This is a genomic window from Streptomyces sp. NPDC041968, from assembly GCF_055589025.1.
The window spans coordinates 1-115343 of record NZ_JBVJCB010000007.1 but is presented as its reverse complement, the minus strand read 5'-3'; the positions used below and the strand labels follow the sequence as shown (position 1 = coordinate 115343).

Annotated in this window: 88 protein-coding genes, 1 tRNA gene and 6 pseudogenes; 46 read left to right on the top strand and 49 right to left on the bottom strand. The window is 73.4% G+C overall.

Annotation, left to right across the window (positions count from 1 at the left end):
• Window positions 1-204: 204 nt before the first annotated feature.
• The gene (locus ACZ6EG_RS18525; RefSeq protein ID WP_391972398.1) at window positions 205-399 is read left to right on the top strand and encodes a hypothetical protein; all 195 of its coding nucleotides are present in this window, start codon (window positions 205-207) and stop codon (window positions 397-399) included.
• Here ACZ6EG_RS18525 and ACZ6EG_RS18520 read toward each other — a convergent pair.
• From ACZ6EG_RS18520 to ACZ6EG_RS18510, 3 genes are all read right to left on the bottom strand, one after another.
• Window positions 387-1088, bottom strand: coding sequence for an endonuclease V (locus ACZ6EG_RS18520; RefSeq protein ID WP_361018293.1), 702 nt, complete (start codon window positions 1086-1088; stop codon window positions 387-389). The two genes, ACZ6EG_RS18525 and ACZ6EG_RS18520, sit on opposite strands and share 13 nt — an antisense overlap.
• Before the next feature lie 284 nt (window positions 1089-1372).
• On the bottom strand, window positions 1373-1702 hold the full coding sequence (locus ACZ6EG_RS18515) for a plasmid stabilization protein (RefSeq protein WP_356610820.1): 330 nt from the start codon (window positions 1700-1702) through the stop codon (window positions 1373-1375).
• Window positions 1703-1774: 72 nt separating this feature from the next.
• Window positions 1775-2872 (bottom strand): oxidoreductase, encoded by a 1098-nt coding sequence (locus tag ACZ6EG_RS18510; RefSeq protein WP_469605737.1) that lies wholly within the window; start codon window positions 2870-2872, stop codon window positions 1775-1777.
• A gap of 263 nt (window positions 2873-3135) precedes the next feature.
• Here ACZ6EG_RS18510 and ssgD point away from each other — a divergent pair, with 263 nt between their 5' ends.
• Window positions 3136-3552, top strand: coding sequence for a spore wall synthesis regulator SsgD (gene ssgD, locus ACZ6EG_RS18505; RefSeq protein ID WP_356610824.1), 417 nt, complete (start codon window positions 3136-3138; stop codon window positions 3550-3552).
• Between the two features lie 156 nt (window positions 3553-3708).
• Here the strand turns inward: ssgD and ACZ6EG_RS18500 are convergent, their stop codons facing one another.
• Window positions 3709-4380, bottom strand: a complete 672-nt coding sequence (locus ACZ6EG_RS18500; protein WP_469605734.1) for a GOLPH3/VPS74 family protein — start codon at window positions 4378-4380, stop codon at window positions 3709-3711.
• A gap of 339 nt (window positions 4381-4719) precedes the next feature.
• Here ACZ6EG_RS18500 and ACZ6EG_RS18495 point away from each other — a divergent pair, with 339 nt between their 5' ends.
• From ACZ6EG_RS18495 to ACZ6EG_RS18485, 3 genes and pseudogenes are all read left to right on the top strand, one after another.
• Window positions 4720-6336 carry an ABC-F family ATP-binding cassette domain-containing protein gene (locus tag ACZ6EG_RS18495; protein ID WP_469605731.1) on the top strand — a complete coding sequence of 539 codons (1617 nt, stop codon included), beginning with the start codon at window positions 4720-4722 and terminating at the stop codon, window positions 6334-6336.
• Between the two features lie 200 nt (window positions 6337-6536).
• Window positions 6537-6755, top strand: a pseudogene (locus ACZ6EG_RS18490) (N(G),N(G)-dimethylarginine dimethylaminohydrolase); the annotation flags it as partial.
• 206 nt (window positions 6756-6961) lie between these two features.
• The gene (locus ACZ6EG_RS18485) at window positions 6962-7936 is read left to right on the top strand and encodes an acyl-ACP desaturase (protein ID WP_391972402.1); all 975 of its coding nucleotides are present in this window, start codon (window positions 6962-6964) and stop codon (window positions 7934-7936) included.
• A 47-nt stretch (window positions 7937-7983) separates the two neighbouring features.
• Here the strand turns inward: ACZ6EG_RS18485 and ACZ6EG_RS18480 are convergent, their stop codons facing one another.
• On the bottom strand, window positions 7984-8232 hold the full coding sequence (locus ACZ6EG_RS18480; protein WP_356610831.1) for a WhiB family transcriptional regulator: 249 nt from the start codon (window positions 8230-8232) through the stop codon (window positions 7984-7986).
• Window positions 8233-8421: 189 nt separating this feature from the next.
• On the opposite strand from ACZ6EG_RS18480, the gene ACZ6EG_RS18475 reads away from it, so the two are divergent.
• Window positions 8422-9210, top strand: coding sequence for a VOC family protein (locus ACZ6EG_RS18475; RefSeq protein ID WP_469605726.1), 789 nt, complete (start codon window positions 8422-8424; stop codon window positions 9208-9210).
• Between the two features lie 260 nt (window positions 9211-9470).
• On the opposite strand, the gene ACZ6EG_RS18470 is transcribed toward ACZ6EG_RS18475, so the two are convergent.
• The gene (locus ACZ6EG_RS18470) at window positions 9471-10520 is read right to left on the bottom strand and encodes a LacI family DNA-binding transcriptional regulator (RefSeq protein WP_391972404.1); all 1050 of its coding nucleotides are present in this window, start codon (window positions 10518-10520) and stop codon (window positions 9471-9473) included.
• A gap of 74 nt (window positions 10521-10594) precedes the next feature.
• Window positions 10595-11647: a multicopper oxidase domain-containing protein gene (locus ACZ6EG_RS18465; RefSeq protein WP_391972405.1), complete on the bottom strand. Its 1053-nt coding sequence runs from the start codon at window positions 11645-11647 to the stop codon at window positions 10595-10597.
• Window positions 11648-11846: 199 nt separating this feature from the next.
• Between ACZ6EG_RS18465 and ACZ6EG_RS18460 the strand changes: the two genes are divergently transcribed.
• Both ACZ6EG_RS18460 and ACZ6EG_RS18455 read left to right on the top strand, forming a co-directional pair.
• The gene (locus tag ACZ6EG_RS18460) at window positions 11847-14324 is read left to right on the top strand and encodes a ThuA domain-containing protein (RefSeq protein WP_391972406.1); all 2478 of its coding nucleotides are present in this window, start codon (window positions 11847-11849) and stop codon (window positions 14322-14324) included.
• Between the two features lie 14 nt (window positions 14325-14338).
• Window positions 14339-16528: an OmpL47-type beta-barrel domain-containing protein gene (locus tag ACZ6EG_RS18455; RefSeq protein ID WP_469605721.1), complete on the top strand. Its 2190-nt coding sequence runs from the start codon at window positions 14339-14341 to the stop codon at window positions 16526-16528.
• A gap of 1 nt (window position 16529) precedes the next feature.
• On the opposite strand, the gene ligD is transcribed toward ACZ6EG_RS18455, so the two are convergent.
• Window positions 16530-17555, bottom strand: a complete 1026-nt coding sequence (gene ligD, locus ACZ6EG_RS18450; protein ID WP_469605718.1) for a non-homologous end-joining DNA ligase — start codon at window positions 17553-17555, stop codon at window positions 16530-16532.
• Window positions 17556-17696: 141 nt separating this feature from the next.
• Between ligD and ACZ6EG_RS18445 the strand changes: the two genes are divergently transcribed.
• Window positions 17697-18764, top strand: coding sequence for an ATP-dependent DNA ligase (locus ACZ6EG_RS18445; RefSeq protein ID WP_391972407.1), 1068 nt, complete (start codon window positions 17697-17699; stop codon window positions 18762-18764).
• Window positions 18765-18783: 19 nt separating this feature from the next.
• Here ACZ6EG_RS18445 and ACZ6EG_RS18440 read toward each other — a convergent pair whose 3' ends face one another.
• Window positions 18784-19974, bottom strand: coding sequence for a zinc-dependent alcohol dehydrogenase (locus ACZ6EG_RS18440; protein ID WP_391972408.1), 1191 nt, complete (start codon window positions 19972-19974; stop codon window positions 18784-18786).
• Window positions 19975-20202: 228 nt separating this feature from the next.
• Between ACZ6EG_RS18440 and ACZ6EG_RS18435 the strand changes: the two genes are divergently transcribed.
• Window positions 20203-21174, top strand: coding sequence for a DUF3048 domain-containing protein (locus ACZ6EG_RS18435; protein ID WP_391972409.1), 972 nt, complete (start codon window positions 20203-20205; stop codon window positions 21172-21174).
• Here the strand turns inward: ACZ6EG_RS18435 and ACZ6EG_RS18430 are convergent, their stop codons facing one another.
• Window positions 21175-21639 carry a MarR family winged helix-turn-helix transcriptional regulator gene (locus ACZ6EG_RS18430; RefSeq protein ID WP_391972410.1) on the bottom strand — a complete coding sequence of 155 codons (465 nt, stop codon included), beginning with the start codon at window positions 21637-21639 and terminating at the stop codon, window positions 21175-21177.
• A gap of 221 nt (window positions 21640-21860) precedes the next feature.
• On the opposite strand from ACZ6EG_RS18430, the gene ACZ6EG_RS18425 reads away from it, so the two are divergent.
• From ACZ6EG_RS18425 to pcaB, 6 genes and pseudogenes are all read left to right on the top strand, one after another.
• A complete protein-coding gene (locus ACZ6EG_RS18425; protein WP_366767462.1) occupies window positions 21861-22616 on the top strand; it encodes a CoA transferase subunit A in 756 nt (251 codons plus the stop codon).
• The gene (locus tag ACZ6EG_RS18420) at window positions 22616-23260 is read left to right on the top strand and encodes a CoA transferase subunit B (RefSeq protein WP_391972411.1); all 645 of its coding nucleotides are present in this window, start codon (window positions 22616-22618) and stop codon (window positions 23258-23260) included. The genes ACZ6EG_RS18425 and ACZ6EG_RS18420 overlap by 1 nt, the downstream gene beginning before the upstream one ends.
• A complete protein-coding gene (locus tag ACZ6EG_RS18415) occupies window positions 23257-24459 on the top strand; it encodes a thiolase family protein (protein WP_469605710.1) in 1203 nt (400 codons plus the stop codon). Before ACZ6EG_RS18420 ends, ACZ6EG_RS18415 begins: the two co-directional genes overlap by 4 nt.
• Window positions 24460-24476: 17 nt before the next feature.
• Entirely contained in the window at window positions 24477-25250 is a 774-nt protein-coding gene (gene pcaH, locus ACZ6EG_RS18410) for a protocatechuate 3,4-dioxygenase subunit beta (RefSeq protein ID WP_391972413.1), read from the top strand.
• Between the two features lie 6 nt (window positions 25251-25256).
• Complete coding sequence (gene pcaG, locus ACZ6EG_RS18405) at window positions 25257-25862, top strand: protocatechuate 3,4-dioxygenase subunit alpha (RefSeq protein WP_391972414.1); 606 nt, start codon at window positions 25257-25259, stop codon at window positions 25860-25862.
• Window positions 25859-26827, top strand: a pseudogene (gene pcaB / locus ACZ6EG_RS18400) (3-carboxy-cis,cis-muconate cycloisomerase); the annotation flags it as partial. The gene pcaG and the pseudogene pcaB, both read left to right, overlap by 4 nt.
• On the opposite strand, the pseudogene ACZ6EG_RS18395 reads toward pcaB, so the two are convergent.
• A pseudogene (locus ACZ6EG_RS18395) lies at window positions 26816-28813 on the bottom strand (ATP-binding protein); the annotation flags it as partial. The pseudogenes pcaB and ACZ6EG_RS18395 overlap by 12 nt on opposite strands.
• 251 nt (window positions 28814-29064) lie before the next feature.
• On the opposite strand from ACZ6EG_RS18395, the gene ACZ6EG_RS18390 reads away from it, so the two are divergent.
• Window positions 29065-30153 (top strand): DUF2510 domain-containing protein, encoded by a 1089-nt coding sequence (locus ACZ6EG_RS18390; RefSeq protein WP_469605705.1) that lies wholly within the window; start codon window positions 29065-29067, stop codon window positions 30151-30153.
• Window positions 30154-30297: 144 nt separating this feature from the next.
• On the opposite strand, the gene ACZ6EG_RS18385 is transcribed toward ACZ6EG_RS18390, so the two are convergent.
• Entirely contained in the window at window positions 30298-30912 is a 615-nt protein-coding gene (locus ACZ6EG_RS18385; protein WP_391972418.1) for a TetR/AcrR family transcriptional regulator, read from the bottom strand.
• Window positions 30913-31161: 249 nt separating this feature from the next.
• Here ACZ6EG_RS18385 and ACZ6EG_RS18380 point away from each other — a divergent pair, with 249 nt between their 5' ends.
• Window positions 31162-31977, top strand: coding sequence for a phosphatase PAP2 family protein (locus tag ACZ6EG_RS18380; RefSeq protein ID WP_469605701.1), 816 nt, complete (start codon window positions 31162-31164; stop codon window positions 31975-31977).
• On the top strand, window positions 31974-32978 hold the full coding sequence (locus ACZ6EG_RS18375; RefSeq protein WP_469605698.1) for a DMT family protein: 1005 nt from the start codon (window positions 31974-31976) through the stop codon (window positions 32976-32978). The genes ACZ6EG_RS18380 and ACZ6EG_RS18375 overlap by 4 nt, the downstream gene beginning before the upstream one ends.
• A gap of 20 nt (window positions 32979-32998) precedes the next feature.
• Here the strand turns inward: ACZ6EG_RS18375 and ACZ6EG_RS18370 are convergent, their stop codons facing one another.
• Window positions 32999-35050, bottom strand: a complete 2052-nt coding sequence (locus tag ACZ6EG_RS18370; RefSeq protein ID WP_469605695.1) for a phosphocholine-specific phospholipase C — start codon at window positions 35048-35050, stop codon at window positions 32999-33001.
• 813 nt (window positions 35051-35863) lie between these two features.
• On the opposite strand from ACZ6EG_RS18370, the gene ACZ6EG_RS18365 reads away from it, so the two are divergent.
• Entirely contained in the window at window positions 35864-36460 is a 597-nt protein-coding gene (locus ACZ6EG_RS18365) for a LuxR C-terminal-related transcriptional regulator (protein ID WP_391972422.1), read from the top strand.
• Between the two features lie 40 nt (window positions 36461-36500).
• Here the strand turns inward: ACZ6EG_RS18365 and ACZ6EG_RS18360 are convergent, their stop codons facing one another.
• From ACZ6EG_RS18360 to ACZ6EG_RS18310, 11 genes are all read right to left on the bottom strand, one after another.
• Entirely contained in the window at window positions 36501-38390 is a 1890-nt protein-coding gene (locus ACZ6EG_RS18360; protein ID WP_469605692.1) for an ATP-binding cassette domain-containing protein, read from the bottom strand.
• Entirely contained in the window at window positions 38387-40159 is a 1773-nt protein-coding gene (locus tag ACZ6EG_RS18355) for an ABC transporter ATP-binding protein (protein ID WP_469605689.1), read from the bottom strand. Before ACZ6EG_RS18355 ends, ACZ6EG_RS18360 begins: the two co-directional genes overlap by 4 nt.
• Window positions 40160-40330: 171 nt before the next feature.
• Window positions 40331-40459, bottom strand: a complete 129-nt coding sequence (gene ramS, locus ACZ6EG_RS18350; RefSeq protein ID WP_003972313.1) for a mycelium formation morphogenetic lantipeptide SapB — start codon at window positions 40457-40459, stop codon at window positions 40331-40333.
• A 37-nt stretch (window positions 40460-40496) separates the two neighbouring features.
• Window positions 40497-43106: a class III lanthionine synthetase LanKC gene (gene lanKC, locus ACZ6EG_RS18345; RefSeq protein ID WP_469605686.1), complete on the bottom strand. Its 2610-nt coding sequence runs from the start codon at window positions 43104-43106 to the stop codon at window positions 40497-40499.
• A gap of 291 nt (window positions 43107-43397) precedes the next feature.
• On the bottom strand, window positions 43398-44090 hold the full coding sequence (locus ACZ6EG_RS18340; protein WP_391972426.1) for a GntR family transcriptional regulator: 693 nt from the start codon (window positions 44088-44090) through the stop codon (window positions 43398-43400).
• Entirely contained in the window at window positions 44087-45088 is a 1002-nt protein-coding gene (locus tag ACZ6EG_RS18335) for a proline racemase family protein (protein ID WP_469605681.1), read from the bottom strand. The genes ACZ6EG_RS18340 and ACZ6EG_RS18335 overlap by 4 nt, the downstream gene beginning before the upstream one ends.
• Before the next feature lie 10 nt (window positions 45089-45098).
• Entirely contained in the window at window positions 45099-45989 is an 891-nt protein-coding gene (locus tag ACZ6EG_RS18330) for a dihydrodipicolinate synthase family protein (protein ID WP_391972428.1), read from the bottom strand.
• 18 nt (window positions 45990-46007) lie between these two features.
• Window positions 46008-47405, bottom strand: coding sequence for an FAD/NAD(P)-dependent oxidoreductase (locus tag ACZ6EG_RS18325; RefSeq protein ID WP_469605677.1), 1398 nt, complete (start codon window positions 47403-47405; stop codon window positions 46008-46010).
• The gene (locus tag ACZ6EG_RS18320; protein ID WP_469605674.1) at window positions 47395-47694 is read right to left on the bottom strand and encodes a (2Fe-2S)-binding protein; all 300 of its coding nucleotides are present in this window, start codon (window positions 47692-47694) and stop codon (window positions 47395-47397) included. The genes ACZ6EG_RS18325 and ACZ6EG_RS18320 overlap by 11 nt, the downstream gene beginning before the upstream one ends.
• Complete coding sequence (locus tag ACZ6EG_RS18315) at window positions 47691-48842, bottom strand: NAD(P)/FAD-dependent oxidoreductase (protein WP_469605671.1); 1152 nt, start codon at window positions 48840-48842, stop codon at window positions 47691-47693. The genes ACZ6EG_RS18320 and ACZ6EG_RS18315 overlap by 4 nt, the downstream gene beginning before the upstream one ends.
• Before the next feature lie 70 nt (window positions 48843-48912).
• A complete protein-coding gene (locus tag ACZ6EG_RS18310; protein WP_391972431.1) occupies window positions 48913-49572 on the bottom strand; it encodes an MmyB family transcriptional regulator in 660 nt (219 codons plus the stop codon).
• Window positions 49573-49803: 231 nt separating this feature from the next.
• On the opposite strand from ACZ6EG_RS18310, the gene ACZ6EG_RS18305 reads away from it, so the two are divergent.
• The gene (locus tag ACZ6EG_RS18305; protein WP_391972481.1) at window positions 49804-50460 is read left to right on the top strand and encodes a helix-turn-helix domain-containing protein; all 657 of its coding nucleotides are present in this window, start codon (window positions 49804-49806) and stop codon (window positions 50458-50460) included.
• A 93-nt stretch (window positions 50461-50553) separates the two neighbouring features.
• Window positions 50554-50790 (top strand): hypothetical protein, encoded by a 237-nt coding sequence (locus tag ACZ6EG_RS18300; RefSeq protein WP_356610894.1) that lies wholly within the window; start codon window positions 50554-50556, stop codon window positions 50788-50790.
• Between the two features lie 28 nt (window positions 50791-50818).
• Here the strand turns inward: ACZ6EG_RS18300 and ACZ6EG_RS18295 are convergent, their stop codons facing one another.
• Window positions 50819-51499 carry a 4'-phosphopantetheinyl transferase family protein gene (locus tag ACZ6EG_RS18295; RefSeq protein ID WP_469605666.1) on the bottom strand — a complete coding sequence of 227 codons (681 nt, stop codon included), beginning with the start codon at window positions 51497-51499 and terminating at the stop codon, window positions 50819-50821.
• The gene (locus ACZ6EG_RS18290) at window positions 51496-52365 is read right to left on the bottom strand and encodes a metallophosphoesterase family protein (RefSeq protein WP_391972433.1); all 870 of its coding nucleotides are present in this window, start codon (window positions 52363-52365) and stop codon (window positions 51496-51498) included. The genes ACZ6EG_RS18295 and ACZ6EG_RS18290 overlap by 4 nt, the downstream gene beginning before the upstream one ends.
• Window positions 52366-52647: 282 nt before the next feature.
• Here ACZ6EG_RS18290 and ACZ6EG_RS18285 point away from each other — a divergent pair, with 282 nt between their 5' ends.
• Window positions 52648-53952, top strand: coding sequence for an ATP-grasp domain-containing protein (locus ACZ6EG_RS18285; protein ID WP_469605663.1), 1305 nt, complete (start codon window positions 52648-52650; stop codon window positions 53950-53952).
• Between the two features lie 73 nt (window positions 53953-54025).
• On the opposite strand, the gene ACZ6EG_RS18280 is transcribed toward ACZ6EG_RS18285, so the two are convergent.
• Entirely contained in the window at window positions 54026-55363 is a 1338-nt protein-coding gene (locus ACZ6EG_RS18280) for a 6-phospho-beta-glucosidase (RefSeq protein WP_469605661.1), read from the bottom strand.
• Between the two features lie 110 nt (window positions 55364-55473).
• Entirely contained in the window at window positions 55474-56400 is a 927-nt protein-coding gene (locus ACZ6EG_RS18275; protein ID WP_469605658.1) for a helix-turn-helix transcriptional regulator, read from the bottom strand.
• A gap of 157 nt (window positions 56401-56557) precedes the next feature.
• Between ACZ6EG_RS18275 and tkt the strand changes: the two genes are divergently transcribed.
• The 7 genes from tkt (at window position 56558) to ACZ6EG_RS18240 (ending at window position 66634) form a co-directional block, all read left to right on the top strand.
• A complete protein-coding gene (gene tkt / locus ACZ6EG_RS18270; RefSeq protein ID WP_469605655.1) occupies window positions 56558-58642 on the top strand; it encodes a transketolase in 2085 nt (694 codons plus the stop codon).
• 85 nt (window positions 58643-58727) lie between these two features.
• A complete protein-coding gene (tal, locus tag ACZ6EG_RS18265; RefSeq protein ID WP_391972438.1) occupies window positions 58728-59873 on the top strand; it encodes a transaldolase in 1146 nt (381 codons plus the stop codon).
• Window positions 59870-61657: a glucose-6-phosphate dehydrogenase gene (zwf, locus tag ACZ6EG_RS18260; RefSeq protein WP_469605651.1), complete on the top strand. Its 1788-nt coding sequence runs from the start codon at window positions 59870-59872 to the stop codon at window positions 61655-61657. The genes tal and zwf overlap by 4 nt, the downstream gene beginning before the upstream one ends.
• Entirely contained in the window at window positions 61654-62589 is a 936-nt protein-coding gene (opcA, locus tag ACZ6EG_RS18255) for a glucose-6-phosphate dehydrogenase assembly protein OpcA (RefSeq protein WP_356610911.1), read from the top strand. Before zwf ends, opcA begins: the two co-directional genes overlap by 4 nt.
• Window positions 62582-64234 (top strand): glucose-6-phosphate isomerase, encoded by a 1653-nt coding sequence (gene pgi, locus ACZ6EG_RS18250; protein WP_391972440.1) that lies wholly within the window; start codon window positions 62582-62584, stop codon window positions 64232-64234. The genes opcA and pgi overlap by 8 nt, the downstream gene beginning before the upstream one ends.
• A gap of 1 nt (window position 64235) precedes the next feature.
• Entirely contained in the window at window positions 64236-65117 is an 882-nt protein-coding gene (gene gnd, locus ACZ6EG_RS18245; RefSeq protein WP_391972441.1) for a phosphogluconate dehydrogenase (NAD(+)-dependent, decarboxylating), read from the top strand.
• A gap of 56 nt (window positions 65118-65173) precedes the next feature.
• Window positions 65174-66634, top strand: a complete 1461-nt coding sequence (locus tag ACZ6EG_RS18240) for a membrane-associated oxidoreductase (protein WP_391972442.1) — start codon at window positions 65174-65176, stop codon at window positions 66632-66634.
• Here the strand turns inward: ACZ6EG_RS18240 and ACZ6EG_RS18235 are convergent.
• Together ACZ6EG_RS18235 and ACZ6EG_RS18230 are read right to left on the bottom strand one after the other, a co-directional pair.
• Window positions 66621-68441: a TIM barrel protein gene (locus ACZ6EG_RS18235; RefSeq protein ID WP_469605646.1), complete on the bottom strand. Its 1821-nt coding sequence runs from the start codon at window positions 68439-68441 to the stop codon at window positions 66621-66623. The genes ACZ6EG_RS18240 and ACZ6EG_RS18235 overlap by 14 nt on opposite strands.
• 4 nt (window positions 68442-68445) lie before the next feature.
• Entirely contained in the window at window positions 68446-69345 is a 900-nt protein-coding gene (locus tag ACZ6EG_RS18230; protein ID WP_469605643.1) for a shikimate dehydrogenase, read from the bottom strand.
• 156 nt (window positions 69346-69501) lie between these two features.
• Here ACZ6EG_RS18230 and ACZ6EG_RS18225 point away from each other — a divergent pair, with 156 nt between their 5' ends.
• The 3 genes from ACZ6EG_RS18225 (at window position 69502) to ACZ6EG_RS18215 (ending at window position 73146) form a co-directional block, all read left to right on the top strand.
• The gene (locus tag ACZ6EG_RS18225; protein WP_391972445.1) at window positions 69502-70167 is read left to right on the top strand and encodes a TetR/AcrR family transcriptional regulator; all 666 of its coding nucleotides are present in this window, start codon (window positions 69502-69504) and stop codon (window positions 70165-70167) included.
• A gap of 163 nt (window positions 70168-70330) precedes the next feature.
• Complete coding sequence (locus ACZ6EG_RS18220; protein WP_391972446.1) at window positions 70331-71689, top strand: MFS transporter; 1359 nt, start codon at window positions 70331-70333, stop codon at window positions 71687-71689.
• A 227-nt stretch (window positions 71690-71916) separates the two neighbouring features.
• Window positions 71917-73146 (top strand): serine hydrolase domain-containing protein, encoded by a 1230-nt coding sequence (locus tag ACZ6EG_RS18215; RefSeq protein ID WP_391972447.1) that lies wholly within the window; start codon window positions 71917-71919, stop codon window positions 73144-73146.
• Between the two features lie 47 nt (window positions 73147-73193).
• Here the strand turns inward: ACZ6EG_RS18215 and ribA are convergent, their stop codons facing one another.
• On the bottom strand, window positions 73194-73853 hold the full coding sequence (ribA, locus tag ACZ6EG_RS18210; protein WP_391972448.1) for a GTP cyclohydrolase II: 660 nt from the start codon (window positions 73851-73853) through the stop codon (window positions 73194-73196).
• Between the two features lie 65 nt (window positions 73854-73918).
• Between ribA and ACZ6EG_RS18205 the strand changes: the two genes are divergently transcribed.
• The gene (locus ACZ6EG_RS18205) at window positions 73919-74677 is read left to right on the top strand and encodes a creatininase family protein (protein ID WP_391972449.1); all 759 of its coding nucleotides are present in this window, start codon (window positions 73919-73921) and stop codon (window positions 74675-74677) included.
• Window positions 74678-74871: 194 nt separating this feature from the next.
• On the opposite strand, the pseudogene ACZ6EG_RS18200 reads toward ACZ6EG_RS18205, so the two are convergent.
• From ACZ6EG_RS18200 to ACZ6EG_RS18180, 5 genes and pseudogenes are all read right to left on the bottom strand, one after another.
• Window positions 74872-75738, bottom strand: a pseudogene (locus ACZ6EG_RS18200) (lysylphosphatidylglycerol synthase transmembrane domain-containing protein); the annotation flags it as partial.
• Window positions 75739-75755: 17 nt separating this feature from the next.
• Window positions 75756-76805 (bottom strand): trans-aconitate methyltransferase, encoded by a 1050-nt coding sequence (locus ACZ6EG_RS18195; protein WP_391972450.1) that lies wholly within the window; start codon window positions 76803-76805, stop codon window positions 75756-75758.
• Window positions 76802-78010, bottom strand: a complete 1209-nt coding sequence (locus ACZ6EG_RS18190) for a glycosyltransferase family 4 protein (RefSeq protein WP_469605638.1) — start codon at window positions 78008-78010, stop codon at window positions 76802-76804. Before ACZ6EG_RS18190 ends, ACZ6EG_RS18195 begins: the two co-directional genes overlap by 4 nt.
• Window positions 78007-78405 carry a 6-pyruvoyl trahydropterin synthase family protein gene (locus ACZ6EG_RS18185; protein WP_391972452.1) on the bottom strand — a complete coding sequence of 133 codons (399 nt, stop codon included), beginning with the start codon at window positions 78403-78405 and terminating at the stop codon, window positions 78007-78009. The genes ACZ6EG_RS18190 and ACZ6EG_RS18185 overlap by 4 nt, the downstream gene beginning before the upstream one ends.
• A 137-nt stretch (window positions 78406-78542) precedes the next feature.
• Window positions 78543-79529 (bottom strand): zinc-dependent alcohol dehydrogenase, encoded by a 987-nt coding sequence (locus tag ACZ6EG_RS18180; RefSeq protein WP_469605635.1) that lies wholly within the window; start codon window positions 79527-79529, stop codon window positions 78543-78545.
• Between the two features lie 109 nt (window positions 79530-79638).
• Here ACZ6EG_RS18180 and ACZ6EG_RS18175 point away from each other — a divergent pair, with 109 nt between their 5' ends.
• Window positions 79639-80400: a CDP-alcohol phosphatidyltransferase family protein gene (locus tag ACZ6EG_RS18175; protein WP_391972454.1), complete on the top strand. Its 762-nt coding sequence runs from the start codon at window positions 79639-79641 to the stop codon at window positions 80398-80400.
• An 86-nt stretch (window positions 80401-80486) separates the two neighbouring features.
• Here ACZ6EG_RS18175 and ACZ6EG_RS18170 read toward each other — a convergent pair whose 3' ends face one another.
• The 5 genes and pseudogenes from ACZ6EG_RS18170 to ACZ6EG_RS18150 all read right to left on the bottom strand — a co-directional run bounded on the left by ACZ6EG_RS18170 (window position 80487) and on the right by ACZ6EG_RS18150 (window position 86735).
• Entirely contained in the window at window positions 80487-81368 is an 882-nt protein-coding gene (locus ACZ6EG_RS18170; RefSeq protein WP_469605632.1) for a GNAT family N-acetyltransferase, read from the bottom strand.
• A 193-nt stretch (window positions 81369-81561) separates the two neighbouring features.
• Window positions 81562-82797 (bottom strand): annotated as a pseudogene (locus tag ACZ6EG_RS18165) (MFS transporter); the annotation flags it as partial.
• A complete protein-coding gene (locus tag ACZ6EG_RS18160) occupies window positions 82794-84587 on the bottom strand; it encodes an ABC transporter permease subunit (protein WP_469605629.1) in 1794 nt (597 codons plus the stop codon). The gene ACZ6EG_RS18160 and the pseudogene ACZ6EG_RS18165, both read right to left, overlap by 4 nt.
• A 3-nt stretch (window positions 84588-84590) precedes the next feature.
• The gene (locus ACZ6EG_RS18155; RefSeq protein ID WP_469605626.1) at window positions 84591-86093 is read right to left on the bottom strand and encodes an ABC transporter substrate-binding protein; all 1503 of its coding nucleotides are present in this window, start codon (window positions 86091-86093) and stop codon (window positions 84591-84593) included.
• A 105-nt stretch (window positions 86094-86198) separates the two neighbouring features.
• Window positions 86199-86735: a GNAT family N-acetyltransferase gene (locus tag ACZ6EG_RS18150; RefSeq protein WP_391972459.1), complete on the bottom strand. Its 537-nt coding sequence runs from the start codon at window positions 86733-86735 to the stop codon at window positions 86199-86201.
• A 397-nt stretch (window positions 86736-87132) separates the two neighbouring features.
• Here ACZ6EG_RS18150 and ACZ6EG_RS18145 point away from each other — a divergent pair, with 397 nt between their 5' ends.
• Entirely contained in the window at window positions 87133-89910 is a 2778-nt protein-coding gene (locus ACZ6EG_RS18145) for a glycosyl hydrolase (RefSeq protein ID WP_469605623.1), read from the top strand.
• A gap of 94 nt (window positions 89911-90004) precedes the next feature.
• Here the strand turns inward: ACZ6EG_RS18145 and ACZ6EG_RS18140 are convergent, their stop codons facing one another.
• Entirely contained in the window at window positions 90005-91039 is a 1035-nt protein-coding gene (locus ACZ6EG_RS18140; RefSeq protein WP_469605620.1) for an alpha/beta hydrolase, read from the bottom strand.
• A gap of 273 nt (window positions 91040-91312) precedes the next feature.
• Between ACZ6EG_RS18140 and ACZ6EG_RS18135 the strand changes: the two genes are divergently transcribed.
• From ACZ6EG_RS18135 to ACZ6EG_RS18115, 5 genes are all read left to right on the top strand, one after another.
• Window positions 91313-91831, top strand: a complete 519-nt coding sequence (locus ACZ6EG_RS18135; protein WP_391972462.1) for a hypothetical protein — start codon at window positions 91313-91315, stop codon at window positions 91829-91831.
• Window positions 91831-93222 (top strand): hypothetical protein, encoded by a 1392-nt coding sequence (locus ACZ6EG_RS18130; RefSeq protein ID WP_469605617.1) that lies wholly within the window; start codon window positions 91831-91833, stop codon window positions 93220-93222. Before ACZ6EG_RS18135 ends, ACZ6EG_RS18130 begins: the two co-directional genes overlap by 1 nt.
• Window positions 93219-94649: a VWA domain-containing protein gene (locus tag ACZ6EG_RS18125; protein ID WP_391972464.1), complete on the top strand. Its 1431-nt coding sequence runs from the start codon at window positions 93219-93221 to the stop codon at window positions 94647-94649. The genes ACZ6EG_RS18130 and ACZ6EG_RS18125 overlap by 4 nt, the downstream gene beginning before the upstream one ends.
• 84 nt (window positions 94650-94733) lie before the next feature.
• Window positions 94734-95858 (top strand): ATP-binding protein, encoded by a 1125-nt coding sequence (locus ACZ6EG_RS18120; protein WP_391972465.1) that lies wholly within the window; start codon window positions 94734-94736, stop codon window positions 95856-95858.
• Complete coding sequence (locus ACZ6EG_RS18115) at window positions 95855-98806, top strand: DUF5682 family protein (protein WP_469605612.1); 2952 nt, start codon at window positions 95855-95857, stop codon at window positions 98804-98806. The genes ACZ6EG_RS18120 and ACZ6EG_RS18115 overlap by 4 nt, the downstream gene beginning before the upstream one ends.
• Before the next feature lie 216 nt (window positions 98807-99022).
• Here the strand turns inward: ACZ6EG_RS18115 and fusA are convergent, their stop codons facing one another.
• Both fusA and ACZ6EG_RS18105 read right to left on the bottom strand, forming a co-directional pair.
• Window positions 99023-101080 (bottom strand): elongation factor G, encoded by a 2058-nt coding sequence (gene fusA / locus ACZ6EG_RS18110; RefSeq protein ID WP_469605610.1) that lies wholly within the window; start codon window positions 101078-101080, stop codon window positions 99023-99025.
• A gap of 620 nt (window positions 101081-101700) precedes the next feature.
• Window positions 101701-101785, bottom strand: a tRNA-Leu gene (locus tag ACZ6EG_RS18105).
• Window positions 101786-101926: 141 nt separating this feature from the next.
• Between ACZ6EG_RS18105 and ACZ6EG_RS18100 the strand changes: the two genes are divergently transcribed.
• The gene (locus ACZ6EG_RS18100) at window positions 101927-103258 is read left to right on the top strand and encodes a DUF2254 domain-containing protein (protein WP_469605608.1); all 1332 of its coding nucleotides are present in this window, start codon (window positions 101927-101929) and stop codon (window positions 103256-103258) included.
• Between the two features lie 31 nt (window positions 103259-103289).
• Here the strand turns inward: ACZ6EG_RS18100 and ACZ6EG_RS18095 are convergent, their stop codons facing one another.
• Genes ACZ6EG_RS18095 through sucC form a run of 3 tightly spaced genes read right to left on the bottom strand, consistent with a single transcriptional unit; the run spans window position 103290 to window position 106893 of the window.
• On the bottom strand, window positions 103290-104849 hold the full coding sequence (locus tag ACZ6EG_RS18095) for an aldehyde dehydrogenase family protein (RefSeq protein WP_469605605.1): 1560 nt from the start codon (window positions 104847-104849) through the stop codon (window positions 103290-103292).
• Window positions 104846-105748, bottom strand: a complete 903-nt coding sequence (gene sucD, locus ACZ6EG_RS18090) for a succinate--CoA ligase subunit alpha (RefSeq protein ID WP_469605602.1) — start codon at window positions 105746-105748, stop codon at window positions 104846-104848. The genes ACZ6EG_RS18095 and sucD overlap by 4 nt, the downstream gene beginning before the upstream one ends.
• Before the next feature lie 14 nt (window positions 105749-105762).
• Window positions 105763-106893: an ADP-forming succinate--CoA ligase subunit beta gene (sucC, locus tag ACZ6EG_RS18085; protein WP_469605599.1), complete on the bottom strand. Its 1131-nt coding sequence runs from the start codon at window positions 106891-106893 to the stop codon at window positions 105763-105765.
• A 142-nt stretch (window positions 106894-107035) separates the two neighbouring features.
• Here sucC and ACZ6EG_RS18080 point away from each other — a divergent pair, with 142 nt between their 5' ends.
• The 4 genes from ACZ6EG_RS18080 (at window position 107036) to ACZ6EG_RS18065 (ending at window position 113618) form a co-directional block, all read left to right on the top strand.
• A complete protein-coding gene (locus ACZ6EG_RS18080) occupies window positions 107036-108718 on the top strand; it encodes a thiamine pyrophosphate-binding protein (protein WP_469605596.1) in 1683 nt (560 codons plus the stop codon).
• Between the two features lie 9 nt (window positions 108719-108727).
• A complete protein-coding gene (gene frc, locus ACZ6EG_RS18075; protein ID WP_391972473.1) occupies window positions 108728-109969 on the top strand; it encodes a formyl-CoA transferase in 1242 nt (413 codons plus the stop codon).
• A 1-nt stretch (window position 109970) separates the two neighbouring features.
• Entirely contained in the window at window positions 109971-112118 is a 2148-nt protein-coding gene (locus ACZ6EG_RS18070; RefSeq protein ID WP_469605592.1) for an acetate--CoA ligase family protein, read from the top strand.
• Window positions 112119-112238: 120 nt separating this feature from the next.
• Window positions 112239-113618 carry an OFA family MFS transporter gene (locus ACZ6EG_RS18065; RefSeq protein ID WP_469605589.1) on the top strand — a complete coding sequence of 460 codons (1380 nt, stop codon included), beginning with the start codon at window positions 112239-112241 and terminating at the stop codon, window positions 113616-113618.
• A gap of 77 nt (window positions 113619-113695) precedes the next feature.
• Here the strand turns inward: ACZ6EG_RS18065 and ACZ6EG_RS18060 are convergent, their stop codons facing one another.
• Together ACZ6EG_RS18060 and ACZ6EG_RS18055 are read right to left on the bottom strand one after the other, a co-directional pair.
• Window positions 113696-114910 carry a sugar phosphate isomerase/epimerase family protein gene (locus ACZ6EG_RS18060; RefSeq protein ID WP_469605586.1) on the bottom strand — a complete coding sequence of 405 codons (1215 nt, stop codon included), beginning with the start codon at window positions 114908-114910 and terminating at the stop codon, window positions 113696-113698.
• A gap of 114 nt (window positions 114911-115024) precedes the next feature.
• A pseudogene (locus tag ACZ6EG_RS18055) lies at window positions 115025-115343 on the bottom strand (alkaline phosphatase family protein); the annotation flags it as partial.

The following is a 115343-nucleotide window of genomic DNA, read 5'->3' as shown; positions in this document are numbered from 1 at the left end:
TGTCGCCCCTCGGGGGGCGGGCACATCCGTACGGGTACTCAGCCGGCCTGGGTGGTCCGTACGGGTGCCCGGGCCCGGCGCGGGCGGCACGACAGCACGCGGGGGCCGCACCCCCATTTGGGACTCTCACCGTGCCGGCTCATGACAGCCGGTGTCCGGGCGCGGCCAAGTCCCAAGCAGGAGTTCAATGAAATTCTTGAAGGTATGAAGTTCCTTCTAGAAGTCACCATGGACGAGGGCGCGCTCGCCGAGGACCCCACGGGCGAGTTGCAGCGCATCCTGCGGTACTGGGGCGGCAACCTGAAGCACTACGCCCTGGAGGCCGGCGACGGTTCGGCCATCTACGACTCCGCCTACCGGGAGGTGGGCCGCTGGAGCATCGAGGGTCAGGCCGGGTAGGCGGCCGACCGCAGGGCCTCGCGGCACAGGGCGTCGGCTCGGCGGGTGGTCTCCGGCAACCGGTAGGCCGGAGCCAGCGCCAGGGTGTGCGCGCAGGCGTTGTCGAGGCTCACGCGGTGGCCGACGGAGACGAAGACCGGCTTGACGCCCTCGCGCGTGCGGACGGCACGCCCGACCTCCTCGGCGCCGGCGAGCAGCGGGGCGGTACTCCCGCGCGCGGGGCCGGGATCGTCGTACGTGAAGGTGAACGGGTTCTTGGCGACGCCGATCGTGGGCAGCCCGGTGAGGACGCCGAGGTGACTGGCGAGGCCGAAGCGGCGCGGGTGGGCCAGGCCGTAACCGTCGCAGACGATCAGGCCCGGTGGGCGGGGCAGCGCGTCGAGGGCGGCCAGGACCGTCGGGATCTCGCGGAACGCCAGCAGGCCGGGCACGTAGGGGAAGGAGATCCGCCCGACGGCCGTGGCCTCGGCGACGACGTCGAGGGTCGCGGCGTCGAGGACGACGGCGGCCGCCGCGACGACGTCCCGCTCGTCGTCGTAGGCGACGTCCACGCCGGTCACCATGCCGGTGCCGGGCGGCGGGCCCGGCTCGTGCAGCACCACGCGGGCCCGCAGTCCGTCCTGGACGGCGCGGGCCCGCTCCTCGGTCGCGGGCCAGTCATCGGGGATCCGCGCGGTCACGGTCGTCATGATGGCCGCAGCCTACGGGAGCCCGGAGCGGGCTCGCGATCTTGTTCCTGCGCGAGCGGTCCCGCACCGCGGGGTGTCCCGGCCTCCGGACGCGAGGAGCCCCGCGACGGCGGGGTGGTCATCGCCGTCGCGGGGGGACCGTGCACGGATCGAGGGAGTCCCGCGGGTGGCTCCTGCGTCAGGGCCGGTGGGAGCGTGTGGAGCGCGCCACCGGGTCCGTCGCCACGGACATCGCGCCGGAGCCGGCACGGTGCCGGGAAACCTCCGCCTGAGGGCCGTGCGGCTCACTTGCCCAGCGCGCGCTGCAGTTCGCCCTTGTTCATGCTCGAACGGCCGCTGACGCCGCGGCGCTTGGCCTCCTGGTAGAGCTGGTCGTAGGTGGGCCCCTGGGGGCCCTGCCGGTTGCCCGACCGCTGGCCGCCGCGCTTGCTCGGCGACTTGTCCTGGGTGGACGTACGGCTGGCGGTCTTCGACTCGCCGGACTGGGCGCGCTCCTTGTTCACCGTCCGGGCCGCGATCTCCTTGGCGCGACCGGTGCTCTCGCCACGGCTCTCGGCGCTGTCCTTGATGTGCTCGTACTGGCGCTCCCGCTTGGGGCTCGACCCGCGTGGCATGTCCGCTCACTTCCTCTCGCATTCAGCGAACGGGTACCCACGTTACGGACGAGCACCACGCCGCGCGCGGCGTCACAGCTCCAGCCGGGCGACCCGCCCCCGCTCGCCGGCCGCCCAACAGCCCAGGTCGGGCGTGCAGTCCACGGTGTCGTACGACCCCGTGTCGAGCGTCCGCCAGGTGGTGCCGCCGTCCGTGGTGAGGTCCGTACCGGTGGGACCGACCGCGAGGGCGGCGGTGCGACTGTGCGGGAGCCAGGCGACGCCGGACCGGTAGGCCGGCGGCGGGCCGCCCGCGGGCCGCCAGGCGCGACCCCCGTCGGTGGTCCGGGCGGCGGCGCGCGGGGAGCTCTGGTCGGGGCGGTGGTCGCCGCCTACCGCGAGGCCGTGGAGGCGGTCGCGGAAGGCGAGGGCGAAGACGCCCCGGGCCGGGTCGCCCGCCGGGACCGGGACGTCGGCGGCCGTCCAGGTGAGCCCGCGGTCGGCGGAGTGCAGCACCCGCGCGCGTGCGGCGCCGCCGGTGGCCAGCCACACGTCCTTCGGTCCGGACGCCACCAGGCACTGGCCACTGGCCGCGAAGCCGGCCTCGCCCTGCTGCGCGGCGGGCATGCCGCGGCTCGGCAGCACCTTCCAGGAGCGGCCGCCGTCGCCGGTGGCCAGGATGCGGAACCTGCCGTCCACCGGATCGCTCATGGCGAGGCCGTGGCGGTGGTCGAAGAAGGTGAGGCAGTCGTAGAAGGCCCGTGTGTCGGTGTTGCGGAAGGACTCGGTCCAGGTCGCTCCGCCGTCGTCGGTGCGGTAGACGCGGGACGCCTCGCCCTCGCCGATGGCCAGGACCACGGCGCGGCGGGCGTCGAACGCCTCGACATCCCGGAACTCCAGCTCGCCGGCGCCCGGTGGCGAGACGTTCCGCCAGGTGTCGCCGCCGTCGGTGGTGCGCAGGACCGTGCCCCGGCTGCCGGCCACCCAGGCGGTGTGCCGGCTGACGGCCGCGAGCCCCCGGAACCTGGCGTCGGACACGCCGGTCGCCTTCACCTCCCAGTGCGGCGGCCGGTGCTGCGCCTGTGCGGGGGCGGCCGTCAGGGCGGCCAGGGCCGCCGCGCACACCGCTGCCGCGACCACCGCCCGGCCCCCTCCGCCGCCGGTTCGGACGGACCGTGCCGTGCGTCGCATGCTGTCCAAGCGCCTCATGGCGGGCGAAGCTAGCCCACCGCCCCGGTGCCGTCCAGAGGGCCCGGACAGCGGGCGGCTGTGCGCGCGAGTGGCGCAAGTGCCGGGCCCGGCACCCGAGGAGAGCCGTGTCACTCCCGTGCATGAACGCGGTGACAGAGGTCACTAGCTTCTCGTGTGCACGGATTGGTTGATTCCGTCGTCTCTTCCAGTGCCCGGCCCGTACACCCCCCGAGCCCGTCCAGCCGTCACGAGGGAGCAAGGCGTTGTCCACCGTCATCGAGCACCCCGTCGAGGCGCGTCTCGTCGCCGCCGCGCCGCGTATGCCGAGCATTCCCGCCACCCTGCACTACGACCGCGGCGACCCGTTCGCCGTCCGCATGACCTTCCCCGCCCCGGCCACCCTGGAAGGCGTGGAGGTCTGCTGGACCTTCTCCCGCGAACTGCTCATCTCCGGGATGCGGGAGCCGGACGGTCACGGCGACGTGCGGGTGCGGCCGTACGGGTACGACCGCACCGTCATGGAGTTCCACGCGCCCGAGGGCACGGCCGTGATCCACGTCCGTTCGGGCGAGCTGCGCCGGTTCCTGCAGGCCACCGGTGAGCTGGTGCCGGTGGGGCTGGAGCACCTCCAGCTGGATCTGGACCGCGACCTGGCGGAGTTGATGCGCGGCACCTGCTGACCGCACGGCCCCGAAGCCGAGCCGCGGAACCCCTGAACTCCGGAACCCGCCGCGGCCGTCGGCCCCGGGGGCCGGGGTCCCGACGAGCCCGGCTGAGGGAGGAGGCGGTGCCGGGGCCGACCCCTCCCGGCCCCGGCTGACGAGGGACGTGCCCGTTCAGCCGCCCGTCGACGCCACGGTTCGTGCCGTCTCGGCGCTCACGGCGCCCCACACCTCGCCGACGATCTTCCGCAGCCCGGGTGCCGCCGCCCCGCTGCGTCCGGTCAGCTCCGCGATCCTGCGTTCGCGACGCGCGCCCCTCACGACGGGTCCGAGGGTGCGCAGTTCCGCGGCGGCCGCCAGCGCGGCCACGGCCGCGTCCCGCTCGGACACCTCCCCGGCCGGTACCGGGCCCTCGATGGCGTACCGCGTCTCCTCGCGCAGGACCTGCGCGGCGGCGGTCCGCGCGAGCACGTGCTCCACCGACGGGAAGACGCCCAGGACGCGCTTCTTGCGGGCGCGCAGATACCCGTCGGCCACCAACTGCTCCCGGACGGCGTCGAAGGTGACATGGGCGTGCAGCCTCACCCAGGTGCGCCACCGGTGCGGCATCGACGCGCGGACGAGGTCCAGCACCCCGTCGAGGACCGTGTCCGCGGTGCGTGAGTCCAGGTCGACGGGGGTGGCGATGCCCTCGTCGTCGACGAGCAGACCGCGCTGGGCCAGCTCGGTGAGCGCGCCGGCCCGCACCAGATGGTGCACCCGGGCGGTGTCACCGGCCCCGGGCCGCGCGGGGTCCCAGGCCAGCAGGCAGAGCCGGGCCGGCAGTGAGAGCGAGCCGTTGGGCACGGGACCTCCTCGGAGTCGTGGAACGGGGCGGGACCGGACCGGGGACCGGTCCGTAAAGGCGTTGACAGCCCACCCTGCCCCTCCTACGTTGTACAACGCTTCTGTTGCCGCCGATCGGAGAAGGACGTTGCTCGTCTGAGGGTCGAGACATCGCGCCACACCCGTCACGGGTGTGTACGCCGCGTGCGACCTCGGCGTTCGAGCCGTCCTTGCGGAACAGGGCCTTCTCCTGCCCGGTGCTCCCGGGACCCTCCTTTCCGCGCCCCACGGCGGTCGCCGCCTCCGGTGTCTCGATACGCGTGTGCCCCTGACCGCATCGAGCAACCACGGAGACCCCGCATGTCTGCTTCCCTCACCTGTACCTCCCTCTCCTTCGCCTGGCCGGACGGCACCCCCGTCTTCGAAGGACTCGACGCCGCGTTCGGCCCCGGCAGGACCGGGCTCGTCGGAGTCAACGGGTCCGGCAAGTCGACCCTGTTGAAGCTCCTCGCCGGACGGCTCGCCCCGGCCGACGGCACCGTCCACGTCTCCGGCGAGGTCGGTCATCTCCCGCAGAACGTCACGCTGGACACCGCGTCGCGGGTCGACGAGGCGCTCGGCATCGCCGCGCGGCGGACCGCGCTGCACGCCATCGAGGCCGGTGACGTGGCCGAGGAGCACTTCGAGACCGTCGGCGACGACTGGGACGTCGAGGAGCGGGCCCTCGCCACGCTCGGCGAACTCGGCCTCGGCCACGTGGGGCTGGACCGCACCGTCGGCGAGGTCTCGGGCGGGGAGTCGGTGCTGCTGCGGCTGGCCGCGCTGCTGCTGCGCCGGCCCGACGTCCTGCTGCTGGACGAGCCCACCAACAACCTCGATCGGTACGCGCGCGGACGGCTGTACGCGGCCGTCGAGAGCTGGCCGGGCCCGATGGTCGTGGTCAGTCACGACCGGGAGCTGCTGGAACGCGTCGACCAGATCGCCGACCTGCGCTCCGGCGCGATCACCTGGTACGGCGGCCGCTTCTCGGCGTACGAGGAGGCGCTGGCGGTGGAGCAGGAGGCGGCCGAGCGGATGGTGCGGGTCGCCGAGTCGGACCTGCGCAGGCAGAAGCGCGAGCTGACCGACGCCCACGTGACCCTGGCCCGGCGCAAGCGGTACGGCCAGAAGATGTACGACACCAAGCGCGAGCCCCGCGCCGTGATGCGGCTGCGCAAGCGCTCCGCGCAGGAGTCCGCCGGCAAGTACCGCGTCATGCACGAGGAGAAGCTCACCGAGGCCAGGGAGCGGCTCGGCGAAGCGGAACGGGCGGTGCGGGACGACGACGAGATCCGCGTCGACCTGCCGTACACGGCCGTGCCGGCGGGCCGGTCGGTGCTCACCCTGCGGGAGCTGGAACTCGCGCACGGCAGAAGGGTGAAGGGCGGCCTCGACCTGCACGGCCCCGAGCGGATCGCGCTGACCGGGCGCAACGGCGCGGGCAAGACGACGCTGCTGCGCACGATCGCCGGGGAGCTGGAGCCGGTGTCCGGCGAGGCGACGGTCCACGTCCCGCTGCGGTTGCTGCCGCAGCGCCTGGACGTCCTCGACGGCGAGCTCAGCGTCGCCGAGAACGTGGCCCGGTTCGCGCCGGGCGCCACCGACAACCGGATCCGGGCGCTGCTGGCCCGCTTCCTGTTCCGGGGCGCCCGCGCCGACCAGCGGGCGGCGACGCTGTCGGGCGGGGAACTCTTCCGGGCGACGCTGGCGGCGCTGATGCTGGCCGAGCCCGCTCCGCAGCTGCTGGTACTGGACGAGCCGACGAACAACCTCGACCTGGCGAGCGTCCGGCAGCTCACCACCGCGCTGGAGTCGTACGAAGGGGCGCTGCTCGTGGCCAGCCACGACCTGCCGTTCCTGGACTCGATCGGCATCACCCGCCGGCTGCTCATGGAAGGGGGCGAACTGAAGGACATCGAGCCGGAAGCCGCCGGGTGATCCGGGCGGCGCCCGCGGGCCCGGCACGGCGGAGCGCCCCGGGGACGACGGGGGTTCCCTCCGCCGCGCCCCGGCTGCATGATGGCCACCGGCGCCGCACCACGGGCGCCGGACCGCCGGCACCGACACGAAAGGCCCCGTGGGCCCAGCAAGAAGGCCCTCGTCCGCCGACCCGGCCCTCGGCTGACCGACGGACTGGGGTGCCGCACCTGAGGTCCGCGGTCACCGCGCTGCCGGACGGGACGGTCCTCGGGTACCTCCCGATGACGGACGTCCCGTCGCCACTCCCCCGGCTCCTGCGGGTGGCGGAGGAGTCCGGCGCGCACGTGGTGCCGCCCGGGGGCGACCGGCGACTGTCCGAGCAGCTGCGGGGTTGTGTGACGTGCCTCTCGGTTCGGCTCCGGGAGCTGTACGGCTGAGCCCCGCGCACGTCACCCGTTCGGCCCTGGGACCTGCGTGTCTCGGCGGCGCGCCGCACCCCGGTGGACGGTGCTGATCAGCGGCCTTTACAGTGCATTTAACCTACGGTCTCGTAACCTACGGTTTCGTAGCCTACGATCCCGTAAGTTCCCGGCACCGCTCGCCGGACGCATTCCGCTTAGTCGCACGTCCCCTGGAGTTCTCTGTGACGATCGTCTCCCCGCACCTCGGCAGTTCCGCCGAATGGACCGACGCCCGGCTGCTGTACGCGTTGGAAGAAGTGGTCGAGACCGAACTGAACCGGCACCTGAAGGTCGCCAAGGACTGGATGCCGCACGAGTACGTGCCCTGGTCCGACGGCCGGAACTTCCCCGGGGTCTTCGAGGACGGCGAGGCCTGGGCGAAGGACCAGTCCAAGGTCACCGACATCGGTCGGATCGCCCTCGTGGTCAACCTGCTGACCGAGGACAACCTGCCCAGCTACCACCACGAGATCGCGAGCCTCTTCGGCCGCGACGGCGCCTGGGGGACCTGGGTGCACCGCTGGACCGCCGAGGAGGGCCGCCACGGCATCGTGATGCGCGACTACCTGCTCGCCTCGCGCGCCGTGGACCCGGACCAGCTGGAGCAGTTCCGGATGGCCCACATGAGCGAGGGCTTCGAGTCGGACAACCGGCACTCCATGCTGCACTCGGTGGCCTACGTCGCCTTCCAGGAGTTGGCCACCCGCATCTCGCACCGCAACACGGGCCACCAGTCCGGCGACCCGGTCTGCGACCGCATGCTGGCCCGCATCGCGACCGACGAGAACCTGCACATGGTCTTCTACCGGAACCTGCTCAAGGCCGCCTTCGAGCTGGCGCCCGACCTGACGATGCAGGCGGTGCGGGACGTGGTCGTGAACTTCCGGATGCCCGGTCACGGCATGCCCGGCTTCGAGCGGGCCGCCGCGCAGATGGCGATCGGCGAGGTCTACAACCTGCGCATCCACCACGACGACGTCATCCAGCCGGTGCTGCGCTTCCTGAAGATCATGGAGATCGACGGCCTGGGCCCCGAGGGGCAGCAGGCGCAGGAGGAGCTGGGGCTGTACATGGGCGGGCTGGACGCGGAGGCCTCCAAGTTCGACGAGAAGCTCGCGGCGCGCAAGGCGCGGATGGCGACCCGGGCGGCGGGCTGACCGACCCGGCCCCGCCCGTCCCGCCGTGACGGCGCGGCGGGCGGGGCTCAGTACGTGGTGCGGCGCAGCGCCAGCCGTTCCTTCTCCGACAGCCCGCCCCAGACGCCGAAGCGTTCGTCGTTGTCGAGCGCGTACTCCAGGCAGGCCGAGCGGATCGGGCAGAGGGCGCAGATCCGCTTGGCGTCGCGGACGGAACTGCCGGGCTCGGGGAAGAAGAAGTCGCCCCCGGTCTGTGCGCACAACGCCTCCTGCTGCCAGGCGAGGTCGTCGGGCGTCGCGATCGTCTCGATGTGCATGCTCAGAGCGTGCCGGACGGCGAAAAACGTACGATCAACACGCGATCAACGCCGCGGGGACGGGCCTGCGGCCGACCCGATGGTCCCCCGCCACGGACGCGGGCGCACGGCGGCGCGCGGGAGCGGCCGTCGGTGGCCGGTGCGAGACTCGGCAGAGCAGGCAGCGGGTCCCTTCCGAGGAGGGCGATGATGCTCACCACCCGATACGTCACCGGCGCCCCGAACTGGATCGATGTCGCCACCTCCGACCTGGACGGCGCCGCTTCCTTCTACGGCGGCCTCTTCGGCTGGCGGCTCCGGTCGGCGGGCCCCGGAGCCGGGGAGTACGGCCTCTTCGAGCTGGACGGCCGGATCGTGGCCGGCGGCACGCGGCCGGCGCCGGAGCAGGGCCCGTCGTCCTGGACGGTGTACTTCCAGAGCCATGACGCGGCGGCAGCCGCCGACGCCTCGGAACGGGCCCGCGGCGGTGTGCTCGTGCGCCCGACGGACGTACGGGACCAGGGCACTGCGGCGATCCTCACCGACCGGGGCGGAGCGCGGTTCGGCCTCTGGCAGCCGGGGCGACTGGGCGGCCTCGGCGTGGCCGGCGAGAGCGGCGCGCTGTGCTGGGTCGAGCTGTACACGGCGGACGTCGCCGCCGCCGCCGCGTACTACCGCGCGGTGCTGGGGCTGGAGACCTCCGCCGTCCGCTTCCCCGGCGCGGGCGCGTACACCTGCGTGAACCCGGCCGGGGAGGGCGAGGAGAGCATGTTCGGCGGCGTGGTTCCGCTCGCCGGCGACCCCGTGGAGACGGACGCCCACTGGCTGCCGTACTTCGCGGTGGACGACGCGGACGCCGCGGTGGCCCGGGCCGGGCGGCTGGGCGGCACGGTGCGGATGCCGGCCACGGACGTCGAGGGCGTCGGGCGCCTCGCCCGGCTCGCCGACCCGTACGGCGCGCGCTTCGCGGTGCTCAGACCGTCGCCGGGCAAGGCTTAGGCCGCTCCGCGGCGACCTGTCGCCCACCCTACGAGCACGGACGGAAGCGCCGGGCCGGCCGGGTCCGGGCCCCGCCGGGCCGACCGGAACCCCGCCTCGCCGGGTCGGCCGAGCGGGACGGCGGCGGCTTGGCCAGGGGCGGGTGCGTCGGTCGCGCGGGCGAGCCGGCCGGCGCGTCCGTAGCCGCGGGGGCCGGCCGGACGGGTGTCCCCGGTGCGGCGGTGGTCGCCCGGGGCGGTCCTCCGGCCCCGGTCACCGCCTCACGCGGTCGCGCGGCGGATCAGCGTGGTCGGCAGCACGACCCCCGACGACGTGTCCGCCACGGTCGCCCCGCCCTCCCCGGCCACGGCGTCAGGGTCCAGGCCGCGCAGCAGCAGGCGGGCCATCAGCCGCCCCATCCCCTCGATGTCCTGACGGACCGTCGTCAGCGGCGGGTCGGTCTGCTCGGCGACGGGCAGCATGTCGTCGAAGCCGACCACGGCCACGTCGTCCGGCACCCGCCGGCCGCTCTCCCGCAGCACCCGCAGGGCGCCCGCCGCGGTGAGGTCGTTGGCCGCGAACACGGCGTCCAGGTCGGGGCACCGGTCGAGCAGCTCCCGCATCGCGCGCTCCCCGCCACCCGCGGTGAAGTCCCCGCGCGCGACCAGCTCCGGGCCGGCGTCCGCCCGGAGGTCACGGAAGCCGGCGAGCCGGTCGGCCGCGGAGGTCTGGTCGAGCGGGCCGGTGATGTGCGCGATGCGGTCGCGGCCGAGGCCGGCCAGGTGGCGGACGGCGGCACGGGCGCCGCCGCGGTTGTCGCTGTCCACGTACACCGCGCCGTCCCGGCCGTCGTCCCAGCCGGGCCTGCCGCCGAACACGGTCGGCAGGCCGGCGCTGCGGACCAGGCCGGGCAGCGGGTCGTCGAGGTGCAGGGAGAAGACGAGGGCCCCGTCGACGTGTCCGCCGGCCAGATAGCGCCCGACCCGGGCGTGGTCCTCGCGGCCCTCCGTGAGCAGCAGCACGAGCTGGTTGTCGTGCGCCGTCAGTTCCTTGCTGATGCCGCGCAGTTGCTGGGCGAAGTAGGGGTCGTCGAAGACCCTGGCCTCCGGTTCGGCGGCCACCACGGCCACGGCGTCGTGCCGCCTGGTGACCAGGCTGCGGGCGGCCTGGTTGGGCACGTAGCCCAGTTCCTCCACCGCGCGCCGGACCCGCTCGGCCAGCGCGTCCCGCACCCCCTGCGCCCCGTTGACCACCCGGGACACGGTGGCCCGCGAGACCCCGGCGTGCTCGGCCACGGCCTCCAGGGTGGGACGCGGCGCTGTCTGGCTCACTTCGGGCTCCTCGTCGGGCGGCTGCCGCCAGGATAGCGGCAGCCCCGCGAGGGAGAGAGCGCTCTCGACGCCCCTCAGTGGTGGTGGGCGTGCGCGTCCGGGGAGGCCCCCTCGGCCCCCTCCGGGGCACTCTTCGCTCCGCTCGCGGCGCCCTCCGGCTGCCCGTGCGGGTGCTCGTGCGGGTCGTAGCCGGGGATCGTGCCGTCCGTCTTCTTCACCAGGAACAGCCCCACCATGCCCATGTCGGAGTGGCTCTGCACGTGGCAGTGGTACATCCACGCCCCGGCGCCGACCCCCTCCCCCGCGATGATCTGGAAGCCGAAGGAGTCCGCCGGGCCGGTGATCTTGTTGTCGATGACCTGGCTCGGGTCGTCGGGACCGGTGAGCATGCCGGTGCGGTTGTCGGCCCAGCGGTGACCGTGCATGTGGAAGGTGTGGTAGTACTCGCCGTGCGTGATCATGACGATCTCGACGCGGTCGCCCACGGTGGCCTCGAAGTTGGGGCCCGTGTGCGGCTTCTGGTTGTTGATCAGCATGTCGTTGAAGACGATGGTGTGTGTCGCGTCCGGCAGCACGTCGCCCTTGCGGCGCACGATCACCGGCCCGTACAGGCCCTTGCGGATGCCTCCGGTGCCGTGTTCGGTGCCGACGACGTGGTCGTGGTAGTGCCAGTACCCCGCGCTGCCCGCCCGCCAGGTGCCGTCCGCGCGGCGGCCCGGCTTGTGGGTGCGCCAGGTGTAGGTGCGGGTGCCGCCGGGCTCGACGTCGCTCTTGTTCGCGGCGGTGCCGTCGCTGGAGATCTCGTAGTCCAGGCCGTGGACGTGCAGACTCGCCCGTACGTCCATCGTGTTCGTGAACTCGATGTGCAGCGTGTCGCCCTCGTTCAGCTCGATCAGCGGGCCGGGGATGGACGCCTTGCCCTTCTCGAGGCCGTAGCCCATCTGACCGTCGGGCAGCGTCTCGGCGTACATCTTGATGTGCTTCACCTCGCCCCCGGCCGGTGCCGTCCCGGCGGTGACGGCCTGCGCCGCGCCGGCCGCGCCCGCGGTCTCGGGAGCGATGGACAACGATGTCGCGACGGCTGCGCCGCCCAGCAGTACCCGTCGGTTGAAGCCTCGCCTGTCCATGCCGAACTCCCCACGCTGACCCGGTGTTTGCGCAGACGCAGCCGTGATTGGCTGTGATGAACCTGTGGGACGGTACCGGCTGCGACGGCGTTTATCCACACTCAGGACAAAGTTGGTTCCATCCCGGTCATACCTATTGGCGAACCGCGCAAAGAGGTCTAGCTTCCTTGGCGCTGCTGCCGTGACCGAGGAGGTGCCCATGCCCTTGAGAGGGTTGAGCGCAAGGAGAAGAGGCTGGGCGGCGTTCGCGACCGCCGGTTTCGTCGCCGCGGGACTGCTGTCTGGCCCCACAGCAAGCGCACGTCCGGCGCCGGATCCATCCCTGACAACGATGTCGATCAAGTCGCCGCCGGGCGGCGCGAACGTACGGGTGCTGATCTTCTACGGGTCCGCCGCGGCCGGGGACGAGTCCCCGGTCGTCAACGCCGGGATCGCCGCCATCGAGCGGATCGGGCTGACCGGCCCGGAGAAGGAGCGCTTCACGGTCGAGGCGACCGACAACGCCTCCGTCTTCACCAACGAGAAGAGGCTCGGCCGCTTCAACGCGGTCGTGTTCCTGACCGGCGGCGGTGACGTGCTCGATCCGGCTCAGGAAGCGGGGCTGGAGGCGTACATGGAGGCCGGCGGCGGGTTCGTCGGCGTCCACGACGCGGCCCGCGCGGAGCCGTACTCGGACTGGTTCACCGGTCTGGTCGGCGCCCGGCCGGCCGCCTCGAGCCCGAAGACGGTCCAGCGGGCCACCGTCGAGGTCGGTGACCGGCGCCACCCGGCCACCAAGGACCTGCCGACGCAGTGGAAGCGGCCCGACACCTGGCTGAACTGGGCGAAGAACCCGTCCGGCGACGTCCACACCGTCGCCCGGGTGCGCGAGTCGACGTACCAGCCGGGTGCCGGCGCCAACGGCTGGGACCACCCGGTCAGCTGGTGCCGGGACTACGACGGCGGCCGGTCCTTCTACACCGGCATGGGCGGCACGGTGTCGTCCTACGACGAGACCGACTTCCGCGCCCACCTGCGCGGCGCCCTGATGTGGACGACGCGGCTGGCGCAGGCCGACTGCAAGGCCACCATCACCGGCAACTACCAGGCCGAGCGGCTCACCCAGGCCAACCAGCCCGGCCAGAACGACCAGATCGGCGAACCGCACGGCCTGGTCACCGCGCCCGACGGCCGCGTCTTCTACATCGGACGCGGCGGCGCCGACTCCTCCAAGCCCGTGATCACCGACTGGAACAACCCCGACATCGGCAAGGGCACGGGCGAGGTCCACGTCTGGGACCCGAAGACCAAGAAGGTCACCCTCGCGGGCGCGCTGACCGTCTTCGGCAACAAGGGCGGCGGCGACGAGCTGGTCAAGGTCGAGGAGGGCCTGCTCGGCATCGAGCTGGACCCGCGGTTCACGGAGAACGGCTGGGTGTACCTGCACTACACGCCGCACTCCCGGATCAACCGCGACACCCACATGGCGGAGCGACGGGTCTCCCGCTTCACGCTGGACCGGGCGACGAACAAGCTGGACCTGGGCAGCGAGAAGGTGCTGCTGAAGTGGCCGGTGCAGATCCACAGCTGCTGCCACGCGGGCGGCGGGATGGCCTGGGACTCCAAGGGCAACCTGTACATCGCGACCGGTGACAACAACTCCAGTGGCTTCAGCGACGGTTACTCGGGCAACAACCCGCAGCCCAACTTCAAGGGCGTCTCCTTCGCCGACGCGCGCCGCACCGCCGGCAACACCAACAACCTCAACGGCAAGATCCTGCGCATCCACCCGGAGCCGGACGGCACCTACACGCTGCCCGAGGGCAACCTGTTCACCGGGAAGGAGACCGCCGAGGGCGGTGGCAAGACGCGTGGGGAGATCTACGTGATGGGTGTGCGCAACCCGGCGCGCATCTCCGTCGACAAGGCCACCGACACCCTGTACGCGGGCTGGGTCGGCCCGGACGCCGGCGCCCCCTCGACGACGTGGGGTCCGGCGAAGTACGACACGTTCGCCACCATCACCAAGGCGAGCAACCGCGGCTGGCCGTACTGCATGGGCAACAAGCAGCCGTACCGGGACCGGAACCTGCCGGACCCGACCAAGCCGCTGGGCTGGTACGACTGCGACGCCCCGAAGAACGAGTCGCCGAACAACGACGGCCTGGTCAACCTGCCGCCGGTGACCGGCAACAACATCTGGTACTCGCCGCAGGGCGGCGGCCCCGACTTCCCGCGCGACGAGAACGGCATCCCGTCGTACAAGCAGGACGAGGCCACCTACCGGCTGCCCTGGCTCAAGGGCGGCGGCCAGGCCGCGATGAACGGCCCGCTCTACCGCTTCGACGCGGACAGCACCAGTGAGACCAAGTGGCCCGCGTACTGGGACGGCAAGTGGTTCGTCGGGGACTTCTACGACTCCGACCAGCCGCGCAACGCGGTGCTGATGGACCCGAAGACACAGGGCGACGGCGGTCTGCCGGTGCACTCGGAGTCGCTGAAGAGGATCGTGCCGATCGGCAACGACGGCATCAAGAACCTGATGGGCTGGAAGTTCGGCCCGGACGGCGCGCTGTACGTCCTCGACTACGGCCGCGGCTTCTTCACCTCGGACTCCAAGTCGGCCCTGTGGCGGGTCACCTACAAGGGCGGCGGGCCGACGCCGGCCGCCGGACAGCTGGCGAGGGGGTCCGAGTGATACGCCAACGACGAATGTGGGCCGCCCTGTTGGCCGGTCTGCTGATGATGCTCGGTCTGCAGGTGACGTCCGCGTCCGGGCAGCCCCGGGCGCAGGCCGCGGCGGCCGCCGCGGACCAGGTGCTCACCTGGACCGCCGGCGACGACATCACGAAGTACACGTCGGCGCCCGAGACGGCGGTGGCCGGTCCGGCCACGATCGTCTTCGAGAACAGCGAGGCGACCGGCAACACCACCGGCATGCCGCACACGCTGACGTTCATGACCAGCGACCCGGAGTACAACCAGGACGTCCAGCTGAACATCCTGGCCAACCCGGGCGACGACCAGGGCGGCAAGCACACCGCCGAGGTCACCCTCACGCCCGGCCGGTACATGTACCACTGCACGATCCCCGGCCACGGCCAGATGCAGGGCGTCCTCGTGGTGACCGAGGGCGGCGGTGGCGACGACACCACCGCACCGGCGACCTCGGCCGAGGTCGCCGGCACGCAGAACGCCGACGGCGCCTACGTCGGTTCCGCGACCGTGACCGTCGGCGCCACCGACGAGGGCGGCTCCGGCGTCGAGCGGATCGAGTACGCCATCGGCGCGGACGGCGCCTGGCAGCCGTACACCACGCCGGTCGTCGTCGACCAGGTCGGCGAGCACACGGTGCGCTACCGGGCCTTCGACAAGGCGGGCAACGCCGCGGCCGAGAAGAGCGTCGCGTTCACCGTGGCCGCCCCGGACACCGACGACACGACCGCGCCGGAGACCTCGGCGACGGTCAGCGGTGAGAAGAACCCGGACGGTGCGTACATCGACATGGCGACGGTGACCGTCACCGCCTCCGACACGGGCTCGGGCGTCAACACCATCGAGTACGCCGTCGGGGACGGCGCCTGGCAGGCGTACACCGCGCCCGTCATGGTGCACGCGGTCGGCGAGCACACCGTGCGCTACCGCGCCACCGACAAGGCGGGCAACGCCGCGGCCGAGAAGAGCGTCGCGTTCACCGTCGTCGCCGCGCCCCCGCAGGACACCGTCCCGCCGGTGACCGGCGCGACCGTGGACGGCACCAGGAACTCCGACGGCGCCTACGTCGGCAGCGCGAAGGTGACCGTCAACGCCACGGACGAGGGCGGTTCCGGCGTGGCCGGTGTGGAGTACTCGCTCGACGCCGGGCCCTACCTCGCCTACGGCGCCCCCGTCATCGTCGACCGCGTGGGCCGGCACACCGTCGCCTACCGGGCCAGTGACAAGGCCGGCAACACCTCCGCGCCGGTGACCGTGAGCTTCACGGTCGTCTCCGGCGGAGTACCGGCGCCGCCCTGCCCGGAGTACGACGAGCGGCAGACGGTGATCGTCGGCACGGTCGACACGGGCGTGCCGAACCGGGTCACGAACAACCGGTGCCGGATCAACGAGATGATCGAGGACGAGAAGGAGTGGTCGTCCCAGGCGCTGTTCCTCAAGCACGTGCGGGAGGTCACGGACGCGCTCCTGGACGAGGGTGTCGTCGACCGCCGGGAGTACCGGGCGATCAACCAGGCCGCCCGGCAGTCGAAGATCGGCACGCCCGGCCAGACCGAGGGCTACCGCACGATCATGGACGGCACCGAGGGGTCGCTGGCCAAGTGGGAGCAGGTCGGGGGTGGTTCGTTCGCGCCCAACGGGGACGGGTCGATCACGTCCGGCACCACCACGCCGGGCATGGGCATGCTGTGGTTCCCGGAGCGCAAGTACGGCGACTTCTCGCTGAAGCTCCAGTGGCGTGACGACGCCCCGGGCACCGGGAACGCCAACTCCGGTGTGTTCGTGCGCTTCCCGCAGGTCCACGGCCACCCGGAGGAGTCCCGGCCGGAGTGGGTCGCCATCAAGTACGGGCACGAGATCCAGGAGTTCGACAGCCCGACCGGCGACATGTACAAGACCGGCTCGGTCTACGGCTTCGACCGGGTCGGGCTCGCCGGGGCGGGGGTGACGGAGAAGGGCACCTGGAACGACTACGAGATCCGCGTGGTCGACCAGCACTACTCCGTCTTCCGCAACGGCGTGCTGATCAACGAGTTCGACAACACCGGCGGCCAGGACTTCACCCCGCCGCGCTCGGACGACCCGGGCACGGACGGGCGGCGGTTCTCCTCCGGCTACATCGGACTCCAGGTCCACGGCACGACCGACGTGGTCTCCTACCGGGACGTGAGGATCAAGGAGCTGTAGCTCACGTCCCCTGCGGCCGCGGCTTCCTCGCCCGGCTCGGCTGTACCCGGCTGGGTTCCCCCGGCATCTTCGGATACTCGGGCGGGTACGGCAGATCACCGAGCCCGTGGTCGTGCTCGTCCTTCGTCGCCAGCTCCAGCAGGGCGTCGAGGGAGAACGCCTGATCGTCCATGCCCGCGTGCACGTCGCCGAGTTCGGCGAAGCGCGCGGGCATGGTCGTGATGTCGAAGTCCTGCGGATGCGCGACGCCCACCTCGTCCCAGGTCAGCGGTGCGGAGACCGGGGCGTTCGGGCGGGGGCGCACGGAGTAGGCGGAGGCGATGGTGCGGTCCCGGGCGGTCTGGTTGTAGTCGATGAAGATCCGCTCGCCGCGCTCCTCCTTCCACCACTTGATGGTCACCCGGTCCGGCATCCGCCGTTCCATCTCGCGCCCGACGGCGATCGCGGCGCGCCGCACCTGGGTGAAGGTCCAGCGCGGCTCGATCGGCACGAACACGTGCAGGCCGCGCCCGCCGGAGGTCTTGGGCCAGCCCTGGAGACCGCCGAACTCCTCCAGCACCGCCCGCAGTTCGTGGGCGGCGCGGGCGGCGTCGTCGTAGTCGGTGCCGGGCTGCGGGTCGAGGTCGATGCGCAGTTCGTCGGGGTGGTCGACGTCGTCGCGGCGCACCGGCCAGGGGTGGAAGGTGAGGGTGCCGTACTGGGCGGCCCAGAGCGCCGCGGCCTCCTCGGTGGGGCACATCTCGTCGGCGCTGCGTCCGCTGGGAAAGGTGATGTGCGCGGTCGGGATCCAGTCGGGCATCCCCTTGGGGGCGCGCTTCTGGTAGAACCACTCGCCGGTGATGCCGTCCGGGTAGCGCTGGAGGGTGGTGGGCCGGTCGCGCAGGGCGCGCAGGATCCCGGGGGCGACGGCCTGGTAGTACCGGGCCACGTCGAGCTTGGTGTAGCCGTGCTCCGGGAAGAAGATTTTGCCCGGGCTGGACAGCCGCACGGTCCGTCCGCCCGCCTCCAGTTCCACCGCTTCCGCCATGCGAGCCACGGTAGGCGCACCGCGGGGACCTCGCACATCAGGCGGCGGGCCGTGCGGGCCCGGCGCCGCGAGGCCTCCCCGGCGCCCGGCACCGCGCGGTCCTGACGGGCGGGGACCTGTGGCCGCTCCTACAGTCGGACCATGGATCTGCCCGTCATGCCGCCCGTGAAGCCGATGCTCGCCAAGTCCGTGGCGAAGATCCCGCCGGACATGCACTACGAGGCGAAGTGGGACGGCTTCCGGTCGATCGTGTTCCGCGACGGTGCCGAGGTCGAGTTCGGCAGCCGCACGGGCAAGCCGCTGACCAGGTACTTCCCGGAGCTGGTGGAGGCGGTGCGGGAGCGCCTGCCGGAGCGGTGCGTGGTGGACGGGGAGATCGTGATCGCGCGGGAGGGGCACCTGGACTTCGACGCGCTCACCGAGCGGATCCACCCGGCCGACTCCCGGGTGCGGACGCTCGCCGAGCGGACGCCGGCCTCGCTGGTGGTCTTCGACCTGCTGGCGCTGGACGACACGTCCCTGCTCGACGTGGGACTCACCGACCGGCGGGCGCTGCTGGTCCGGGCGCTGTCCGGGGTCACGCCGCCCGTGCACGTGGCGCCGGCGACGGACGACATCGAGGTGGCCCGGCAGTGGTTCGAGCAGTACGAGGGCGCGGGGCTCGACGGGGTCGTCGCCAAGCCGCGCGACCTGCGCTACCGCCAGGACGAGCGGGCCATGTACAAGATCAAGCACGAGCGCACGGCGGACGTGGTCGTCGCCGGCTACCGCCTCCACAAGAGCGGGCCCGTGGTCGGCTCGCTGCTGCTCGGCCTCTACGACGACCGGGGCGCACTCCAGCACGTGGGGGTGAGCGCGGCCTTCACCATGAAGCGGCGCGCCGAGCTGGTGGAGGAGCTGGAGCCGCTGCGCATGGACGACGTGCGGGGCCACCCGTGGGCCGCCTGGGCCGAGGAGTCGGCGCACGAGTCGGCCCGGCTGCCCGGCGCTCCCAGCCGCTGGTCGGGCAAGAAGGACCTCTCGTGGGTGCCGCTGCGGCCGGAGCGGGTCGTCGAGGTGGCGTACGACCACATGGAGAACGGGGCGCGCTTTCGCCACACGGCCCGCTTCCGGCGCTGGCGCCCGGACCGGACGCCGCACAGCTGCACCTACGCCCAGCTGGAGGAGCCGGTCCGCTACGACCTCGCGGAGATCCTCGGCGGCCCGTGAGCGGCTCCCGGTCCGGGTCTCACGGCTGCATCAGGACCTTGACCGCGCCGTCCTGCTTCTTCTGGAACATCTCGTACGCGTGCGGCGCGTCCGTCAGCGGCACCCGGTGGGTGGCGAAGTCGTCGACGCCGAGCGGGTCCTCGTCCGTCAGGTAGGGGATGATCTCGTCGCTCCAGCGACGCACGTTGGCCTGCCCCATCCGCATCTGGATCTGCTTGTCGAACATGGTGAGCATCGGCATCGGGTCGGCCATGCCGCCGTAGACGCCGGACAGCGAGATCGTCCCGCCGCGCCGCACCAGTTCGATGGCGGTGTAGAGGGCGGCGAGCCGGTCGACGCTGAAGCGCTCCGCCAGCTTGCCGCCGATGGCCCGGGGCATCACCGCGGCGGCCTGCTGGACCAGCTTGGCGGCGGCGCCGCCGTGCGCCTCGGTGCCGACCGCGTCGATCACGGCGTCCGGCCCGCGGCCACCGGTCTCGTCGCGGATCGCGGCGACGAGGTCCTTCTGGCTGTCGAAGGACCGCAGGTCGTACGTCTCCACGCCCCGCTCGCGGGCGCGCCGCAGCCGCTCCGGTACGAGGTCCACGCCGAACACCCGCTCGGCCCCCTTGGCGCGGGCGATCCGGCAGGCCATGTCGCCGATCGGGCCGAGGCCGAGCACGGCGACGCTGCCGCCCTGCGGGACACCCGCGTACGCGACCGCCTGCCAGGCGGTGGGCAGGACGTCGGACAGGTACACGAAGCGGTCGTCGGCCGGGCCCTCGGGCACCTTGATCGGGCCGTACTGGGCCTGCGGCACCCGCAGGTACTCGGCCTGGCCGCCGGGCACGGCGCCGTACAGCCGGGTGTAGCCGAACAGCGGGGCGCCCATCCCCTCGCCGGTGACCTGGGTGGTCTCGCACTGGGTCGGCAGGCCGGTGCCGCACATGTAGCAGTGCCCGCACGCGATCTGGAACGGCACCACGACCCGGTCACCGGGCCGGAGACCGGTCACCTCGGCGCCGACCTCCTCCACGATGCCCATGGGTTCGTGGCCGAGGATGTCCCCCGGTGTCATGAACGGCGTGAGCACCTCGTACAGGTGCAGGTCGGAGCCGCACAACCCGGTCGAGGTGACGCGGATGACCGCGTCCGTCGGCTCCTGGATCCTGGGGTCGGGCACCTCCTCCACCCGCACGTCCCGCTTGCCCTGCCACGTCACTGCCTTCATCGCCTCGCGCTCCCTCCGTCGCCCGTGCGGGCCGGTCCTGCGTGGCGGCCGGGTACCCGACCGCCCTTCACCGAACCGCCCGCCGTTCTCGTCACCGCCCGCCGGTTTCGTCCGAACAGCGGATCATGTGCCCCGCAGCGCGCGCCGTATCAGATTCGGTCGGGTATGGCGCTAAATGCTTCTAGAAGTACACAATCAAGGACAGGGGACGGTCGGGTGGTGGTCGGAATGCGACGAAGGAAGCACAGGCGGCGGGGTGGCGCGCTGCTCACCGCGGCGCTGGCGGTCTCCCTGGGGGCGGCCTGCACGGCCGGGCCGGGGGCGGGCGACGACCGGAGGGCGCCGGAGGTGGAACGGTCGCAGACCGCGAAGAGCCGGGGCCCGGTGCTCGCCGTGAAGGTCGACAACGTCCCCGCGTCCCGCCCCCAGTCGGGTCTGGCGGCCGCGGACGTGGTCTACGTGGAGCCGGTGGAGGCCGGACTGAGCCGTCTGATGGCGGTCTACGCGACGGAACTGCCCGAGTCGGTCGGTCCGGTGCGCAGCGCCCGTGAGTCGGACCTGGAGCTGCTGCGCCAGTTCGACCGGCCGACGCTCGCCTTCTCCGGCGCGCAGGGCAAGCTGCTGCCGCTCATCGACGAGGCGCCGCTGCGCGCGGAGCCGCCCGGTGAGGAGACCGGCGCCTATGTGCGCGACGAGGACCGGGCCGCCCCGCACAACCTGTATCTGCGCCCCGGCCGGCTACTGCCCGAGCCTCCCGGCGCCGACGCCCTGACCACGGGGTTCCGCTACGGCGAGACTCCCGGCGGTGGCCGCGCCGAGTCCTCGCGCACGGTGCGCTACCCCTCGGCCTCCTTCGACTTCACCTGGTCCGAGAGCCGTGACCGCTGGCTGGTGGCCATGGACGGGGCTCCGGCCCGGACGGCCGACGGGGGGCGCCTGGCACCGGCGACGGTCGTCGTGCAGCACGTGAAGGTGCGCGAGTCCGCCTTCGGTGACTTCCGGGGCAACAACTCGCCCTACGTCGAGTCGGTGGGCTCCGGTGCGGCCGAGGTGCTGCGCGACGGGCGCGCGTACGACGCGACCTGGAAGCGCGGCGGGGCCGCGGACGGCACGTCCTTCACCGGCGCGGACGGCGCGCCGCTCAAGTTCGCCGAGGGGCAGGTGTGGGTGGTGTTCGTCGACGCGGCGAAGGAGTCCTGATCAGTTCGGGGCCACCACGGGCCCGGCCGGGGCGCGAAGGCCTTCGGCGGCGTCCGCCACCCGGCGGATGAGGTCGAAGAAGACGGCCTGCTCCTCGGCGGCGAGCGGGGCGAGGAAGACCTGGTTCATCCTGGCCGTGCGCAGGGCCAGCTTGCGATGGGCGCGCAGGCCCTCCTCGGTCGGACGCAGCAGGAAGCGGCGGCCGTCCTGCGGGTCGCGGACCTTGTCCAGCAGCCCGCGGCGGCCGAGCCGGCTGATCACCTCGGCGATGGTGGAGCGGTCCAGGCCCACCCGCTCCCCCGCCGTGCGCTGGTCCAGGCCCGGCTCGGCGACCAGGGCGTTCAGGACCGCGAACTGCGGGGAGGTGACCTCCTCCGAGACCATCGTGTTCCACAGCAGGTAGTGCGCCTGCTGCAGCCGCCGGGCCAGGTGCCCGGGGTGGGTGGTCAGGTCGACCGCGGCCATGTGCACTCCAGTGATCACTTCTGTTGGTGCACTGACGATACATCGGGCGGGCGACCGCTGTCCGTTGCCCCGACAGACGATCCACCTCGTCTTTTTCCGGCTCTTGACGCCCGGCTGGTCCGGTGGCAGCGTGTGGGGCACCTCGCTGAAATACTCAGTGCCCTGATTAATTGGCGATCGGTTCGCGGTCCGGGGCGCTTGGAAGAGATGGGGCTTCTCGGATGGACAAGGTGGTGGCCTCGGCCGCCGGGGCCGTGGCCGACGTGCCGGACGGCGCGTCGCTCGCGGTGGGCGGCTTCGGGCTGAGCGGTGTGCCGAACGTGCTGATCCAGGCGCTGTACGAGCGTGGGACCGGCGGGCTCTCGGTCGTCTCCAACAACTGCGGGGCGATGGAGTCCGGGCTGGCGGTGCTGCTGGCCGCGGGGCGGATCGCGCGGGTGACCGGGTCCTACATCGGCGCGAACAAGGAGTTCGCGCGGCAGTACCTGGGCGGGGAGCTGGAGGTGGAGATGATCCCGCAGGGCACGCTGGCCGAGCGGCTGCGGGCCGGCGGGGCCGGTATCCCCGCCTTCTACACCCCGGCGGGGGTCGGCACCCAGGTCGCCGAGGGCGGGCTGCCGTGGCGCTACGACGGCTCCGGCGGGGTCGCGCTGGCCTCGCCGCCCAAGGAGGTCCGCGAGTTCGACGGCTCGCCGTACGTGCTGGAGCACGGCATCCGCACCGACTTCGCGCTGGTGCGGGCGGCGAAGGGCGACCGGCACGGGAACCTGGTGTTCAACAAGTCGTCGCGGAACTTCAACCCGCTGGCGGCGATGGCCGGCCGGGTGACGATCGCCGAGGTGGAGGAACTGGTCGAGCCCGGCGCGATCGACCCGGACGCGGTGCACCTGCCGGGGATCTTCGTGCAGCGGGTCGTCGCGCTGACGGCGGAGCAGGCGGCGGACAAGAGGATCGAGCGGCGGACGGTGAGTTCCTGATGGCCTGGACGCGTGAGGAGATGGCCGCGCGGGCGGCCCGGGAGCTGCGGGACGGGCAGTACGTCAACCTCGGCATCGGCCTGCCGACGCTGATCCCCAACTACCTCCCCGAGGGCGTGGAGGTGACCCTGGAGTCCGAGAACGGCATCCTGGGCACCGGCCGCTACCCCACCGAGGCCGAGGTGGACCCCGACCTGATCAACGCCGGCAAGGAGACCGTGACGGTCCTGCCGGGCGCCTCCTTCTTCGACTCGGCGCTCTCCTTCGGCATGATCCGGGGCGGGCACATCGACGTGGCCGTGCTGGGCGCGATGCAGGTCTCGGCCTCCGGTGACCTGGCGAACTGGGCGGTCCCGGGAAAGATGATCACTGGGATCGGCGGGGCGATGGACCTCGTCCACGGCGCCCGCACCGTCATCGTCGTGATGACCCACACCGCCAAGGACGGCTCGCCCAAGATCCTCGAACAGTGCGCGCTGCCGCTCACCGGCAGGGCGTGCGTGGACCGGGTCATCACCGACCTCGGTGTCCTCGACGTCACCGGCGAGGGCCTGGTGCTGGTGGAGACCGCGCCGGGCGTGAGCGTCGACGAGGTCGTCGCCCGGACCGATGCCGACCTCGTCGTCCCGGAGGGCGTGAAGTGAAGGACGTCTACATCGTCGACGCGGTGCGCACCCCGTTCGGCAGGTACAACGGCTCCCTCGCGGGCGTACGCCCCGACGACCTGGCCGCGCACGCCGTCCGCGAGCTCCTCGCCCGGACGCCCGCGCTGGACCCGTCCCGGATCGAGGACGTGTACTTCGGCAACGCCAACGGCGCCGGCGAGGAGAACCGCAACGTCGCCCGCATGGCCGCCCTGCTGGCCGGTCTGCCCACCACGGTCCCCGGCGTCACCGTGAACCGCCTGTGCGCCTCCGGGCTCGAAGCGGTGATCCAGGCCGCGCGCGCCGTCGCCGTGGGGGACGCGTCGATCGTCCTGGCGGGCGGGGTGGAGTCGATGACCCGGGCGCCGTACGTGCTGCCCAAGTCGGAGCGGCCCTTCCCCGCCGGGCACGCCGAGCTGTACTCGACCACCCTGGGCTGGCGCATGGTCAACCCGCGGATGGACCCGCAGTGGACCGTCCCCCTCGGCGAGAGCGCCGAACTGATCGCCGACAAGCACGGGATCGCGCGGGAGCGGCAGGACGAGTACGCCCTCGCCTCCCACCGCAAGGCCGCCCGCGCGCAGGCCGCCGGGCTGTTCGACGCCGAGCTGGCACCCGTCCCGGTGCCGCGGCGCAAGGGCGAGACGGTGGAGTTCGCCGCCGACGAGTGCGTACGCCCCGACGCCTCCCTGGAGGCGATGGCGAAGCTGCGGCCGTCCTTCCGCACCGCCGACGGCACCGTCACCGCCGGCAACGCCTCGCCGCTCAACGACGGCGCCGCGGCGCTCCTGCTCGTGGACGACGACGGGCTGCGGGCCACCGGCCGCGAGCCGCTCGCCCGGATCCGTGCCACCGGCGTCTCCGCGACCGATCCGCAGTACTTCGGGCTCGCCCCCGTCGAGGCCGTCGAGCGCGCCCTCGTCAGGGCCGGCCGGACCTTCGCCGACCTGGACGTCCTCGAACTCAACGAGGCGTTCGCCGCCCAGGTGCTGGGCTGTGTCGCCGAGTGGCCCGAGTTCGACCCGGCGATCCTCAACCCCCAGGGCGGAGCCATCGCGCTCGGCCACCCCCTCGGCGCCTCGGGTGCCCGCCTCGCCGGCACCGTCGCCCACCAGCTCGCCCGCAGGGGCAGCGGCACCGGCGTCGCCACCCTCTGCATCGGCGTCGGCCAGGGCCTCGCCCTCGTCCTCGACCGCTAGCCACCACGGGAACCCCCATGACTCTCACCCAGCACGACATCGACGCGGAGATCGCGGCCGAACGCGCCGCCTACGACCGACGCGTCGCCGACGGCGCGCCCGTCGAGCACCACCCGCGCCGCGACTACGCCCCCTACCGCTCCTCGGTGCTGCGCCACCCGAAACAGCCGCCGGTCGCCATCGACGTCACCAAGGACCCCGAACTGGTGGAGCTGTCCTCCCCCGCCTTCGGGGAGCGGGACCTCACCGGTATCGACAACGATCTGACCCGGCAGCACCACGGGGAGCCGATCGGCGAGCGCATCACCGTCTCCGGCCGCCTCCTCGACCGCGACGGCAGGCCCGTGCGCGGCCAGCTGGTGGAGATCTGGCAGGCGAACTCGGCCGGGCGCTACGCCCACCAGCGCGAGCAGCACGACGCGCCACTGGACCCGAACTTCACCGGCGTCGGCCGCACCCTCTCCGACGACGACGGCCGCTACCGCTTCACCACCGTCCAGCCGGGCCCGTACCCGTGGCGCAACCACGTCAACGCCTGGCGCCCGGCGCACATCCACTTCTCGGTGTTCGGCTCGGCCTTCACCCAGCGGCTCGTGACGCAGATGTACTTCCCGAACGACCCGCTGTTCCCGTACGACCCGATCCTGCAGTCCGTCACGGACGAGGCGGCGCGGCAGCGGCTGATCGCGGCCTACGACCACAGCCTGTCCGTGCCCGAGTTCTCGCTCGGCTACCACTGGGACATCGTGCTCGACGGCCCGAACGCCACCTGGATCGAAGAAGGACGCTGACCCGCCATGACGAAGACCGACCCCGGCCGCCCGGAGAACGTGCTGCCCACCCCGTCGCACACCGTCGGCCCGTTCTACGGGTACGCGCTGCCCTTCCCGGGCGGCGAGGACATCGCGCCTCTCGGGCACCCGGACACGATCACCGTGCACGGGTACGTGTACGACGGTGCGGGCGAGCCGCTGCCGGACGCCCTCGTGGAGCTGTGGGGGCCCGGCCCGGACGGCGCGCTGCCGACGGCCGACGGCTCGATGCGGCGCGACCCGGCCTCCGGGGGCTTCCTCGGCCGCAACGGCGTGGAGTTCACCGGCTTCGGCCGCATCCAGACCGACGCGAACGGCCACTGGTACGCGCGGACGCTGCGGCCCGGGGCGCGCGGGCGCAACGCGCCCTACGTCAGCGTGTGCGTGTTCGCGCGCGGCCTGCTCGTGCACCTGTTCACCCGGATCTACCTGCCGGGCGACGAGGCGCCGCTCGCCGCGGACCCGCTGCTGTCCCGGGTGGACCCGGAGCGCCGCGGGACGCTGATCGCCGCCGACGAGGGCCACGGGACGTACCGTTTCGACATCCGCCTTCAGGGCGAAGGCGAGACGGTCTTCCTGGAGTTCCAGTGACATCTGCTCCCGAAGCGCACGACGCGGGCCTGCTCGCCCCCGGGTGGGCGGGCTCGCCGGCCGCCGAGGCGACCGGCGACCGTGCCTGGCTGCGGGCCCTGCTCGACGCGGAGGCGGCCCTGACCCGGGCCCAGGCGGGCCTCGGGCTCGCCCCCGCCGAGGCGGCGAGCGCGGTGACCGCGGCGGCCGACCCGGCCGGTTTCGACGCGCGCTCGCTGGCCGAGCGCGCCCGCGGCGGCGGGAACCCGGTGATCCCGCTGGTGGCCGACCTGACGAGGGCGGTCGGCGAGGAGTACGGGCCCTACGTGCACCGGGGCGCGACCAGCCAGGACATCCTGGACTCGGCGGCGATGCTGGTCGCCGCCCGCACCCTGGACCTGCTGCTGCCCGACCTCGCCCGCACGGAACGGGCACTGGCCCGGCTGGCCGCCGAGCACCGGGACACGGCGATGCCGGGCCGGACGCTGACCCAGCACGCCGTGCCGACGACCTTCGGGCTGAAGGCGGCGGGCTGGCGGGCGCTGGTGCTCGACGCGCGGGACCGCGTCACGTCCGTGCGCGACGCACTGCCCGCCCAGCTCGGCGGCGCGGCCGGCACCCTGGCCGCCTTCGGGGCGTACGGCGCTCCGGACCCGACCGCGCTGCCCGCGGCGTACGCCCGCGAACTCGGCCTCGAAGAGCCGCTGTTGCCCTGGCACGCCCTTCGCACCCCCGTCGCCGACCTGGCCGGCTGCCTGGCCTTCACCGCCGGGGCGCTCGGGAAGATCGCGGCGGACGTGCTGACCCTCTCCCGCACCGAGCTGGGCGAGGTCGTTGAGGGCAGCGGCGGCGGCTCGTCCGCGATGCCGCACAAGGCGAATCCCGTACGGGCCACGCTGATCGCGGCGGCCGCCCGGCGCGCGCCGCAGCTCGCGGCCACGCTGTACGGCTCGCTGGCGGCCGAGGACGAGCGGCCGGCCGGCGCCTGGCATGCCGAGTGGGAGCCGCTGCGGGACCTGCTGCGGCTGACCGCGGGCGCGGCCCGCGGTCTCGTAGGAGCTGAGGGCTTCGGTGAACAGTGCCTCGGCGCGGTCGAGCCGGTCGGTGTACGCGTAGCAGTTGGCCAGCATCATCGGCAGTTCCAGACCCCACTCGGTGTCGGTCCAGCCGAGTCCGGCGGCGAGGCGGCCGTTGACGAGGGCCCGGTCGCACAGCTCGGCGACCTCCTCGGCGTTCTCACCGCGGGTCATGGCGTCGAAGCCGCGCAGGATGAGCAGGGCGCGCTCCGCGTTGTCGCGGCCGGTGCAGGTGGCGGCGAGTTCGGCGAGGCGCTCGGACCGTCCGGGCGAGGAGGTCTCGCCGGGGTGGATGCCCTCCCACATGTACTGGACGGCCTGGAGCCGCAGCCGCACGGAGGGGTCCGGGTTGCGGGCCGCCTCCGCCTGGACGGTGCGCACGGCCTCCTCCAGCTGGTCGTTGTGGAGGAGTGCCTCGGAGAGCCGGAAGAGGGCGTTGACGCGCTGCTCGCCGTCCAGGCCCGGCAGGGCGAGGGCGGTGCGCAGGTGGCCGATGGTGGTGGCGGGCGCGGTGAGCAGGGTGGCGCAGCCCAGTTCGTAGAGGACCCGTGCGTGCAGGTCGGGCAACGGCGGTTCTTCCAGGGCGCGTTCGAGGCAGCGGCGGGCCGCGTCGGGGGCGCCGACGGCCAGGTGCTCGCGGGCCGCCTCGCGCAGCTGCTCCACCACCTCCGGGTCGTCGTCGGGGTGCACCTGGAGCAGATGGCGGGAAGCCGCCGCGGCGCCGAGACCGGAGTCGGTGACCAGCTGGGCCGCTATGCCGTGCATCGCCGTGCGCAGCGCGTCGGGGATGGAGTTGTACACGGCGGTGGCGATCAGCGGGTGGACGAACTCCAGGTCGCCCGCGTCCGGTTGCGGGGCCCCGGGGTCGGGCTCGGTCAGGATGCGCGCGTTGCACAGCAGTTCGGCGCAGCGGGCCGCGTCGTCGCGGTCGAGGGTGGCGAGCCGGGCCACCATGCCGACGGTGATGCCGCCGCCGAGGATGGCGGCGGCCCAGGCGAAGCGGGTGGAGTCGACGCCGAGTTGTTCCAGGCGGGCGACGAGGCCGCCGCCCCGCGCGGCGCGGTTCAGCGCGCGCAGCTCGTCGGCCTGGGCCTCCACCGGTTCCATCTCGCTGTCCTGGACCTTGGCGAGGAGTTCGACGGTCTCGTACGGATTGCCGCCGGTGACGGCCCACACCTCGCGGCAGAACGCGGCGTCGGCGTGGGCGCCCAGCGTGGCGCGGGTGAGACCGGCCGTCGCCGCGGGGGTGAGGGCGTTCAGCGGGGCCAGTGGCCGGCCCGCGGCGGCGACCGCGTCCAGGTGGCGGGCGCTGTCCCCGACGACCTCACCGGGGCGGCGGGCGACGACGATCAGGATCGAGGTCTCGTCGAGCCGTTCGGCGAGCGCGGCGAGCCAGCGCAGGGTCTCCTGGTCGGCCCAGTGGGCGTCGTCGATCAGCAGGACCAGGGGCCACTCCCGGCGGGCGAGGCGGCGCACGACGGCGACCAGACCGTCGCACACACCCTGCGGGTCGGCCTGCCGCTCGCCGGGGTCCGCTATGCCCAGGGCGGGGCCCGCGATGTCGTACCAGTCGCCGAGGTACTCCCGCGCCTCCTCCGGGAGCATCGACACCAGTGCGGGCTGGAGCAGTTGACGCACCACGTTGAAGGGGACGGACCTGAGGGTCTCGCCGCCGCGCGCCGACCAGACGGTGCAGCCTTGGGCCTCGGCGATGCGGCGGGTCTCGGTGAGCAGCGCGGTCTTGCCCAGTCCGGCCTCGCCCCGGGCCACCAGCAGGGTGCCGGGGGAGGAGCGGTCCGCCCGCAGGGTGTCCACCGCCCGTGCGATGGTGGCGACTTCCTCGTCGCGCTCCCAGAGGGAGGCCGAGGCGGCGGCCCTCCGCCGTACCTCCGTCATCCCGCTACCTCCCCGAGTCGCCCGAATGACGTACTGCCCCTGAGCCTATCCGTCGGATCGCGCGCGTGGTGGGCGGTCCGGACAGCAGTTGCCGTGACGGGTGACATGCGGTAAAGCGCGGACGACGCCGCGGGCCCGTCATCAGCGGACGAGCGGGTCGGCGTCCGTCAACCCGCCGCGGGCGGGGGGCCGGCGCCGTGACGGGCCGGGCCTCTCATCCGGCTTTCACCGACGCCTCATACGGTGGGGCCATGACGCAGGCGACTCCCCCCGGGTGGTACCCGGACCCCGGGCAGAAGAACGACGGCCCCGCCACCGAGCGCTGGTGGGACGGCAAGGTGTGGACGGACCAGGTCCGCCCCGCGGGACAGGCCGCCGCGTGGGGGCCGCCGCCCGCGCAGCGGCCGGCCGAGCAGCCCGGTCAGCAGCCGGCTCAGCAACCGGCTCAGCAACCGGCTCAGCAACCGGCTCAGCAACCGGCTCAGCAACCGGCTCACGACGGTGTGCCCGCGCCTTATCCCGTGCATCCCGGTTATCCGGGGTTTCCCGTGCAGCCGCCGTCCGCGCGGCGGCGTCGGCTGCGTGTCGGCATAGCCGTCGCGACGGCCGTGGTCGTGCTGGCCGGCATAGGCGTGGGCGTGTACGTGCTGGCCGACGACGGTTCGGGCGGCGGCAGCGCGTCCTCGCAGCAGGACCGGCGCGGACCCGGCGGGCGGGAGAACCCGTTCGGCGGCTCGGGCGGGGGCGGCGGGGGCGGCGAGTCGCCCGCGCCGGACTCGCCGGGCGGGTCGGAGCCGCCCACGATCGACAGCGGCTCCGTCACGGACCCGGTCAGCGGGATCAGCCTGCCCATCCCGGACGGCTGGTCCGGGCAACAACTGCAGGTCGGTGCGACGGTGACGTCGGACGACAGCTACAAGTGCCCCGGCGACACCTCCAAGACCTGCACCAAGGGCGGCGCCTACTCGGCCCCCGCCGTGGTGCTGGGTACCAAGGGCGACACCGCCGAGGAGGTCGCGAAGGCCGACATCGAGGCGAACGCCGAGGAGTCGTACGGCGGCGAGTCCTACGGCGGGATCACCTCGCACGACGAACTGGCCTCCAAGGCGGTCACGGTCGCCGGGCAGAAGGGCTGGCTGGTCCGCTGGAAGGCGGTCACCAGCAAGGGCGCCGACGGCTACGTCGAGTCGCTGGCCTTCCCCTCGCCCGCCGACCCCGAGCGCATCGTCGTGGTCCGCTTCGGTGTCGACACCGAGGAGGGGCAGTCGGTCATCGACGAGATCACCGGGGGGATCGAGGTGGACTCCTCCGGGGGTGGCGGCGACGGTCAGGACGTCTGACCGGCCCGGCACAGCAGTCGGCCGGGTGGGGCGCCCTTCCGCTCAGAAGGCGTCCCACCCGGCCGGGGTGCGCGCCGCCCCCGTCCCCACGGTGCGGCGCGGGCAGGCCGCCGTCCAGTCATCCCGTGGACGGCGGCCTGAGTCTCAGGGGAGGCCCAGCGCCGGCAGCACGACGGCCTCCACGAAGCGCACGAGGTACGCGGCGTCGGCCTGCTCGCCCTCGACGACCGGCCGCATCCGCAGCATGCCGAACATCTGAGCCGGCACGTACTCCAGCGCCGGGTGGCCGGCCTCGACCTCTCCCCGGTCGACCCCGCGCCGGAGGATCTCCCGGAGCGCGGCGATCTCCGGCTCGACGAGCGCCTCGCGCAGCGCGCACTGGAGTTCCGGGTCCTGCATGACCGAGTGGCCGAGCGCCTGGAGCAGCCCGGTGTCCTTGCCGGCGCCCTCCCCCGCCGCCCGGGCCGCCTGGCGCAGGTCCTCGGCGAGCGACCCGGTGTCGATGCCGGTGAAGCGCACCCGGCGCTGCGAGCGCAGGGCCGCGGCGACGAACTGGGGCTTGGTCCTCCACTGCCGGTAGAGCGTGGACTTGCTGCACCGGGTGCTGGCGGCGATGCCCTCCATGGTGACGGCGTCGTAGCCACAGGTCCGGATCTGTTCGAGCACGGCGTCGAAGAACTCCTGCTCACGCTCGGGCGTGATCTTGGAGCGGCGCGACGCGCCGACCGTGTCCGGTCGGTCCTCGGCCTGCGGCGTCATCGGCTCTGCTCCTCACTCAAGCGGCGGTACAGCGGCGGTACAGAGGCACTCCAGGGGTCGGTGCTCCAGTGGATGCCATGCCCATCGATACGCCAGTGTACCGGTACCCAAGCGTATCGGTACACTGGCGTATCGGTACACTTCCGTATCGGAACGGGTTCGTATCGATGATCACTGTCACACACCTCCGTTCCTGTGCGTCATACACCTGTGGACCGCACGCACCACCGTCAGCGAAGGGGCCGGGGGATGAATGCCCGTACCGAGCCTGCACAAGCCGGGCCGGACGCGCCCGCGCGACCGCCGCTCGTCCGTGAGCTCCTGCTCGTGGCCGGGCTCTTCCTCGTGTACAAGCTCGGCCGGCAGCTGGTGGCCGGCCACACCCCGGAGGCCTTCCGCAACGCCCACCGCGTGTGGGACTGGGAACGCGCGCTCCGGCTGCCCGACGAAGGCACGGTGCAGTCCCTGCTCCTGCACGGCGACGCCCTGATCCACACGGCGAACACCTACTACGCCGTCGTCCACTTCCCGGCCACCGCGGCACTGCTGGTCTGGCTCTACCTGCGGCGGCCGGCCCACTACGTCTGGGCCCGGCGGGTGCTGGCCGCGGTGACCGGGGCCGCGCTGGCGCTGCACCTGCTCTTTCCGCTCGCCCCGCCGCGCATGCTGGGCGCCGGCGGCCTGATCGACACGGCCCGGGTGTTCGGTCCCTCGGTCTACGGTCCGCCGCACTCCGACCAGGTGTCGAACCAGTTCGCGGCGATGCCCTCGCTGCACTTCGGCTGGGCCCTGATGCTGGCGGTCGCCCTGATCGTCGCGACCCGGTCGCGCCTGCGGTGGCTGTGGCTGCTGCATCCGCTGGTGACGCTGCTGGTGATCGTGGGCACGGCCAACCACTACTGGCTCGATGTCGTCGTGGCCGCGGCCCTGCTCGGTCTCGCGCTGGCGGTGGTCCGTCCGCGCCACGGGAGCCGGCCGCGGTACGCCGCGGTGCGCCGCGGACCGGAGTACCGGCGCCGGGCGGCACAGCGACGCCGGCCCGAGCTGGTCGGGGCGGGCCGGTGAACGCCGCGCTGGTCGCCGTCCTGCTGTCCCTGGTCTCCGCGTGCGCCTACGCAGCCGCGGCCGTCGCCCAGGAACGGCTGGCCGCCCGCAGCGCGGGTACCGGCGCGCTCCGTCTGCTGGCGTCCGGTGCCTGGTGGTGGGCGGTCGCCCTCAACGCGTCGGCGGCGCTGCTGCACGTCGTGGCCCTGCGGTACGGCCCGCTCACGGTGGTCCAGCCACTCGGTGCGCTGACCCTGGTGGCGGCGGTGCCGCTGGGAGCACGGCTGGCGGGCCGGCGGGTGAGCGCGGTCGAGTGGCGGGGTACCGGACTGACCCTGCTCGGGCTGGGCGCGCTGCTGCTGACCGCGTCCGGACCCGCGCCCGACGACGTGCTGAGCGTGCCCGAGGCGGTGGCGGTCTCCGGCGTGACGGCCGCCCTGATCGGCATGCTCGCCTGGCCCGGCGCCCGGCCGGGGCTCCGGCACGCGACGGCGTCCGGCATCGCCTCCGGGGTCGCCTCGGCGCTCACCCAGACCGTCACGGTCGCCGCCACGGACGGTTCGGGTCCGCTGCTCGACGCCCGGGTGATCGGGGTGGCCGTGCTGGTGGCCGCCTTCGCGGTGGGCGGACTGCTGTTGTCGCAGACGGCTTATCGGGGCGGTCTGGGCGCTCCGCTGGCGGTGGTGACGCTGGCCAATCCGGTGGCCGCCGCGGTGATCGGGCTGTCGCTGCTCGGTGAACGGCTGCGGGGCGGCGCGGGCGGTGTGCTGCTCGCGCTGACCGGTGCGGCGCTGGCCGCCTGGGGTGTCGTGCAGCTCAGCCGGGCGACGCCCGGGCGGCCCGAACCCGCCGGTGCACCGGCCACCGCGCAGCCGGCGGCGGCGACGCCGACCGGGCGGCGGGCGCGGGGCTCGGCCGAGCCGTCGGGGCCGGCACAGACGGGACCGGCGGCCGGACCGGCACAGGCCGAACCGGCGCTGGTGCCCCGCCAGCCCGGGCCGGGGCACCTCACGCGGCTGTAGCCGCCGCCCGCCGACGACCGTCAGTCGGTGACGATCGCCGGGTCGCTCACCCCCGGCCGCCCGTTCTCGACATGGCCGGCGAAGCGCCGCAGGAAGGCGGGGTCGGCCTCGGAGGTGACCGTCACGTCGTACCAGCGGCGGCTGCGCGCGAGGTCGACGGTGTGGTGCACGGTCGCCCCGGCCCGCACGGTGACGGTCGCGGGCCGGCCGCCGTAGGCGTTCGCGACCCGCAGCCGGACCGTGCCGGTGCCGGTGTTGGTCACGGTCAGCCGGACGTCGTCACCGGTGTGCCGGGCGGTGACCTCGGGTCCGGAGATCTTGTTGCGGCCCCGGAAGGCGCGCAGGAAGCCGTTGGGGCCGTGCACCGTCAGGTCGTAGGAGCCGGCGGAGTACGCGGAGTTCCAGGTGTCCGCGATGCTCTTGCCGGCCTCCGTGGTGTAGGTCCAGGGGCCGTCGGTGCGGTTGCCGGAGGTGACGAGGAAGGCGGCACCGGCTCCGGCACCGGAGGCGAACGCCAGCGTGAACCTCCCGGCCGCCGCGTCCACGGTGCCGTCCACATGGGGGGCGTACCGCAGCGGGCGGGCGGGGCGCAGGCCGCGCTCCTGGCGGGGCATGTCCGGGTCCGCGGGCGGGGCGGGACGGTAGTCGGGGTGGCGCAAGCGGTCCGGCGGCTCGTAGGCGTCGGTGTCCGGCAGGCCGGCCGGGCGGCTGTCGTGCCGCGAGAAGTCGAAGGCGGAGGTCAGGTCGCCGCAGATGGCACGGCGCCACGGCGAGATGTTCGGCTCCCGGACGCCGAAGCGGCGCTCCATGAACCGGATGACCGAGGTGTGGTCGAAGGTCTCGGAACAGACGAAGCCGCCCTTCGACCACGGGGAGACGACCAGCATGGGCACGCGCGGGCCGAGCCCGTAGAAGCCCTCGCGGTGCTTCGCGCTGCCCTTGAAGACGTCCAGGGAGACGTCGACGGTGGACAGGCCCTGCGCGGCGGACTTCGGCGGCAGCGGCGGCACCAGGTGGTCGAAGAAGCCGTCGTTCTCGTCGTAGGTGATGAACAGCGCGGTCTTCGCCCACACCGCCGGGTTGGAGGTGAGCGCGTCCAGGACCTGGGAGATGTACCAGGCGCCGTAGTTCGAGGGCCAGTTGGAGTGCTCGGAGAACGCCTCCGGGGCGGCGATCCAGGAGACCTTCGGCAGCCGGCCGGCCTTGACGTCGGCGCGGAGCCGGTCGAAGTAGCCCTCGCCGCTCTTCGCGTCGGTGCCGGTGCGGGCCTTGTCGTACCAAGGGTCGCCGGGCTTCGCGTCGCGGTACTTGTTGAAGTACAGCAGGGAGTTGTCGCCGTAGTTCCCGCGGTAGGCGTCGTCGATCCAGCCCCAGGAGCCGGCCGCGTCCAGGCCGTCGCCGATGTCCTGGTAGATCTTCCAGGAGATCCCGGCCTCCTCCAGGCGCTCGGGGTACGTCGTCCAGTCGTAGCCGAGTTCGTCGTTGCCGAGGACCGGGCCGCCGCCCGTGCCGTCGTTGCCCGTGTGCCCCGACCACAGGTAGTAGCGGTTGGGGTCGGTGGAGCCGATGAAGGAGCAGTGGTAGGCGTCGCAGACGGTGAAGGTGTCGGCGAGGGCGTAGTGGAAGGGGATGTCCTCCCGGGTCAGGTACGCCATGGTCGTGGTGCCCTTGGCGGGCAGCCACCGGTCGTACTTGCCGTTGTGGTAGGCGTCCTGGCCGTCGGACCAGCCGTGCGGCAGCCCTTCCAGGAACTGCATGCCGAGGTCGTCGGCCTCCGGGTGGAACGGCAGCACCTCCTTGCCGTCCTTGGCCTGGTGCCAGACGGACCTGCCGTCGTCCAGCGTGACCGGGTGCGGGTCGCCGAAGCCGCGGACGCCCCTGAGCTTGCCGAAGTAGTGATCGAAGGAACGGTTCTCCTGCATCAGGACGACGATGTGCTCGACGTCCTCGATCGTCCCCGAGCGGTGGTTGGCCGGGAGCGCGGCGGCCCGCTCGATGCTGGCCGACAGCGCGCTGAACGCCGTCGTGGCGCCCGCGACTTGGAGGAATCGGCGCCGGTTGACTTCGGGCATGGGGTGTAGGGCCTCTCGCCTTGGGGGAAACAACCGGCGGGACGGCGCCGGGTGATGACGTAATGCGCGCGAATGGAGTGTTCCAGGAGCAGCAAACGTCAGGGAAGGGTGCGGTGGCGCCGGTGTGAAGGTCGTCGGTACGTGAGGTGTGGCGGCCCCGAGGGCCGGGGATGGTCGCGATCATGACAGGCATGCACCCGGAGGCACCCCCGGCCCGACGGCCCGTACCCCGGGGTGTGCCTCGCGCTGCTGAGCGTGCCACCGCCGCACGACCCTGCGCGACCCGGACGCCGTCCTGCCGCTCGTGAGCTGCGCGGGCATGATCCTGCCGCGCCTCGGCCTCGGGCCCCCCGGCGGCCGCCGGACGCAGCCCCGGCTGCCGTCCGATTCGAGCGGACGCGTACAACGGCCGCTGCGGCAGGCGCATTTCACGCCGAATTGGACGGCGACTGTTTCCGGCCTCCGCCGACTTGTTCGAGTTTTCGTTCCGGGACGCCGGCTCCGGGCGCCGCGTGGGTGCCGTGCCGCCGTCACCAGGGCACCGGACCGGGCGGACCCGGCGGCGGCGGCCGGCCGGCGGGACCCGGCGCACCCGGGCCGACCGCAAACCGGTGGGTTATCCGCCGTGTTCGTCGCGTACGGACGTCCCCGCGCCTGCCCTGGAGGGGCTCTGTGACGGCCAATTGACTGCGGTGGGGCTCGCACACGCGTGCGCCCTGTGTTCCGCCGGGTCGGATCAGGGCAGACGGCCCGTGGCGCGGGGGTGCCTGGCCGGCCGTCCGGACGAGGTGGCCGCTGACAAGGGTGGGGGAGATGGTCCGTACGGTTGTGGTGCACGACGAGGAACTGCTGCGGTCGGCACTGGTGCAACTGCTCAGATCCGACGACACGCTGGAGGTCACGTCCTTGTGTCCCGGCTCACGGGAGCCGGACGGTGAGGAGTTGCCCGCGGACGTGTGTGTCGTGGACGGCGAGTACCTGCACGCGCCGGGGGACGTACGCGGTCCGCGTCTGCGGGACGTTTTCGGGGACCGGTTCGTCGTGCTGACGACCGCCCGGCGGCCGGGGGTGCTGCGCCGGGCGTTCGACGGGGGCGCGCTGGGACTGGTCGACAAGAACGCCCCGGTGCACCGGCTGCTCACGGCGGTGCACACGGTCGCCAAGGGGGAACGGTTCCTGGACGAGACGCTCACCGTGGCGCTGTTGCAGGGCGCGGAGATGCCCCTGACGACCCGCGAGCTGAGCGTGCTCTCCCTGGCCTCGCAGGGGGCGCCGATCGCCGAGATAGCGGCGCGGCTGCACCTGTCCCGGGGAACGGTCCGCAACTACATGGCCACGGCGATCCGGAAGGTGGGGGCCCGCAACCGGGTGGACGCGATCCGGATCGTCCAGAGCGCGGGGTGGGCCTGACGGAGCCACCGCGGTGCCGTGGCCGCTCCCCGCACGGCGGTCACGGCTGTCCGGGCGGTCCCGCGTGCCAGTGACCCGTGAGGTCGCGGTAGAGGGGTGAACGGTCCAGCAGCTCGTCGTGCGTACCGCAGACGGCGTCCACACCGTCCAGGACGAGCACCCGGTCGGCCCGGACCGCCGACGACAGACGGTGCGCCACCACCAGCACGGTTCCCGGCCGCCGTGCCAGGGCCTCCTCCGCCCGCGCCTCGGACGCCGGGTCGAGGTGGCAGGTGGCCTCGTCGAGCAGGAGCAGGGGCGCGGGCGCCAGGTACGCGCGGGCCAGCGCCACGAGCTGCCGTTCCCCGTCGGTCAGTTCGGCGGGACGCACCGCCGCGTCGAGCCCGCCGAGGCGCTCGATCAGCGGTCGCAGGCCGAGCGCCCGGGCGGCAGCCTCGAGTTCGGCGCGGCACGCGTCCGGGCGCAGGTACGCGATGTTCTCCGCGACGGTGCCGGAGAAGACGTAGGCCTCCTGCGGGACGAGCACCCGCTCGGCGGCGAGTTCGTCGGTGGGCCGGCCGGTGACGGCGCGCCCGGCCACCCGTACCTCGCCGGCACTGGGCGCGAGCGTGCCCGCGATCAGACGGGTGAGCGTCGACTTGCCGATACCGCTCGGGCCCACGACGGCGAGGTGTTCGCCGGGGGCGACCCTCAGATCGAGGCGGTCGAGAACCGGCTCCGCCCGGACGCCGTAGGCCAGGGTGACGGAGCGCAGTTCCACCGCGGGGGCTTCGCTGATCGCGGGGGCCGCGAGGCCCGGGTGGGCCGTGCTGGTCGCGGCCGGGCCGCCGGGTGCCGGCCGAAGGCCGTTCCTGGGCGCCGGCAACGGCACCGGCACGGGGCCCGGGCCGAGGATCCGGTCCAGGACGACGAGCAGCCGGGCCCCCGCCGTCCCCAACGCGGTCATCAGCGTGTGCAGGGCGGGCAGCAGGGACTGCGCGAGATAGGTGAACGCGCCCAGCAGCGCACCCGCCGACACCCCGCGCCCGCGCAGCCACGGCACCGCCGCCAGCAGCGCCAGCACGGGCAGGTGACCCGCGACACCGAGCGCCGCCGTGCGCACCGCCGCCCAGCCCGCCAGGAGCCGGGCCGCCGCGGCGGCGTCCTCGACCAGTTCCCCGCCGCGTCGTTCCGCTTGCGGTGCGGTCCCGCAGGCCGTGAGGTCCCGCAGCGCCGACCGGGACCGCGCCGCGTGGTCGCCCAGCGCCTCGTCGGCCGCCAGGGCACGCCGCTGCGCCGCCGCCATGGGCCGCAGCGTCACCAGGAACAGCGCCAGACCGCCCGCCAGCGGCGGCAGCACGACCACGAGCAGGGCCGGGTGCAGGGACAGCAGGCCGAGCAGCGCTCCGGCCGCGGTGAAGACGAAGGAGCGCAGGGTCAGGACGAGTCCGGCGAAGCTGTCCCGGGCGATCTCGACCTGGTTCGTCAGCCGGGAGACGGCCGCGCGGTCCGTCCCGCCGGCTCCGCCCGCCGCCGCCCGGGCCAGGGAACGGTCCACCGCGTGGCGCACCAGGCCGTCGCGCAACGGCTCCGTCAACCCGGCGAGCTGCGCGAACACCCCCCGCACGACCGGGGCGCCGGACAGTACGGCGAGCAGGGCCACCCCGAGCCAGAGCAGCCCGCGGCGGGTGTCCCCGGCGAGGAACCCGTCGACGGCGTGGGCCACCCCGTAGCCGACCAGGAACGCCTGCCCCGACTCGGCCAGCGACCACAGCGTGAGCCGTACCAGGACCCCCTTGCGACGGCCGAGGAAGCGGCGGGCCGGCGGCGCGACCCGGCGCAGTGTCCCGTCCCCGTCGTCCCGGGGCCCACCACGCCCGTCGGCCTCCGGACCCACCGCACGCTCCGCACCCTCCGGGGCCTTGGTTCGCCGGTACCGGGCCGATGTCATGGCCGTACCTCCTCGGGCCGCGGGGCGGCGGGGGTCTCGCGGGGCGGTGCGGGATCGGTGCCGCCGGTTCGGAAGACCGCGCGGTAGCCGGGCAGCTCCCACAGCTCCCGGTGTGTGCCGGCGGCCCGCACGCACCCGTCCTCCAGCCAGAGCACCAGATCCGCGCGGGCCGCGACCGACTGGCGGTGCGCGACGACCAGCCGGGTGCCGGGCCGCACCGAGCGGCGCAGGGCGCGGTCGACCTCGTGCTCCGTGGCGGTGTCCAGGCTGGACGTGGCGTCGTCCATGACCAGCAGCCGTCCGGCGTGCGCGAACGCCCGCGCCAGTCCGAGACGTTGGCGCTCCCCGCCGGAGAGCGGCGCCGCCCCCAAGGGGGTGTCGTACCCGTGCGGGAGTCGGCGGACGAAGCCGTCGGCGCCCGCGGCCCGGGCCGCCCGCCGCACCTCCTCGGACGACGGACGCCGCGCCCCGGCAGCGATCACCTCGGCGACCGTGCCCTCCCCCAGCGCCGGGCGCTCGAAGGCGAAGGCGACCTCGGTGCGCAGCTCCTGGCGGGTCAGCCGGTCGAGACGGACGCCGTCCAGCAGCACCTGCCCCGCGTCGGGGTCGACGAGCCGCCCCGCCACGGCGGCCAGCACGGACTTCCCCGATCCGCTGCGCCCGACCACGGCGACCGTGGCACCGCCCGGCACCCGCACTCCGTCGGCACGCAGGACCTCCCTGCCGTCGCGCACCACGCGCACGCCCCTCAGTTCGAGTGCGCCCGGGCCGCCCGGGGGCAGGCACAGCGGCCCGTGGGCCAACGGGGCCGTCTCCTCCAGCTCCAGGGTCCGGCGCCGGGCCTCGCGACCGCGCACGACCGCGCCCAGCAGGGAAGCGGTCCCCCCGACGCCGGCGGCCAACTGCGCGTACCGGCAGGCGGCGAGCATGTCTCCCACGCTCAGGTCGCCGGACGCCAGGCGCAGCCCGCCGACGGCCGTCGCGGCCAGGGTAAGCAACGGGACCAGGACGCCGCTCCTGGCGAGGGCCCGTCCGTGCAGGGCCCACATGTGCCGTCCCTGATCGGCGAGTTCGGCGAGCGGCGCCAGCACCCGGGCGCGTTCCCGGGCGGTGGTCCCCGCGGCGACGATCGTCGCCGTTCCGTCCAGGGTCTCCAGGAGCCGCGACGCGATCCGGGCCTGGGTGCGCTGGTAGGCGGCGACCGACGCGCCGGTGTCCCGGGCGAAGGCCCGCAGCACCACCGCCAGGGCGGGCAGTCCGGCCAGCACGCAGACCGTCACCCACAGGTCGACGAAGGCCAGTGCCACGAGCGCGCCCAGTGGGGTGACGAACGAGGCCACCAGGGACGCCCGGGCCGCGGGGGCGCCTCCCGCGTCGGCGGCGTTCAGGGTCAGGCGGGTGCCGACGTCCCCGGGCGTCCAGGGGCGTGCGCGCTCGGGTGCGGCGCGCAGCAGCCCGGCGAGGGCGCCGCGGCGGACCGACGCCGTCCGAGCGGCGTTGCAGCGGCCGGTGAACAGCGAGGTCAGGCAGTCGAACAGCAGCTCGCCCACGAGCAGCGCGGCACTCAGGGCCATCCAGTGTCCGGCGTCGCCGTCGCGCAGCAGCAGGTCCAGTGTCCGGCCGAGGACGACGGGCTGCGCCACCGCCGCCACGGCCGCCGCGACCGAGCACGACAGCACCAGCGCTTCGAGCCCGCGCCCCCGTTCCGCGCGGCCGGCCGCGTCCTTCTCCGAGGGCGGCCGCCGCTCGCGGGGCCTCGTCTCCGCCACCGGCCCCAGCCCCTTCCGTCCGTTCCGTCGCGCCGGGACTCCGGTCGCCCCCCGGGTGGTGGGGTGTGCGGCCGAGCCGTCCGAGCGCATGCGTCGGCGCCCCGGGAGTCCCCGGGGCGCCGCTACCGGGCGACGTGGCTCACCACGCCACCGCGGCGGTCAGTTCCCGCGTCAGTTACAGGTGGTGATGCTCAGGCTGCTGTCGCCGCAGAGCAGCAGGCTCGCGCGGCTTCCGGTCTCGACGTCCCCCATGGCCTCTTCCTTGGGGGTCTCCATCGACTGCAGGTCAAACAGGTTCATGACATGTTCCCTTCGTACGGCAACGGGTGTGCTTCGGTCACGACCCCTGACGGGGCCGAGTCTGAGGGCCGCTGCCCTTCGGCAGCGGCGGCAGGAACGGCAGGGCGGCGGGCTCGTCGCCGCGTACGGAGGCGACGGCCAGCAGGCATCCGGCCGTGCCCGTGGCGAGGTCCATGGACAGGCGCATCATCTGCTCGCCGGGGAAGGCGAGCCGGTCACGGTAGGACATGGCGTGCCAGGCCAGGGCCTCGAGCTGGCGCCCGACGGCCGCCGGGCCGGTGCCGGGCACCGCGGCGGTGGTCCGGCCGAGGTACAGCACCATGCCGGCGACGCCCCGGTAGAGCCCGGGTTGGGCGTAGAACATGGCCTGCGCCGCCGCCACGATCTCGCCCCGCGCCCGGGCGAACTCCTCGTCGTCCCGGTGGGCCAGGTAGTCGTCGAGCACCATGCCGATGCCCACGCTGCCCGCGCCCAGGTAGGGCATGGTGCGCCAGCCCTCGTCCACCTGCAGCGCGCCGCCCGCCCCGCGGACGCAGCGGGCGAGGTCCTCGCGCAGCGCGTCACGGGCCAGGTCGAGGCAGGACGGGTCGCCGGTGCGTTCGAAGAGCCGTACGAAGAGCAGCGCGCGTCCCGCGGCGCCGTACAGCAGTCCCGCGCGGGGCCGGCCGGAGCCCTCGCTCCCGGCGCGGGTGCCGTCGGCGGTCAGCTCGGCGCAGCGCAGGGCCACCGCGTGCAGTGCGCTCTCCCCGGTGGTGGCGGCCAGCGAGTCGAGGGCCAGGCCCAGTCCGGCGGTGCCGCTGTGCAGGTCGGGACCCAGGTGGCCGAAGGGCTGGTCGAGGAGGAGTTCGACGAGGTCGAGGGCGCGGTCGCGGTGGCCGAGACGCTCCAGGGTCCAGGCGAGGCCCGCCAGGCCGTCGTGGAAGCCGTGCGGCATGCCCGAGGGCGGTTGCTTGGTCCGCTCCAGCAGCCACTGCTCGCCGTCCTCGTCCCGCCCCGCCCCGCTCTCGGCCAGGGCGTACAGCACTCCGGCCGCTCCGTGGCCGAAGGCCAGCCCGCCGCCCGCCGTGGCGAACTGCGCGATGTCGCCGGGGAAGAGCCGGTCCGTGCGGGACGGCGTCGCGGAGCCGCGGACGGCCTCGGCCATCGACTCCCGGCTGCGGGGCCAGTCGTTCGGCCGGACCGGCGCCACCGGACCGGCCGGCCGCCGCCGAGGGCGGGCGCCGTCGGCACCGGCCGTGATCTCGTCGACCGCCGCGTCCAGGAAGGTCCGGTCCACGGGGAACCGCTCCGCGATCACGTCCGCGAGGTGGGCCGCCTTGCGGCGGTCGAGCGCCAGCAGGCTGGTGAGCGGGAGGAACAGCGCGAGCCGCAGACACGCCAGCGCGTACCGGTCGACCGCGACGCCCCGCCGGTCGGCCGGCGCCACGAAGCCGGGGTTGGCGACGGTCTGCCGGCCGGGTTCGTCGACGTGGTGCGCGGCCTCGAAGTCCAGCAGCGAGACGCTGTCGTCCTCGCGGATCATGATGTTGAACAGGTGCAGGTCGTTGAAGACCACGCCCCGGGCGTGGACGTCGGCGACGGCGCGTTCCACCCGTGCGTGGACGTCGAGGGCCCAGGCGGTGTACTCGGCGAGTCTCCGCTCGTCCGGGTCGGCCTCGATGAGCGGGTGGCGACGGGCGAAGAAGGTGTTGAGCGGCTTGCCGTCGATGTGCTCCAGTACGAGGAAGTGGTGCTCCCCGACCGTGAGGTGGTCCAGCACCTCGGGCGTGCAGTCGAGCCCCGACAGCATGTCCAGCGCCCGGCGTTCGCGGTGCAGCCGGGCCACCGCGTCGGCGCCGTCGGCCGCGAGACCGGCGTGCGGGCGGGCCTCCTTGAGGACGACCTGCTCGCCGGTGCGGGTGTCCCGGGCGAGGTAGACGCCGCCGCCGTTGGAGAAGTGCAGCGCCGACTCGATGGCGTAGGGCAGGCCGGTCACGGTCACCGCGGCACGGGCGTCGAGGTGCGGGCGCAGGAAGGCGGGCGGGCGCACCCAGTCGGGTATGCGGAAGGCCGGTCCGCGCAGGTCGGGCACGAGCACACCGTCGGGGCCGGAGACGGCCGGCCGCAGCTCGCCGTTCGCGTCGTAGCAGTTGCGGCGGGTGAAGCCGCCGTACCGGACGTGCACGGGGCCCTCGCCGATCCGCAGGTCGCTCAGGATGTGCGGTCCGGGTTCGCCGGCCAGCAGGCCGGACAGCTCGTCCACGAGCCGCTCGAAGTCCGCCTCGTTGGCCGGGTACACGGTGATGAACTTGCCGCTGCCGGCCCGGTCGGCGTACTTGGCGTTGCGCTGGTGCAGCAGGTAGCGGCTGGGCACGAACTTGAAGGCCGTGCCGCGCTCGACGCAGTGCAGCCACACGCGGTCCAGCACGCTCTCGGCGTTGTCGAGACAGGCCGCGACGTGGATCTTCCAGCCCTGGTCGGGCAGGGTGGCGTCGACCGGACGCAGGGCGAGCCAGTCGCCGCTCTCGTTGCGCTGCCATCCCTCCGGCACGGGCCGGGAGGCCGCGGCGTACCGGGAGCGCCCGGCACCGGTCCGCGGGGACGTGCGGTGGGGAGCGTCGTAGAAGTACGGGTCCGCGTCGCAGTACACGGCGTAGCCCTGGTTCACGTCTACTCCCTCCCATCGGTCGCTGACGGAGATGACGGTGTCACGCCGCCCACCGCCCCGCACAGTTGCCGCTGTCACCTCTCCGACGTGCGGAACGCACGGGTAACTTCGCGGGCGCGCCGCCCGGAGGGAGGGTGACGGGCCGTCGGAGCGCCGGTCCCGGCCCGTCCGGGCAGCGGCGTCCCGGCCCGTCCAGGCACCGCTGTCCGCCCGTCCCGGCCACGGTGTCCCGGCCCGGACTCCGCACCGGGGCCGTGTCCCCCGCTCGGCCCGTCCGTGCGGCGCCGCCGCTCAGGCCGGATGTGCCGCCGACTGGTCGGGGCGGGCCGCCCACAGGCCCCGCACGTGTCCCAGGTGCCGTGTCGTCGCCGCGCGCACGGCCTCCTCGTCGCGGGCGAGCAACGCGTCGAGGATCTCCAGGTGTTCCTCGGCCGAGGCCTGGAGCCGCCCCTGCTCGGCCAGGGCCGTCAGCCCGTACAGCCGGGAGCGCCGGCGCAGGTCCCGGACGACGTCCACCAGATGGGCGTTGCCCGCCAGGCCCAGCAGCCCGAGGTGGAAGCGCAGGTCGGCGTCGACGTACGCGATGAGGTCGCCGGCCACGGCGGAGGCGACGGTCTCCTCGGCGACCGGGCGCAGTGCCTCCAGGGCCGCGGGGTCGGCGGTGCCCGCGAGTGCGGCCGTGGTGGGGATCTCGATGAGTGACCGGAGGTGCGTGTACTCGTCGAGCTGCCGGTCGGAGACGGCGGTGACCCGGAACCCCTTGTTGGGCACGGTGTCGACCAGCCCCTCCTTGGCGAGGTCGAGCATCGCCTCGCGCACGGGGGTGGCGGAGACGCCGAAGCGGGCGGCGAGCCGGGGCGCCGAGTGGACCTCGCCGGGGCGCAGTTCGCCCGCGATGAGGGCGGCACGCAGCGCCTCGGCGACCCGCTCGCGGTGACTGGTCTTCCTGCCTCCGAGGACGGGCAGCGCGGGACCGGCGTTCACAGCACGAACCCGGCGGGGAAGGGGTCGTCGGGGTCCAGGAGGTACTGGGCGGTGCCGGTGATCCAGGCCCGGCCGGTGAAGCTGGGCAGCACGGCGGGCCGGCCCCCGACCTCGGTGGTGCCGAGCAGCCGTCCGGTGAACCGGGTGCCGATGAAGGACTCGTTCACGAACTCGGTGTGCAGCGGAAGTTGCCCCCGGGCGTGGAGCTGGGCCATGCGGGCGCTGGTGCCGGTGCCGCAGGGCGAGCGGTCGAACCAGCCGGGGTGGATCACCATGGCGTGCCGGGAGTGGCGGGCGGTGGCGTCGGACGCGGTCACCTGCACGTGGTGGCAGCCACGGATGGACGGGTCCTCGGGATGGACCGGTGCCTCCGCCTCGTCGACGGCCGCCATCAGGGCGAGCCCGGCGGTGAGGATGTCGTCCTTGCGGGACCGCTCGAAGGGCAGCCCGAGCCGCTCCAGGGGCAGGATCGCGTAGAAGTTGCCGCCGTAGGCGAGGTCGTACCGCACGGTCCGGCCGTCGGGCAGGGTGACCTCGCGGTCGAGGCCGACGACGAAGGACGGGACGTTGCGCAGGGTCACCGCCCGGGCCGCGCCGCCCTCCACGGCCACCTCGGCGACGACGACCCCGGCGGGGGTGTCGAGGCGGATGGTGGTGACGGGTTCGACGACCTCGACCATGCCGGTCTCGACGAGGACGGTCGCCACACCGATGGTGCCGTGGCCGCACATGGGCAGGTAACCGGAGACCTCGATGTAGACGACGCCCCAGTCGCAGTCGGGCCGGGTGGGCGGCTGGAGGACGGCGCCGCTCATGGCGGCGTGGCCGCGCGGCTCGTTCATCAGCAGCCGCTTGACGTCGTCGCGGTGTTCGCGGAAGTACAGCCGCCGCTCGTTCATGGTCGCGCCGGGGAGGGTGCCGACGCCGCCGGTGACCACCCGGGTGGGCATGCCCTCGGTGTGCGAGTCGACGGCGTGCAGGACGAGTCTGCTGCGCATACGGGGCTCCCTACGCGAGTCCGGCCGCGAGGGCCTTCTCGGTGGCGGCGCGGACGGCGGCCTCCTGGTCGGGCAGCAGCGGGACGCGCGGTGGGCGGCAGGGGCCACCGGGCCGCCCGGCGAGGTCCATGGAGCACTTGATGGCCTGGACGAACTCGACCTTCGAGTCCCAGCGCAGCAGCGGGTGCAGCAGCCGGTACAGCCGCTCGGCGGTGGCCAGGTCACCGGCGACGGCGGCGCGGTACAGCTCGACGCAGGCGGCGGGCAGCGCGTTGGGGTACCCGGCGATCCAGCCCTTGGCGCCCGCGACCGCCAGCTCCAGCAGGACGTCGTCGGCGCCTGCCAGCAGGTCGAGTTCCGGGGCCAGTTCCGCGATGCGGTAGGCGCGGCGGACGTCTCCGGAGAACTCCTTCACGGCCCGGATGTGGCCCTCGCCGTGCAGCCGGGCGAGCAGTTCCGGCACCAGGTCCACCTTGGTGTCGACGGGGTTGTTGTAGGCGACGACCGGCAGTCCCGCCCGCGCCACCTCCGCGTAGTGGGCGAGGACGGAACGCTCGTCGGCACGATAGGCGTTGGGCGGCAGCAGCATCACCGCGGCGCAGCCCGCCTCGCGTGCCTGCTCGGCCCAGCGGCGGGCCTCGGCGGAGCCGTAGGCCGCGACGCCGGGCACGACCCGTGCCCCGCCGACCGCGGCGACGGCGGTCTCCACGACCCGGGCGCGCTCCTCGGGGGTGAGTACCTGGTACTCACCGAGGGAGCCGTTGGGGACGACGCCGTCGCAGCCGTTCGCCACCAGCCAGGCGCAGTGCTGGGCATAGGCGTCGTGGTCGACGGAGAGGTCCTCGCGCAGCGGCAGCGCGGTGGCGACGAGGACGCCGCGCCAGGGACGGTGGTCGGTCATGAGGGTCCTCTCTCGGTTTCACTGCGTCTCTTCGGGTTCCTGCGACTCTTCGGGTTCCTCGGGCCGCGCCCGGGCGAGCACGCCGAGGGGCACCGGGCGGGCGAACGGCCGCCGCGCCGGGCCGGGTTCGCAGCCGGTGAGACCGGCGACCGCGGGGGCGCACATCCGGCCCTGGCACCAGCCCATCCCGGCGCGGGTCAGCAGCTTGACGGTGCGGACGTCGCCCGCGCCGAGCCCCTCGACGGCCTCCCTCACGGCGCCGGCGGTCACCTCCTCGCAGCGGCAGACCACGGTGTCGTCGGTGATCTGTCCGGTCCACCCGGCGGGCGGGGGGAAGGCGGCGGCGAGGGCGGCGGCGGCCGTCCGCAGGGTCTCGCGCGCCCTCGCGGCCCGCGCCGCTGCGGCCGGGTCGGGTTCGAGGCCCCGCAGCCGGGCCGCGATCGAGCGGCCGGCGAGGTGCCCCTCGGCCAGGGCCAGGGCGGCGCCGCCGATGCCGGTGGCCTCCCCGGCCGCCCAGACGCCGGGGACGCTCGTGCGCTGCTCGGCGTCGACGGCCACCGCCGGACCGTCCAGGCGGCAGCCGAGGCCGTCGGCGAGGTCGGTGTGCGGGAGCATGCCGTGGCCGACGGCCAGGGTGTCGCAGGCGAGGTGGCGTCCGGTGCCGCGCCGGACCCGTCCGCCGGCGTCGAGGGCGGCGACGGTCACGCCGGTCAGGCGGTCCTCGCCGTGGGCGCGGACGACGGCGTGCCGGGTGAGCGGGCGGACGCGGTGGCGCAGCAGCCGGGCGGCGTGGCCCGCGCCCTCGGGGAGTTTGCCGGCCAGGGCGCGGGCGTGGCCGGCGATCCGCTTCGGGTCGGCCGCCTCGACGAGGGCCGCCACCCGCACACCGGCCGCCGCGAGCCCGGTCGCCACCGGAAGCAGCAGTGGTCCGGTGCCGGCCACGACGGCGGTCCTCCCGGGCACCACCAGCCCGCCCTTGAGCATGGCCTGGGCGCCCCCGGCGGTGACGACGCCGGGCAGGGTCCAGCCGGGGAAGGGCAGGACGTGCTCGTAGCCGCCGGTGGCGAGCAGCACCGCGTCCGCGTGCACGTCGGACGGCTCGTCCTGCCCGGGGCCGAGCAGGGCACGCACCGTGAAAGCGCCGGACCGCTCCTCGACGAACCACACGTGGTGTTCCGTCAGGACGCGGACGCCGCTGTCGGCGAGCCCGTCCCGCAGCCTCGCCCAGGTGCGCCACTGGTGGTGCAGGGCCTGCGGGCGCCGGGCGCCCAGCTCGACGGCGGGCTGCCGGAAGTACTGCCCGCCGGGCCGGTCCCCGGCGTCGAGGACCGTCACCCGCAGCCCTCCGGCCGCCGCCGCGAGGGCCGCCGCGAGCCCGGCCGGACCCGCTCCGACCACCGCCAGCTCAGTCCTCATGCCCGGTCCCGGCCTGGGTGCGGATGCTGTCGCCGGGACGCACGGGAACCAGACAGGCGCGCTGGTTGGGGCGGTCGTTGACGGTGACCAGGCAGTCGAAGCACACACCGATCCCGCAGAACACCCCGCGCGGGCCACCCGAGCCGCGGGTGGTGCGCCAGGAGGTGATGCCGGCCGCCCAGAGCGCGGCGGCGACGGTCCGGCCGGGCAGCGCCTGGACCGGCCGGCCGTCGACGATGACGGTGAGGGCGGGCGCGGGCCGCGCCCGGACCAGCCGGAGGGGATTCACGGGGCCTCCTCGGAGAAGCGGTCGGGGCGGAACGCGTCGAGGTCGAGGACCGCCCGTTCACCGCTCAGCAGTTGGGCGATCAGGTGCCCGGTGCCGGTGGACAGCCCGATGCCCGCTCCCTCGTGCCCGCAGGCGTGGAGGAGGCCGGGTGCCCTCGGGTCGGGGCCGATCGCCGGGAGGTGGTCGGGCAGGTACGGCCGGAAGCCGGCGTAGGTCCGCACGGCCCGCACCTCCGCGAGGAAGGGGAACAGCCGCGTCGCCCCCGCGGCCAGCGCCCGGAGCGCCGGCACGGACACCGACCGGTCGAAGCCGACCCGTTCGCGGCTGGCGCCGATGAGGACCGGCCCCGCTGCCGTTCCCTCCACGACCGGGGAGGTCCGCAGGTCGGCCGAGTCGCTGGCGACGTCGTGGACGTAGTCGGCGGCGTACACCTTGTGCCGCACGCGGGGCGGTAGCGGTTCGGTGACGAGGACGTGGCCGCGCCTGGGCAGGACCGGCAGCCGGACACCGGCCAGGGCGGCCACCTCGCCGGCCCAGGGTCCGGCCGCGTTGACGACCGCCGGTGCGTGCAGGTCGCCGCGGTCGGTACGTACTCCGCGCACGGCGCCGTCGGGCCCGCGCCGGATGCCGGTCACCGTCCGGCCGGTGCGCAGCCGGGCCCCGGAGGCCCGCAGCAGGTGGGCGGCGGCCAGGGCGGGCATCACCTGGGCGTCCTCGGGGTAGTGCACGGCGCCCGCGAGACCAAGGGCCAGGCGGGGTTCCAGGTCGTGGATCCGGTCCGCCGCGACGGCCGCCGCCACCACCCCGGCCGCCCGCTGCCCGGCGGCGAAGGTCTCCAGGCCGGCGAGCGCTTCGGGGGTCTCGGCGACGACCACACCGCCCTTGGCCTCGTACTCGACGGCGGGGCCCAGCTCCCCGGACAGTTCGGTCCACAGGCGGGCGGACAGCAGGGCGAGGGCCAGCTCGGGCCCCGGTGCCTTGTCGGAGACGAGGAGGTTGCCCTCCCCCGCTCCGGTGGTGCCGCCGGCCACCGGGCCGCGGTCCACGACGATCACGTCGAGCCCCGATCGGGCGGCGTACCACGCACAGGCCGCGCCCACCATTCCGGCCCCGACTACCACGACATCGCAGGTCAGCGACTCGATCACGGCAGTACTATGTCACACATCACACTGACTGGGAACAGGGCCGCGACCCTCCCACGGGGGTCACTCGGTGTCACTCGGAGGCGGGGACCACCCTCAGCCGGGCGGTGCCGCGACGGGGCCGCGCGGGCCGGGGCGGCGTACGGCGCGGCTCGCGCAGGACCAGCGTCAGGCGGGTGTAGCCCAGTTCCTCCAGCACCCTCGGGGTCTCCACCACGACCCGGCACTCGGTGGCGCCCCAGCGCGGGTCGGGGTGGTGCAACGGCCGGACCGCGCCGTCGTGTTCGACGGCCTCGGCGCCGACGGCGCGCATCCAGTGGGGCAGGCCCTGGCGGTAGGCGGCCTCCATGATCGGGTCCTGGGCGATGTCGCGGCGGACGGCCTGCAGCCCGGGGTCGTGGCCGTACCGCTCCAGGGTGGCGGCGAAGTGCGCGAGCATGGGCAGGCACCAGCTCGACTCGTGTTCCCCGAGGACCCCGGACGCGTCCGGGTGGAAGAGGACGAACCGGAGGAAGTTGTCGCCCGGCATGGCCGTCGGGTGCGGTCCGGCCCCGCGGAAGAGTGTCCGGAAGGCGCTGTTGGTCAGGACCACGTCCCAGCGGTGGTCGACGACGAGGGACGGGAAGGCGACGGCCTCCAGGAGCGCGGTGTAGTCCTGGAGATACGCCTGGGCGTCGGGGGTCGCGGGAGCGGGCCGCGGCGCCGGCCGCTGCCCTCCTGCCTGAAATGCCATCGGGAGGTCACCCCTCTTGCCTATGCGGCCTTCTCGCGGCGTCCCGATCCTGGTGCCCCGGTGCGAGGCGTGTCAACTATCGTGGCATTTCGTGCCTGTTGACGGCTGAAATAGGCCACAGTTGTGGCGAGACCTGGATGTGAGTTCGAGCGGCAGGCTACTCTCCGGGAGTTCACGGCAACCGCTTGTGCAAAGCCTGTGAGGCCTGTGAGAGACGTAGGAGAGCTGTCGGTGACGGGTGGCTTCGAGGGTCCGGGTGCCATGCCGACGGCGGCGCTGTCCGCCGTCGTCGCCCGCGTCGCCGACCTCGCGGACCGGCTCGGCGTACCGCACGCCGAGGTCTTCGACGTCGGCCGGCTGTCCGCCGCCTCCGGCGTCCCCGAGTCCGTGGCGGGCGCGCTGCTCGGCGGACGCCCGGCCGGCGAACCCGACGTGCAGGCCCGGTTCGTGCAGCGCCTGGACCTGCTGCGCCGTACCCGGCTGAAGCCGAACGGCCGCAAGTACACCCAGCAGGAGATCGCCGACGGCGCCGGCATGTCCCGGCAGCAGGCGGGCGCCCTCATCAACGGTGACCGGCGGCCCACCATGGAGCACTGCGACGCCATCCAGCGCTTCTTCCGGGTGCACGCCGGGTTCCTCACCGCCGAGGACCCCGAGGCGCTCGCGAGCGCCCTGCAGCGCACCGAGCAGGAGCTGTTGCAGCAGCTCGCCGACCGGGAGCGGCAGGCGGCCGCGGTCGACGACGACCCCCTGGAGCGGCTGCTGCAGGACCACGGCGTGCGCGGGATCGCCTGGCGGGCCGCGCAACTCCCCACCGACAAGCACCGCGACAAGGTCGCCGAGTGGCTGGACATGCTCCTGGAGAGCGTCAAGCGACCGGAGTCCTGAGCGGGATTGTCAGTGGTGGGCGGCAAGCTGGACGTGTGCCACCGCCGTGCGGGGGCGCGTGACCGCTGACGTCGTTGTGGGGAGAGCCGACCGATGACCACCGCCGTACTGACCGACCACGAGCGCACGGCCGTTCAGGCCTACCTGCGGCTCCTGCACACCGTGCGGGCCGGCTTCGACACCGCGGCGGGCCCGGCGGACGCCCCGCGCCCACCCGTCGTCCCGCCCTCCGTGCTGGCCGAGGCGGAACGGGCGCTGGAGGCCGCCGGACTGACGGGGAACGAGGAGGCGTTCTTCCGGCTCCTGCGCGACTGGTGCCCACGACCGTGAGCCGGGGCCCGGGGCCGGGGGGCGGGGTTCAGGCGTGCGGGACCGTGACCGCCGTGGCGACCAGGCCGTGCCGTGCGGTCCAGCGGCCGTCGAAGTGGCCGAGGCGCCGTCCGCCCACGAGGGGGCCGGGCACCAGGAGAGCGGCGCGCAGGGTGCCGCGGCGCGGATCCACCGGGTCCACGGAGATCTCGATGTCGGCCTCCATGAAGTCCAGCCACTGCCCGGTCAGGGGGAACCACGCCTTGTAGACCGACTCCTTGGCGCTGAAGAGGAGCCGGTCCCAGTGGACGCCGGGCCGCTCCCGGGCCAGCCGGCGCAGCCGCTCCGCCTCGACGGGCAGGGACACACCGGGCAGGACGCCGTCCGGCAGCGGCCCGTCGGGCTCGGCGTCGATACCGACGGAGGCCAGGTCGGTGGCGCGGACCAGGGCGGCGGCGCAGTAGCCGTCGCAATGGGTCATGCTGCCGACCAGCCCGGACGGCCACTGCGGCGCACCGCGTTCGCCGTGGAGCACGGGCTGGGCCGGCACGCCGAGCTTCTCCATGGCCCGGCGTGCGCAGGACCGCACCGCGGTGAACTCCCGGCGGCGTTTGTCGACCGCCCGGGCCACGAGAGCCGCCTCCTCCGGGTAGAGGGGCAGGTGCCCGGCGTCGTCCCGCCCGTGGGTCTCCACGGTGACCACGGTGGCGGGCAGCAGGTCCTCGATCACCGGGCGGTCCCCTCTCGCGGCGGCGACGGCAGGATGCGGCGCAGCTGTCCGGGCTGCCCGGTCCGCTTGCGCCACTCGCGGGGGTAGCCCACCGACACCTCCTCGAAGCGGACGCCCTCGTGCCAGGTGGTCCGCGGGATGTGCAGGTGTCCGTAGACCATGGTGTCGACCCGGAACCTGCGGTGCCAGTCGGCGGTCAGGCGGGTGCCGCACCACATGGCGAACTCCGGGTACCACAGGACGTCGGTGGGGTGGCGGTCCAGCGGGTAGTGGTTGACGAGGATCGTCGGCAGCCCGCCCGGGAGCGCGGCGAGCCTGCGCTCGGTCTCCGCGACCCGCGCCCGGCACCAGGCCTCGCGGCTCGGGTACGGGTCGGGGTGGAGCAGGTACTCGTCGTTGCACACGACGCCGGTGCCGTGGGCGTACGCCAGCCCCTCGTCCTTGGTCGCGCATCCGGTGGGCAGGAACGAGTAGTCGTAGAGCAGGAACAGCGGCGCGACGACCGCCGGACCGCCTGCGCCCTCCCACACCGGGTACGGGTCCTCGGGCGTCGTCACGCCCAGCTCGCGGCACATCTCGACGAGGTGCTCGTAGCGGGCGACGCCACGCAGGGTGACGGAGTCCTTGGGGTGCGTCCAGAGTTCGTGGTTCCCGGGGGTCCAGATCACCCGGCGGAAGCGGTCCGCGAGGGTGCCGAGGGCCCAGCGGACGTCGGCCACGGTCTCCGCCACGTCGCCGGCCACCAGGAGCCAGTCGTCGTCGGATTCCGGGCGCATCTTCTCGACCAGTGCGCGGTTCTCCTCGTAGCCGATGTGCAGGTCGCTGATGGCCCACAGCTGCCCCGGACCATCGTCCGTCGCCGTCATCCCCACCCCTTCCGGACGCGCGTTCGAGGTCACGAGATCACATCCCGGACCCGCTCACAAGGGCGGCTCGCCCCATCGGACCAGCGGGTGCGCCCGCCCCCCCAGGAGCGCGGACGCATGCGTGTGACGCGCTTTGCGCTCCCGGGCACGGGACCCCCTATGATCGCCCCGACACCACCGCCACGATTCTCCCTCCGCGCAGGGCGGCTTGGTGTCCCTCCATCCCCCTTGGCCGGGCACGGCCGGCTTCGCCCTGCCCGCGACCCGCGAAAGGCGGCCTGCATGGTTTCTCCCGTACGCGTCTGGCTCAACCGCACGTACGCGGAGAACGTCTTCTTCATGGATCAGCTGCGGAGAAATCCCGCCGACCGGGCCGTCGAGATCCACGCCACGCACGGCGACCCGGACTCCCCCGTCCTTGCCGCCGCCGACACGGCCGAGCTGGAGCCCGAGGGCCTGTCCCCGGCCGGATACGTCGAGTACGCCCTGGACCAGTGCGCGCGCCGGGGCATCCACGTGTTCGTGCCCCGGCTGCACCAGGCGGCGCTCGTGGCCCACCGTGCCGAGTTCGAGGCGGCCGGTACGGCGTTGCTGGCGCCGCCCCCGGAGGCGGTGGCCGTCTTCCAGGACAAGGTGGTCGCCTACGAGGCCGTACGGGCGGTCGGCGTGCCGGTCCCACCCTGGTGGCGGGTCCGCACGGCCGACGAACTCATCGCCGTGGTCGAGGAGTTGGAGGGGCAAGGACACCGGGCGTGTTTCAAACCGGCGTCCGGCGCGGGCGGCGTGGGTTTCCGGATGGTCACGCGCGCCCCGTTCTCCCTCGCCCACCTGAACGGCTTCCCGAGCCCGGAGGTGCCGCTGCCGCTGGTCGTCGAGGCGCTGCGGGCTGCCGAGGAGCCGGTGGACTGGCTGGTGATGCCGCGGCTGGAGCAGCCGGAGGTCTCCGTGGACTGCCTCACCGGGCCCGACGACCGGGTGCGGCTGGCCGTGGGCCGCACCAAGAACGGCCGCCGCCGGGGGTTCACGCTCCACGAACGGTGGCTGGGACCGGCCCGGCTGATCGCCGAGACGTTCGGGCTGCACCACCTGTCCAACGTGCAGTTCCGGATGTTCGGCGACCGGCCCGTCCTGATGGACGTCAACACCCGCCCGGCCGGCGGGCTGCACCAGCTGGCGCTGTGCGGCGTCAACGCGCCCTGGGCGGCGGTCCGGCTGGCCCTCGGCGACGATCCGGGCGAACTGACCCCGCCGTTCCTGGGGCAGGACTACGCGGTGGTGTCCGGGCCGCGCTCGCTGCGCCCGGTGCCCCTCCCCCACCAGCGCACGGAACCGCCCGGCGGACCGGCCCCGACCACCGGGGCGGTATCCGCGTCGCTGTCGCCGGCCCCGTCCCCGTCCGCGAGCGCATCGGCTCAGGCTTCGGCTCCATCTCCTGCTTCGGCTATGGCGTCAGCCCCTGCTCCGGCTCCATCCCCTGCTCCGGCCTCGGCTCCTGCGTCCGCCAGTCGCCCGTCGGCCGTGGCGCCGGCCGCCGGCCCGGTGGGCGCTCCGGCACCGGACCACCCGGCCGCAGGCGCCCCCGCGTAGGCGAGCCGCGCGGCGGGCGCACCGGGCCGCCCCCGTGGGACGGACGGGGCACGTCCGTCGCGCGGGGCCGCTCCTACCCGAGGTACGCCAGACCGGGATGGACCGCCGTGTAGCCGTCGACGAGGCGGTGGGCGACGTCGACCGAGTCGACCAGGGGATGCAGGGCGAAGGCACGTACCGCCGCCGTGCGGGAACCGGTCTCGGCCGCCGTCATGACCTCGCGCTCGACCGCCTTGACCGAGCAGACCAGCCCGGTGGCGTGAGCGGGCAGCGGGTCGACGGCCACCGGGTGCGCGCCGTTGGCGTCGACCAGGCACGGGACCTCGATCACGGCGTCGGCGTCGAGCACCGACAGGGTGCCGCGATTGCGGACGTTGAGGATGAGGGTGGTGCGCTCGTCGCGGGCCACGGCCCGCATCAGCGCCAGCGCCACCTTCTCGTAGCCGCCGGACAGGTCGTCCGCCTCGCGCTCGCCCGCACCCGCCGTCTCCCGGTTCTCGGCCATGTAGGTGGCCTCGCGTTCGGCGCGGGTGCGGTCCCAGGTGGCGAGCGCCGGGGCGTCGGCCCGGCGCATCTCCTCGTAGAAGGCGGCCTGCTGGTCGCGCAGGAAGGCGCCCCGGGTGCGGTCGGCCTCCCGGTAGGCGCGGACGGTCTCCCGGTTGAAGTAGTAGTAGTGCAGGTACTCGTTGGGGATCGCGCCGAGGGAGCGCAGCCACTCGGCGCCGAAGAGCCGGCCCTCCTCGAACGATCCGAGCAGTGCCGGGTCGGCGAGCAGCCGCGGGAGTTCGTCGCGGCCGGCGACGCGCAGACCGCGCACCCAGCCGAGGTGGTTGAGGCCGACGTAGTCGACGTAGGCCCGCCGCGGGTCGGCGCCCAGCACGCGGGCGACGCGGCGGCCGAGACCGACCGGCGAGTCGCAGATGCCGATGACGCGGTCGCCGAGGTGACGGGCCATGGCCTCGGTGACCAGACCGGCCGGGTTGGTGAAGTTGATGACCCAGGCGTCCGGCGCCAGCCGGGCCACCCGGCGCGCGATGTCCACGGCGACGGGAACGGTCCGCAGCCCGTAGGCGATGCCGCCCGCGCCGACCGTCTCCTGCCCGAGCACGCCCTCGGCGAGCGCCACCCGTTCGTCCTCGGCGCGGCCTTCGAGGCCGCCGACACGGATCGCCGAGAACACGAAGTCGGCGCCGCGCAGCGCCTCGTCCAGATCGGTCGTGGCGGTCACCTCGGGCGCGTCGGCCACCCCGGCCGCCTGTTCGGCCAGCACCCTGGTGACCGCCGACAGGCGTGCCGCGTCGAGGTCGTGCAGCACGACGTGCGTCACGCGTCCCTCGGCACGGTCCCCGAGCAGGGCGCCGTACACGAGCGGCACCCGGAAACCGCCGCCGCCCAGAATCGTCAGCCTCACGCCCGCACCCTTCCCTCACCGGCCGCACTTCCGCCTGGCGCCGATCATGGCACGCCGGGCCGTGCGGCACACCGACCGCCGGCGCCCGTACCCCGGCGGGTGACGGCGTTTCAGCGCAGCTCGGCCCGGAACCCCGCCGGCGTCTGGTCCGTGTGCTGGTGGAAGAACTTGGAGAAGTTCGCCGCGTCCGGGAAGCCGACCGCCGCGCCGACCCGGCCGATGGGCATGTCGGTGTGGGCGAGGAGGCGCTTGGCCTCCAGGACGACCCGCTTGTCGATGAACCCCTTGGGCGTCTCTCCGGTGGCGGCGCGTACCGCGCGGACGAGGGTGCGGCGGGAGTAACCGAGCGCGTCGGCGTAGGCGCTGACGCTGTGGTTGGTGGCGAAGCCCCGCTCGACCGCGTCCCGGAAGAGGGTGAAGGTGGTGTCGTTCGGCACGTCCCCGAGGCCCTCGCGCGCCGCCCGCGCGGAGCTGACCGCGAGATGGGCGAGGCGCAGCAGGAACGCGGAGAGCGTGTGGCGCAGTACGGCGGTGTGCAGGCTGAGGGGCAGGGTGGTGGCGTCCTCGTACTCCCGGTGCAGCTGGTCCAGCGCGGCCGTCAGCCCGGCGAGCCGCGCCTCGTCGGGGTGGAGCAGGGGCGGCAGGTCGTAGCGGTAGAGGCCGGTGGCCTGCACCGTGGCGCGGGGCAGGAAGCCGGGCTGCATGGTCAGCACCGTTCCGCGGTACTCGCTGTCCTGCGAGAAGCGGTGGACCTGTCCGGGCCGGATCCACAGCAGGTCGCCGGCCGTCGCCTCGTACTCGGTGAAGTCGATCATGTGACGGACCGGGCCGCCGGTGAAGAGCATGACGACGTGGAAGTCGATGCGGTGCACACGGTGCAGCGGGGCGTGTGCGTGCCAGGTGCGGCCGGCGCCCATGGGACCGACCTGCACACCGACGCCGAGGAGGCTGAGATCGACCGGGAAGGGGAAGGTGTCGATCCCGTCGCCTCCGCCGATGCCGCCACCGTCACGGTCTTGGATGTTTTCGTCCGCCATGTCCTTCTCGTGCCGTTCCACCCGTGCGCCCGGTCGCGCGGGCGTGTCCCAGTTTCACCACAGGCTGGCACACGACGACCTTCACTCACAAAAGTCAGACTTTTAAGTTTGAACACGTCAGACCGGCAACTTCGCTCCGATCGAGGATTTCTTGAAGATGAGCACGCACACAGTGGACAGCGCGGACCGCTTCGAATGGACCGAACTCGACCGGCGTGCCGTCGACACCGCCCGTGTCCTCGCGGCCGACGCCGTGCAGAAGGTCGGCAACGGGCATCCGGGTACGGCGATGGCCCTGGCCCCGGCCGCGTACACGCTCTTTCAGAAGGTGATGCGACACGATCCGGCCGATCCGGAGTGGACCGGCCGTGACCGCTTCGTCCTCTCCCCCGGCCACACCTCGCTGACCCTCTACACCCAGCTCCACCTCGCCGGGTACGAGCTGGAACTTGACGATCTGAAGGCCTTCCGTACCCACGGCGCCAAGACGCCCGGCCACCCCGAGTACGGACACACCGCGGGCGTGGAGACCACCACCGGGCCGCTGGGCCAGGGCGTCGCCAACGCGGTGGGCATGGCGATGGCCGCCCGGTACGAGCGGGGCCTGTTCGACCCGGAGGCCCCCACGGGCGAGTCCCCCTTCGACCACACCGTCTGGGCGATCGTCTCCGACGGCGACCTCCAGGAGGGCGTCTCCGCGGAGGCGTCGTCGCTCGCCGGTCACCAGCGGCTCGGCAACCTCGTCCTCCTCTACGACGACAACCACATCTCCATCGAGGGCGACACCGCGACCGCCTTCTCCGAGGACGTGCTGAAGCGGTACGAGGCCTACGGCTGGCACGTACGGCGCATCGAGCCCGCCGAGAACGGCGACGTCGACCCGCACGCCCTGTACGCGGCGCTGACCGCGGCCAGGGCGGAGACCGGCCGGCCCTCCATCATCGCCATGCGCACGATCATCGCCTGGCCCGCCCCGAACGCGCGGAACACCGAGGCCTCCCACGGCTCCGCCCTCGGCGAGGACGAGGTCGCCGCCACCAAGCGCGTCCTCGGCTTCGCCCCGGACCGGAGCTTCGAGGTCCCGGACGAGGTCCTCGCCCACACCCGCCGGGCCCTGGACCGGGGTGCCGAGGCGCACGCCGCCTGGGACAAGCGGATCGACAAGTGGCGGGGCGCCCAGCCGCGGCGCGCCGAACTCTTCGACCGGGTGGTGGCCGGCCGGCTGCCCGAGGGCTGGGCGGACGCGCTGCCGGTGTTCGAGACGGGCAAGGCGCTCGCCACCCGCGCCGCCTCCGGCCAGGTCCTCCAGGCACTCGGTCCGGTGCTGCCCGAGCTGTGGGGCGGCTCGGCCGACCTGGCCGGTTCGAACAACACCACGATCGACAGCACCAGCTCCTTCCTCCCCGAGGACAACCCGCTGCCGACGGCCGACCCCTACGGCCGCACCGTCCACTTCGGCATCCGCGAGTTCTCGATGGCGGCGGAGATGAACGGCATCGCGCTGCACGGCAACACCCGCGTCTACGGCGGCACCTTCCTGGTCTTCTCCGACTACATGCGCAACGCCGTGCGGATGTCCGCGCTGATGCAGCTGCCGGTGACGTACGTCTGGACGCACGACTCCATCGGCCTCGGCGAGGACGGCCCGACCCACCAGCCCGTCGAACACCTCGCCTCGCTGCGCGCCGTCCCGGGTCTGAACGTGGTCCGCCCGGCCGACGCCAACGAGACCGCGACCGCCTGGGCCGAGATCCTCCGGCGCCACTCGACCCGGCCGGCCCCGCACGGCCTCGTCCTCACCCGCCAGGGCGTGCCGACCTACGAGCCGAACCCCGACGCGGCCAGGGGCGGATACGTCCTGGCGGACGCCTCCACCGGCGCCCCGGACGTCGTCCTGATCGCCACCGGGTCCGAGGTGCAGCTCGCCGTGGCGGCCCGGGAGGCGCTGGAGGCCGAGGGGACCGCCACCCGGGTGGTGTCGATGCCGTCCGTGGAGTGGTTCGAGGAGCAGCCGCGCGCGTACCGCGAGAGCGTGCTGCCGCCGTCCGTGCGGGCCCGGGTGGCCGTGGAGGCCGGTATCGGCCTGACCTGGCACCGGTTCGTCGGGGACGCGGGACGCATCGTCTCCCTGGAGCACTTCGGCGCCTCCGCCGACGCCGAGACCCTGTTCACCGAGTTCGGCTTCACCGCCGAGCACGTCGTCGCCGCCGCCAGGGAGTCCCTGGCCGCCGTCCGCGGCTGATCCGGCCGGATCGCACCGGACCGCGTCCGACCGCACCGGTCGGCCGGCCGCGGGAAGAACCCACGAGGAACCGCAGAAAGAGAAGATGATCACTGTGACCGAAGCAACCGCGACCGCGGGAGCACTGCGACGCCTGTCCGAGGCGGGCGTCTCCGTATGGCTGGACGACCTGTCGCGGCGGCGGATCGAGTCCGGCAACCTCGCCGAGCTGATCGCGACGAGGAACGTCGTCGGCGTCACCACCAACCCCTCGATCTTCCAGGCCGCGATCGGCTCCGGAGAGGGTTACGAGGAGCAGCTCGCCGACCTCGCGACCCGGGGCGTCACCGTCGACGAGGCGGTCCGCATGATGACCACCGCCGACGTCCGCGCCGCCGCCGACGTGCTGCGCGAGGTGTACGACGCCACCGGCGGCCGGGACGGCCGGGTCTCCATCGAGGTCGACCCGCGGCTCGCCCACGACACGCGGGCCACCATCGCCGAGGCCCGTCAGCTGGCGTGGCTGGTGGACCGCCCCAACGTGATGATCAAGATCCCGGCGACGAAGGCCGGTCTCCCGGCGATCACCGAGGTCATCGGCGCCGGCATCAGCGTCAACGTCACGCTGATCTTCTCCCTGGAGCGCTACCGCGAGGTCATGGCCGCCTATCTCGCCGGCCTGGAGAAGGCCCGGGCGGCCGGGCTCGACCTGGCGGACATCCACTCCGTCGCCTCCTTCTTCGTCTCCCGCGTCGACAGCGAGATCGACAAGCGGCTGTCCCTGCTGGGCACGGACGAGGCCCTCGCCCTGCGGGGCAAGGCGGCCCTGGCCAACGCACGGCTGGCCTACGAGGCGTACGAGGAGGTCTTCGCCGGCGAGCGCTTCACCGCCCTCGCCGGAGCCGGTGCCCACCCCCAGCGCCCTCTGTGGGCGTCGACCGGGGTGAAGGACCCGGCATTCCGGGACACCCTGTACGTGGAGGAGCTGGTCGCTCCCGGCACCGTGAACACGATGCCGGAGGCCACCCTGGCCGCCGCCGCGGATCACGGCGACGTCCGGGGCGACACGGTCACCGGTGGTTACGCCCAGGCCCGGGCGGACCTGGAGGCCGTGGAGCGGCTCGGCATCGCGTACGACGAGGTGGTGCAGCAGCTGGAGCAGGAGGGCGTGGCCAAGTTCGAGGCGGCCTGGCAGGACCTGCTCGACGCCGTGACGAAGTCCCTCGACAGCAAGGGAGTTGACGGGGAATGAGCGAGGACCTTCCCGCTACGACGGTCCACGAGACCAAGGCGACGAAGGAGGCCAAGGAGGCCGAGGCCGCGCAGGAGGCCGCGGGGCCGCTGCACGCCGAGGAGGCCGAGGAGGCCGAACAGGCCGCGGCCGCCGGGGCACCGAAGGCGGCGAGGTCGGGCAGGCCCGCCCGGGCCGCCCAGAAGACCGGGACGGCCCGCGCCGCCAAGAACGCGAAGCAGAAGAGCGCGGCCGGGCGGACCGTGGCGCCCGCGGCACCGCTCGACTGGAGCAACCCGCTGCGCGATCCCCAGGACCGCCGCCTCCCCCGGATCGCCGGCCCGTCCGGGCTGGTCATCTTCGGCGTCACCGGCGACCTGTCGCGGCGCAAGCTGATGCCGGCCGTGTACGACCTGGCCAACCGCGGTCTGCTGCCGCCGGGCTTCTCCCTGGTCGGCTTCGCGCGCCGGGACTGGGAGGACCAGGACTTCGCGCAGGTCGTGCACGACGCCGTCAAGGAGCACGCGCGCACGCCGTTCCGCGAGGAGGTCTGGCAGCAGCTGGCCGAGGGCATGCGCTTCATCCCGGGCGACTTCGACGACGACGACGCGTTCGAACAGCTGCGCGCGGCCGTGGAGGAGCTGGACGCCTCCCGCGGGACCAGCGGCAACTACGCCTTCTACCTCTCGGTGCCGCCGAAGTTCTTCCCCAAGGTCGTCCAGCAGCTCAAGAAGCACGGGCTGACCGACGCCCCCGAGGGCTCCTGGCGCCGCGCCGTCATCGAGAAGCCGTTCGGGCACGACCTGGACAGCGCCCGCGACCTGAACGCGCTGGTGCACGAGGTGTTCGACCCGGAGCAGGTGTTCCGGATCGACCACTACCTGGGCAAGGAGACCGTCCAGAACATCCTGGCGCTGCGCTTCGCCAACCAGATGTACGAGCCGATCTGGAACCGGTCTTACGTGGACCACGTGCAGATCACCATGGCCGAGGACATCGGCATCGGCGGCCGGGCCGGCTACTACGACGGCATCGGCGCCGCCCGCGACGTCATTCAGAACCACCTGCTCCAGCTGATGGCCCTCACCGCCATGGAGGAGCCCGCCTCCTTCGACGCCCCCTCGCTGCTCACCGAGAAGCTGAAGGTGCTGAAGGCGGTACGGCTGCCGGACGACCTCGGCGAGCACACCGTGCGCGGGCAGTACGCGGGCGGCTGGCAGGGCGGCGCGCAGGTGCCCGGCTACCTGGAGGAGGAGGGCATCGACCCGGCCTCCACGACCGACACCTACGCCGCGATCAAGCTGGGCATCGACAACCGCCGCTGGGCGGGCGTCCCCTTCTACCTGCGCACCGGCAAGCGGCTGGGCCGCCGGGTCACCGAGATCGCGGTGGTCTTCCAGCGGGCCCCGCACTCCCCCTTCGACTCCACCGCCACGGAGGAACTGGGCGAGAACGCCATCGTCATCCGCGTCCAGCCGGACGAGGGCATGACGGTGCGGTTCGGCTCGAAGGTGCCCGGCACCTCGATGGAGATCCGGGACGTGTCGATGGACTTCGCGTACGGCGAGTCGTTCACGGAGTCCAGCCCGGAGGCGTACGAACGGCTGATCCTGGACGTCCTCCTGGGCGACGCCAACCTCTTCCCCCGCCACCAGGAGGTGGAGGAGTCCTGGCGCATCCTGGACCCGATTGAGGAGTACTGGGCCACGCACGAGCGGCCCGCGCAGTACGCCTCCGGCGGCTGGGGACCGCGGGAAGCCGACGAGATGCTCGCACGAGACGGACGGAGCTGGCGCAGGCCATGAGGATCGACCTGACCGACACCACGGCAAGCAAGATCAACAAGGCGCTGGTGCAGGGCCGCCGGGCCATCGGCACGCCGGCCGTGGGCATGGTCCTGACGATGGTGATCGTCACGGACGAGGAGAACGCCTACGACGCCATCAAGGCGGCCGAGGAGGCCTCGCACGAGCACCCCTCGCGCACCTTGGTCGTCATCAAGCGGCACGCCCGCAACCTGCGCGACCGCACCCGCTCGCACCTCGACGCCGAGGTCCGGGTGGGCTCCGAGGCCGGCACCGGCGAGACGGTCGTGCTGCGCATGTACGGCGAGGTGTCCGAGCACGCCGACTCGGTCGTGCTGCCGCTGCTGCTGCCGGACGCCCCGGTCGTCGTGTGGTGGCCGGTGGAGGCGCCGGACGACCCCGCGAAGGACCCGCTGGGGGCGCTGGCCCAGCGCCGGATCACCGACCTCTACGCGGTCGAGCGGCCGATGGAGGTCCTGGAGCGCCGGGTCCGCACCTACGCGCCCGGTGACACCGACCTCGCCTGGACCCGGCTGACGCTGTGGCGCTCCATGCTGGCCGCCGCGCTCGACCAGGCCCGGGTGCCGGTGACCTCGGCGACCGTGGAGGCCGAGGCCGACAACCCGGCGGCCGAGCTGCTGGCCCGCTGGCTGGAGGCCCGGCTTGACGTGCGGGTCGACCGGGTGGTCACCGACGGTCCGGTCGTCACGGCCGTCCGCCTGGGCACCGCGAACGGCGAGATCCTCATCGACCGGCCGGAGGGCCCGCTCGCCACGATGACCCTTCCCGACCAGCCCCCGCGGTCCCTCGCGCTGAAGGTCCGCTCCACCTCCGAACTCATCGCCGAGGAGCTCAGGCGCCTCGACGCCGACGAGATGTACGCCATCGCCCTGCGCGGCGCGGCCGGCAAGGAGACCCCTGTCCATGTCTGACACCCCGAAGCTCGACCGGCGCCCCGAGTGGACCGCGCTGGCGGACCACCGCAAGGACGCGCTGCCGCGGCCGGACCTGCGCGAGCTGTTCGCCGACGACCCCGGGCGCGCCGAGCGGTACGTCGTGCGCGTCGGCGACCTGCGCATCGACTACTCCAAGAACCTGGTCACCGACGACACGCTCGCCCTGCTGCGGGAACTCGCCGAGGCCACGGGCGTGGCCGAGCTGCGGGACGCCATGTTCCGCGGTGAGCGGATCAACATCACCGAGGACCGGGCGGTGCTGCACACCGCGCTGCGGGCGCCCCGGGACGCGGTGATCGAGGTCGACGGTGAGAACGTCGTACCGAAGGTGCACGCCGTACTCGACAAGATGGCCGCCTTCGCGGACCGGGTCCGCTCCGGCGAGTGGACCGGCCACACCGGCAAGCGCATCCGCAACGTCGTCAACATCGGCATCGGCGGCTCGGACCTCGGTCCGGCGATGGCGTACGAGGCGCTGCGGGCCTTCACCGAACGCTCACTCACCTTCCGGTTCGTGTCCAACGTGGACGGCGCCGACCTGCACGAGGCGGTCCGGGACCTGGACCCGGCCGAGACGCTGTTCATCGTGGCGTCCAAGACCTTCACCACGATCGAGACGATCACGAACGCGACCTCGGCGCGCTCCTGGCTGCTGGCGGGGCTCGACGGCGACGAGAAGGCGGTCGCCCGGCACTTCGTGGCCCTGTCGACCAACGAGGAGAAGGTCGCCGGCTTCGGCATCGACACGGCCAACATGTTCGAGTTCTGGGACTGGGTCGGCGGCCGCTACTCGTACGACTCGGCGATCGGGCTCTCCCTCATGATCGCCATCGGCCCGGACCGCTTCCGGGAGATGCTCGACGGCTTCCGCATCGTCGACGAGCACTTCCAGAACGCCGAGGCACCGGTCAACGCGCCGCTGATCCTGGGGCTGCTGGGCGTCTGGTACGGCAACTTCATGGACGCCCAGTCGCACGCGGTGCTGCCGTACAGCCACTACCTGTCGAAGTTCACCGCCTACCTCCAGCAGCTGGACATGGAGTCCAACGGCAAGTCGGTGGACCGCGAGGGACGCCCCGTCGAGTGGCAGACCGGCCCGGTGGTGTGGGGCACGCCCGGCACCAACGGCCAGCACGCCTACTACCAGCTGATCCACCAGGGCACCAAGCTGATCCCGGCCGACCTGATCGGCTTCGCCCGGCCCGTGGCCGAGCTGAGCGACGAGCTGAAGGCCCAGCACGACCTGCTGATGGCCAACCTGTTCGCCCAGGGGCAGGCGCTGGCCTTCGGCAAGACCGCCGAGGAGGTCCGCGCGGAGGGGGTGTCCGAGGAGCAGGTGCCGCACCGCACCTTCCGGGGCAACCACCCCACGACCACCGTGCTGGCCGCCGAGCTGACCCCCTCCGTCCTCGGCCAGCTGATCGCGCTGTACGAGCACAAGGTGTTCGTGCAGGGCGCGGTCTGGAACATCGACTCCTTCGACCAGTGGGGCGTCGAACTGGGCAAGGTGCTGGCCAAGCGCGTCGAGCCGGCCCTCACCGAGGGCGCGGACGTGCCCGGCCTCGACCCCTCCACGGCCGCGCTGGTGGCCGCCTACCGTGAACTGAAGGAAGGGCACTGACATGCAGATCGGTCTTGTTGGTCTCGGCAAGATGGGCGGCAACATGCGCGAGCGCCTGCGCAACGCCGGCCACACCGTCGTCGGGTACGACACCAATCCGGAGAAGGCCGACGTCACCAGCCTGGTCGACCTGGTCGAGCAGTTGGAGCGGCCGCGCGCGATCTGGGTCATGGTGCCGGCCGGCGCCGCCACCCAGGGCGTCATCGACCAGCTGGCGAACCTGCTCCGGCACGGCGACACCGTCATCGACGGCGGCAACTCCCGCTGGACGGACGACGAGAAGCACGCCGAGGAGCTGGCCAAGCGCGGCATCAACTTCGTCGACGCCGGCGTCTCGGGCGGTGTGTGGGGCCTGAAGAACGGCTACGCCCTGATGGTCGGCGGTGAGAAGGAGGTCGTCGACGACCTCAAGCCGATCTTCGACGCGCTCAAGCCCGACGGCCCCTACGGGTACGTCCACGCCGGCAAGGTCGGCGCGGGGCACTTCTCCAAGATGGTCCACAACGGCATCGAGTACGCCATGATGCAGGCCTACGCCGAGGGCTGGGAGCTGCTGGAGAAGGTCGACTCCGTGGACAACGTCCGCGAGGTCTTCCGCTCCTGGCAGGAGGGCACGGTGATTCGCTCCTGGCTGCTGGACCTGGCCGTCAACGCCCTCGACGAGGACCACCACCTGGACAAGCTGCGCGGTTACGCGGAGGACTCCGGTGAGGGCCGCTGGACCGTGGAGGCGGCCATCGACAACGCGGTGCCGCTGCCCGCGATCACGGCGTCGCTGTTCGCCCGGTTCGCCTCCCGGCAGGACGACTCGCCGCAGATGAAGATGATCGCCGCGCTGCGCAACCAGTTCGGCGGGCACGCCGTGGAGGCCGCCAAGAAGTAGGCCGCCTGGAAAGCGCGTTGACGTGATCGGCCGGTTCGGGTCAGAGTCCCTCCCTGATGGAGATCAACGACCTGACACCGGCCGAAGCGCGCGTCTGGCGGGCGTTCGCCACCGGCACCCACGTGGACTTCCGCACGGCGGACGACGAGGACCCGGCGGGCGGCGGCTCCTGGGGGCCGGAACGGACCGTGCGCGCGGGTGTGCTGAGGGCGCTGCTCCTGGACGGCCCCCGGCAGGAGGGCGAGGTGGCCGCGCTCAATGTGGCGGGGGCGCGCGTCACCGGCACCCTGGAGTTGCAGTACGCGACGGTCGAGCACCCCGTGCGGCTGCGGCACTGCCACTTCGGGGAAACGCCCCGGCTGTACGCGGCGCGGCTGCGCGAGGTGAACCTGAGCGAGTCGGCGTTGCCCGGTCTGATCGCGCACGCGGTCCGGGTGGAGGGCGTGCTGAGGCTGACCCGCGCCCGGTTCTCCGGGATGGTGCGGCTCGGCGGCGCGGAGGTCACCGGGAGCCTGTACCTGGAGAGCACGGACCTCCACGCGCCGGACAGCGAGGGGCCGGTGCTCCAGCTGAACCAGGCGGTCCTGGGCGCCGACCTGTGGGCGCCGGGACTGCGCGCCCGCGGGGAGGTGCGGCTGACCGGCGCTCGGGTGGCCGGGACGGTCAACCTCGCCGACGCGGTCCTCGACCGGCCCGACGGCACCGCCCTGCACGCCGAGACGCTCGCTGCCGAGGCCGACGTGCTGCTGCGGCAGGCAGAGGTCCGGGGCCGGCTGGAGTTCCGGGGCGCTCGGATACCCGGCCGGCTGGACCTGTCGATGGCGCGCCTGTCCCATCCCGGGGGGACCGCGCTGCGCGCGAGCAGTACCGTGATCGGCGAGCTGTGGCTGCGCCAGTGCCCGAAGGTGGAGGGCACCCTCAACCTGCGCCGCGCCCAGGTGGACGTGCTGTTCGTGGAACCCGAGGCGGTACCGGACCGGGTGCAGCTGAACGACCTCGCCTACACCTCGCTCATCCCGCACGAGCCCGCCGAACGGCGGCTGCCCATGCTGGAGCTGGGCGACAGCTACCTGCCCTTCACCTACGAGCAGTTGACCGCCGCGTACCGCCGGATCGGCGACGACGACGCGGCCCGGCGGGTGCAGCTGGCCAAGCAGCGGCGTCGCCGGCGCACGCTGCCCTGGTACGGCCGCCTGTGGGGACACCTCCAGGACGTCACCGTCGGGTACGGCTTCCGGCCGCTGCGGGCGGGCGGCTGGCTGCTGTCGCTGCTCGCGATCGGCTCGGTGGCGTACGGCCTGGACCATCCGGCGCCGCTGAAGCCGGCCGAGGCACCCGACTTCGACCCGGTCTTCTACACCCTGGACCTGCTGCTGCCGGTGATCTCCTTCGGCCAGGAGAACGCGTTCGCCCCCGAGGGCGGGCACCAGACGCTGGCGTACCTCCTGATCATCACGGGCTGGATCCTGGCCACGACGGTGATCACCGGTCTGACCCGCACCGTCAGCCGCCAGTGAAGCCGCGCACCGCGTGCTGCGCGGCCAGTCGGACCGGGGCGCCCGCCGCCCCGTAGCCGCGGTAGCCGCCGTCCCGCTGGACGAGTTCGAAGAAGACCCGTCCGACGGTGTGCGTGTAGCAGTGCCGGAAGGTGCCGTGGGCGTCGCGGTCGTAGAGGATGCCCAGTTCACGGTAGGTCTCCAGCTCCCCGTCGGCGAACTCGTAGCGGGCGGCGAGGTCGTCGTGGTAGTTGGCGGGGATCGGCAGCAGCTGGCCTCCGGCGGCGCGGAAGCGGCGGGCGGCGGCGACCACGTCGTCGGTGGCCAGGGCGATGTGCTGGGCGTGCGCGGTGTCGTCGGTGGGGGCCGCGCCGACGGTCAGCACGATGCGGACGGCGCCGTCCTCGGTGGTGACGGCGCGGGAGCGCAGCAGGCCGTAGGGATCGGCGACGTCCACGCTCTCCTGCGGGCGCAGCCCGAGCACGCTGCGGTGGAACAGGGTCGCCTCGTCGAACTGGTGCCAGGGCTGGGCGAGGGAGAGGTGGTCGACGCGCCAGGCCGCGCCGTCCTCGGCCTCCTCACCGGTGTCCTCGAAGTCGGCCCGCCAGTCGGGCTGCCGGGTGGCCTGCCGGCCGGGCGGTCCGGGGCGCTCGGTGGCGCAGAAGAACAGCTCCGTGCCGTCGGGCGCGGCGACGGCCTCCAGCGGGGCGTCCCCGGGGGCGCGGCGGCGGGGCAGGACCGGAGCCAGCAGCGCCTCGGCGCGGCGGGCGGCCCCGGCGGGGTCGGGCGACTGAAGGCCGACGGCGGCGAGCCGGGTGCCGTCACGGCGTTCGGCCGGTCCGGTGTGGACCAGGACGCGGGCCTCGCCCCGCTGCCACAGGTCCACGGGTTTCCCGCGGTGCCGGGCGGTCCTGGCGAAGCCCAGCGCGCCGAGCACGGCCGTGACCGGTGCGGCGTCCGGGGTGACCAGCTCGGCGAAGGCGATCCCCGTGGGCGGGGAGGACGCGGGCGGCGTGGCGAGGCCGACGGTCTCCTGGAGCGTCAGCAGCGAGCGCCGGGCGTCCACGGCCGTGGAGCGGGCCTCGGACTGCCGGAAGACGTCGTTGAAGACCTCCAGGGAGAGGGGGCCGTCGTACCCGGCGCGCAGGACGTGCCGCACCAGCCCCGCGACGTCGAAGCCGCCCTGGCCCGGGAAGCAGCGGTAGTGGCGGCTCCACTGGAGCACGTCCATCGCGAGCAGCGGGGCGTCGGCGAGCTGGAGGAAGAAGATCTTCTCACCGGGAATGTCCTCGATGCCCTTGGGGTCGCTGCCGCGCGAGAGGATGTGGAAACTGTCCAGGCAGGTGCCGAGCGCCGGGTGCCCGGCCGCCTCGACGACACGCCAGGCGTGGTCGTAGGTGCTGATGTGCCGGCCCCAGGCGAGCGCCTCGTAGGCGACGCGGACGCCGTGCTCCTCGGCCAGGCCGGCCAGTCGGCTCAGCTGCTCGGCGGCGAGGTCGTCGTCGTCGAGCGCGTGCGGGGAGACGCTGGAGCAGACCAGGACGGTGTCCGCGCCGAGCCTGCGCATCAGCTCGAACTTGTGCCGGGCGCGGCGCAGGGCGCGGGCGAACTCCTCCTCGGGCAGCGCCTCGATGTCCCGCATGGGCTGGTAGAGGTCGATGGTGAGGCCGAGGTCGGCGCAGCGGGCGCGGATCTCCTCGGGGGTGAGCGGACTGGCCAGCAGGTCGTTCTCGAAGATCTCCACGCCGTCGAAGCCGGCCAGGGAGGCGGCGGTGAGCTTCTCGGTGAGGGACCCGCTGAGGGAAACGGTGGCGATGGACGTCCGCACGTGGCTACCTCTTTCCACTGCTTGCCTGCTGCGGGGCCCCGAGGGCGCCCGCCAGGTCGGTGATGTCGGCGAGCATCCGCACGGCGTCGGGTTCCCGCCCGGTCAACAGCCGGAACGCGTCGGCCGCCTGGAAGACGGCCATGCCGCCGCCGTCGAGGGTGGCGCAGCCCAGCGCGCGGGCGGTGCGCAGCAGCTCGGTCTCCAGCGGGCGGTAGACGACCTCGGCGACCCACAGCGCGGGGTGCAGCAGCTCGGCGGGCAGGGGCAGCCCCGGGTGGGCGGCCATGCCGGTGGGGGTGGCGTGCACGATGCCGTCGGCGGTGGTCAACAGCCCCGGCAGCGCGTCCGGCGCGGCGTGGGCGGCGCGGCCGTCCCCGAAGTGCCGGTCCAGCGAGGCGGCGAGGGCGGCGGCCCGTTCGGGCACCGCGTCGACGACGGTGACCCGTGCGGCGCCCAGGGTGAGCGTGGCGTGGGCGACGGCGGCCCCCGCGCCGCCCGCCCCGAGCTGCACGATCCGCTCCAGCGGGGCGTCGGGCAGTCCCCGCGCGAAGGACGCGGCGAAACCGGTGACGTCGGTGTTGTGGCCGGTGGCCCGGCCGGTGTCGTCGAAGACGACGGTGTTGACCGCGCCGAGTGCCTCCGCCTGGGGGGCGAGGGCGTCCAGGTGCTCGATGACCAGCTGCTTGCAGGGGTGGGTGATGTTCAGACCGTCGAAGCCCAGGTCGCGGGCCGCGCGCACCAGGTCGCCCACCGCCTCCGGCGGGACACCGAGGGCGTCGATGTCGATCAGCCGGTACAGGTAGCGCAGGCCCTGCCGGTCGGCCTCCCGCTCGTGCAGGGCCGGGCTGAGCGAGGGACCGATGCCGGAGCCGATCAGCCCGACGAGATACGAGTCCTTGGACACCGGGGACCTCCTGAGCGGCTCGGATCTCCACCCGAGCGTAATGTACGAACCAGTACGTTAGTCATAGCAGGAGGGCGGGGCGTCTGGGAAGCGGGAGGCTTCTACAATCACCGGCACACCCCACCGCACCCGTCGCCCCGCAGCCGAAGGATCCCGATGACCAGCGTCGACGAACCGGCACGATCCGGCGCGCGCACCCGTGACGCCGCCCGCACCCAGGCCGAGATCCTCGACGTGGCCACGCGGGAGTTCGCCCGGGCCGGCTACGACGGCGCCCGCGTGGACGAGATCGCCGCCCGCACCCGCACCACGAAGCGGATGATCTACTACTACTTCGGCGGCAAGGAGCAGTTGTTCACGGCCGTGCTGGAGCGGGCGTACAGCGTGATCCGGGAGGCCGAGCAGCGGCTCGACGTCGAGCACCTGGACCCGGTGGCGGCCATCCGGCGCCTCGCGGAGGTCACCTTCGACCACCACGAGCGGCATCCCGACTTCATCCGCCTGGTCAGCATCGAGAACATCCACGACGCCGAGCACATCGCCTCCTCCGAGATGCTCGCCAGCATCGGCTCCCCGGCGCTCGACGTGATCCGCCGGATCCTGGAGGAGGGGCGGCGGTCCGGCCTGTTCACGGCCGACGTGGACGCCGTCGACCTGCACGCCATGATCAGCTCCTTCTGCTTCTTCCGGGTCGCCAACCGGCACACCTTCGGCGCGCTGTTCGGCCGCGACCTGGTGGACCCGGCGCAGCGCGAGCACTACCGCGCCATGCTGGGCGACATGGTGATCGCCTACCTCACGGCGGAGCGCGCCGCACACTGACCGCGCGGGGCGGCGGGACGGCGGCACCCCTTGACACGCGGGAAACGTGCGCGCAACATCCCTTCCCAACCGCGACTAACTACCCAGTGGGTTAATTAGCCGATCGGCACTTCTCCCCTCCGCTCACTCCGCCTACCGTGGAGTCCCCCGAAGGAGCAACGCCGTGTCCGTCCCCGCCCCCGCGTCCCAGGGCGCCGCCCCGCCCGGCCAGCCGAAGAAGGCCGCGACCGCCGCCTGGATCGGCAGCGCCCTGGAGTACTACGACTTCTTCATCTACGGCAGTGCCGCCGCGCTGATCTTCCCCGAGATCTTCTTCGACGAGTCCGACCCGGCCACCGCGACCCTGCTGTCGCTGGCCACCTTCGGTGTCGCCTACGCGGCCCGCCCGGTCGGCGCGTTCTTCCTCGGTCACGTCGGCGACCGCATGGGCCGCAAGAAGATCATGGTGTTCACGCTGGTCCTGATGGGCGTCTCGACGTTCCTCATCGGCTGTCTGCCCACCCGCGACCAGGTCGGCACCCTGGCTCCGGTCCTGCTCGTGGCCTGCCGCGTGCTGCAGGGCATATCGGCGGCGGGCGAACAGGCGAGCGCCAACTCGATGACCCTGGAGCACGCGCCACCGCGCCGACGGGGCTTCTTCACCAGCTTCACCCTCAGCGGCACCCAGGGCGGGCAGCTGCTCGCCACCCTGGTGTTCCTCCCCGTGGCCGCGCTCCCGGAGGAGCAGTTGCTGTCCTGGGGCTGGCGCGTCCCGTTCTGGCTGAGCGTCCTGGTCGCCGTCGTCGGCTTCGTCATCCGCCGCAAGCTCGACGAGACGCCGGCCTTCGCACAGCAGGCCGCCACGGAGGGGGTCGAGAAGATGCCGCTGGTGGTGCTGGCGCGCGACCACTGGGCGGACGTGCTGCGGGTGGTCGGGGGTGCGCTCGTCGCCTCGGTCAGCACGATCTTCACGGTCTGGGCACTGGCGTACGCCACCAGCGACTCGGTCGGCATGTCCCGTACCGCCATGCTGTGGGTGGGTGCCCTCGCCAACGTCGTCGCGCTCGCCGCGATCCCGCTCTGGGCGACGCTGTCCGACCGGATCGGCAGGCGCCCGGTGTTCCTGGTCGGCGCGGTCGGCAGCGCGGTGACGATGTTCCTGTACCTGTGGGCGATCTCGTCCGGGTCCTACCCGCTGACGTTCCTGACCGGCATCCTCGCCTTCGGCGTCGTCTACAGCGCGGCGAACGGCGTGTGGCCCGCGTTCTACGGCGAGATGTTCTCCACCCGGGTCCGGCTGTCCGGGGTGGCGATCGGTACGCAGATCGGCTTCGCGGTGGCCGGCTTCGCGGTGACCTTCGCCGCGCAGATCGCCGGGCCGGACGGTGACGACTGGTTCGCGGTGGCGCTGTTCACGGCGGCGCTGTGCGTCCCGCCGGTGATCGCCGCGCTCTCGGCCCGCGAGACGCACGCGGTGCCGACGGAGGAGCTGGGCGAGCGCGCCCGGCGGGACACGGCCCGGCCGGAGACGGTGACGGCCTGACCCGGCCGCCCTCCGCCCTCCGGCCACGGGCCTCCGCCCACCGGCCGGGGCGGCGGGCCACCGGGGCACGGCGGCGAGGCCTCGCGGTCGTGCCCCGTGCCGTCGGGGCGCCCCGACGTAAGCCGTTCGCACCGCGCCCCGGCGAAAACCGCCGGTCCGAGGTCTGAAGGCGCTCGCGCGGGGTAGGCCGCACCCACCTCGACGAACGACCAAGGAGGGCGATGGGGATGGCACCGTTGCGGCAGGAGGTCGACGCCGGCGAGGCCGGGCTGGACGCCGGGGCGCTGGACCGGCTCGACGGACACTTCGCCCGGGAGGTCGACGAGGGGCGGCTGCCCGGGTTCCTGGTGGCCCTCGCCCGCGGCGGACGCGTGGCCCATCTGACCGTGCACGGCCGGCGTGACCTCGCCGCCGGACTGCCCGTGACCGCCGACACCCTGTGGCGGATCTACTCCATGACCAAGCCGGTGACGTCCGTGGCCGCGCTGATGCTGGTGGAGGAGGGCCGGCTGACGCTCGACGACCCGGTGGCCCGGTACCTGCCGTCCTTCGCCGAGCCCCGCGTGTACGTGGAGGGGGCCGCGGACGAGGTCGTCACCCGGCCCGCCGCCGGACCAATCCTGGTCCGGCATCTGATGACCCACACCGCCGGGCTGACCTTCGGCTTCTACCACGCCCACCCGGTCGACGCGCTGTACCGCGCGGCGGGTCTGGAGTCGTCGGTGCGGCCCGGCGCGGACCTGGCCGGGACGGTCGACCTGTACGCGAGTCTGCCCCTGCAGTTCGAGCCGGGCACCCAGTGGAACTACTCGGTGGCCAGCAACGTGCTGGGGCGGCTCGTGGAGGTGGTGTCCGGGCAGCCGCTCGACGTGTTCCTCGCCGAACGGCTCCTCGGGCCGCTCGGCATGACGGACACCGGCTTCCACGTCACCGACGAACAGGCCGGCCGGCTGGCCGAGCTGTACGGGGAGACGGACGGCGGCGGCATCGCCCCGGTCCCCGGGCTGCCGGTGCGGGGCAGGCCGCGGTTCCTGTCGGGCAGCGGCGGCCTGGTCTCCTCCGCGCACGACGTGCACCGCTTCACGGAGCTGCTGCGGCGCCGGGGCGAACTCGACGGCGTGCGCCTGCTCACCCCCGCCACGGTGGACCTCATGACCCGCAACCACCTGCCCGGCGGCGGCGACCTGCGCTCCGTCGGGAGCCGCCCCGCGCACGACCAGCCGGCCAACGACGGGGTCGGCTTCGGCCTCGGCGTCTCGGTGGTGATCGACCCTAGCCGTACGCAGGCGCCCTCCGGGCTCGGCACGTACGGCTGGAGCGGGGTGGCGACCACCACCTTCTGGGTCGACCCGGGGCGTGATCTGACGGTGCAGTTCATGACCCAGGTGCGGCCCAGGTCCTCGCACACGGCCTTCCGGGACCTCAAGCGGCTCGTCCACGAGGCCGTGACGGACTGACCCGGACCGACCCTGAACGGGGCCGGCCGGTGTCCGCCCGGCCCCGTTCAGGACAGGTGCGCCACCGCGTCCAGGTGGGGCAGGACGTGGTCCATGCGCTCCCGCTTGGTGCGCAGGTAGGTGATGTTGCTCTCGCAGGGCGGTATCAGCAGCGGGACCTGCTCGGCGACCTGGATGCCGTGCCGCACCAACGCCTCGCGCTTGCGCGGGTTGTTGGACATCAGCCGCACCGAACGCACCCCGAGGTCCTCCAGGATGCGAGCGGCCACCCCGTAGTCGCGGGCGTCCACCGGCAGCCCCAGGGCGAGGTTCGCCTCCACCGTGTCCAGGCCCTCCGCCTGCAACGCCATCGCGCGCAGCTTGGCGAGCAGTCCGATGCCGCGCCCCTCGTGTCCGCGCAGATAGACCACGACCCCGCTGCCGGCGGCGGCCACCGCCGCCAGCGCGGAGGCGAGTTGGTCGCCGCACTCGCAGTGCCGGGACCCGAAGGCGTCGCCCGTCAGGCACTCGGAGTGCAGCCGGGTGAGCACGCCCTCCGCCCCCGGATCGCCGTGGACCAGGGCCACTTGCTCGTCACCGCGCTCGTGGTCGACATAACCGAACGCCCGGAATTCCCCGTACACGGTGGGCAGCGGAGTCACCACCACCCGTTCCACGTCCGTGCGCTGCGATGCTTTCTTGCCGAGTACACCAATTTTTTCTGTCATGATTCTCGCGTTCCTCAACAGATGGCTCAACAGTTTTGCCGACCGAGACGAAAGGCCGTGCGGGAATGGATGTTTCACTGGTGCCGACGGACACGACCGAGGACGTGCGCGGGCGGGGCCGCGGATTGGCCCGGCAGATCGCGGTACTGCCGGTCGGAAGCTACGAACAGCACGGGCCGCACCTGCCGCTGGCCACCGACACGCTCGTCGCCTGCGCCATCGCCCGGGAGATCGCCGCCGCGCACCCGGTGCACCCGCTCCCGCCGGTGACGATCGGCTGCTCGCACGAACACGCGGACTGGCCGGGGACCGTCAGCGTCTCCTCGGTGACCCTGCACGCGGTGATACGCGACATAGCGGACTCGCTGCGCCGCTCGGGCGTGGACGCCCTGGTGGTGGTCAACGGGCACGGCGGGAACTACGTCCTCGGCAACGTCGTCCAGGAGTCGTCCGCACGCGGCGAGCGGATGGCGCTGTTCCCGGCCGCGGAGGACTGGGAGGCGGCGCGGGAGCGGGCGGGTGTGGCCACCTCGCTGCTCACCGACATGCACGCGGGGGAAATCGAGACCTCCATTCTTCTGCACACGCATCCCGAATTGGTCCGGCCTGGTTTCGAGGCCGCCGATTTCGTCGCGGACGACCGGCGTCATCTGCTCTCCCTCGGAATGTCCGCCTATACCGATTCCGGTGTCATCGGGCGTCCTTCACTCGGCTCGGCGGAAAAGGGGAAGGAACTGCTGGCGAGCCTCGCCGATTCCTTCGGGGCGTACTTTTCGATCCTGACCGCGGCGGACGCGCGCGGACCGGTGGATGAGCGCGGGTAGGGCCCGCCCGGGGCCGGCTGCGGCTGCGCACCCGGTACGCGGGCGCGCTCCGGGGCGTTCACCGGAGCCCCGCCCGCGCTCCCGGGGCCGGTGCGCGGACCCGCGTACCAGCGGACGACGAGCACTGCGACGCCGGGCAGGGCGGCCACGAAGCTGAGCACCCCGTACACCACGGCCACGCCCAGCCCGGTGCCCGCGCCCAGCCCGGCCGCTCCGAACGCCCAGGCGGTGACGCCCTCCCGGGGGCCCCAGCCGGCGACGTTCAGGGGCAGGCCCATGGCGAGCAGGGCCAGCACGGCCAGCGGCGTGAGTACGGCGACGGAGGCGCCGCTGCCGGCCACCCGGGCGGCGAGTACGAACAGCGCGAGGTGCCCGGCGAGGACGACGAGGGACGACACCGCGATCCCCGGGAGCGCGCGCCGGGACAGCAGCGCCGTACGCGCCTCGCCGAGCGTCGCCCGCAGGGCCCGCCCCCGGCGGGTGGGCGCCCGGTTCATGCGGAGGGCGAGGCCGACGGCGAGCGCGCCGAGCAGGGCCGGCCCGAGGAGAGGAGCGGTCTGCCGGGCGTCGTCGCGTACCGGAGACGGCATGACGAGCAGCACCGCGGCTCCGACGCCGACCAACGCGATCTGTCCGGCGGCCCGTTCGAGGACGACGGCCCGTACACCCCGCCCGAGGTCGCCGGCGCTCCGCCCGTGCCGTACCGCGCGGTGCACGTCGCCGAGGACACCGCCGGGCAGCGCGGCGTTGAGGAACAGCGCCCGGTAGTAGTCGGCGACGGCGGGGCCGAGGGACAGCCGGATGCCCAGTCCCCGGGCCACCACGGCCCAGCGCCAGGCGCTGAGCACGGTGGTGACCAGCCCGATGCCGAGCGCCGCGGACAGCGCGGTCCCGTCCATCCGGCGCAGCCCGTCCCACAGGACGCCGGTCCCGGTCCGCCACAGCAGTACGACGAGGATGGCGACGCCCGCGAGGGTGCCCAAGTGGGTGCGCAGGCGGGAGGTCAGGCGGGTGCGCGGACGGGTGCGCGGCGCGGGACGGCGGCCGGCATCCGTCTCCACCCGGACCGCCGATGCGCTCACGGGGCTCCGCCCGTCGGCCGGCACAGCGCCAACAGGTCGGTGTGGTGCACGACGACGGTCAGCTCCTGTGCGGCGCAGGCGGCGAGACGCTCGTCCAGGTAGCGGCCGGCCCGCTCCCCCAGCTCGGGGCGCTGCTCGACGGCCGCGCCCACCCAGCCCCGCAACCACTCGGCGGTGAGCGCGGACTCCCCGGGACCCAGCCGCCAGTGGCTCGGGTGCGTCCGCACCGTGGCACCGCGCGCCGCGAAGGCCTCCGCCGCCACGGTGACCGCGTCCGGACCGAGCAGGCCGGCCCGCCGCTGGTGGTCGTTGAAGGCCTCGGTGATCTCGGCGTCCAGCGGGTGGGCGGGGGCCAGTTCGACCCGCCCGGCGACGGAGAGGGTCAGCAGCGCGGGGCAGCCGGCCGCGGCGCAGGCGGCGGCGAGGGCGCCGACCTCCTCGGCGGTGAGCACGTCCAGCAGCGCGGAGGCCGTCACCAGCCCGGCGCCGGCCAGCGCGTCCGGGGTGAGGCGGGCGAGGTCGCCCCGCCGGGTCTCGACCGTGACGCGGCTGCCGTCGGCGGCCGAGCGCGGGGCACCGGCGGCGGCGAAGTGCAGGAGGTAGGGGTCGCGGTCGTGCAGCACCCAGTGCTGGGCACCGTCGAGCAGCGGGGCGAGCCAGCGTCCCATCGAGCCGGTGCCGCAACCGAGGTCGTGCACGACCAGGCCGCCCGCCCGGCCCGGCAGGTTGGCGAGGCGGATGCGGAGCGGGTCCAGCAGTTCACGCGCCCGCGCGGCGGCGTCGGCGGGTTCGCGGAGCCGCAGCCACTCGGGGGCGAAGCGCGGGGGGTCGTCAGGGTGTTGCGGCTCCTCGTCCGGCTCGTCCGGCCCGCCCGGCCCGTCGTCGGACGGCCCGGCGGTGCCTTGGGCGGTCCAGGCGGCGGGCCGTCCGGTAGGACTCCCGGCCGGGTCCGGCGCGGGGCCGAGGTCCTCCCGGGACTCGGTGGCGTCCCGGGCGCCGGGCTGGGCCGGGATCGCCCTCGCGGCCGATGCCGTGGTCCTCCTCATGCCGCCCTCCCGGGGGTGCTCGGCAGCCGGTGCAGGACCGCGGCCAGGCTCCTGGCCGTGGCCGCCCAGCCGTCGAGGGCCGCGCGACGGCCGCGCGCCGCGGCCTTGAGCCGGCGCCGTACGTCCGCCTCGCCGAACCAGCCGCGCAGCTCGGCGGCGAGCGCGGCGGGGTCCTCGGGCGGGACGAGGATGCCGGGCACGCCGCCGTCGGGGGCGCGCCCCACCGCCTCCGGGACGCCGCCCACGTCCGTGGCCAGTACGGGGATGCCACGCGCGAGGGCCTCCGTCACCGCCATGCCGTAGGTCTCGGCGTACGAGGTGAGGACCATGAGGTCGGCGGTGGCGTAGGTGGCGTCCAGCTCCGCGCCGGACCGCGGTCCGGCGAGCACCAGCCGCTCCTGGAGGCCGTGCCGCGCGATCAGCGCCCGCAGCCGGCCCACGTACCGCGGGTCGTGTCCGAGCCCGCCGACGCACACGCAGCTCCACGGCAGGTCGGCGACCACGGCCAGCGCCTCCACCAGCCGGTGCTGGCCCTTGCGCGGGGTGACGGCGGCGACGCACACCAGCCGGGAGACGCCGTCGGTGCCGGGCGCCAGGGGCGCGATGTCGGCGCCGGGGGCGGCGACGTGGACCCGGGCCGGGTCCAGTCCGTGATGGGAGACGAGCCGGCGCACCGCCCAGTCACTGGTGGCGACGACCGCGGAGACGGCGCGCAGCACCGCCCGTTCGCGGGCGTCCAGTGCGGCGGCGACGGCGGGGGCGAGGCCCGTCTCGTCGCCGAGCGGGAGGTGGACCAGGACGGCCATGCGCAGCCGCCGCGCCTCCGGGACGACGATCTCCGGGACACCGCAGGCGACCAGCCCGTCGAGCAGCACGACGGCACCGTCCGGCAACCGGCGAAGGACGCGCGCGAGTTCCGTACGGGCGGCCTCGTCCGGCCGGGGCCAGGCCCCGTCGACCGGCAGCCCGCGCACCCGCCACCCGAAGCCGGGCAGGTCGAGCCGAATGCGCCGGTCGTAGGCGTTGCCGCCGCTCGGTGCGGCCGGGTCGTCGACTCCGCCGGGCACGACGAAGTGCACGGAGCGCAGGGACATCGGGACGATCCCGCCCTTCCCCGGGGCGGCCGGGGCCTGCGCCGGCACGTAGCCGAGACGGGCCCGCCCCGTCGTCGCGGCGACCACCGGTTCGGTGGACGTGTCGGTCACAGGGCACGCTCGTAACTCGCCCAGGCGACGTGTGACTCGTGCAGCGTCACGGTGAGGCCGACCAGGCCCTGGGCGCCCTGCCCGAGCGCACCCTTGTGCACGCGTTCGGCGAGCCGGTCGGCGATGACCTTCGCCAGGAACTCCGTCGAGGTGTTGACGCCGGCGAAGTCCGGTTCGTTGTCGAGGTTGCGGTAGTTGAGCTCGCTGACGACGGCGCCCAGCTCCTGGGTGGCGAGCCCGATGTCGACGACGATGTTGTCGTCGTCCAACTGCTCGCGCCGGAAGGTGGCGTCCACCAGGAACGTCGCACCGTGCAGGCGCTGCGCCGGCCCGAAGACCTCGCCGCGGAAGCTGTGGGCGACCATGATGTGATCGCGGACGGTGATGCTGAACAACGGACGACCCTCCAGGTGTGGCACGTCTGGTCCCCGCCGGTCGCTGCGCGGGTACCGTCCATTACGGCCCGGTCCCCTCCCTTGTTCAGCGGCCCGTACCTCTTTCTCAAGGTCAGGCGCCGATGGCCCGGCCCGCCTCAGCCGTCGTCGCCGCCGTAGCGGATGCGGTGGCACAGGGCGGGGAGGTCGCCGGCGGCCAACCGGGCCAGGACGTCGGGCAGTTCGGCGAAGGCGGACTCACCGGTGACGAGCGCGTCCAGCGCCGGGTCGGCGAGCAGGTCCAGGGCGAGGGCGAGCCGGTCGGCGTAGGAGCGGGTGGCGCCGCGCGCCGGGGAGACGGTGCCGACCTGGCTGCTGCGCAGGGTCAGGCGCCGGGAGTGGAAGGCCTCGCCGAGCGGGAGGGCGACGCGGCGGTCGCCGTACCAGCTCAGTTCGAGGACGGTGCCCTCCGGTCGCAGCAGTTCCAGTGACCGGGTCAGGCCCGCTTCCGTCGCGCTGGCGTGGACCACGAGGTCGAGGTCCCCGCGGGCGTCGGCGGGACGGGCGAAACCGACACCGAGCGCCTCGGCGACCTGGGCCCGGCCCGGGTCGGCATCGACCAACTGCACGCGGACGCCCGGGAAACGGGCCAGCAGCGCGGCCACCGAGCAGCCGATCATGCCGCCGCCGACGACGGCGATCCGGTCGCCGACCAGGGGCGCCGCGTCCCACAGGGCGTTGACGGCGGTCTCGACGGTACCGGCGAGCACGGCCCGCCCGGCGGGGACGGCCGCGGGCACCGGGGTGACGGCGGCGGCCGGGACGACGTACCGGGTCTGGTGCGGGTACAGGCAGAAGACGGTGCGGCCGACGAGGTCCCGCGGCCCCTCCTCCACCTCCCCCACGTTGAGGTACCCGTACTTCACCGGCCCGGGGAAGTCGCCGTCCTGGAACGGCGCGCGCATCGCCGCGTACTGGTTCGCCGGCACCCGGCCGCCGAAGACGAGCGTCTCCGTGCCCCGGCTGACACCGCTGAAGAGCGTGCGCACGAGCACCTCGTCCGCGCCCCGGACGGGCAGCTCCACGTCGTGGATGGCGCCCCGGCCGGGCGAGTCGAGCCAGAACGCACGTGCGGTGCTGGTCATCGGATGTCCTCCTGAACGATCGGGAAGCCGCCCACGTACCGAGGGATGCACAGGCCGCGCACAAGGTAGCGGCGTTGATCGACTCTGTCACTCGGCCGGAGGGTGTTCGGTGGCCCTGAACGACACGTACGACGCGAGGCCCGCACAGCAGGAGACGGCGGTGGGGGCGGGAGCGCAAATCCTTCTCCTGGCGCTGCTCGGTACCGCGATCGGCATGGGCACGGCGGGCTGGCTGACCGGCCTCGCCTTCGCGTTCGCGACCTGGGCGGTGCTCTCCCGGGCCCTGCACCGCTCCCGGCTCGCCTCGTTCGGCCCGGCGAACCGGGTGACCCTCGGCCGGGCCACCCTGGTCGGCGGGGTGACGGCCCTGGTCGCCGACTCCTTCAGCGGCGCACCGCCCCTCTCGCTCCTCGTCGGCCTGACGGCCGTGGCCCTGGTCCTGGACGGTGTCGACGGCAAGGTCGCCCGCCGTACGGGCACCTGCTCCCCGCTGGGTGCCCGCTTCGACATGGAGGTCGACGCGTTCCTGATCCTGGTGCTCAGTGTCCACGTCGCGCTGGACCTGGGCCCCTGGGTGCTGCTGATCGGCGGCATGCGGTACGTGTTCGTCGCCGCGGCCCGCGTGTGGCCGTGGCTGACCGCCCCGCTGCCGCCCAGCACGGCCCGCAAGACGGTGGCCGCGCTGCAGGGCGTACTGCTGCTGCTCGCGGGCGCCGACCTGCTGCCGGGGCCGGTGAACGCCGGGGTGGTGCTGCTGGCGCTGGGTCTGCTGGTGTGGTCGTTCGGACGGGACGTGCGGTGGCTGTGGCGGACCTCGCGGATGCCGGGCGGCGCCCGGGCCGAGGTGCTGCGGGAACTGGTCGCGCGGTGAGGTTTCCCCCCGTCCGGCGGAGCGCGGCGGGCCGGACGGCAGGAGGACGGGTCGCCTCCCCCGTGCGGCCCGCCGCGCCGTCCCCGCTACAGGTCCAGCCGGTACTGGAGTTCCGTGTGCGTGGGCACGTAGCCGAGGTCGTCGTTGACGCGCCTCATGTACGTGTTGCTCTCGGCGGTGTCGGTCAGGAGGCCGCCGAGCCCCGGGTGGTCGGCGCCGGCCCGCCGGATCGACTCGGCCTTCATCCACCGGGCCAGCCCGTGCCCGCGGTGCTCGGGCAGCACGGCGGTGCCGTAGTGCTGTCCGTCGCCCGTGCGGTCCCCGGGGACGACGAGTTCCGTGAACCCGGCGACCGAGCCGTCGCGGGTGTCGACGGCGACGACGGTGTGCAGCAGGTCGCCCCGGTCGCCGACGGCCTTCGCCACCGCCCGGACCCGGTCCACGTCCCACACCCCGGCGACGTGGTCGGCGCCTTCCATGGGCATGTCGTCCATGGCGCGCCGGGAGGCGGCGAACGTCCCGGCCAGGTCGTCGGGGACGGCTCCCTCCCAGGAGACCAGCCGGTAGCCCGGGTGCGGGCGCTCGACGAGCTCGTCGAGGGCGGTGGCGTCCACGCCGGCCAGCGGCAGGCGGGCGTACCGCAGGGTGAGTACGGTGCGGAAGCCGCGCGCCGACAGGAAGTGGTCGCCGGGCGTCCCGGCCTCGGTCAGCGCGAGGACGCCGTGCCTGCCGTCGTCGCGGGCGGCGGCCACGGCGGTGTCGAGCAGCCGCGTGCCCACTCCCCCGCGCCGCTCCACGGGGTGGACGTGCAGGGAGAGTTCGGCGAGGTGGGTCTGTCCGGCGCCGGTGGGCAGGCGCAGGAAGGCCGAACCGACGGGGTGGGCGTCGGCGTCGGACGCCAGCCAGGCGAGGCGTCGGTGGTGCGGCCCGTCGGCGGGGTCGGTCAGCGGGGTGATGCGAAGCGACAAGGTGTCTCCGTCGTGAGGAGGTGCATCGGGTCCGTACGCGGGCTCGACCGCCGGGCACTCCTGCGCATGTGCTCCACACCTCCTCGGGGACGGTGCCGTCCGGGACGCCGGTACGGCCGGGAGAAGGTAACCGGGCCGTCGCCTCCCGGGCAAGGGGATTACGGCGTTGCCGTACCGGCGGGGGGCCGGAGGGCCTCCGGGGCAGCAACCCCGCCGCCGCCAGCGGTACGGCGGCCAGGACCAGCCACGGCACGGCGGCCGGCAGTCCGGTGTCCAGCAGCAGACCGGTCGCGGAGCTGCCGGCCAGCACGATGAGACCGGAGACGGAGGACAGTGCCCCCGTGTACAGCCCGAGCCGTCCGTCCTCGGCGAGGTCCGGCACCCAGGCACGGGCGACGGGCGCGACCAGCATCTGCCCGAGGGTGAGCAGGACGACGAACCCGGCCGCGGGCAGCAGTCCGCCCGTTCCCGTCCACCCGGCGGGCCGCGCGCCCGCGACGACGGCGAAGCCGGCCGCGATCAGCACCAGCCCCGCCACCATCGACCGGCGCGGCGCCAGCCGCTTCCCCGCCCACCGCGTCACCGGCAACTGCGCGGTCACCACCAGCAGCGAGGACAGCGCGAACAGCCAGGCCAGCGGCGCCTGGGAACCCGCGGCGCGCTCCACCTCGGCGGGCAGGGCGAGGTAGAGCTGGTTGTAGGCGAGCAGGTAGGCGCCGTAGGCGCAGCACAGCGCGAGGAAGCGCCGGTTGCGCAGCAGCAGTCGCGTCCCGCCCCTGACCGGGACACGGGTCCGCCCGGGAATGCGCTGCGGCAGCAGCCACGCGTGCCCGGCGAGGACGAGCACGAAGACACCGGCGCCGGCCAGGCACGCGGTGCGGAAGCCGACGGCGAGCAGCAGGGCCCCCAGCAGCGGTCCGACGAAGGCCCCGGCCTGCCCGGCGACGGTGAACAGCGCGAGCACCCGCGTCCGGTCCTCGCCGCTGCGCTCCTCCCAGGCGACGGCCTGCCGGGCCACCTCGGACTCGACGGCCGGCGAGAAGAGCGCGGCGGCGAACCCGATCAGCAGGACGGCCCCGACCACGGCCCAGGTCTGCTCGGCGAACCCGAGCCAGACGAACCCGGCGATCCGCAGCACGCACCCGGCGAGGACCACCGGCCGGATGCCGTACCGGTCGGCCAGCGCGCCGCCGACGACGAAGAGCCCCTGCTGGCTGAAGGTCCGCAGCCCCAGCACGAACCCGACCAGCCAGCCCGCCATGCCGATGCCCTGTCCCAGGTGCTCGGAGAGGAAGGGCAGGACGGCGAAGAAGCCGATGTTGAAGGCCAGTTGGGTGAGGATCAGCAACCGGAGCAGCGGCGGGAGCGGGGCCGGTCGCCGGGCGCTCCGTGCGGTCCGTGCGGTCCGGGGCGTGAACAGCGAGGTCATGGTGCGGCGACCCGTTCCTTCTTGGGCGCGGTGGCCTGTTCGGCGACGGCCGGGGCGGCGCGTACGGGTCGCCGTCGCGGCCCGCGGAGCCCGCCCGCGGCGCTGACGGCCAGGGCGCCGAGCAGGGCGAGGACGGCGGCGGGGGCGAGGACGGCCCAGGGGGCGCGTTCGGCGTAGGGCTGGTTCTCGGCGAGGAGCAGGCCCCACTCCGGGGACGGCGGCTGGGCGCCCAGCCCGAGGAAGCCCAGCGAGGCGAGGGCGAGGGCGACACCGGGCAGCCTCAGGAGGGCGTGGCGGAGCACGGGGGGCAGCACGGCGGGCAGCAGTTCGCGGCGCAGCAGGTACCAGCGCCCGGCGCCGAGGCCCCGGGTGGCGGTGATGTGCAGGGTGGCGCGTTCCTGGCCCAGCAGTGCGGAGGTGTGCGCGGCGAGCGGCGCCCAGGCGACGGCGCCCACCGCGAGCGCGGGCGTGGCCCCTCCGCTGCCCGCGACGGCGGTGACGAGGAGGGCGACGAGGACGGGCGGCACGGCGTTGACGGTGTCGACGAGCGCCCCGGACACCCGGGGCACGAGCCCGAGGAGCACGCCCGCGGCGAGGGCGGCGGCCGTGATGGCGGAGGCGAGCAGCAGGGTGTCGAGCGCCCCGTGGCCGACGCGGGCGAGCAGGTCGCGGCCGAGGGCGTCGGTGCCGAACGGATGGTCGAGGGAGGGCGCCCGCAACCGCTGCCCGGTGTCGAGGGCGAGCGGATCACGGGTCAGGCCGATCCCGATGACGGCGAGCAGCACGGCACCCTGGACGAGGGGCAGGACGCGGCCGGCGGGCGGGGCGGGCCGGTGCAGGGAGGACAGCGCGCCGTCGCTCGGCGCGGGCCCGGTCAGCAGGCGGGCCGTGACGCGGGTGGCACCGGTCGCGAGCGCCGCGAGGAGGACCAGGGCGAGGGTGCCGGTCTGGAGGACGGGCAGGTCCTGGGCGAGGGCGGCCTGGAGGGTGGTCCGGCCGAGGCCGGGGATGTCGAAGACCTGCTCGACGGCGACGGCACCGCCGGTCAGCCCCACGACGAACAGCCCGAGGTTGGGCAGCAGCGCGGGCACGCAGCGCCGCAGCGCCTGCCGGGCGATTCGGCTCCCGGTCAGTCCCCGGGCGGCGGCGGCCAGCGCCCAGGGCTCACCGAAGGCGCCGGGCAGCAGGTCGTCGAGCAGCCGCCCGATCACGGCCCCGGCGGGCAGCCCGAGGGCGAGTGCGGGCAGCAGGGTCCACTGGGGCCCGTACCAGCCCAGCGCGGGCAGCCACCCCAGCTGCACCCCGACGACGGTGGCGAGCACGGAGGCGACGAGGAACTCGGGCAGCGAGGCGACGACGGCCGAGCCGGTGCCGCCGGGCCGCCGCCCGCCGAGCCGGCGGCGGGCGCCCAGCCGGAGCGTGCGGGCGCAGACGAGTCCGGCGGTGAGGGCCGCGACGGCGAGGGCGACGGCCATGAGCAGCAGGGACGCCCCGAGCGCCTGGACCACGCCGGGCAGCACGTCGGCGCCCGAGATCCACGACTGCCCGGCGTCCCCCCGCACCAGCCCGCCGAGCCACCGCCCGAGGACGTGGAACGGCCCGCCGTCGAGCCCGAGCTGCGCGCGGATGTCGGCGAGCACCTCGGGCGTGGGGTCACGCTCGGCGGACCGCGCCTTGAGCACGGTGTGGGCGGGATCGGTGTGCGTGAGCCACGGCAGCAGCCCGATCCCGCACACCAGCGCCGCCGCCGGCACGACCCGCCACACCGCGGTGGCCACCCGCTGCCGCACGGCTCAGCGCCGGGTGCCGGTACCGACGAGGGTGCGCTCGTACGGGTCGAGGATCACGCCCTGCACCGAGTCGGCGACGCCGGTGATGATCCGCTGGTGCACGAGCGGTACGACGGCGTCGCTGCCGAGGATGCGGGCTTCTGCGGCCATCGCGGCGTCCTGCCGCTTCGCGGTGTCCTCGATCTTCTCGGCCCCGGCGACCGCCGAGTCGACGGCCTTGTCGCAGAGCTGGGCGATGTTGAAGCCGCCGTCGCAGGTGTAGTCGCCGGAGAGGACGGCGACGGGGTCGCCGGTGTCGAGGAGGGTGTTGCGGGCGAGCACGAAGGCGTCGAACTTCCCGTCCAGCGCGTCCCCCTCCAGCCGCGAGTACTCGCGCACGGTGAGCTTCACCTTGAAGCCGGCCTTCTCCAGCTGCTGCTTGACCACCTGGGCGACCTCGGGCAGCTCGGGCCGGTTGTCGTAGGTGGCGAGGGTGACGGTCTTCCCGTCGGCCTTCCCGGCCGCAGCGCGGCCCACGGGCCGCGTCCGCTTCCCCTCGGCCCAGGTCACGGCGGGCCCGTAGATCCCGGCACCGGGGTCGGCGTAGCCCTCGTACACGTCCTCGGCGAAGACGGAGGTGTCGAGGGCGGCACGGGCGGCGGCCCGCAGCTTCGCGTCCGCGAAGGTCCCGGACGTCGCGTTGAGGAGCAGGCTGGTGGTCCGGGTGGTGGCGGTGTCGCGCCGCATCTCCTTGTCGAGGGTCGCCGCCTGGGCCACCGGCACGGCCTCGGCGATGTCCAGCTCACCGGTGCGCAGGGCGTTGGCGCGGGCGGTGCCGTCGGCGATGAAGCGGGCGTCGATGCCGGAGGCCTGGGCGCGGCCGCCCCAGTAGTCGTCGAAGCGGTCGAGGGTCGCGGAGCCGGCGCCGTTGACCTTGGTCAGCGCGAAGGGCCCGGTGGCGGTGCCGACGGGGTCGACGTGCCCGCTCTTCTCGTAGGCCTTCGCGGAGAGGACGGCGAGGCTGGGGCTGGAGAGCCGCAACGGCAGTACGGGGTCGGGTTCGGCGGTGGTGATCCGGACCACCCGTTCGCCGCCGGCCTCGGCGCTGAGGGTGACGCCGGCGAGGGCGGCGGGCGCGGGCTCGGCGTCGGTGGCGTGGGTGAGGGAGTCGGCGACGGCGGCCGGGGTGACCTCGCTGCCGTCCTGGAAGGTGGCGTCGCGGAGCGTGAACTCCCAGGTCCTCTCCCCGTCCCTGCGCCAGGACTCGGCGAGGGCGGGGGCGGCGGAGCCGTTGGCGTCCAGCGCGGTGAGGCCCTCGGTGACGGCGAGGCGGCTGAGGAGGGTGGCGTCGGCGCCGTACGGGGAGAGGTTCTCGGCGGGCGGGAAGGCGAGGGCCACGCGCAGACGGGAACCGTCGCCCTCGTGGCCGGAGCCGGAGTCGTCACCACCGCCCGAGGCGAAGCAGCTCGATATGAGCGGCACGAGCAGGAACGGGGCGAGCAGCCGGGAGCGGCGGTGGGAACGCATGGTCCTCGGATCAATCGGCGTCGAGCGGGTCAGGCGGGGTGACAGCAACGAACGGAGCTTACATGACAATCATTTCCATGATGGTGGTGCGCCACCTGATCGGCCTCATGCCATCGGCACGTCGAAGTGCACGACCGCCTGCCCGCCGCCCGCGTCCTCCCGCTCGTCGTGCACGACCTTGGCGAGCGACCGCCAGAAGGGCTCGGCACCGGGGACCGCCGGGTCGGTGTGCAGGTACACGGCCCGGTACCCGCCGTCCGCGGCGGCGAAGGCGAGCAGTTCGTCGACGAGCCGCCGCGCCAGCCCGCGCCGCCGGTGCTCGGGCCGCACGTACACGCGGCGCAGCTGCGCGGTCACGCCGGACGGGTAGCGCTCGGCGACGTGCCGGGGGTTCGGGGGGTGCGCGGGACCACGGGAGTCGAGGGCGGCGGTCGCGACGACCTCGCCGCCCGCGTCCACGGCGACGAGAAGGGTGTGCCGCTCGGGCGCCAGATAGGCCCCGGCCAGGTCGATGACGTCACCGTGCCAACGCGGCACGTACCCGGTGCCGAAGTCGCGGTAGACGGTGTCGAGCATGACGGCCCGGGCGGCGTCCAGGTCGTCCGGGGTGGCTGTCCTGAGGGTGTAGTCACTGGTGCGCACTTGCACATCGTACGCATTAACCGGAAGTCGCTGATCAGACGGTCCCCGGGTGCGCCGCCGACGCAGATCCGCGACCGCGCGGAGGATGCGGTCGATGCGCGCGGTTGCCGGTGTGCGTGCCTCGAGGGCGCGGGACACATCGGACGACCGGAGGGGCGACAGTGTCGTGGTCGACGGCCGCCCGACGGCGGCAGCGGGGGACGGCTCGGTGGTCGTGTCCCCCACTGCCAGGGTCCGGCCTCCTTCCCTCGGGGTGCGACGCGAACATCTGACGGGAGACAGCCGTGGCATGTGCCGTCTGTGTTCAACCTATTGACAGTGCATTACATGGGCTTTACGTTCCGCCCATCTGAGAGCGCTCTCAGAAACTCCCCCCTGTCACGACTTGAGGTGACACATGCCAGCCCCACGCTTCAGACCGGCATCCGTTCTGCTGCTGGCCTCAGCCCTCGCCTTCGTCGGCCTGGGCCCGGCCGCCACGCCCGCGGCCGCCGCCACCGTCCCCGTAGGATCCGGCAGTTACTCCGACACCCGGCCGGCCGGCACGTCGGGTCCCACCACCAACACGGGAGCACCGGTCACGCCCAAGGTGACCGCTGCCGCCCGGAACCGGCCCGTGCCCACCAACGACTGGTGGTCCTCCCTCGCCTACCAGCGCTACGGGGACAACCCGTACTCGACCCCCATGTACGGGCACCCCCTCACCTACCAGGCCACGGCCGGCGGGCTCGACATCGGCTACCCGACGACCCCCGCGATCGTCGGCGACGGCCGCCAGTACGAGTACGCCCACAAGCGCGACCTCACCATCGGACTGACCGGCCTCAACTCCCCCGACACCAAGGCCGACGACTGGTCCGACTGGACGGTCACGCCCTACTGGTCCGACGGCACCCGCACGCTGCGCACCACGATCGGCCACGGCTCCCCGTTCGTGTACGCCAAGGGCTCCGGCGGCAACGCCCAGATCACCACCGCCGGCGCGCCCGCCGTCTTCGCCGACCAGGGCAACGTGCTCGGCATCACCGTCGCCGGGCATCACTACGCCCTCTTCGCGCCGACCGGCAGTGACTGGAACATCGCCGGGTCGACCGTCACGGCGGGGCTCGGCTCCAAGGACTACTTCTCCGTCGCGGTGCTGCCCTCCACCGGTGCGCTGGCGACGTTCAAGAAGTACGCCTACAGCTTCGTCACCGGCTCCAAGGTGACCTGGAGCTATTCCGGGGGCGCCTCCAAGGCCACCTACACGCTGACCACCGAGGCGAAGGAGGGCACCGAGCGCGGCACGCTCCAGGCGCTCTACCGCCACCAGTGGCTGCACACCACGGACCCCCTCACCTCCTACACGTACGTCTCGCCGCGCGGCACCATGAAGGTCCGCGAGTCGGCCTCCTTCACCACCAGCCAGAAGGCCTCGGCGGTGCTGCCCGCGCTGCCGAAGTCGAACGGCGTGGACGCCGCCCGGCTGCGCGGCTACCTCAACGAGGTCGTGAACGCCTCCGACCCCTTCTCCGGGGCCGCCGACACCTACTGGACCGGCAAGGCCCTCGGCCGCCTCGCCCAACTCGTTCCGGTGGCGGAGCAGATCGGTGAGACGGGCGTCCGCGACCGGCTGCTCGGCCTGCTGAAGGGCAGGCTCCAGGACTGGTTCACGGCGGGAGGCGCGAACGAGTTCAGCTACGACAGGGACTGGAAGACCCTCACCGGCTACCCCGCCTCCTACGGCAGCGACACCGAACTCAACGACCACCACTTCCACTACGGCTACTACGTGTACGCGGCGGCGATCATCGCCCAGTACGACCAGGCGTGGGCCGCCGACTCCGCGTGGGGCGGCATGGTCAAGACCCTCGTGCGGGACACCGCCAACCCCAGCCGCACCGACACCGCCTTCCCCTTCCTGCGCGGCTTCGACGTGTACGCGGGCCACAGCTGGGCCTCCGGTCACCAGGGCTTCGCGGCCGGAAACAACCAGGAGTCGTCCTCCGAGTCCACCAACCTCAGCGCGGCCCTGATCCTTTGGGGATCGGCCACCGGTGACACCTCGCTGCGCGACCTCGGCACCTTCCTGCTGACCACCGAGTCGGAGTCGATCGCCCAGTACTGGTTCGACGCCGACGAGCAGGTCTTCCCGTCCTCGTTCGGCCATGACACGGCCGGCATGGTGTGGGGCAGCGGCGCTGCCTACTCCACCTGGTGGACCGCCAACCCCGAGGAGATCCACGGCATCAACGTCCTTCCCGTGACGGGCGGCTCGCTGCACCTCGGCGGCGAGAAGGCCGCGATCCGGCGCAACATCGCCGAGATGGAGCGGGAGAACGGCGGCCCGGCCGTCGAATGGCGCGACATCCTCTGGGAGTTCCAGTCGTTCGCCGACCCCGGTGCGGCCAAGGCGAAATGGGATGCGGGGCACGCGGGATACACCCCGGAACAGGGGGAGTCCAAGGCGCACACCTACCACTGGATCAACACGCTCGACGCCCTCGGCGCACCGGACGCCACCGTCAGCGGGGACATCCCCACCTCCGCCGTCTTCACCAAGGGCACGACCCGGACCTACGCGGCCCACAACCACGGAGCGACGGCCCGCACGGTGACCTTCTCCGACGGCAAGACCCTCTCCGTACCGGCCCGTTCCACTGCGACCGGCACCGGGTCGGGCTCGACGGACCCCGACCCCGATCCTGACCCGCCGACCGGCAACACCTTCCAGCTGCGCACCGGCGGCACCCTGACCACGGCGACCGGCGGCACGGCGGGCAGCGACACGATCGCCTCCGGCGGGGGTGCCAACCACGACGGCAGCCCGTACCAGCCCCTGGTCTACGAGGTGCGTGGCGTCAACGGCTCGCTCACCCCGGGCGCGTCGACCGCCTTCCGGCTCCAGGTGGACGCGGGCACCGCGGTCGGCCTCGGCCAGCAGGCGCGCGTCAGTTACGACTTCACCGGTGACGGCAGCTACGACCGGACGGAGACCTACCACTACTTCGCGACCGACCCGGTCACCGGATGGGAGGAGTACACCCAGGCTCGCGGCCTGAAGGCGTCGACGGGAACGCCGGCCGACCTCAGGGGCGGCAGCGTGCGCCTCGAGGTGTGGAGCGCCATCGGCAACGGCACCGCCAGGCTCCAGACGGGCACGGACAGATCCGTGCTGGTGATTCCGTACAGCTGAACCATCGAGTGCGGGCGTGCGGCGACCCGGGGACGACGGCTCCCCAGGGCGCCGCACTGCCGATGGCCCCGGTCGGGGCCCCGGAGCTCGGACGCTACCTGCCCCGAGAGCCCTCCACCCCGAGGGCGTCCAGCAGCATGGGGAGCGAGGCGTGCAGCTCGCGCTCCCAGTACGGCCAGGTGTGGGTGCCCGGGCCGTAGAAGTGGGTGGTCACCTTCTTCGCCCCCACCCGCTGCAGCTCTGCTGCCAGCGCGTGGTTCTGCCTGTTGAAGTCCGCCTCCAGGGCGCTCGTGCTCCCTGGTGCGTCGAGCGGACCGGTCGTGCCGTCGCCGCAGGACAGGTACACCGGGATCGACCTGAGCCGCCGGGCGAGATGGAAGGGGTCGTGGGCCTCCCAGACGCGGCGCTGCGCGACCGGGTCCCCCCAGACGCGGAGCGGGTCGTTGCCCTGGCCGGCGAAGAAGCCCATGATGCGGGCGACCGACTCGTCGTTCAGGAGGGGATGAGCCGAGCCGGAGTAGGCGGCCGCGGCCCTGAACATGCCCGGGCGGCGGGCCGCATAGAGCAGGGCACCCTGGCCTCCCATCGACAGGCCGGCCACGACACGGTTGCCGCCGGCGCCCCAGTCGCGTTCCAGGAGGCGGCGCAGCTCGACCGTGTGGAAGGTCTCCCAGGCCGGGTCGCCGCCCTTGCCGTGGTTCCACCAGTCGCTGTACCAGCCGTTCCAGCCGGCCTCCGGCATGACGACGAGGACGTCGCGCAGACGCTCGGTCTCCGCCACGTCCGTCATGCTCGTCCACGACGTGTAGTCGCCGCAGCAACCGTGGAGGAGCCACAGGGTCGGCCAGTGCTGTCGCCGTCGGTCGTGCGGGTCCCAGCCGTCGGGGGTGAGGAGGCGAACCTGGACGGTCCGGCCGCCCAGGGCCGTCGACCGTACCGACAGGTCGACCTGTCGGTCCGCGACCCGGGTGACGGCCACGACCTCGGCGCCGGGGCGGGCACCGGCGGCGTCCGGCTGCCCCGCGGCCAGTGCCGGGGCGGCGGGCGCGAGGGTGGCCAGCAGGACGGCCAGGACCAGAAGGAGCCTGGCTCGGAGCGGGGTCAGGACGGTGGGCACGTTCGCGAACACGGCTGCTCCCTGTGGTGGGTTGCTGGTCGTCGCGGTGTGGTGCGGGCTTCTGCCGCGGGTCCGGTCGTCGGTTCTCCGCTCTCCGTCGGTGCGGGCGTGGGCCATCGCCCGACGTCCACTGCACAAGTAGCGACCGGTTCACGGGCGCCGTCAAGGTCGCGTCGAGGGACCGGTCACGAGCGCCGAGGACGCGGCGGACGGAGGCGTTGTCAGTGTCTGCCGATAGATTCGGTCTCGTTCCGCCGAGGTGGCGTGAACGCCCCCTTCGCTTGCATGGGAGATGGTGCGTTGTCCGTCTGGGAGAAGTCGAGCACGGCTCGGGTGGTGCCGCCAGCGCGGCCGAGGAAGCTGGCCAAGGTGCCGTTCGTCGAGCTGGCCGACGGTCGGTTGCAGGGTGTGGTTTCCAGCGGCTCGGACATCGGGCGTGTCTACGTGTCCTCGGTCGCGGCCGGGTCGTACGCGTTCTCGTGCAGCACCAACAACAACCGTCCCTGTGGTGGGGCGCACGGTTCGTTCTGCAACCACATACGCGCGCTTGTCGGTGAGGCCGTGCTCCAGTACGGGGCGGAGCGCGTGGCCAGGTACCTGAAGGTCGACGCCGAGGACCCCGCCGACGCGCAGGTGCTCACCTACGCCATGACGTCCACGCGGCCCGGGCCCGGCGACGGTTCGGCGGCGGCCCAGGTGTTCAGCCGGTTCCTGCGGCACCTCGCCTATCTCGAACTTCCGGTCACCACCGCTCCGCTGCCCGAGATGCAGTGGTTCCCGACGACCAGGACGGTGGCTGCCTGATGCGTGCCGATCTGCTTCTCGACGCGGTGGACGGTCTCGACGAGGCCCTCGCCGCCGTGGACGGCTTCGATGCCGCGCTCGTCGGCGGGCTGCTGCGTCCGCAGCCCGGGCAGGCCGAGGGACTGGCCGGGCTCGCCGACGCCGTCGCCGGGTCGCCGCTGGCCTCGCGCGTGGCCGAGGCCGCCGACAAGACGGCCGCCGGGGCCGGTGACGAGGGGCACTTCGTCGCCCTCGCCGCCGCCCGCACCGCTCTGCTCGGCTCCGTGCACGACGCGCTCGTCGCCCGGGTGGAGGAGGCCGTCGGCCGGCCCCACGGTGAGGCCGCCACCGCCCCCGCAGCCGGTACGGAGCAGGCCGCCAACCTGCGCCTGGCCGCGCGCGGCTGGCTGGGCGACCTGGCGCGGGCCGGCTGGCGGGGAATCGACCACGAGCTGGTCGGCGGGGCCGCGCCCGTCGTCTCCGCGATGCTGCCGGACCCCGCGTCGCGCCGGCCGGCCACGCTGCTCGACGGGTTCGCCGCCGAGCTCGCCGCCTCCTGTCCCGGGGCGACGCTGGAGCGGGTGCCGGCGCGCCGCTGGGCCGACCTGTGGTCGCGTGCCCTGCTGCTGACGCTGCCGGGCGTCGACCCCGAGCCTGTCGTGGCCGAGGCGACCGGGCGTCTGCTGCCGCTCGGTGTCGACGTCCAGGAGCACGCCACCGCCGTACAGGCGCAGGTGCACGCGGTGTTCGAGCCCGCCGACGGCGGTACGCCCCGGCTGGTGCGGGCCTCGGTGTCCGCACCGAAGCCCGACACGGTCGTCGGGGCCGGTCTGTGGCAGCTGCTGCGACCGCACATGTCGCTGCTGACCGCCGTGAGCGAGGGCCGTTCCATGGACCTCGACGCGATGCCCCTGACCGCCGAGGGCGACCTCGTCTGGGACGACGCCCGCGCGCGTGCGGGAGAGCCCGCCGACGCCTTCGCCACCGCCCGGGTCGCCCTGCCCACCGCCGCCGCGTTCCCCGTGGCTCCCCTGGAGCGGCATCCGGCCCGGCTGGCGGTGCCGGTGCTGCTGGAAGGGTACGGCGTGGAGGAGGAGGACGGCCGGATCGTCCTCCGGATGGCCGGAGGCCATCTCGGCGTCGACACCGACCGCCTGCCGGTCGCGGGACCGCTCACTCCGGAGTTCGTGGCCTCGTCCGTGGCGTGCCTCGGGCTGCTGCGCTGGGATGCCGGGGAGTTCCTGCTCCAGCCACTCGCCGTCGAGCGGCTGGTGCGGAAGAAGGCCGTCGCGGTGCACGCCGGCGCCTGGGCCGGGGGGACGACCGACAAGGCGGGGGCCCGGGCCGAGAAGGCCGCCACGGACGCCGTCACCGTACTGCGCGAGCGCGCCGGAAAGCTGCTGCGGAAATGACCGGCCACTCCCCCGGGCAGGCTCCCGGTCCCGCGCCCGAGCCCGACGCGTCCGACAACCGCCGGCAGGTCCTCTACTGGCGGCTGCTCGCCCGGCTCTTCGACCCCGAGGAGCAGGCCGCGCTGGAGTCGGCGAGCCTCGCCGTGGTCGAGGACATCGGTCTGCCTCCCGCCCTCCTGGACCCCGACGCGTCCGTCGGCTCCGTCGTGCAGCGGCATCCTGAACTCGCTGAGGAGTTCGACGGCTTGATGGCGCCGGAGCCGGAGGAGGACGGCGAGCGCGACCGGGCCGCCGAGGTGCGGCGCGCGGCGCTCGCGTCGAAGGTGTTGCTGAACGTCTTCGCCTCCCGCCCCGGCAACGTCACCGCCGAACAGCTGGCACGGTGGCAGTCCGACGCGGAATGGCTGGAGCGTGCCCTCGGCTGCCGGCCCGGCGAACTGCGGGGCGGGCGGGGCACCGCGGGCCGTCCCGGCGGCGGTGTCAGCCCGACCGGTACGGGCGTCGGCGGGCCCACCCCCGACCTCAGCCGTCTCCTCCCGGAGATCGGGCCGGAACTCGGCTCCATCGAGGCCGGCCTCGTACAGCGCATGCGCTTGCGCGAGGTGCTGGCCGATCCCGCGCTGGCCGCCCGGCTGACACCCAGCATGTCCCTGATCGAGCAGCTGCTGCGCGACAAGGACAACCTCTCCGGCGTCGCGCTGGCCAACGCCAAGGCGCTGATCCGCCGGTACGTCGACGAGGTCACCGAAGTGCTCCGCACCCAGGTGGAGAAGTCCACGGTCGGTGAGCTCGACCGGTCCGTGCCGCCCAAGCGGGTCTTCCGCAACCTCGACATCGACCGCACCATCTGGAAGAACCTCACCAACTGGAGTCCCGAGGAGGAGCGGCTCTACGTCGACCGTCTCTACTACCGGCACACCAGCCGCAAGACGACACCCCAGCGGCTCGTGGTGGTGGTGGACCAGTCGGGTTCCATGGTCGACTCCATGGTCAACTGCACCATCCTCGCCTCCATCTTCGCGGGGCTGCCGAAGGTGGACGTCCATCTGATCGCCTACGACACGCAGGCGCTGGACCTCACCCCCTGGGCGCACGACCCCTTCGAGACACTGCTGCGCACCAAGCTCGGCGGCGGCACGGACGGCACGGTCGCGATGGCCCTCGCCCAGCCGAAGATCGCCGAGCCGCGCAACACCGTCGTGGTGTGGATCTCCGACTTCTACGAGTGGCGACGGCAGGAGCTGTTCGACAGCATGGCCGCCGTCCACCGCTCGGGAGCGAAGTTCATCCCGGTCGGCTCGGTGACCAGCTCCGGGCGGGGCAGCGTCGATCCCTGGTTCCGGGAGCGGTTCAAGGATCTCGGCACCCCGGTGATCTCGGGACACATCAAGAAGCTCGTGCACGAACTCAAGACGTTTCTCACCTGATCACCGAGCGACCGGGGCTACCGAGCGCCGGAAAGCGTCTCTCGTTTCGTTTCGTTGTGATCACCGCATGGAAAGGCCTTCCTCATGTCCGACCTGCTGCGCGCGCCCGCCGAGATCAAGTACGCGGAGGAGCTCGACTGGCTGGAGTCGATCGACGACAGCCCCAAGCCGTTCTCGTGGCGCCTGTCGCCGAAGATGGTCCGCCTGTTCATCCTCGGTTCCGAGCGCTCCGACGGCCTCGACCGGGAGGTCTCGCAGAAGTGGTTCGGTGACCGCAGCTTCGTCGAGCGGTCCATCGTGACCCTCGCCTCCGACCGCGGTCTGCTGCTCATCGGCGATCCGGGCACCGGCAAGAGCTGGCTGGCCGAGCTGCTGTCGGCGGCGATCAGCCGCAACTCCACGCTGGTCGTGCAGGGCACGGCCGGCACCACCGAGGACCACATCAAGTACTCGTGGAACGTGTCGATGGTCATCGCCAAGGGGCAGTCGCGGGAGTCGATGATCCCCTCGCCGATCATGACCGCGATGGAGGCCGGCTCCATCGGCCGTTTCGAGGAGCTGACCCGGTCGACCAGTGACGTCCAGGACGCGTTGATCTCCATCCTCTCGGAGAAGTACATCTCCGTGCCCGAACTGGAGAGCGGGAGCGGGGACGACAACATCGTCTTCGCCAAGCCCGGCTTCTCGATCATCGCCACGGCCAACAGCCGCGACCGGGGCGTCAACGACCTGTCCTCCGCGCTCAAGCGGCGTTTCAACTTCGTCCGCATCCCCGTCGTGACGAACAAGAAGAGCGAGGCGGAGATCGTCCGCTTCCGCACCGAGGAACTGCTGCGCCGGCACTCGATCGAGCTGGACGTGCCCCCGACCCTGCTCGACGTGCTCCTGCAGAGCTTCGCGGACCTGCGCGCCTCGGCGGCCGCGGCCGGCAGCGACGACGAGAAGCTCGAGTCCGCCCTGTCGACCGCCGAGCAGATCGGTGTCCTGGAGGACGCCGTCCTGCACGGCAACTTCTTCGGTGAGCGCGCCCTGACCGCCCGCACCCTCGCGTCCTCGCTGGTCGGCTCGCTCACCCGCCGCGAGCCGGAGGACCTGGCCATCCTCAACAAGTACCTGCACGGTGTCGTCGAGCCGCGCAGCAAGGAGGAGGGCGGCTCCTGGCCCGAGTTCCTGGAGGGCGGCCGCGACGCGATCGCCACCCTGTCATGAGCGGGCCCCAGGAGAGCACGTCGTTCGCCGCGCTGCGCGGGCAGTTGCAGGAGGCCGCCGCCACCTTCGCGGGCGGGCCGGACGCGCTGGAGGGCATCCTCCTCGGCCTGGTCGACGACGTCGACCGGGCGGTGCGCGAACCGCTGGAGATCTTCCCGGTCTGTCACCACTCCCCCGCCTCGGCGACCGCCATGGCCCGACGGCTGCGCGCGAAGCAGCCGAAGGTCGTCTACGTGGAGCTGTGCGAGGACATGGCTCCGCTCCTCACCGAGCTGCGCAACTGCCGGCTGCCGGTGGCGGTGCAGGCGTTCGCCGGTGACGTCGACGGCTTCCCCGCCGAGTGGGCGCCGCTGTCGGTCGTCGCGCCGATCACCGAGGCGTCCGCCGAGTACCAGGCCATCGCGTACGCCCTCGACACGCCCGGGGTGGAGCTGGTCCTCGTCGACCGGTCGGCGGACCACGTCTTCCAGTGGGACAGCAGGGGCGGGGAGGCGGCCGGCGAGACCCCGGCGGAAGGGGCGCCGGCCTCCGGTGAGCCCGAGGCCGCGCTGCACGGCGAGGCCGTCGGCGTCGAGATCGGCGACCTGCGTCCGCGCTTCGCCGAGCTGGAGGAGCACCTGCTGCGGCACGGCAAGGTGCGGCACTGGTCGGAGTGGTGGCACCAGTACGTCGAGGTGCCGCTCGGCACGGGCACCGGTGACGGCGTCGCCGACCACGACACCTACCGCCAGGTCATGTTCCTCATCGGCAGCCTCTTCCGGCGGCTCGCCCCGGGCGGCGGCGACCGGGTCCGGGTGGACGAGGACCGCGAGCGGTACATGTGGACGCGGATGCGGGAGCACATGGCGGCGACCGGGACGGATCCGTCGGACGCGCTGTACGTGTGCGGGGCCTTCCACGCGGCCAGCCGGGTGCCGGAGTTCGGGGTGGGGGGCAGTGACACCTTCACCATCTCGCCGCGTTCCGCCACCGCTTGGCAGTACGGGCTGATCCCGTCCAGTCACGCGGCGATCGAGGCGCAGTTCGGTCTCGCCGCGGGGTCGGTGTCGATCGCGGCGACCGAGTGGGCGAAGAGCCTGAAGCGGACCCGGGTGAAGCCGTTCCGCCTGGAGGGCCAGGCCGGGACGAAGAAGTCGAGGTCCGCGCGGAAGCAGGTGGCCGCCCCGGCACCGGAGCCCGCGGCCGCCGAGGACCGGCTGTCCGGCTTCCTGCGCAGGCCGCCGGTGCTCGACGGCCTGGACGAGGCGGAACTGCTCGGTTGGTCCGTGGACGTCGTGCGCGCCGCCCGGCGCAACGGATACCTCGCCTCGACCGCCGACGCCATCGCCGTCTTCGAGACGTCGATCCTGCTCGCCGGGATGCGGGACCGGGCCAAGCCGACGCCGTACGACTTCCAGGACGCGGCGGTCACCTGCATCGAGAAGGACACCGTCCCCGGCCGGCGGGACGTGCGGCGCCTGGTCGAGATCATGATGGGCGGTGACCGGGTCGGCCAGGTCGGCTACGAGGCGCTGCCTCCGCTCGCCCGGGACGTGCACGACCGGCTGGCGCCGCTCGGGCTGAAGCTCCAGCAGCGGGGCGTGCAGCGGGCGCTGCTGGACATGGTCTCCCGGCCGGAACTGCGGGCCTGTTCCGACGTGCTGTGGATGCTGCGGAGGCTGATGCCGCACGGTGCGGCACGGCCGATCATGGGTGAGCGGCGGCTCGGTGAGCGGTCGATCCAGGAGTCGTGGGACCTGGCGATCGGCACCCACCAGCGGGCCCTCATCGAGCTGGGCTACGAGGGCGTCAGCATCGAGCAGGTACTGGAGCAGCGGCTGCGGCGGGACGCGTACGGGCCGCGGGCGACGACGGCGACCGTGCTCGCGGCGGTCGAGGACGCGACGTTGTACCTGGGCAGCCGGCGTCTCGCCGACGAGCTGGGCACCCACGCGCTGAAGGTCCTCGCCACCGAGCGCAGCGTCGACGGCGCGCCGGAGGTGCTGCGCCGGGTACGTGGACTGCTGGCGTACTACCGGACCAGCGAGCCGGAGCTGCCCTCCTGGATCGAGTCGTTCGTCAGGACCGGTTACGCCCACTACTGCACCCTGCTGCCGACGGCGTTCCGGGACGAGGACGCGACGGTGGGGCAGGTCGCGGCGATGCTCGGCTTCCTGTTCAGCATGGAGAGCCTCGCGCTGTCACTGGGGTGCGACCGGGCCCAGCTGGAGCTGGCGGTCGCCCAGTCGCACCCCGAGGAGCCGTCGAAGACGGCGCTGCTGTGGGCGGCCCAGGTGCAGCTCGGCACCCTGTCGCGGGCGCAGCTGCGGGAGCGGTGCGACGAGTTGCTGTCCAACCCGCTGGTGGTGCCCGCCTATCCGCGCTATCTCAGTGGCTTCGTCCACGCGCTGGAGCCCGTGCCGGGGCTGGCGGACGTGGTGGTGGAGGCGGTGTCGAACGCGTTCGGGCGGTTGCCGGACGCGGTGCTGCTGCCGTGGTTGCCGCTGCTCATCACCACGATGCGCTCGGGCGCCGCGGAGCTGGCTCCGCTGTTGATCCGGGAGGCCGGACGGATCTTCCCGGGTCGGCTGGCGGCCCTGGACGCGTGGGTGCCGCCGTGGCGGACGCCCGCCGCCGCGCCCGTACTCCGCCGGGCGGGGGCCGAGGAGCCCGGCCCCCGGGGAGCCGCGCTGCTGCCGGTGCATCCGGCGACCTGCGACGCGGTCGCGGAGCTGCTGGGCTGCGACGGGGAGTGGGCACAGCCCGGAGCACCGGCCGGTCTGCCGGGCGCGGCGCTCCTGGCCGCCCATCCCGCGGCCTGCGACGCGGTGGCCGGCCTGCTGGGGTGCGACGGGGCGTGGGTCGCGGAGGCCGCCTCCCCAGCCGGCGCCGCGGCCCCGGGGGCCGTGCTGACGACCCGGCACCCGGCCGCGGCGGAGGCGTGGGAGTCGCTGCTCGCGCGCGCCTGACCGCAGGGGTCGGCCCCGGTGGCGTCCGGGGCCGGGCCCGTCGGGAGAGCGTCTCCCAAGGGGAGTGTCGGGGACGTGACCAGAACGAGGGCGCGCCCGCCTCGGGGACGTCGACCGCGCGTCGACGGTCGGTCGTCTCCAACCCCGACCGAGGCCGGTGCGAGGGCGGTGCGAGGCCGGCCCCTCCCGCGTACGGGGAGGGGCCGGCCCGGCCCGCTAGCGGACGGCAGCCGGGTTCGGCGCCGGCGCGTAGCCGGTGGGCCGGGCACTGAACGTGCCGCGGCCCTGGGTGCGGCTGCGCAGCCGGGTCGCGTAGCCGAACAGTTCGGCCAGCGGCACGGTGGCGGTGACGACCGCCGTGCCGGCCCCCGTGTCGGAGCCCGTGACCCGGCCACGTCGGGCGGCCAGGTCACCGAGGACGCCACCGACCGCGTCCTCGGGCACGGTGACCGTGACCTCGACCACCGGCTCCAGCAGGACCATCGCCGAGACGCGCAGGGCGTCGCGGAGCCCGAACCGGCCGGCGGTGCGGAAGGCCGTCTCCGAGGAGTCCTTGACGTGGGTGAGGCCGTCGACGAGCGTGACCCGCACGCCGGTCACCGGGTGACCGCCGAGAGGGCCCTCGGCCAGCGCGTCCCGGCAGCCGGCCTCGACCGCCCGGACGAACTCCTGCGGCACGCGCCCACCGACGACCGCGGAGCGGAACACCAGGCCACGTTCTTCCGTGTCCTCCTCCCACGGCTCCACGTCCAGCACGACGTGCGCGAACTGCCCCGCGCCGCCGTCCTGTTTGACGTGCCGGTACACGAAGCCGGACACGCCCTCACCGACCGTCTCGCGGTACGCCACACCTGGGCGGCCGACGGCGACCTCGAGGCCGTGCTCGCGCCGTACGCGCTCCACCGCGACCTCCAGGTGCAGTTCCCCCATGCCCGACAGCACGGTCTGCCCGGTCTGCGGGTCGGACCGGACGGCGAGCGAGGGGTCTTCCTCGGTCAGCCGGGCGAGCGCGGTGGCCAGTCGGTCGGTGTCCGTGGAGCGACGCGCCTGAACCGCCACGTGCACGACGGGCTCAGCGACACCCGGGGGTTCCAGGACCAGGGGGTCGTCCGGTGCGCACAGGGTCGAGCCGGCGCGGGCGGACTTCAGCCCGACCACGGCGACGATGTCCCCGGCGACCGCCCGTTCCAGCGGGTCGTGGCGGTCGGCGCACACCCGCAGGATGCGGCCGATCCGCTCGGTGCGTCGTGCGCTCGCGTCCCACACGGTGTCCCCCTTCCCGATCGTGCCCGAGTACACCCGCAGGTAGGTCAGCCGTCCTGTCGGGGTGGCGTTCACCTTGAACGCCAGTGCCGCCATCGGTGCCGCCGGGTCGGCGGGCCGTTCCCGCTCCGCGGCATCATGGGTGCCGCGCACCGGGGGTACGTCCAACGGTGACGGCAGGTAGGCCACCACCGCGTCCAGCAGCGGCTCGACGCCGCGGTTGCGGTAGGCCGAGCCGCACAGCACCACCACGCCGTCACCGCCGCGGGTCAGGTCGCGCAGGGCGGCGGCGAGGGTGGTCGCGTCGAGGGTCTCGCGGTCGCAGAACTCCTCCAGCGCGGCCGGGTGGCGTTCCGCCACCGCCTCCTCCAGCAGTCGCCGCCTGCGCGCCGCTTCCTCACGCAGGGCGTGCGGGACCGGCCCCTCCTCGGCTGTGTCGGCGCCGTCGGCCCACACCAGGGCGCGCATGCGCAGCAGGTCGACGACGCCGGTGAAACCGTCCTCCGCGCCGATGGGCAACTGCACGACCAGCGGCACCGGGTGCAGTCGCTCACGGATCGAGGCGACGGCCGCGTCGAGGTCGGCGCCCGCCCGGTCCATCTTGTTGACGAACGCGATCCGCGGCACCCCGTGCCGGTCGGCCTGGCGCCACACGGACTCGCTCTGCGGTTCCACCCCGGCGACGGCGTCGAACACGGCGACCGCGCCGTCCAGCACGCGTAGCGAGCGTTCGACCTCGTCGGCGAAGTCGACGTGTCCCGGGGTGTCGATCAGGTTGATCCGGTGGCCGTCCCAGGAGCAGCTGACCGCCGCGGCGAAGATGGTGATCCCGCGGTCGCGTTCCTGCGGGTCGAAGTCGGTGACGGTCGTGCCGTCGTGGACCTCGCCGCGCTTGTGAGTGGTGCCGGTGGTGTAGAGGATCCGCTCGGTGACGGTGGTCTTGCCGGCGTCGACGTGGGCGAGGATGCCCAGATTGCGGACGGTGGTGAGGGTGTTGACGTGGGTGCGCACGGCCCGTGGCCCTTCGCTGGTCTGTACAGGGGGCGGCGCGATCTCCCGGGACGGCGGACGCTCGCGGCGGGCGGCCGGCGGCACTCCTGGTGCCGGAGGTACCGGCGGTGCTGCCGGTACCGGTACCGGTGTGGCCGAGCGGGCGTACGTCAGTGCGTCGTCGCGGGTTTCCGGTGCCGGCCGCGCAGCGGACACCGGACGGCCGGAGACACGAGGATCACCTCGTACCGGGACGGGGGAACGACGGCAGCGGTGCGGATGCGCACGGCCCGGCTCCCCTCACTCGGTCTCGATGTCGTGGTGAGTCTAGGGAAGCCGGAAGCGCCGGCGCATCGCATTTACCCGGGCTCGCGTACCGCTCTCGGGTCGCGTCGTCGTCTCCGTGCGGGAGACCGTGAAGGGATGGCACGGTGCCGTCGTCAGCTGTCGGGACGGCCCCTTCTCGACGATCTCGCCCGCGTCCGGGACGGCGATGCGACGGGCCTGGCGCGCGGACTCCGGTCGTGGGTGATCAGGACGAGGACCAGGCCGGTGCGGTCCCGGAGCTGCGCGGAAAACGCGAGATGCCGGCCGGGATCTCTCCCGACCGGCATCACGTTGCTGCCTGTCTTGTTGTCTTGTGTCCGAGGGGGGACTTGAACCCCCACGCCCGATAAAGGGCACTAGCACCTCAAGCTAGCGCGTCTGCCATTCCGCCACCCGGACCAGGTGTCCGCCGCTGTGCGGGGTGCTCCCCCGCGGCGACATGCACAACCATACCAAGCTTTCGCAGTGCCTTTCACCTGCGTTTCCTTCGCCTGAGCGGCGGTCCGGGACCGACGGCTCCCCGGCGCCTAGGGTCGGACCATGAGTGACTGGAAGGTTACCCAGGGTCCGCATCCGCGTCGTCGGCCGCGGGCGCTGTCGCCGCTGCGGGAGCATCTGCGGGACACGTTCTGGTTCGCGCCCACGGCGGCCATGGTGGGCGTCTTCGTGGTCTGGCTGGTGGCGCAGGAGCTGGACGCCGCGCTCGTGCGGGCGTTGCAGGACGAGGGGGACTACGAGACCCTCGCCGAGCTGCTGCGGTTCGCGGACGACGCGAGGACCGTGGTGTCCGCGGTCGGCTCGGCGATGATGACGTTCATCGGTGTGGTGTTCAGCATCTCGCTGGTGGCCGTGCAGATGGCCAGCGGGCAGTTCACCCCGCGGGTGGTGCGGCTCTTCGTCCGCAGCCGGATCACGAAGGCCACCTTCGCCGTCTTCCTCGCCACGTTCGTGCTGACCCTGCTCGTCCTGACCAGTTACGACAGCACCCCCGACCCCCGTGACACCACGTCGGTGCCCCTGGTGCAGTCGGTGCTCACCCTTGCGATGGTCGCGCTCAGTCTGCTGCTGTTCGTGATGTACGTGAACGCGACGCTGCGGCTGATGCGGGTCAGCCATGTGATCGCCCGGATCGCCGCGGAGTCCTTCCGGGTGGCGGCGCAGATGCCCGCGCCGGCGGGTGGCGGCGGGGGGCCCGCCCTCGGCCCGGTGACCGGGTGGGTCGCCCACGAGGGGCGTGCCGGTGTGCTGCGGGACGTGCACACCGCCCGGCTGGTGCGGGTGGCCCGCAGGCACGGGGTGGTCCTGCGGCTGGTCCCGCGGATCGGTGACTTCCTGGTGCCCGGCACTCCCGTCCTCGCTGTGTACGGCGGGCAGGCTCCGCCGCGCCGGAGGCTGCGGTACGCCCTGGCCGTGGGGGTCGAGCGCACCTTCCACCAGGACCTGGCGTTCGGGTTGCGCCAACTGTCCGACATCGGTCTGCGCGCCCTGTCCCCGGCGGTGAACGATCCGACGACCGCCGTGCAGGCGCTGGACCGGGTGGTGCAGATCCTGGCCGACCTGTCCCGGCGGCCGCTGGACACCGTCGAGCACCGGGACCGGCACGGCGCCGTCCGGCTGGTGCAGCCCGTGCCGGGCTGGACCGAGCTGGTGGATCTCGGGTTCGCCGAGGTCAGGGCCTGCGCCGTGGAGGCCCCGCAGGTCACGCGGCGCATGCTGGCCGGGCTCGACGACCTGCTGCGGCTCGCGCCGCCGGAACGGCGCGAGCCTCTGCGGCGCCACCGCGAGCTGTTGCGGCAGGCCGTCGAACGGACCGCGCCGAGCGCGGCGGACCGGGCCTTCGCCCTGTCGCCGGACCGCCAGGGCATCGGCTGACGGCCCTCCCGCCGCGTCCGCTGCCTCCGCCCTACGGCATGAGGTGGTGGTCCGGGAAGTTCCCCGGCAGCCGCTCCCCCGCCGGCCCCTGTGTGACGGCGCGTACCAGCAGCTCGCCGCCGACGAAGGCCCCGCGCCAGGACGCGCCGTGTCCGCCGAACAGCTCGTCGCGGTCCCCGCGGGAGCGCGGGACACCGTGGCCGACCTTGAACGCGCGGATCTGCGGCGCGAGCCTGTCGTACGTCGCCGGGTCGTCGGTGGAGAGGGTGGCGACCAGCGCGCCGTTCGAGGCGTTCATCGCGGCGAGCAGCTCCGCCTCGGTGTCGACCAGGACGACGGTGTCGACCGGGCCGAAGGGCTCCGCGTGGTGCAGCGGTGAGGACCGGGGCGGGTTCAGGAGGGTGACCGGCTGGACGTAGGCCGAGGTGTCCTGGCCGGGCAGGAAGCGGGCGTCGGCGGCGCGGCCGCGGTACAGGGGTACGGCGCCCCGGTCGACGGCCTCGGCGACCTGGTCCCGCAGCTCCTTCGCCTTGGACGCGTTGATCACCGGCCCGAAGTCGAGCCGTGGGCAGGGGTCGTGCGGTGCCTCGACGGCGAGGGGGTGGCCGACGCGCAGGGTGCGGACCGCCGGGAGGTACGCCGCGAGGAACGCGTCGAACTGGCGGCGCTGGACGACGAAGCGCGGGTAGGCGGTGCAGCGCTGCTTGCCGTAGTCGAAGAGCTTCGGGATCACCGCGGCGAGCGCGGCCCAGTCGGTGAAGTCCCAGACTCCCCAGGTGTTGAGTCCCTCCTGTTCGAGGATGTGCCGCTTGCCCAGGTCGGCGACGGCCGTGGCGACGGCGGCACCGGTGTCGCGGCCGCCGACGAAGGAGACGCAGCCGACCTCGGGCGCCCGCACGAGGGCCGGCGACAGCTCGCCCCCTCTGCCGCTGACGAGGGTGACGGGGACGCCCTCGCGCGCGGCGAGGGCGCAGGCCAGGGTCAGGCAGGCGACACCGCCGTCGGTGGGGGTCTTGGCGATGACCGCGTTGCCCGCCAGGGCCTGCACCAGCAGGGCGTGGACCAGCACGCTCATCGGGTAGTTCCAGCTCGCGATGTTGGACACCGGCCCCTCCAGCGGTGCCCGGCCCTCGGTCATCGCCTCGATGCCGTCGACGTACCAGCGCACCCCGTCGACGGCCCGGTCGACGTCGGCCTGTGCGAGCCGCCAGGGTTTGCCGATCTCCCAGACGAGCAGCAGCGCGAGGAGTTCGCGGTGCTGGGCGAGGGCGTCGAGGGTGGCCGCGACGCGGGCGCGGCGTTCGGGCAGGGGGACGTGGCGCCAGGCGCGGTGCTGGTCGAGGCAGGCGCGTACGGCCCGGTGGGCCGTCGCCCCGTCCAGCCGGGGCGGGCCGGAGATCGGGGTGCCGTCGACGGGGCTGGTGGCGGGCAGGACCCGGCCGTCCGCCCGCCAGGCACCGGCCCAGAGGTTGAGGACGCGGTCGTCCCGGAACGCCTCGGGGGCGGCGGTGAGGCAGCGCTGCCAGGCGTCGGTCCAGGAGGTGCCGGACTTGAGGATGAGGGCGGCGGCGCCCCCTGTCCCGGCCGTCATGCGGGGACCCCGTCCCGTGTCTCGCCGCCGAGTACGGCGACGACGTGCCGTGCCGTCTCGGTCGGTGTGCTCCCGACCCGTACGCCGGCCGCTTCCAGCGCCTCCTTCTTGGCCCGGGCCGTGCCCGAGGAGCCGGAGACGATGGCGCCGGCGTGGCCCATGGTCCGCCCCTCGGGCGCCGTGAAGCCGGCGACGTAGCCGACGACCGGTTTGGTGACGTGGTCGCGGATGTAGGCCGCCGCGCGTTCCTCCGCGTCGCCGCCGATCTCGCCGATGAGGACGATCAGCTCGGTGTCGGGGTCGTCCTGGAAGGCGGCCAGGCAGTCGATGTGGCTGGTGCCGACGACCGGGTCGCCGCCGATGCCGACGCAGGTCGAGAAGCCGGTGTCGCGGAGTTCGTGCATGAGCTGGTAGGTGAGGGTGCCCGACTTGGAGACCAGGCCGACGGGGCCGGGTCGGGCGATGTCGGGCGGGATGATGCCCGCGTTGGACTGGCCGGGGGTGATCAGGCCTGGGCAGTTGGGGCCGATGATCCGGGTGCCCCGGGCCTCGGCGTACGCGGTGAAGGCGACGGTGTCGTGGACGGGGACGCCCTCGGTGATGACGACGGCCAGGCCGATGCGGGCGTCGGCGGCCTCGAGGACCGCGGCCTTGGCGAAGGCGGGCGGCACGAAGACCACGGTGACGTCGGCGCCGGTGCGCTCGACGCCCTCGCGGACCGACCCGAGGACCGGCACCGCGCGCTCCTCGAAGTCGACGGTGCGGCCCGCCTTGCGCGGGTTGACGCCGCCCACCACGTCGGTGCCGGCGGCGAGCATGTGGCGGGTGTGCTTCATGCCCTCGGCGCCGGTCATGCCCTGGACGAGGACCTTGCTCTCCTTGGTGAGGTGGATCGCCATGTCGTCCTGTCTCCTTACGCCGCGGCGGCGAGTCGGGCGGCACGGCGGGCGGCGCCGTCCATGGTGGTGGCCTGTTCGACCAGCGGGTGGGCGCGGGCGGCCAGCACGGCCCGGCCGCGCGCCGCGTTGTTGCCGTCCAGGCGGACGACGAGCGGTGTGGTGAGCCTGACCTCCTCCAGGGCCCGGACGATGCCGTCGGCGACCGCGTCGCAGGCGGTGATGCCGCCGAAGACGTTGACGAGGACGGACTTGACGGCGGGGTCGGAGAGGACGACCGACAGGGCGTCGGCCATGACCCGGGCGGAGGCGCCGCCGCCGATGTCGAGGAAGTCGGCGGGCCGGGCACCGCAGCCGGCGACCGCGTCGAGCGTCGACATCACCAGTCCGGCGCCGTTGCCGATGACCCCGACCTCGCCGTCGAGCCGGACGTAGTGGAGGCCCTTGGCGGCGGCCCTCGCCTCCAGCGGGTCGGCGGACGCCCCCTGTTCGCCGTCCGGGCGGGGATGACGGAAGCGGGCGTTGTCGTCGAGGGTGACCTTGCCGTCGAGGGCCACGATCCGGCCCCGGGCGGTCCGCACGAGCGGGTTGACCTCGACGAGGAGGGCGTCCTCGCGGACCAGTACCTCCCACAGCCGTACGAGCACGTCGGCGCTCTGCGCCGGCAGGCCCGCCGCCGCCGCGATGCGTGCCGCGACGGCCGAGGTCACGCCCTCGGCCGGGTCCACGAGGACGCGGACCACCGCCTCGGGCCGCTCTGCCGCGACCTCCTCTATCTCCGTGCCGCCTTCCGCGGAGGCGATGGCGAGGAAGCGGCCGGCCGATCGGTCCAGGACGTAGGACACGTAGAACTCGCGGTCGACGTCGACCGGTTCGGCGAGCATGACGGTGGCGACCGTGTGGCCCTTGATGTCCATGCCGAGGATGCGGCGGGCCGCCCGTTCGGCCGCGACGGGGTCGGCGGCGAGCCGCACACCGCCCGCCTTGCCCCGTCCGCCGGTCCTCACCTGCGCCTTGACGACGACACGTCCGCCGAGCCCGCGGGCGATCTCGCGCGCCCGGTCCGGCGAGTCCGTGACCTCGGCCCTCGGTACCACGATGCCGTGTGCTGCGAAGAGTTTCCTTGCCTGGTGTTCGTACAGGTCCATCTCGGCTCCTGACTGAAAGTGCCGCACGCCCCCTGGACACCACCCACCGGATGCGGGATAACAAGCTTCATACAGTATTCGTCGACTGTATGCAATGTACGCGAGAGCGCCCCAACCCCTCGTGAAGGGACAGGACTTCGCCATGCCCGACGACACCCAGGACGTCATCTCCGGCGGTCACCTCGTCGCCAAGGCACTCAAGGCCGAGGGGGTCGACCGCATCTACACGCTGTGCGGCGGCCACATCATCGACATCTACGACGGTTGCGTCGACGAGGGCATCGAGGTCGTCGACGTACGCCACGAGCAGGTCGCCGCGCACGCCGCCGACGGCTACGCCCGCATCACCGGCAGACCCGGCTGTGCGGTGGTCACCGCCGGTCCGGGTACGACCGACGCCGTCACGGGCGTCGCCAACGCCTTCCGCGCCGAGTCCCCGATGCTGCTGATCGGCGGTCAGGGCGCGCACACCCAGCACAAGATGGGGTCCCTTCAGGACCTGCCGCACGTCGACATGATGACGCCGATCACCAAGTTCGCGGCGACCGTGCCGGACACGGCCCGCGCCGCCGACATGGTGTCGATGGCGTTCCGCGAGTGCTACCACGGGGCACCCGGCCCCTCCTTCCTGGAGATCCCGCGCGACGTGCTCGACGCCAAGGTGGCGGTGGACAAGGCGCGCGTGCCGAAGGCGGGGGCGTACCGTGCCTCGACGCGCTCGGCGGGTGACCCGGAGGCCGTCGAGAAGCTCGCCGACCTGCTGGTGCACGCGGAGAAGCCGGCCGTCCTGCTCGGCAGCCAGGTGTGGACGACCCGCGCGACCGAGGCTGCCGTCGAACTGGTCCGCACACTGAACGTCCCGGCGTACATGAACGGCGCCGGACGCGGCACGCTGCCGCCCGGCGACCCGCACCACTTCCAGCTGTCCCGGCGCTACGCCTTCTCCAACGCCGACGTCATCGTCATCGTGGGCACGCCCTTCGACTTCCGCATGGGCTACGGCAAGCGGCTCTCCCCGGAAGCGACGGTCGTGCAGATCGACCTCGACTACCGCACCGTCGGCAAGAACCGCGACATCGACCTCGGGATCGTCGGCGATGCCGGCCTCGTCCTGAAGTCGGTGACCGAGGCCGCCTCCGGGCGGGTCAACGGGGGCGCGGCGCGGCGCAAGGAGTGGCTCGACGAACTGCGCGCCGCCGAACGCACGGCGCTGGACAAGCGGCTGCCGCAGCTCAGGTCGGACGCCTCCCCCATCCACCCGTACCGCCTGGTCAGCGAGATCAACGACTTCCTCACCGAGGACTCGGTCTACATCGGCGACGGCGGCGACATCGTCACCTTCTCCGGTCAGGTCGTGCAGCCCAGGTCACCGGGCCACTGGATGGACCCGGGACCGCTCGGCACGCTCGGTGTCGGCGTCCCCTTCGTGCTCGCGGCCAAGCAGGCGCGGCCCGACAAGGAGGTCGTCGCGCTCTTCGGCGACGGCGCCTTCTCCCTCACCGGCTGGGACTTCGAGACCCTCGTCCGCTACGACCTGCCCTTCGTCGGCATCGTCGGCAACAACTCCTCGATGAACCAGATCCGCTACGGCCAGGCCGCCAAGTACGGCAAGGAGCGCGAGCGGGTCGGCAACACCCTCGGGGACGTCCCGTACGACGAGTTCGCGCGGATGCTCGGCGGCCACGGCGAGGAGGTCCGCGACCCCGCCGACATCGGGCCGGCACTGCGCCGGGCCCGCGATTCCGGCAAGCCGTCCCTGGTCAACGTCTGGGTGGACCCGGACGCGTACGCCCCCGGAACCATGAACCAGACGATGTACAAGTGAGGTGGAACCATGACGGACACGCCGGCGAAGGCCCTTGAGGGCGTCCGCGTCCTGGACATGACGCACGTGCAGTCCGGTCCCTCCGCGACCCAGTTGCTCGCCTGGCTCGGCGCGGACGTCGTGAAGCTGGAGGCGCCCACCGGTGACATCACCCGGGGGCAGCTCCGCGACCTCCCGGACGTCGACTCCCTCTACTTCACGATGCTCAACTGCAACAAGCGCAGCATCACCCTCAACACCAAGTCCGAGCGCGGCAAGGAGATCCTCACCGAGCTGATCCGCCGCTCGGACGTCATGGTCGAGAACTTCGGGCCGGGCGCGGTGGACCGGATGGGCTTCACCTGGGACCGCATCAGGGAGATCAACCCACGGATCGTCTACGCCTCCGTCAAGGGGTTCGGTGAGGGCCCGTACACCGGCTTCAAGGCGTACGAGGTGGTCGCGCAGGCCATGGGCGGATCGATGTCGACGACCGGTTTCGAGGACGGGCCGCCGCTGGCGACGGGGGCGCAGATCGGGGACTCGGGCACGGGTGTGCACGTCGTGGCGGGCATCCTCGCCGCGCTGTACCAGCGGGAGCGCACCGGCCGCGGTCAGCGGGTGAACGTGGCCATGCAGCACGCGGTGCTCAACCTCTGCCGGGTGAAGCTGCGCGACCAGCAGCGCCTGGCCCGCGGCCCGCTCGCCGAGTATCCCAACGAGGACTTCGGCGACGAGGTTCCCCGCTCCGGGAACGCCTCCGGCGGCGGCCAGCCGGGCTGGGCGGTCAAGTGCGCGCCGGGCGGCCCGAACGACTACGTGTACGTCATCGTCCAGCCGGTCGGCTGGCAGCCGCTGAGCGAGCTGATCGGCCGGCCCGAGCTGGCCGAGGACCCCGAGTGGGCGACGCCCCGTGCCCGGCTGCCGAAGCTGAACAAGATGTTCCAGCTCATCGAGGAGTGGTCGTCCACCCTCCCCAAGTGGGAGGTGCTGGAGCGGCTCAACGCGCACAACATCCCGTGCGGGCCGATCCTGTCCACCAAGGAGATCATCGAGGACCCCTCCCTGGTCGCCAACGAGATGGTCGTGACCGTCCCCCATCCCGAACGCGGCGAGTTCGTGACCGTCGGCAGCCCGCTCAAGCTCTCCGACTCCCCCGTGGAGGTGAGCACCTCTCCGCTGCTCGGCGAGCACAACGAGGAGGTCTACGTCGGTGAACTGGGCCTCGGCGACGAGGAACTGCGGCTGCTCAAGTCGAACGGGGTGATCTGACGTGGGGGCCGAGGACCGGGTGGCGCGGGTGCGCCGGCTGCTGGACTCCGTACGGGCCGAGGGCCGCACCGCGCTCACCGCGCCCGAGGGCAAGGTGCTCGCCGACGCCTACGGGATCGTCGTACCGGGCGAGGAGCTGGCCCGGGACGTCGACGAGGCGGTGGCGTGCGCGGCGCGGTTCGGCGGGCCGGTCGTGATGAAGATCGTCTCGCCGGACATCCTGCACAAGACCGACGCGGGCGGTGTGGTCGTCGGCGTGGAGGGCGCGGCGGACGTGCGGGCGGCGTTTCGCCGGATCGTCGACAGCGCCCGCGCGTACGACGCCGGGGCGCGCATCGAGGGGGTGCAGATCCAGGAGCTGCTGCCCGAAGGGCAGGAGGTCATCGTGGGCGCGGTGACCGACCCGACGTTCGGGAAGGTGGTGGCCTTCGGGCTCGGCGGGATCCTCGTCGAGGTGCTCAAGGACGTCACGTTCCGGCTGGCGCCCGTCGACGCCGACGAGGCGCTGTCCATGCTGGACTCCATCCGGGCGGCGGAGGTGCTGCGCGGGGTGCGCGGGCGGGCCGGGGTGGACCGGCGGGCGGTGGCCGAGCAGATCCGCCGGGTCTCCGAACTCGTCGGGGACTTCCCAGAGATCGCCGAGGTGGACCTCAACCCGGTGATCGCCACGCCCGGGGGCGCGGTGGCCGCCGACATCCGGGTGATCCTCGCGACGGACGCGCCGAAGGAACGCCGCCGGTACTCGCGCGAGGAGATCCTCACTTCGATGCGCCGCCTCATGCAGCCGACGTCGGTCGCCGTGATCGGCGCGTCCGGCGAACCGGGCAAGATCGGCAACTCGGTGATGCGCAACCTCGTCGACGGCGGTTTCGCGGGCGAGATCCACCCGGTGAACCCGAAGGCCGATGACATCTTGGGCCGCAAGGCGTACAAGAGTGTCACCGACGTTCCCGGTGAGGTGGATGTGGCGGTCTTCGCGATCCCGGCGCGGTTCGTGGCCGCGGCTCTGGAGGAGGTGGGGCGCAAGAAGATCCCCAACGCGGTGCTGATCCCCTCCGGGTTCGCGGAGACCGGTGAGCACGCGCTGCAGGACGAGATCGTGGCGGTCGCCGAGCGCCACGGCGTCCGGCTGCTCGGCCCGAACATCTACGGCTACTACTCGACCTGGCAGGACCTGTGCGCCACGTTCTGCACGCCGTACGACGTGAAGGGCGGAGTCGCGCTGACCTCGCAGTCGGGTGGCATCGGGATGGCGATCCTGGGCTTCGCGCGGACGACGAAGACGGGTGTGTCGGCGATCGTCGGCCTCGGCAACAAGGCGGACCTGGACGAGGACGACCTGCTCACCTGGTTCGGCGAGGACCCGCACACCGAGTGCATCGCGATGCACCTGGAGGACCTCAAGGACGGCCGCGCCTTCGTCGAGGCCGCGCGGGCGACGGTGCCGAGGAAGCCGGTCGTGGTGCTCAAGGCGGGGCGCACGGCGGCGGGTGCGAGGGCCGCCGGCTCGCACACCGGGGCGCTCGCCGGGGACGACGCCGTGTACGACGACATCCTGCGGCAGGCCGGGGTCATCCGGGCACCCGGTCTGAACGAGATGCTGGAGTACGCGCGCGCGTTGCCGGTGCTCCCCGCTCCGGCCGGGGACAACGTGGTGATCATCACCGGTGCCGGGGGCAGCGGGGTACTGCTCTCGGACGCGGTGACGGACAACGGGCTGACGCTGATGGAGATCCCGCCGGACCTGGACGCCGCGTTCCGTGCGTTCATCCCGCCGTTCGGGGCGGCGGGCAACCCGGTGGACATCACCGGGGGCGAGCCGCCGTCGACGTACGAGGCGACGCTGCGGCTGGGTCTGGAGGACCCGCGCATCCACGCGCTGGTGCTCGGCTACTGGCACACCATCGTCACGCCACCCATGGTGTTCGCCGAACTCACCGCGCGCGTGGTGGCCGAATTCCGCGCGCGCGGCGTCGAGAAGCCCGTGGTGGTCTCCCTCGCCGGCGACGTGGAGGTGGAGGAGGCGTGCCAGTACCTCTTCGACCGCGGGGTCGTGGCGTATCCGTACACCACCGAGAAGCCGGTGGCGGTGCTGGGCGCCAAGTACCGGTGGGCGCGGGCCGCGGGGTTGTTGGGGGGCGGCTCATGAGGTGAGTCGGCGGGGGCCGGCCGGCGGTGCGCGCCGGCCGGTCCCGGGACCCGCGCGCGCACGGAAGGCATTGGACAGGGGGCGCTGGCCAGAACTTTCGACGCAAGGGGTGCGAACGACATGACAACCACCGAGGTCCCCCGGGCAGCCGGCTGCCGGGAGGTGACCGACAGGAACGGACGCGTCTACCGCGTGGGCGAGTCCGACATCGACATCATGGGGCGCAAGCGCAAGTGGATGGTGATCCTGCCCTGGGTCGGCATGATGGGCATCTCCTCCGCCGAGTACGCGTTCGCGTCCGCCGAGGACACGCTGCACGAGGCCCACCACTGGTCCAGCGGCAACATCTACTGGATGATGACCGCCTGGATCTTCTGCCAGGCCGCGGTGGCCTTCCCCGCGGGGCGGCTGCGCGAGAACGGCAGACTGCCGGCGCGCTGGGCGATGATGCTGGGCTCGCTCGGCACCCTGCTCGGCTATCTGGCGCTGGCGTTCGCGCCGCACGTCTCACTCGCCTTCATCGGGTTCGGCGTGTTCAGCGGCATCGGTGCGGGCATGGTGTACGCGACCTGCGTGAACATGGTCGGCAAGTGGTACCCGGAGCGCAGGGGCGGCAAGACCGGCTTCGTCAACGGCGGCTTCGCCTACGGCTCGGTACCGTTCGTCTTCATCTTCCACGGCTTCATGGACACCTCCAACTTCCGCTGGGTCCTGGTGTCGGCCGGTGTGTTCCTCGCCGCCGTCGTGGCGGTCGCCGGCTTCTACTTCCGGGACCCGCCGAAGAACTGGTGGCCGGCCTCCGTCGACCCGCTGAACCCGCCGAACGACCCGCGGGCCCGGCGTTCGCTGGAGAAGAACCCCCCGGCGACCAAGCAGTACTCCCCGCTGGAGGCCTGGCGCACCGGCCGGGTGGCGCTGATGTGGTTCTGTCTCGCCTGCACCTCGGGCGTGAACATCTTCGGTATCGCCTTCCAGGTGGACATCGGCGAGGAGGCGGGCTTCGCGGCCGGCATCGTGGCCACCGCCATGTCGCTGAAGGCGATCGTCAACGGCACCGGCCGCGGCGTCATCGGCTGGCTCTCCGACCTGTACGGCCGCAAGCAGTGCCTGCTCTACGTGTGCGCGATCCTCGGCCTCGCCCAGTTCGGCATCATCTGGTCGGCCGAGATCCGGAACCTGCCGCTGTTCCTGGTCTTCTCCGCCGTCTCCGGTTTCGGCGGCGGTGCCATCTTCCCGATGTTCGCGGCGCTGACGGCGGACTACTTCGGCGAGAACAACAACGCCACCAACTACGGCATGGTCTACAGTTCCAAACTCGTCTCCGGCCTCGGCGCCGGCATGGGTTCCGTGGTCGTCGGCGCCTGGGGCTACAACGGCGCCTTCACCCTCGCGGGCTGCATCTCGATCTTCGCCGGCTTCATGGCGCTGTTCCTGCACCCGCCGGGACGCTCGAAGGACAAGCGCATCACGCCCAACCCCCGGCCGCTCGGTGAGGGCTGACCCGGCGGAGCCCGCCCGCACGGACCGGGCGGCCCCTCCCGCATCGTGCGGGAGGGGCCGCCCGGTCCGTGCACCGGTCAGCGGCGCCGCTTGCGCAGGGCCGCCAGGTTGTCGTAGCTGATCTTGGCCTCGCGCAGGGACTGCGCCGGGTCGGTGGCGCTCGGGGAGTTGTCGTCCTCGATCATCGGGTTGTGGTAGTTCCGCTCCCCCACCCGGGAGAAGAACGTCGTGTAGTCGATGACGCCGGTTCCGAAGGGCACCATGTCGTAGCCCATGCCGTTGGTCGTGCTGACGACGCCGTCCTTGGCGTGGAAGAGCGGGTAGCGCTTGTTGTTGCGGGCGACCAGGCCGGCCGGGTCGAAGACGCTCTTGCGGGTGGAGCCGTCGTGGGCGGTGTAGGTGTGGAACTTGTACTGGGCGACGTGCGCCCAGAAGATGTCCATCTCCAGCCAGACCAGCTTCGGGTCGGTGACCTTCAGGAAGTACTCCAGCTTCCGGATGCCGGAGCTGCGGGTCGGGCGGCCCTGGTCGTCCAGCGGGCCACCGTCGAGCAGGAAGCCGTAGGCCCCGTCGTGGTTGTGGGTGTAGAGCTTGACGCCCTCACGGCGGGCTATCGCGCCGAGGGCGTTCCACTTGTCGGCGGCCACGTCCCAGTCGGCGCGGTAGGAGCTGCCGGTGGGGTCGCCGCCGGTGCCCATGTGGTCCAGGCCGAGGATGTTGGCGATCTCCAGGTGCTTCTTGAAGGTGTCCTTGTCCGCCTGGGTCAGCGGCCAGGAGCCCGGGATGAAGCCGTGGTTGCCCTGGGCACGCAGGCCGTAGTCGTCGAGCCAGCAGCGCAGCAGCTTCGCGCCCTGGACGGTTTCCAGGTCGGCGCCGCCGGGGGCGTTGGCGTGCTGGCGGTAGCCGGCGAACTCGACCTGGCGGTAGCCGTGGCGGGAGAGCTGATTGAACACCTCGCGGAAGCCGGAGGGCAGGTCGGAGGCGAGGGGGTCACGGGCGGTGGCGTCCCGGACGGTGTAGAGGATGATGCCGCGCTTGTCCGCCGGAACCAGGACCTGCCCGCGGCCGTGACCGTGGTCGTGGTCGTGGTCACGGCCTCTGTCCCGGTCGTGGGCGAGGGCCGGAGCGGCACCGAAGACGGGGGCCGCGACGGCTCCGGCGGCGACGGCGGTGCAGGTGCTGAGGAAGCGGCGGCGGCCCACGCCGAGACTGCGGCGCAGGCTTTCGTCCGCGCCGTCGGCCGCGGAGCCGGTACCTGAGTCGGTGCGCGAGGGGTCGGAGAACAGGGTCACGGGTGCCTGCCTTCTGGGTCGTGGCCTGCCCTGATGCGGCTCAGGCGGGCCGTTGTCAGTGCCGTGTGTTTCACTCTCGGTAGTCGGATCTCGGTGGCCGTGGGTGGTGCCGCGTCAGCCGAGTCCGGCGAGCTGGAGCAGGAGTTGTTTCACGTCGGTGGCTTTGATGCGGTCGCCGAGGGCGCGGGGGGTGGAGCAGATGAGGAGCGGGCCTTCGTCGTCGCTCGCGGGGAGGCGGCCGTGGCTGCCGCAAAGGGGTGCGGGGTCCAGGGGGACGACGGCCATGCGGTAGCGCATGCCGAGTTTCTTGCGGGCCAGGGCGGTGGCGGCTTTGACCTTGACGTAGGGGTCGAGGGGGTCCATGAACAGTTCGACCGGGTCGTAGCCGGGTTTGCGGTGGATCTCGACGAGCTGCGCGAAGTCGGGCGCGTGG

Coding starts and splice junctions, on each gene's coding strand:
- ACZ6EG_RS18425 (WP_366767462.1), top strand. CDS start 21,861: ATGGACAAGGTGGTGGCCTCGGCCGCCGGGGCCGTGGCCGACGTGCCG.
- ACZ6EG_RS18135 (WP_391972462.1), top strand. CDS start 91,313: ATGGGAGATGGTGCGTTGTCCGTCTGGGAGAAGTCGAGCACGGCTCGG.
- ACZ6EG_RS18080 (WP_469605596.1), top strand. CDS start 107,036: ATGCCCGACGACACCCAGGACGTCATCTCCGGCGGTCACCTCGTCGCC.
- ACZ6EG_RS18430 (WP_391972410.1), bottom strand. CDS start 21,639: ATGGCCGCGGTCGACCTGACCACCCACCCCGGGCACCTGGCCCGGCGG.
- ACZ6EG_RS18420 (WP_391972411.1), top strand. CDS start 22,616: ATGGCCTGGACGCGTGAGGAGATGGCCGCGCGGGCGGCCCGGGAGCTG.
- tal (WP_391972438.1), top strand. CDS start 58,728: ATGATCACTGTGACCGAAGCAACCGCGACCGCGGGAGCACTGCGACGC.
- ACZ6EG_RS18285 (WP_469605663.1), top strand. CDS start 52,648: ATGGTTTCTCCCGTACGCGTCTGGCTCAACCGCACGTACGCGGAGAAC.
- ACZ6EG_RS18195 (WP_391972450.1), bottom strand. CDS start 76,805: ATGAGGAGGACCACGGCATCGGCCGCGAGGGCGATCCCGGCCCAGCCC.
- ACZ6EG_RS18365 (WP_391972422.1), top strand. CDS start 35,864: ATGGTCCGTACGGTTGTGGTGCACGACGAGGAACTGCTGCGGTCGGCA.
- gnd (WP_391972441.1), top strand. CDS start 64,236: ATGCAGATCGGTCTTGTTGGTCTCGGCAAGATGGGCGGCAACATGCGC.
- ACZ6EG_RS18180 (WP_469605635.1), bottom strand. CDS start 79,529: ATGACCAGCACCGCACGTGCGTTCTGGCTCGACTCGCCCGGCCGGGGC.
- sucD (WP_469605602.1), bottom strand. CDS start 105,748: ATGGCGATCCACCTCACCAAGGAGAGCAAGGTCCTCGTCCAGGGCATG.
- ACZ6EG_RS18145 (WP_469605623.1), top strand. CDS start 87,133: ATGCCAGCCCCACGCTTCAGACCGGCATCCGTTCTGCTGCTGGCCTCA.
- ACZ6EG_RS18100 (WP_469605608.1), top strand. CDS start 101,927: ATGAGTGACTGGAAGGTTACCCAGGGTCCGCATCCGCGTCGTCGGCCG.
- tkt (WP_469605655.1), top strand. CDS start 56,558: ATGAGCACGCACACAGTGGACAGCGCGGACCGCTTCGAATGGACCGAA.
- ACZ6EG_RS18390 (WP_469605705.1), top strand. CDS start 29,065: ATGACGCAGGCGACTCCCCCCGGGTGGTACCCGGACCCCGGGCAGAAG.
- ACZ6EG_RS18460 (WP_391972406.1), top strand. CDS start 11,847: ATGCCCTTGAGAGGGTTGAGCGCAAGGAGAAGAGGCTGGGCGGCGTTC.
- pgi (WP_391972440.1), top strand. CDS start 62,582: ATGTCTGACACCCCGAAGCTCGACCGGCGCCCCGAGTGGACCGCGCTG.
- ACZ6EG_RS18360 (WP_469605692.1), bottom strand. CDS start 38,390: ATGACATCGGCCCGGTACCGGCGAACCAAGGCCCCGGAGGGTGCGGAG.
- ACZ6EG_RS18525 (WP_391972398.1), top strand. CDS start 205: ATGAAGTTCCTTCTAGAAGTCACCATGGACGAGGGCGCGCTCGCCGAG.
- sucC (WP_469605599.1), bottom strand. CDS start 106,893: ATGGACCTGTACGAACACCAGGCAAGGAAACTCTTCGCAGCACACGGC.
- ACZ6EG_RS18380 (WP_469605701.1), top strand. CDS start 31,162: ATGAATGCCCGTACCGAGCCTGCACAAGCCGGGCCGGACGCGCCCGCG.
- ACZ6EG_RS18225 (WP_391972445.1), top strand. CDS start 69,502: ATGACCAGCGTCGACGAACCGGCACGATCCGGCGCGCGCACCCGTGAC.
- pcaG (WP_391972414.1), top strand. CDS start 25,257: ATGACGAAGACCGACCCCGGCCGCCCGGAGAACGTGCTGCCCACCCCG.
- ACZ6EG_RS18510 (WP_469605737.1), bottom strand. CDS start 2,872: ATGCGACGCACGGCACGGTCCGTCCGAACCGGCGGCGGAGGGGGCCGG.
- opcA (WP_356610911.1), top strand. CDS start 61,654: ATGAGGATCGACCTGACCGACACCACGGCAAGCAAGATCAACAAGGCG.
- ACZ6EG_RS18275 (WP_469605658.1), bottom strand. CDS start 56,400: ATGGCGGACGAAAACATCCAAGACCGTGACGGTGGCGGCATCGGCGGA.
- ACZ6EG_RS18385 (WP_391972418.1), bottom strand. CDS start 30,912: ATGACGCCGCAGGCCGAGGACCGACCGGACACGGTCGGCGCGTCGCGC.
- ACZ6EG_RS18130 (WP_469605617.1), top strand. CDS start 91,831: ATGCGTGCCGATCTGCTTCTCGACGCGGTGGACGGTCTCGACGAGGCC.
- ACZ6EG_RS18115 (WP_469605612.1), top strand. CDS start 95,855: ATGAGCGGGCCCCAGGAGAGCACGTCGTTCGCCGCGCTGCGCGGGCAG.
- ACZ6EG_RS18240 (WP_391972442.1), top strand. CDS start 65,174: ATGGAGATCAACGACCTGACACCGGCCGAAGCGCGCGTCTGGCGGGCG.
- ACZ6EG_RS18520 (WP_361018293.1), bottom strand. CDS start 1,088: ATGACGACCGTGACCGCGCGGATCCCCGATGACTGGCCCGCGACCGAG.
- ACZ6EG_RS18465 (WP_391972405.1), bottom strand. CDS start 11,647: ATGGACAGGCGAGGCTTCAACCGACGGGTACTGCTGGGCGGCGCAGCC.
- ACZ6EG_RS18095 (WP_469605605.1), bottom strand. CDS start 104,849: ATGACGGCCGGGACAGGGGGCGCCGCCGCCCTCATCCTCAAGTCCGGC.
- ACZ6EG_RS18325 (WP_469605677.1), bottom strand. CDS start 47,405: ATGAGGACTGAGCTGGCGGTGGTCGGAGCGGGTCCGGCCGGGCTCGCG.
- ACZ6EG_RS18065 (WP_469605589.1), top strand. CDS start 112,239: ATGACAACCACCGAGGTCCCCCGGGCAGCCGGCTGCCGGGAGGTGACC.
- ribA (WP_391972448.1), bottom strand. CDS start 73,853: ATGACAGAAAAAATTGGTGTACTCGGCAAGAAAGCATCGCAGCGCACG.
- ACZ6EG_RS18495 (WP_469605731.1), top strand. CDS start 4,720: ATGTCTGCTTCCCTCACCTGTACCTCCCTCTCCTTCGCCTGGCCGGAC.
- ACZ6EG_RS18205 (WP_391972449.1), top strand. CDS start 73,919: ATGGATGTTTCACTGGTGCCGACGGACACGACCGAGGACGTGCGCGGG.
- frc (WP_391972473.1), top strand. CDS start 108,728: ATGACGGACACGCCGGCGAAGGCCCTTGAGGGCGTCCGCGTCCTGGAC.
- ACZ6EG_RS18445 (WP_391972407.1), top strand. CDS start 17,697: ATGGATCTGCCCGTCATGCCGCCCGTGAAGCCGATGCTCGCCAAGTCC.
- ligD (WP_469605718.1), bottom strand. CDS start 17,555: ATGGCGGAAGCGGTGGAACTGGAGGCGGGCGGACGGACCGTGCGGCTG.
- ACZ6EG_RS18300 (WP_356610894.1), top strand. CDS start 50,554: ATGACCACCGCCGTACTGACCGACCACGAGCGCACGGCCGTTCAGGCC.
- ACZ6EG_RS18125 (WP_391972464.1), top strand. CDS start 93,219: ATGACCGGCCACTCCCCCGGGCAGGCTCCCGGTCCCGCGCCCGAGCCC.
- pcaH (WP_391972413.1), top strand. CDS start 24,477: ATGACTCTCACCCAGCACGACATCGACGCGGAGATCGCGGCCGAACGC.
- ACZ6EG_RS18440 (WP_391972408.1), bottom strand. CDS start 19,974: ATGAAGGCAGTGACGTGGCAGGGCAAGCGGGACGTGCGGGTGGAGGAG.
- ACZ6EG_RS18290 (WP_391972433.1), bottom strand. CDS start 52,365: ATGACGGCGACGGACGATGGTCCGGGGCAGCTGTGGGCCATCAGCGAC.
- ACZ6EG_RS18475 (WP_469605726.1), top strand. CDS start 8,422: ATGCTCACCACCCGATACGTCACCGGCGCCCCGAACTGGATCGATGTC.
- ACZ6EG_RS18330 (WP_391972428.1), bottom strand. CDS start 45,989: ATGACCGACCACCGTCCCTGGCGCGGCGTCCTCGTCGCCACCGCGCTG.
- ACZ6EG_RS18455 (WP_469605721.1), top strand. CDS start 14,339: ATGTGGGCCGCCCTGTTGGCCGGTCTGCTGATGATGCTCGGTCTGCAG.
- ACZ6EG_RS18480 (WP_356610831.1), bottom strand. CDS start 8,232: ATGCACATCGAGACGATCGCGACGCCCGACGACCTCGCCTGGCAGCAG.
- ACZ6EG_RS18435 (WP_391972409.1), top strand. CDS start 20,203: ATGCGACGAAGGAAGCACAGGCGGCGGGGTGGCGCGCTGCTCACCGCG.
- ACZ6EG_RS18215 (WP_391972447.1), top strand. CDS start 71,917: ATGGCACCGTTGCGGCAGGAGGTCGACGCCGGCGAGGCCGGGCTGGAC.
- ACZ6EG_RS18335 (WP_469605681.1), bottom strand. CDS start 45,088: ATGCGCAGCAGACTCGTCCTGCACGCCGTCGACTCGCACACCGAGGGC.
- ACZ6EG_RS18370 (WP_469605695.1), bottom strand. CDS start 35,050: ATGCCCGAAGTCAACCGGCGCCGATTCCTCCAAGTCGCGGGCGCCACG.
- ACZ6EG_RS18120 (WP_391972465.1), top strand. CDS start 94,734: ATGTCCGACCTGCTGCGCGCGCCCGCCGAGATCAAGTACGCGGAGGAG.
- ACZ6EG_RS18515 (WP_356610820.1), bottom strand. CDS start 1,702: ATGCCACGCGGGTCGAGCCCCAAGCGGGAGCGCCAGTACGAGCACATC.
- ACZ6EG_RS18155 (WP_469605626.1), bottom strand. CDS start 86,093: ATGCGTTCCCACCGCCGCTCCCGGCTGCTCGCCCCGTTCCTGCTCGTG.
- ramS (WP_003972313.1), bottom strand. CDS start 40,459: ATGAACCTGTTTGACCTGCAGTCGATGGAGACCCCCAAGGAAGAGGCC.
- ACZ6EG_RS18310 (WP_391972431.1), bottom strand. CDS start 49,572: ATGGCATTTCAGGCAGGAGGGCAGCGGCCGGCGCCGCGGCCCGCTCCC.
- zwf (WP_469605651.1), top strand. CDS start 59,870: ATGAGCGAGGACCTTCCCGCTACGACGGTCCACGAGACCAAGGCGACG.